At 40.0% G+C, this 115,343-nt stretch carries 107 protein-coding genes and 2 pseudogenes (2 of these 109 cut by a window edge); 44 read left to right on the top strand and 65 right to left on the bottom strand.

The window, feature by feature from the left end; all coding sequences use genetic code 11:
- On the top strand, positions 1 to 1,563 hold the 3' portion of the coding sequence (locus CWB80_RS08030) for a bifunctional acetate--CoA ligase family protein/GNAT family N-acetyltransferase (RefSeq protein ID WP_138598884.1). Its footprint begins 1,107 nt before the window's first position; only the last 1,563 of its 2,670 coding nucleotides appear in the window; its start codon lies beyond the left edge, outside the window; it ends in the stop codon at positions 1,561 to 1,563.
- Positions 1,564 to 1,572: 9 nt separating this feature from the next.
- The gene (locus CWB80_RS08035; RefSeq protein ID WP_138598883.1) at positions 1,573 to 2,526 is read left to right on the top strand and encodes an ion transporter; all 954 of its coding nucleotides are present in this window, start codon (positions 1,573 to 1,575) and stop codon (positions 2,524 to 2,526) included.
- Positions 2,527 to 2,547: 21 nt separating this feature from the next.
- Here the strand turns inward: CWB80_RS08035 and CWB80_RS08040 are convergent, their stop codons facing one another.
- Genes CWB80_RS08040 through CWB80_RS08050 form a run of 3 tightly spaced genes read right to left on the bottom strand, consistent with a single transcriptional unit; the run spans position 2,548 to position 7,697 of the window.
- Entirely contained in the window at positions 2,548 to 7,053 is a 4,506-nt protein-coding gene (locus CWB80_RS08040; protein WP_138598882.1) for an EAL domain-containing protein, read from the bottom strand.
- A gap of 15 nt (positions 7,054 to 7,068) precedes the next feature.
- Positions 7,069 to 7,494, bottom strand: coding sequence for a GNAT family N-acetyltransferase (locus CWB80_RS08045; RefSeq protein ID WP_054552678.1), 426 nt, complete (start codon positions 7,492 to 7,494; stop codon positions 7,069 to 7,071).
- A 2-nt stretch (positions 7,495 to 7,496) separates the two neighbouring features.
- Positions 7,497 to 7,697: a DUF3283 family protein gene (locus CWB80_RS08050; protein ID WP_036966037.1), complete on the bottom strand. Its 201-nt coding sequence runs from the start codon at positions 7,695 to 7,697 to the stop codon at positions 7,497 to 7,499.
- A 151-nt stretch (positions 7,698 to 7,848) separates the two neighbouring features.
- On the opposite strand from CWB80_RS08050, the gene CWB80_RS08055 reads away from it, so the two are divergent.
- A complete protein-coding gene (locus tag CWB80_RS08055; protein ID WP_138598881.1) occupies positions 7,849 to 8,553 on the top strand; it encodes a transporter substrate-binding domain-containing protein in 705 nt (234 codons plus the stop codon).
- On the opposite strand, the gene CWB80_RS08060 is transcribed toward CWB80_RS08055, so the two are convergent.
- The 4 genes from CWB80_RS08060 to zntR all read right to left on the bottom strand — a co-directional run bounded on the left by CWB80_RS08060 (position 8,550) and on the right by zntR (position 11,807).
- Positions 8,550 to 8,795: a DUF1289 domain-containing protein gene (locus CWB80_RS08060; protein WP_138598880.1), complete on the bottom strand. Its 246-nt coding sequence runs from the start codon at positions 8,793 to 8,795 to the stop codon at positions 8,550 to 8,552. The genes CWB80_RS08055 and CWB80_RS08060 overlap by 4 nt on opposite strands.
- 99 nt (positions 8,796 to 8,894) lie before the next feature.
- Positions 8,895 to 10,025, bottom strand: coding sequence for a 1-acyl-sn-glycerol-3-phosphate acyltransferase (locus tag CWB80_RS08065; RefSeq protein WP_138598879.1), 1,131 nt, complete (start codon positions 10,023 to 10,025; stop codon positions 8,895 to 8,897).
- Positions 10,026 to 10,180: 155 nt separating this feature from the next.
- A complete protein-coding gene (locus CWB80_RS08070; protein WP_138598878.1) occupies positions 10,181 to 11,410 on the bottom strand; it encodes an SO_0444 family Cu/Zn efflux transporter in 1,230 nt (409 codons plus the stop codon).
- A complete protein-coding gene (gene zntR / locus CWB80_RS08075; protein ID WP_138598924.1) occupies positions 11,394 to 11,807 on the bottom strand; it encodes a Zn(2+)-responsive transcriptional regulator in 414 nt (137 codons plus the stop codon). Before zntR ends, CWB80_RS08070 begins: the two co-directional genes overlap by 17 nt.
- A gap of 94 nt (positions 11,808 to 11,901) precedes the next feature.
- Here zntR and CWB80_RS08080 point away from each other — a divergent pair, with 94 nt between their 5' ends.
- Positions 11,902 to 12,846 carry a D-2-hydroxyacid dehydrogenase gene (locus tag CWB80_RS08080; RefSeq protein ID WP_138598877.1) on the top strand — a complete coding sequence of 315 codons (945 nt, stop codon included), beginning with the start codon at positions 11,902 to 11,904 and terminating at the stop codon, positions 12,844 to 12,846.
- A gap of 163 nt (positions 12,847 to 13,009) precedes the next feature.
- Positions 13,010 to 13,390: a DUF3192 domain-containing protein gene (locus tag CWB80_RS08085; RefSeq protein WP_054552683.1), complete on the top strand. Its 381-nt coding sequence runs from the start codon at positions 13,010 to 13,012 to the stop codon at positions 13,388 to 13,390.
- Positions 13,391 to 13,427: 37 nt separating this feature from the next.
- On the opposite strand, the gene CWB80_RS08090 is transcribed toward CWB80_RS08085, so the two are convergent.
- The 3 genes and pseudogenes from CWB80_RS08090 to CWB80_RS08100 form a co-directional block, all read right to left on the bottom strand.
- Entirely contained in the window at positions 13,428 to 14,351 is a 924-nt protein-coding gene (locus CWB80_RS08090; protein ID WP_054552684.1) for a GGDEF domain-containing response regulator, read from the bottom strand.
- Positions 14,320 to 17,748, bottom strand: coding sequence for an ATP-binding protein (locus tag CWB80_RS08095; protein WP_138598876.1), 3,429 nt, complete (start codon positions 17,746 to 17,748; stop codon positions 14,320 to 14,322). The genes CWB80_RS08090 and CWB80_RS08095 overlap by 32 nt, the downstream gene beginning before the upstream one ends.
- A gap of 61 nt (positions 17,749 to 17,809) precedes the next feature.
- Positions 17,810 to 18,067 (bottom strand): annotated as a pseudogene (locus CWB80_RS08100) (PhoH family protein); the annotation flags it as partial.
- Between the two features lie 85 nt (positions 18,068 to 18,152).
- On the opposite strand from CWB80_RS08100, the gene CWB80_RS08105 reads away from it, so the two are divergent.
- The 7 genes from CWB80_RS08105 (at position 18,153) to CWB80_RS22900 (ending at position 26,196) form a co-directional block, all read left to right on the top strand.
- Entirely contained in the window at positions 18,153 to 19,643 is a 1,491-nt protein-coding gene (locus CWB80_RS08105) for a tyrosine-type recombinase/integrase (protein ID WP_016708217.1), read from the top strand.
- A complete protein-coding gene (locus CWB80_RS08110; protein WP_074988938.1) occupies positions 19,627 to 22,398 on the top strand; it encodes a hypothetical protein in 2,772 nt (923 codons plus the stop codon). The genes CWB80_RS08105 and CWB80_RS08110 overlap by 17 nt, the downstream gene beginning before the upstream one ends.
- Positions 22,395 to 24,479 carry a site-specific integrase gene (locus CWB80_RS08115; RefSeq protein WP_016708219.1) on the top strand — a complete coding sequence of 695 codons (2,085 nt, stop codon included), beginning with the start codon at positions 22,395 to 22,397 and terminating at the stop codon, positions 24,477 to 24,479. Before CWB80_RS08110 ends, CWB80_RS08115 begins: the two co-directional genes overlap by 4 nt.
- The gene (locus CWB80_RS08120) at positions 24,476 to 24,940 is read left to right on the top strand and encodes a hypothetical protein (RefSeq protein ID WP_016708220.1); all 465 of its coding nucleotides are present in this window, start codon (positions 24,476 to 24,478) and stop codon (positions 24,938 to 24,940) included. The genes CWB80_RS08115 and CWB80_RS08120 overlap by 4 nt, the downstream gene beginning before the upstream one ends.
- Positions 24,941 to 25,162: 222 nt before the next feature.
- Positions 25,163 to 25,540: a MerR family transcriptional regulator gene (locus CWB80_RS08125; RefSeq protein WP_016708221.1), complete on the top strand. Its 378-nt coding sequence runs from the start codon at positions 25,163 to 25,165 to the stop codon at positions 25,538 to 25,540.
- A gap of 60 nt (positions 25,541 to 25,600) precedes the next feature.
- Positions 25,601 to 25,990, top strand: coding sequence for an organomercurial transporter MerC (merC, locus tag CWB80_RS08130; protein ID WP_016708222.1), 390 nt, complete (start codon positions 25,601 to 25,603; stop codon positions 25,988 to 25,990).
- A complete protein-coding gene (locus tag CWB80_RS22900; RefSeq protein WP_062566147.1) occupies positions 25,978 to 26,196 on the top strand; it encodes a GDCCVxC domain-containing (seleno)protein in 219 nt (72 codons plus the stop codon). The genes merC and CWB80_RS22900 overlap by 13 nt, the downstream gene beginning before the upstream one ends.
- A gap of 1 nt (position 26,197) precedes the next feature.
- Here the strand turns inward: CWB80_RS22900 and CWB80_RS08140 are convergent.
- The 7 genes and pseudogenes from CWB80_RS08140 to cadR all read right to left on the bottom strand — a co-directional run bounded on the left by CWB80_RS08140 (position 26,198) and on the right by cadR (position 32,623).
- A pseudogene (locus tag CWB80_RS08140) lies at positions 26,198 to 26,759 on the bottom strand (manganese efflux pump MntP).
- A 51-nt stretch (positions 26,760 to 26,810) separates the two neighbouring features.
- Positions 26,811 to 27,542, bottom strand: a complete 732-nt coding sequence (gene qatD, locus CWB80_RS08145; RefSeq protein WP_016708224.1) for a Qat anti-phage system TatD family nuclease QatD — start codon at positions 27,540 to 27,542, stop codon at positions 26,811 to 26,813.
- Entirely contained in the window at positions 27,539 to 28,873 is a 1,335-nt protein-coding gene (gene qatC, locus CWB80_RS08150; RefSeq protein WP_016708225.1) for a Qat anti-phage system QueC-like protein QatC, read from the bottom strand. Before qatC ends, qatD begins: the two co-directional genes overlap by 4 nt.
- Positions 28,866 to 29,753, bottom strand: a complete 888-nt coding sequence (locus CWB80_RS08155; RefSeq protein ID WP_138598875.1) for a Qat anti-phage system associated protein QatB — start codon at positions 29,751 to 29,753, stop codon at positions 28,866 to 28,868. Before CWB80_RS08155 ends, qatC begins: the two co-directional genes overlap by 8 nt.
- A gap of 1 nt (position 29,754) precedes the next feature.
- Positions 29,755 to 31,515, bottom strand: coding sequence for a KAP family P-loop NTPase fold protein (locus CWB80_RS08160; protein WP_016708227.1), 1,761 nt, complete (start codon positions 31,513 to 31,515; stop codon positions 29,755 to 29,757).
- Entirely contained in the window at positions 31,479 to 32,102 is a 624-nt protein-coding gene (locus tag CWB80_RS08165) for a recombinase family protein (protein ID WP_016708228.1), read from the bottom strand. Before CWB80_RS08165 ends, CWB80_RS08160 begins: the two co-directional genes overlap by 37 nt.
- A 131-nt stretch (positions 32,103 to 32,233) precedes the next feature.
- Positions 32,234 to 32,623 (bottom strand): Cd(II)/Pb(II)-responsive transcriptional regulator, encoded by a 390-nt coding sequence (gene cadR, locus CWB80_RS08170; protein WP_016708229.1) that lies wholly within the window; start codon positions 32,621 to 32,623, stop codon positions 32,234 to 32,236.
- Between the two features lie 82 nt (positions 32,624 to 32,705).
- Here cadR and CWB80_RS08175 point away from each other — a divergent pair, with 82 nt between their 5' ends.
- The 7 genes from CWB80_RS08175 to CWB80_RS08205 all read left to right on the top strand — a co-directional run bounded on the left by CWB80_RS08175 (position 32,706) and on the right by CWB80_RS08205 (position 40,880).
- Positions 32,706 to 33,359: a cation efflux transmembrane domain-containing protein gene (locus tag CWB80_RS08175; protein WP_016708230.1), complete on the top strand. Its 654-nt coding sequence runs from the start codon at positions 32,706 to 32,708 to the stop codon at positions 33,357 to 33,359.
- Positions 33,360 to 33,371: 12 nt separating this feature from the next.
- Complete coding sequence (locus tag CWB80_RS08180) at positions 33,372 to 34,100, top strand: transglutaminase-like domain-containing protein (protein ID WP_016708231.1); 729 nt, start codon at positions 33,372 to 33,374, stop codon at positions 34,098 to 34,100.
- Entirely contained in the window at positions 34,093 to 34,992 is a 900-nt protein-coding gene (locus tag CWB80_RS08185) for a cation diffusion facilitator family transporter (protein WP_016708232.1), read from the top strand. The genes CWB80_RS08180 and CWB80_RS08185 overlap by 8 nt, the downstream gene beginning before the upstream one ends.
- 45 nt (positions 34,993 to 35,037) lie before the next feature.
- Positions 35,038 to 35,400, top strand: coding sequence for a hypothetical protein (locus CWB80_RS08190; protein WP_016708233.1), 363 nt, complete (start codon positions 35,038 to 35,040; stop codon positions 35,398 to 35,400).
- Positions 35,401 to 35,475: 75 nt separating this feature from the next.
- The gene (locus CWB80_RS08195; RefSeq protein WP_231387283.1) at positions 35,476 to 36,798 is read left to right on the top strand and encodes a TolC family protein; all 1,323 of its coding nucleotides are present in this window, start codon (positions 35,476 to 35,478) and stop codon (positions 36,796 to 36,798) included.
- A 2-nt stretch (positions 36,799 to 36,800) separates the two neighbouring features.
- Entirely contained in the window at positions 36,801 to 37,715 is a 915-nt protein-coding gene (locus CWB80_RS08200) for an efflux RND transporter periplasmic adaptor subunit (protein ID WP_016708235.1), read from the top strand.
- Between the two features lie 54 nt (positions 37,716 to 37,769).
- Positions 37,770 to 40,880, top strand: a complete 3,111-nt coding sequence (locus tag CWB80_RS08205; RefSeq protein WP_016708236.1) for an efflux RND transporter permease subunit — start codon at positions 37,770 to 37,772, stop codon at positions 40,878 to 40,880.
- 91 nt (positions 40,881 to 40,971) lie between these two features.
- Here the strand turns inward: CWB80_RS08205 and CWB80_RS08210 are convergent, their stop codons facing one another.
- Entirely contained in the window at positions 40,972 to 41,163 is a 192-nt protein-coding gene (locus CWB80_RS08210) for a cupredoxin domain-containing protein (RefSeq protein ID WP_349304438.1), read from the bottom strand.
- 5 nt (positions 41,164 to 41,168) lie between these two features.
- The gene (locus tag CWB80_RS23220; protein ID WP_353956868.1) at positions 41,169 to 41,330 is read right to left on the bottom strand and encodes a recombinase family protein; all 162 of its coding nucleotides are present in this window, start codon (positions 41,328 to 41,330) and stop codon (positions 41,169 to 41,171) included.
- Between the two features lie 656 nt (positions 41,331 to 41,986).
- Between CWB80_RS23220 and CWB80_RS08215 the strand changes: the two genes are divergently transcribed.
- A complete protein-coding gene (locus CWB80_RS08215; RefSeq protein WP_016708237.1) occupies positions 41,987 to 42,508 on the top strand; it encodes a DUF305 domain-containing protein in 522 nt (173 codons plus the stop codon).
- A gap of 1 nt (position 42,509) precedes the next feature.
- Positions 42,510 to 43,241, top strand: coding sequence for a MauE/DoxX family redox-associated membrane protein (locus tag CWB80_RS08220; protein ID WP_016708238.1), 732 nt, complete (start codon positions 42,510 to 42,512; stop codon positions 43,239 to 43,241).
- Between the two features lie 217 nt (positions 43,242 to 43,458).
- Here the strand turns inward: CWB80_RS08220 and CWB80_RS08225 are convergent, their stop codons facing one another.
- The 27 genes from CWB80_RS08225 to CWB80_RS08360 all read right to left on the bottom strand — a co-directional run bounded on the left by CWB80_RS08225 (position 43,459) and on the right by CWB80_RS08360 (position 69,831).
- The gene (locus CWB80_RS08225; RefSeq protein ID WP_004589646.1) at positions 43,459 to 43,809 is read right to left on the bottom strand and encodes a hypothetical protein; all 351 of its coding nucleotides are present in this window, start codon (positions 43,807 to 43,809) and stop codon (positions 43,459 to 43,461) included.
- 50 nt (positions 43,810 to 43,859) lie between these two features.
- Positions 43,860 to 44,231, bottom strand: coding sequence for a hypothetical protein (locus CWB80_RS08230; RefSeq protein ID WP_016708239.1), 372 nt, complete (start codon positions 44,229 to 44,231; stop codon positions 43,860 to 43,862).
- 10 nt (positions 44,232 to 44,241) lie between these two features.
- Positions 44,242 to 44,664, bottom strand: a complete 423-nt coding sequence (locus tag CWB80_RS08235) for a hypothetical protein (RefSeq protein WP_016708240.1) — start codon at positions 44,662 to 44,664, stop codon at positions 44,242 to 44,244.
- Positions 44,648 to 45,313: a methyltransferase family protein gene (locus CWB80_RS08240; RefSeq protein WP_016708241.1), complete on the bottom strand. Its 666-nt coding sequence runs from the start codon at positions 45,311 to 45,313 to the stop codon at positions 44,648 to 44,650. The genes CWB80_RS08235 and CWB80_RS08240 overlap by 17 nt, the downstream gene beginning before the upstream one ends.
- On the bottom strand, positions 45,306 to 45,641 hold the full coding sequence (locus CWB80_RS08245; RefSeq protein ID WP_016708242.1) for a DUF2933 domain-containing protein: 336 nt from the start codon (positions 45,639 to 45,641) through the stop codon (positions 45,306 to 45,308). The genes CWB80_RS08240 and CWB80_RS08245 overlap by 8 nt, the downstream gene beginning before the upstream one ends.
- A gap of 9 nt (positions 45,642 to 45,650) precedes the next feature.
- Entirely contained in the window at positions 45,651 to 46,004 is a 354-nt protein-coding gene (locus CWB80_RS08250) for a cupredoxin domain-containing protein (protein WP_045979597.1), read from the bottom strand.
- A gap of 11 nt (positions 46,005 to 46,015) precedes the next feature.
- Positions 46,016 to 48,259 carry a heavy metal translocating P-type ATPase gene (locus CWB80_RS08255; protein ID WP_016708243.1) on the bottom strand — a complete coding sequence of 748 codons (2,244 nt, stop codon included), beginning with the start codon at positions 48,257 to 48,259 and terminating at the stop codon, positions 46,016 to 46,018.
- A gap of 101 nt (positions 48,260 to 48,360) precedes the next feature.
- The gene (locus tag CWB80_RS08260) at positions 48,361 to 48,774 is read right to left on the bottom strand and encodes a MerR family transcriptional regulator (RefSeq protein WP_016708244.1); all 414 of its coding nucleotides are present in this window, start codon (positions 48,772 to 48,774) and stop codon (positions 48,361 to 48,363) included.
- Between the two features lie 296 nt (positions 48,775 to 49,070).
- The gene (locus CWB80_RS08265; RefSeq protein WP_016708245.1) at positions 49,071 to 49,493 is read right to left on the bottom strand and encodes a hypothetical protein; all 423 of its coding nucleotides are present in this window, start codon (positions 49,491 to 49,493) and stop codon (positions 49,071 to 49,073) included.
- A gap of 609 nt (positions 49,494 to 50,102) precedes the next feature.
- Positions 50,103 to 50,963 (bottom strand): copper resistance protein B, encoded by an 861-nt coding sequence (locus CWB80_RS08275; RefSeq protein ID WP_016708246.1) that lies wholly within the window; start codon positions 50,961 to 50,963, stop codon positions 50,103 to 50,105.
- Positions 50,960 to 52,783 (bottom strand): copper resistance system multicopper oxidase, encoded by a 1,824-nt coding sequence (locus tag CWB80_RS08280; RefSeq protein WP_016708247.1) that lies wholly within the window; start codon positions 52,781 to 52,783, stop codon positions 50,960 to 50,962. The genes CWB80_RS08275 and CWB80_RS08280 overlap by 4 nt, the downstream gene beginning before the upstream one ends.
- Before the next feature lie 27 nt (positions 52,784 to 52,810).
- Positions 52,811 to 53,281, bottom strand: coding sequence for a YybH family protein (locus CWB80_RS08285; protein WP_016708248.1), 471 nt, complete (start codon positions 53,279 to 53,281; stop codon positions 52,811 to 52,813).
- Positions 53,282 to 53,296: 15 nt separating this feature from the next.
- A complete protein-coding gene (locus CWB80_RS08290; protein ID WP_016708249.1) occupies positions 53,297 to 54,184 on the bottom strand; it encodes a CopD family protein in 888 nt (295 codons plus the stop codon).
- A gap of 18 nt (positions 54,185 to 54,202) precedes the next feature.
- Complete coding sequence (locus tag CWB80_RS08295; RefSeq protein ID WP_016708251.1) at positions 54,203 to 54,550, bottom strand: copper resistance CopC family protein; 348 nt, start codon at positions 54,548 to 54,550, stop codon at positions 54,203 to 54,205.
- 24 nt (positions 54,551 to 54,574) lie between these two features.
- Complete coding sequence (locus CWB80_RS08300) at positions 54,575 to 56,407, bottom strand: 2Fe-2S iron-sulfur cluster-binding protein (protein WP_016708252.1); 1,833 nt, start codon at positions 56,405 to 56,407, stop codon at positions 54,575 to 54,577.
- Positions 56,407 to 57,027 (bottom strand): PepSY domain-containing protein, encoded by a 621-nt coding sequence (locus CWB80_RS08305; RefSeq protein ID WP_235419340.1) that lies wholly within the window; start codon positions 57,025 to 57,027, stop codon positions 56,407 to 56,409. The genes CWB80_RS08300 and CWB80_RS08305 overlap by 1 nt, the downstream gene beginning before the upstream one ends.
- 79 nt (positions 57,028 to 57,106) lie before the next feature.
- Positions 57,107 to 60,271, bottom strand: coding sequence for an efflux RND transporter permease subunit (locus CWB80_RS08310; RefSeq protein ID WP_055022009.1), 3,165 nt, complete (start codon positions 60,269 to 60,271; stop codon positions 57,107 to 57,109).
- Between the two features lie 14 nt (positions 60,272 to 60,285).
- A complete protein-coding gene (locus tag CWB80_RS08315) occupies positions 60,286 to 62,043 on the bottom strand; it encodes an efflux RND transporter periplasmic adaptor subunit (protein ID WP_055022008.1) in 1,758 nt (585 codons plus the stop codon).
- The gene (locus CWB80_RS08320) at positions 62,043 to 63,470 is read right to left on the bottom strand and encodes a TolC family protein (protein ID WP_138598874.1); all 1,428 of its coding nucleotides are present in this window, start codon (positions 63,468 to 63,470) and stop codon (positions 62,043 to 62,045) included. Before CWB80_RS08320 ends, CWB80_RS08315 begins: the two co-directional genes overlap by 1 nt.
- On the bottom strand, positions 63,470 to 63,967 hold the full coding sequence (locus CWB80_RS08325; protein WP_016708256.1) for a DUF411 domain-containing protein: 498 nt from the start codon (positions 63,965 to 63,967) through the stop codon (positions 63,470 to 63,472). The genes CWB80_RS08320 and CWB80_RS08325 overlap by 1 nt, the downstream gene beginning before the upstream one ends.
- Before the next feature lie 107 nt (positions 63,968 to 64,074).
- On the bottom strand, positions 64,075 to 64,428 hold the full coding sequence (locus CWB80_RS08330) for a hypothetical protein (RefSeq protein ID WP_138598873.1): 354 nt from the start codon (positions 64,426 to 64,428) through the stop codon (positions 64,075 to 64,077).
- A 178-nt stretch (positions 64,429 to 64,606) separates the two neighbouring features.
- The gene (locus CWB80_RS08335; RefSeq protein WP_138598872.1) at positions 64,607 to 64,954 is read right to left on the bottom strand and encodes a hypothetical protein; all 348 of its coding nucleotides are present in this window, start codon (positions 64,952 to 64,954) and stop codon (positions 64,607 to 64,609) included.
- A gap of 13 nt (positions 64,955 to 64,967) precedes the next feature.
- Complete coding sequence (locus tag CWB80_RS08340; RefSeq protein ID WP_045979610.1) at positions 64,968 to 65,285, bottom strand: hypothetical protein; 318 nt, start codon at positions 65,283 to 65,285, stop codon at positions 64,968 to 64,970.
- Positions 65,282 to 66,319, bottom strand: a complete 1,038-nt coding sequence (locus CWB80_RS08345) for a hypothetical protein (RefSeq protein WP_045979611.1) — start codon at positions 66,317 to 66,319, stop codon at positions 65,282 to 65,284. The genes CWB80_RS08340 and CWB80_RS08345 overlap by 4 nt, the downstream gene beginning before the upstream one ends.
- A gap of 208 nt (positions 66,320 to 66,527) precedes the next feature.
- The gene (locus tag CWB80_RS08350; RefSeq protein WP_016708261.1) at positions 66,528 to 66,890 is read right to left on the bottom strand and encodes a hypothetical protein; all 363 of its coding nucleotides are present in this window, start codon (positions 66,888 to 66,890) and stop codon (positions 66,528 to 66,530) included.
- Between the two features lie 194 nt (positions 66,891 to 67,084).
- On the bottom strand, positions 67,085 to 68,467 hold the full coding sequence (locus tag CWB80_RS08355; protein ID WP_016708262.1) for a PhoH family protein: 1,383 nt from the start codon (positions 68,465 to 68,467) through the stop codon (positions 67,085 to 67,087).
- Complete coding sequence (locus CWB80_RS08360; protein ID WP_138598871.1) at positions 68,467 to 69,831, bottom strand: PhoH family protein; 1,365 nt, start codon at positions 69,829 to 69,831, stop codon at positions 68,467 to 68,469. The genes CWB80_RS08355 and CWB80_RS08360 overlap by 1 nt, the downstream gene beginning before the upstream one ends.
- 299 nt (positions 69,832 to 70,130) lie before the next feature.
- Here CWB80_RS08360 and rapA point away from each other — a divergent pair, with 299 nt between their 5' ends.
- Positions 70,131 to 73,025 (top strand): RNA polymerase-associated protein RapA, encoded by a 2,895-nt coding sequence (rapA, locus tag CWB80_RS08365; RefSeq protein WP_138598870.1) that lies wholly within the window; start codon positions 70,131 to 70,133, stop codon positions 73,023 to 73,025.
- A gap of 66 nt (positions 73,026 to 73,091) precedes the next feature.
- Here rapA and CWB80_RS08370 read toward each other — a convergent pair whose 3' ends face one another.
- The gene (locus CWB80_RS08370) at positions 73,092 to 73,412 is read right to left on the bottom strand and encodes a hypothetical protein (protein WP_054552688.1); all 321 of its coding nucleotides are present in this window, start codon (positions 73,410 to 73,412) and stop codon (positions 73,092 to 73,094) included.
- Between the two features lie 43 nt (positions 73,413 to 73,455).
- Here CWB80_RS08370 and CWB80_RS08375 point away from each other — a divergent pair, with 43 nt between their 5' ends.
- From CWB80_RS08375 to CWB80_RS08385, 3 genes are all read left to right on the top strand, one after another.
- On the top strand, positions 73,456 to 73,812 hold the full coding sequence (locus CWB80_RS08375; protein WP_138598869.1) for a DUF5522 domain-containing protein: 357 nt from the start codon (positions 73,456 to 73,458) through the stop codon (positions 73,810 to 73,812).
- Between the two features lie 180 nt (positions 73,813 to 73,992).
- Complete coding sequence (locus tag CWB80_RS08380; protein WP_138598868.1) at positions 73,993 to 76,428, top strand: TonB-dependent receptor; 2,436 nt, start codon at positions 73,993 to 73,995, stop codon at positions 76,426 to 76,428.
- An 83-nt stretch (positions 76,429 to 76,511) separates the two neighbouring features.
- A complete protein-coding gene (locus tag CWB80_RS08385; RefSeq protein ID WP_138598867.1) occupies positions 76,512 to 78,050 on the top strand; it encodes a tetratricopeptide repeat-containing sulfotransferase family protein in 1,539 nt (512 codons plus the stop codon).
- Here CWB80_RS08385 and CWB80_RS08390 read toward each other — a convergent pair.
- From CWB80_RS08390 to CWB80_RS08430, 9 genes are all read right to left on the bottom strand, one after another.
- Complete coding sequence (locus CWB80_RS08390; RefSeq protein ID WP_138598866.1) at positions 78,025 to 78,864, bottom strand: sulfurtransferase; 840 nt, start codon at positions 78,862 to 78,864, stop codon at positions 78,025 to 78,027. The genes CWB80_RS08385 and CWB80_RS08390 overlap by 26 nt on opposite strands.
- Entirely contained in the window at positions 78,864 to 79,934 is a 1,071-nt protein-coding gene (locus tag CWB80_RS08395) for a capsular polysaccharide export protein, LipB/KpsS family (protein WP_235377184.1), read from the bottom strand. The genes CWB80_RS08390 and CWB80_RS08395 overlap by 1 nt, the downstream gene beginning before the upstream one ends.
- A 144-nt stretch (positions 79,935 to 80,078) precedes the next feature.
- The gene (locus CWB80_RS08400) at positions 80,079 to 80,486 is read right to left on the bottom strand and encodes an FAD synthase family protein (RefSeq protein ID WP_054552692.1); all 408 of its coding nucleotides are present in this window, start codon (positions 80,484 to 80,486) and stop codon (positions 80,079 to 80,081) included.
- Positions 80,483 to 81,553 (bottom strand): CDP-glycerol glycerophosphotransferase family protein, encoded by a 1,071-nt coding sequence (locus tag CWB80_RS08405; RefSeq protein WP_249362543.1) that lies wholly within the window; start codon positions 81,551 to 81,553, stop codon positions 80,483 to 80,485. Before CWB80_RS08405 ends, CWB80_RS08400 begins: the two co-directional genes overlap by 4 nt.
- An 80-nt stretch (positions 81,554 to 81,633) precedes the next feature.
- Entirely contained in the window at positions 81,634 to 82,053 is a 420-nt protein-coding gene (locus tag CWB80_RS08410; RefSeq protein WP_138598864.1) for a group I truncated hemoglobin, read from the bottom strand.
- The gene (locus CWB80_RS08415) at positions 82,053 to 82,886 is read right to left on the bottom strand and encodes a DUF3034 family protein (RefSeq protein ID WP_138598863.1); all 834 of its coding nucleotides are present in this window, start codon (positions 82,884 to 82,886) and stop codon (positions 82,053 to 82,055) included. Before CWB80_RS08415 ends, CWB80_RS08410 begins: the two co-directional genes overlap by 1 nt.
- On the bottom strand, positions 82,873 to 85,188 hold the full coding sequence (locus CWB80_RS08420; protein ID WP_138598862.1) for an EAL domain-containing protein: 2,316 nt from the start codon (positions 85,186 to 85,188) through the stop codon (positions 82,873 to 82,875). Before CWB80_RS08420 ends, CWB80_RS08415 begins: the two co-directional genes overlap by 14 nt.
- On the bottom strand, positions 85,181 to 85,774 hold the full coding sequence (locus CWB80_RS08425) for a methylamine utilization protein (RefSeq protein ID WP_249362545.1): 594 nt from the start codon (positions 85,772 to 85,774) through the stop codon (positions 85,181 to 85,183). The genes CWB80_RS08420 and CWB80_RS08425 overlap by 8 nt, the downstream gene beginning before the upstream one ends.
- Positions 85,775 to 86,186: 412 nt before the next feature.
- Positions 86,187 to 87,293, bottom strand: a complete 1,107-nt coding sequence (locus CWB80_RS08430; RefSeq protein WP_138598860.1) for a phosphoribosylaminoimidazolesuccinocarboxamide synthase — start codon at positions 87,291 to 87,293, stop codon at positions 86,187 to 86,189.
- A 217-nt stretch (positions 87,294 to 87,510) separates the two neighbouring features.
- Here CWB80_RS08430 and CWB80_RS08435 point away from each other — a divergent pair, with 217 nt between their 5' ends.
- From CWB80_RS08435 to CWB80_RS08450, 4 genes are read left to right on the top strand one after another with little or no spacing between them, the layout of a single operon-like run.
- Positions 87,511 to 88,584: a CDP-glycerol glycerophosphotransferase family protein gene (locus CWB80_RS08435; RefSeq protein ID WP_249362547.1), complete on the top strand. Its 1,074-nt coding sequence runs from the start codon at positions 87,511 to 87,513 to the stop codon at positions 88,582 to 88,584.
- A 16-nt stretch (positions 88,585 to 88,600) separates the two neighbouring features.
- The gene (locus tag CWB80_RS08440; RefSeq protein WP_138598859.1) at positions 88,601 to 89,299 is read left to right on the top strand and encodes an ABC transporter ATP-binding protein; all 699 of its coding nucleotides are present in this window, start codon (positions 88,601 to 88,603) and stop codon (positions 89,297 to 89,299) included.
- Positions 89,286 to 90,566, top strand: a complete 1,281-nt coding sequence (locus tag CWB80_RS08445) for an ABC transporter permease (protein ID WP_138598858.1) — start codon at positions 89,286 to 89,288, stop codon at positions 90,564 to 90,566. The genes CWB80_RS08440 and CWB80_RS08445 overlap by 14 nt, the downstream gene beginning before the upstream one ends.
- A gap of 8 nt (positions 90,567 to 90,574) precedes the next feature.
- Positions 90,575 to 91,063, top strand: a complete 489-nt coding sequence (locus tag CWB80_RS08450) for a DUF3299 domain-containing protein (protein ID WP_138598857.1) — start codon at positions 90,575 to 90,577, stop codon at positions 91,061 to 91,063.
- A 33-nt stretch (positions 91,064 to 91,096) separates the two neighbouring features.
- Here the strand turns inward: CWB80_RS08450 and mutM are convergent, their stop codons facing one another.
- On the bottom strand, positions 91,097 to 91,906 hold the full coding sequence (gene mutM / locus CWB80_RS08455; RefSeq protein WP_138598856.1) for a bifunctional DNA-formamidopyrimidine glycosylase/DNA-(apurinic or apyrimidinic site) lyase: 810 nt from the start codon (positions 91,904 to 91,906) through the stop codon (positions 91,097 to 91,099).
- Between the two features lie 11 nt (positions 91,907 to 91,917).
- Positions 91,918 to 92,409, bottom strand: a complete 492-nt coding sequence (locus tag CWB80_RS08460) for a hypothetical protein (RefSeq protein WP_171041500.1) — start codon at positions 92,407 to 92,409, stop codon at positions 91,918 to 91,920.
- Positions 92,410 to 92,560: 151 nt separating this feature from the next.
- Here CWB80_RS08460 and CWB80_RS08465 point away from each other — a divergent pair, with 151 nt between their 5' ends.
- Complete coding sequence (locus CWB80_RS08465; protein ID WP_054552703.1) at positions 92,561 to 93,487, top strand: manganese-dependent inorganic pyrophosphatase; 927 nt, start codon at positions 92,561 to 92,563, stop codon at positions 93,485 to 93,487.
- 65 nt (positions 93,488 to 93,552) lie between these two features.
- On the opposite strand, the gene rlmB is transcribed toward CWB80_RS08465, so the two are convergent.
- On the bottom strand, positions 93,553 to 94,299 hold the full coding sequence (gene rlmB / locus CWB80_RS08470) for a 23S rRNA (guanosine(2251)-2'-O)-methyltransferase RlmB (RefSeq protein ID WP_054552704.1): 747 nt from the start codon (positions 94,297 to 94,299) through the stop codon (positions 93,553 to 93,555).
- Positions 94,296 to 96,779, bottom strand: coding sequence for a ribonuclease R (rnr, locus tag CWB80_RS08475; protein WP_138598854.1), 2,484 nt, complete (start codon positions 96,777 to 96,779; stop codon positions 94,296 to 94,298). Before rnr ends, rlmB begins: the two co-directional genes overlap by 4 nt.
- 181 nt (positions 96,780 to 96,960) lie before the next feature.
- On the opposite strand from rnr, the gene CWB80_RS08480 reads away from it, so the two are divergent.
- The 7 genes from CWB80_RS08480 (at position 96,961) to queG (ending at position 104,320) form a co-directional block, all read left to right on the top strand.
- Positions 96,961 to 97,809: a DUF350 domain-containing protein gene (locus tag CWB80_RS08480; protein ID WP_228290552.1), complete on the top strand. Its 849-nt coding sequence runs from the start codon at positions 96,961 to 96,963 to the stop codon at positions 97,807 to 97,809.
- A 20-nt stretch (positions 97,810 to 97,829) separates the two neighbouring features.
- Complete coding sequence (locus CWB80_RS08485; RefSeq protein WP_054561029.1) at positions 97,830 to 98,648, top strand: hypothetical protein; 819 nt, start codon at positions 97,830 to 97,832, stop codon at positions 98,646 to 98,648.
- On the top strand, positions 98,638 to 100,164 hold the full coding sequence (locus CWB80_RS08490) for a polyamine aminopropyltransferase (RefSeq protein ID WP_171041501.1): 1,527 nt from the start codon (positions 98,638 to 98,640) through the stop codon (positions 100,162 to 100,164). Before CWB80_RS08485 ends, CWB80_RS08490 begins: the two co-directional genes overlap by 11 nt.
- An 87-nt stretch (positions 100,165 to 100,251) precedes the next feature.
- Complete coding sequence (locus tag CWB80_RS08495) at positions 100,252 to 101,118, top strand: DMT family transporter (RefSeq protein ID WP_054552710.1); 867 nt, start codon at positions 100,252 to 100,254, stop codon at positions 101,116 to 101,118.
- Positions 101,118 to 101,813, top strand: coding sequence for a glycerophosphodiester phosphodiesterase (locus tag CWB80_RS08500; RefSeq protein WP_171041502.1), 696 nt, complete (start codon positions 101,118 to 101,120; stop codon positions 101,811 to 101,813). Before CWB80_RS08495 ends, CWB80_RS08500 begins: the two co-directional genes overlap by 1 nt.
- An 84-nt stretch (positions 101,814 to 101,897) precedes the next feature.
- Positions 101,898 to 103,115, top strand: a complete 1,218-nt coding sequence (locus CWB80_RS08505) for a methyl-accepting chemotaxis protein (protein ID WP_138598920.1) — start codon at positions 101,898 to 101,900, stop codon at positions 103,113 to 103,115.
- A 71-nt stretch (positions 103,116 to 103,186) separates the two neighbouring features.
- A complete protein-coding gene (gene queG, locus CWB80_RS08510; protein WP_138598919.1) occupies positions 103,187 to 104,320 on the top strand; it encodes a tRNA epoxyqueuosine(34) reductase QueG in 1,134 nt (377 codons plus the stop codon).
- Positions 104,321 to 104,336: 16 nt separating this feature from the next.
- Here queG and CWB80_RS08515 read toward each other — a convergent pair whose 3' ends face one another.
- From CWB80_RS08515 to CWB80_RS08525, 3 genes are all read right to left on the bottom strand, one after another.
- Positions 104,337 to 105,464, bottom strand: a complete 1,128-nt coding sequence (locus tag CWB80_RS08515; protein ID WP_138598852.1) for a response regulator — start codon at positions 105,462 to 105,464, stop codon at positions 104,337 to 104,339.
- Positions 105,465 to 105,483: 19 nt separating this feature from the next.
- Positions 105,484 to 107,433, bottom strand: coding sequence for a sensor histidine kinase (locus CWB80_RS08520; RefSeq protein WP_138598918.1), 1,950 nt, complete (start codon positions 107,431 to 107,433; stop codon positions 105,484 to 105,486).
- A 143-nt stretch (positions 107,434 to 107,576) separates the two neighbouring features.
- Positions 107,577 to 108,068, bottom strand: a complete 492-nt coding sequence (locus tag CWB80_RS08525; protein WP_054552714.1) for a GNAT family N-acetyltransferase — start codon at positions 108,066 to 108,068, stop codon at positions 107,577 to 107,579.
- 75 nt (positions 108,069 to 108,143) lie between these two features.
- Between CWB80_RS08525 and CWB80_RS08530 the strand changes: the two genes are divergently transcribed.
- The 6 genes from CWB80_RS08530 to CWB80_RS08555 all read left to right on the top strand — a co-directional run bounded on the left by CWB80_RS08530 (position 108,144) and on the right by CWB80_RS08555 (position 113,557).
- Entirely contained in the window at positions 108,144 to 108,719 is a 576-nt protein-coding gene (locus CWB80_RS08530; protein ID WP_138598851.1) for a glutathione peroxidase, read from the top strand.
- Between the two features lie 73 nt (positions 108,720 to 108,792).
- Complete coding sequence (locus CWB80_RS08535) at positions 108,793 to 109,074, top strand: peptidylprolyl isomerase (protein WP_054552716.1); 282 nt, start codon at positions 108,793 to 108,795, stop codon at positions 109,072 to 109,074.
- A 60-nt stretch (positions 109,075 to 109,134) separates the two neighbouring features.
- Positions 109,135 to 109,713: a glutathione S-transferase family protein gene (locus CWB80_RS08540; RefSeq protein ID WP_138598850.1), complete on the top strand. Its 579-nt coding sequence runs from the start codon at positions 109,135 to 109,137 to the stop codon at positions 109,711 to 109,713.
- Between the two features lie 17 nt (positions 109,714 to 109,730).
- A complete protein-coding gene (locus tag CWB80_RS08545; protein WP_138598849.1) occupies positions 109,731 to 110,081 on the top strand; it encodes a DUF2750 domain-containing protein in 351 nt (116 codons plus the stop codon).
- Positions 110,082 to 110,196: 115 nt separating this feature from the next.
- On the top strand, positions 110,197 to 110,874 hold the full coding sequence (locus CWB80_RS08550; protein ID WP_138598848.1) for a site-specific integrase: 678 nt from the start codon (positions 110,197 to 110,199) through the stop codon (positions 110,872 to 110,874).
- A gap of 112 nt (positions 110,875 to 110,986) precedes the next feature.
- Positions 110,987 to 113,557 (top strand): M1 family metallopeptidase, encoded by a 2,571-nt coding sequence (locus tag CWB80_RS08555; protein WP_138598847.1) that lies wholly within the window; start codon positions 110,987 to 110,989, stop codon positions 113,555 to 113,557.
- Positions 113,558 to 113,596: 39 nt separating this feature from the next.
- Here CWB80_RS08555 and CWB80_RS23095 read toward each other — a convergent pair whose 3' ends face one another.
- A complete protein-coding gene (locus CWB80_RS23095; protein WP_268841463.1) occupies positions 113,597 to 113,725 on the bottom strand; it encodes a hypothetical protein in 129 nt (42 codons plus the stop codon).
- A gap of 1 nt (position 113,726) precedes the next feature.
- Positions 113,727 to 114,596 (bottom strand): hypothetical protein, encoded by an 870-nt coding sequence (locus tag CWB80_RS08560; RefSeq protein WP_138598846.1) that lies wholly within the window; start codon positions 114,594 to 114,596, stop codon positions 113,727 to 113,729.
- A 230-nt stretch (positions 114,597 to 114,826) separates the two neighbouring features.
- On the opposite strand from CWB80_RS08560, the gene CWB80_RS08565 reads away from it, so the two are divergent.
- Positions 114,827 to 115,343 carry the 5' portion of a phosphoribulokinase gene (locus tag CWB80_RS08565; protein WP_054552722.1) on the top strand. 383 nt of this gene lie beyond the right edge of the window, so the window shows 517 of its 900 coding nt (coding positions 1-517); its start codon is at positions 114,827 to 114,829; its stop codon lies off the right edge, out of view.

Below are 115,343 nucleotides of genomic sequence, written 5' to 3' on the forward strand. Positions count from 1 at the left end.
GAAGTCAAAAACTTGCTGATCATCCATACTCCTTCAGCACTTGCACCGAGTGAAGATTATGCAGAGATCATTGTTGAAACCTTGGAAAAAATCCCAAAAATGGCTCGCCCTTATGTTATGACTAACTTTATGGGTGAAGATGCCGCCTATGCTGCACGTAAAGTCTGTACCAATAACGCTATTCCAACCTACCGTACACCTGAAGGTGCGGTGGGTGCCTTTATGCACTTAGTAAGTTATCGTCGTAACCAAAAGCATTTAACACAAACACCAGAATCAAACACCGATGATGCAAAAATAAATAAAGACGCTGCACGTTCTGTGGTGAGCGAGTTTTTAGCCGAAGAGCAAAGCTATTTATCAACCCATGAAGCTAGTCAAATTCTCACTCATTATGGTATTGATTGTATTCAAACTGAGGTTGCTTACACGCCAACAGAAGCCAAAGAACAAGCTATTGAGCTGGGTTTTCCGGTAGCGTTAAAACTAATTAGCCCAAGTATTCCTTCTAAATCAGAAGTCGGTGGTGTTGTCCTTAATTTAAATGATGCGCAAGAAGTTGAGCAAACAGCCTTTGCCATGCTGCTACGAATCAAAAACACCTACCCTGATGCCCATATTGAAGGTTTCTCACTGCAAAAAATGGCACCGCGAGCGGGTGCTAATGAGCTACGTATCGCCATCAAAACAGAGCCTAACTTTGGTCCGGTGATTTTACTAGGTGAAGCTGGCACCGGACTTGAGTTCGCACAAGCTGCAGTGGCATTACCGCCACTTAATATGAACTTGGCAAAATACCTGATTGCTGCAGCGCACGATAAAGGCGTACTTAAAGACCGCGTGCTACCAGAAAAAGTCGATAAATACCGTTTATGCGCCCTACTCACCCGTATTTCGCAGCTGGTTATCGATCAACCTGATATCACCAGTGTTGAACTTAATCCAATTTTAGCCAGTAACGGGCAGTTTTTGGTCCTTGATGCGACCATTGGTCTTAGCCGTTATAAAGCAAAAGCGAACCGTAAACGCTTGTGTATTCGTCCCTACCCAATTGAATTAGTGAAAGAAGTAACCCTTAAAAATAATACCCAAGCACAGTTAAGACCTATCAAACCGGAAGATGAGCAAGCACACTTAGAGTTTGATCAATCATTAAGCAAAGAAGACAGATATAAGCGCTTCTTCGGTGAATTACCGCAATTTAATCATGATCAGCTCGCGAAAATGACGCAAATTGATTATGACCGAGAAATGGCGTTTATTGTCAGCCAAGAGCAAAATGGTTCAGCCTGTACATTAGGGGTATCTCGAGTATTGATGGATCCAGACAAGCTCGATGCTGAGTTTGCAATTGTGGTGCGCTCTGATTGCCAAGGTTTAGGGCTTGGTACAATATTAATGAATGCGGCGATTGAGCATTGTAAAAACCAAGGCGTTAAACAAATTTCAGGGATCACTTTACCTGAAAATACTGGCATGATTGAGCTGGCAAGAAAACTCGGGTTTAAGATCACCCGCGACTTTGAAGAAGGCAGCATTAATATGGTGCTAAAACTTAACTAAAACTGGATCATTATTTTGCATCGTTTAAGAAATTACACTGCACGAGTTTTTGAAGGTAATGGTAAATATCGACGTGTAGGACGCGCACTTGACGTGTTTTTGATGTCGCTGATCATGATCAATGTAGTGGCAATTGTTTTGGAGTCGGTTGGCCCTTTAGCAAAGCAGTATCATTATGAATTTTTAATGATTGAGCTGATTTCTGTTGCTATTTTCAGCCTAGAATATGTGCTCAGGCTTTGGTCATGTGTAGATAAAAGCGTGCACAAAGAAAGCACGCTGAGAAACTCAAAGATTCGTATTAGGTATTTCTTCTCGCCCATGGCGCTGATTGATCTCATTGCGATTTTACCCACCATTCTAATGATGTTTGTGAGTGTTGATTTACGTTTCTTACGAGTACTTAGGTTAATGCGTATTTTTAAGCTCACTCGTTATTCAAGAGCGATGCAGCTATTACTAAACTCGTTTAAAGAAGAAAGCAGTTCACTGCTTGCTGCATTTTTTATAATGGCCGTGGTCTTGATCATCGCCTCATGCGGTATTTATTTAATTGAACATGATGTGCAGCCCGATAAATTTGGCTCTATACCTGCTGCAATGTGGTGGGCCATGGTGACACTTACAACCGTTGGTTATGGCGATGTGGTGCCTGTGACTCCTCTAGGCCGCTTATTTGGTGGTGCTATCACACTAGTGAGTATGGGCATGGTGGCAATTCCAACTGGTTTGCTAGCTTCAAGCTTTTCTGAACAGCTACGTAAACGCAGACAAGTGTTTACCGATGCAGTACATGAAGCCATTGAAGACGGCCACTTATCGCCAGTTGAAGAAGAACATTTAGAGAACTTACGCTATAAACTAGGCTTAAGTCAGCAAGAGGCGAACAAAGCGATTCATAACGAACTTAAAAACCGCAATCGTAATTTATATTGCCGCCACTGCGGTAAACGCCAAGATTAAATAAAGGGTAAAGCTTTGGCTTTACCCTAAAAACTCATCATCCCACAGGGTGTCTAAAAGCGCTTTTACTTCATCACCTGCTACAGGTTTACTAAATAGATAACCTTGAAAGTACTCACAGCCTAAAGAGCGTAAGAACTGCAATTGAGTGCGGTTTTCAACGCCTTCGGCAACACATTCTTTACCCAAGCTTTTTGCCAGCGTAAGCGTTGAGTTGATAATCGCTTCATCACCTTTATCAATACCAATATCATTAACAAAGCTTTTATCAATTTTTAGCACATCAACCGGAAAGCGTTTTAAGTAGGTCAGTGACGCATAGCCAGTTCCAAAGTCATCCATATAAATCCGACAACCAAGGGCCTTGAGTTTATCCATGCTCTGCTGTGCTTTATCTGAATCATGCATCATGACTGATTCAGTAATTTCAAAAACCACCGCACTGGCAGGCACTTTACTAGCTTCAAGCGCCTTATGAATATTTTCAACTAAGTTTACACTTTCAAAATCAAGAGCAGATAAATTAATCGAAATATATAAATCAGGATGCGTCGTGCGCCATTGACGAAGCTCAATCAAAGCTCGTGATAAAGTCTGCAGCATTATTTTGGTAATTAACCCTGAGCTTTCTGCCGCGTTCGCAAAATCTTCAGGCTTATATTCATCTTTATTTGGCCAACGTAAAAGTACTTCTAGCCCCGCGACTTGGCGTGACTCAGCACTGACTATTGGCTGATAAAAATTACAAAACTCATGCTCTTGGTAAGCTTTACTTAACTGCGATTCTAAATGCAAAGTACGTTGCACTTGTAAGTTCATTTCTTGCTTATAAAACTGATAACCACCTTCGACCAGTTGTTTGGCGTGATACAGAGCCACATTAGATGCTTTTAATAATTCTTTGGTGGTTTGCGCATCATCAGGATAAACAGCAACTCCCACACTGAAGTTTACTTTTACTGCTTGTTGGCTGAGCTCGATATGCGTTTCAACACTATCCATCACTCGTCCACACAATGATAAAAGCTCATCTACTTGTTTAAAGTCTTCAGCTAAAATAACAAACTCATCACCATCAAAACGTGCAAGACTATCTTGCGGTCTGAGAACTTGCTTTAGACGTTTAGCAACACGTTTCAGTAACTCGTCTGACTCTTCCCGACCGAGTGAATCATTAAAATATTTAAAGCGTTTAATATTAATATTTAGCAAAGCGACTTTATTTTGATGATAAGCAGCTTGCTCAATTGCGTGATTAACTCGGTCATTAAATAAGGTTTTATTTGGCAAACCTGTTAAGGCGTCATAGTTAGCCAATAAGTGTAATTCACTCTCTGCCAATTTTTGCGCGCTAATATCAGTCACGATTATGACGTAACTATCTAGCTGACGATTACTTCCTGCAACGGCACTAATTTTAATTAATACTTGGCGCTTTTCACCAGTTGCTACCTCTACAACGTCTTCAGCTGAGAAATGCTCGCCAGACTGCAGCTTTTGCATCACTCTTAAATAATGTATGCGGGCAGCAATAGACAAACCGAGTGTTAGCGAGCGACTAGAACGAGGTTCAGCCGGAAAACCAAATGCATCTTGAAATGATTTGTTAGTAGCTCGAATTCGCAGATTTTTATCTAAGATAAACACCCAATCGCGAGTTTGCTCAAACGCTGCACCAAACAAGCGCGCGTTTTCTTCAAATACGAGCTCTCGTGTCATATTGGTATAGGTACCGGCTACTTTTTCTGGCGCATTATCTTGCCACTCAACTACTTTGCCAAAATCTTTATACCAGCGCCAATTGCCATCAGCATGGCGTAATCGGTAGGTGCAATTAAAATAACCTTTTTGTGTTGATAAAAACTCTAACCACTCTAAGCGGAAAGTTTGCTTATCGTGAGGGTGAATTCTTGCTAAGTAATCATCTAAATTAACACTGTCTGTTTCATAGCCTAGCTCATTCTTAAGGCGCGGTTGATATATAATTGGACTTTGTGAAGACCAATCCCACACACCTGAATGACTCCCTTCAAGCGCTAACTTTAAGCGTGCTTCACTTTCTTTACTTTCTTTATGGGCGGCAAGCAAAATTTGTTGCATACGATTTCGTCTAAAAACCCAAGCAGCGACAAAAAGTGCAACTAATAAAACATACAAAACAATGAATTGCGGAGCACGCCAAAGTGGGTACTTTACTTCAATATTTAATATAGCGGGTGGCGTTAACTCCCCTGTTAATGGATCTTTTGCCCATACTTTGAGTTGATACTTACCCGCACTAAGTTTTGGGAATAACACCCGGTTGTTATTACGGGTATAGGTTTTTTGACCATCACCGAGTTGATACTCATAAATGATACGTTCTTGATAATTAAATGCCATTGCCGAAAAGGCAACTTCTAGACCTATGTCATCATGCTCAAGAACGACACTATCAATAGGCTGCTTTAGCTCGGCAGGTAGATCACGAGACATTAAATCAAGATTAGTAATATTAACGTGATCAATTAAAGCTTGCTGGTAGTGGTTATCCATAGGAGAAAAGTAAGTAAACCCTTTGAGCGTTCCATATACAATTTGCCCTGACTCAAGCTTTGTGAAAGCACCACTATTAAACTCTGTAGAGAATAGCCCCTCTGAGCCTGTAAATTGTTGAAAGTGAAGATTATTAGGATTAAGCCGCCAAAGCCCTTTATGGCTGCTCATCCAAATCATACCCGCTTCATCAAGTACCATGTCGTATAACAAGGTTCCTAATTTATTTTTTTCAAGGTCAATGGTATAGATATGCTCATAGGTGCTAGCATCTAGGCCGATTAAGCCAAAGTTAGAAAGCGATAACCACAGTACATTGTTATTATCTATGATGTATGACATCACATTAACGGCTACATTTTCGTGTTGCTCGGGAACAGTATAAATCGTTGTCAACTCGAAAGACTGCGGATCAACCTGATATAAAATACCTGCATTATAAAATAAAGGCGCATCGGGCTTAGAAGATAAGGCGGGTAAGAACCCATAAGCTAAAAATGGCTCAAATTCATCAAATTTCCCACCAAGTCGGGTCACTTTTTGGCTATCAATATTGTATACAAACATGCCGTAATCAGGGTGGACATAGTAAAGATCACCCGAGGGCATTAATAATATGCCATGCACCCAGTCGTTTATTAAAACCTGATTTTCAGGATTTGCAGCCTTAACAGGTGACGCTTGTTTTGTGTCTGGATCAAAACTCAAAATTCCCCTGTTAGTGTGTAACCACAACTTATCTTTATAGGGCATTATTTGGTAAACGCTGAACTCTGTCGTTATTAAGTCAACTTGGTAGTCTTTTAAGAACACTTCACTTTCGTTAGTCTGTAAGTCAACCGCTGTTAAACCGTTGTGTGTGGCCAGCCAAAGCCTATTTTTAAACTCCGCAATACTCCAAATCGAGTGATGTGATAAACCATCACCTTTCAGTGAGTTAGCAGTCACATTAATAAAGTTGTAATTATCATAAGATAAATAAAAGGCCCCATCATTTTTTGTCGCCAGCCACATGCCACCCGATTTATCTTTTACAATATCAATAATACTGTTATCAGCTAACGTATAGCCGCCTTCCCGTAAACGCTTATTTTTATTAAGCTCTGCTGTTACTAGGTCATATTCAAACAACCCTTTATCCGTACCTAAAGTAATCGCATCTTTTTCTTGAATGATGGTCCAAATATTCAAATCTTTTATTAAGGTTTTATTAGAGAAAGGCTTATTTGGATTCTCAAACATCGCTTCTAAATTACTGATATCAACTTGATACAAACCTCTGACAGCACCGACTAGTAGAGTTGTTTGATCGATTACTGCAAATGATTTCACATAATTTTGATAAATATGACTTGGTTTTTGCTGTAAGTGCTCAAGCTTACGAACCTCACCGCTAGCAATTTGATATACATAAGCGCCATTACTTGTGCCCATAAAAATGAATCCGTTATAAGCATACAGCTCTCTTATAACACTGCTTTTTACACGCTCAGGGATTTCAAAAATTGAAGTGACTTGTTTTGTTTCTAAATCCAACTTGGCAAAGTCCCAACCCCGACCAAGCCATAGTGTTTTGTCATCAACAGCCACCATACTAAACACCGACTCAATAAAAATTTGCTCTTCTGTGGTGGGTTTAGCAATAAACTGCTGATAAGTATCGGAAGTGGGATCATAACGGAATAAACCCGCTTGTAGCGAAGCTATCCAAATATAGCCTTGAGGATCTTGGTAAATACGGTCAATGATGGCATCTTCAAGCTCACCATTAGGTCCTTTGATATGAACAACCTGATAACCGTCGTAGCGATTAAGCCCACCCTCAGTCGATAGCCAAAGATAGCCACTGTTATCAATGAGCATGGTGTTTACATAACTTTGCGATAAGCCTTCGCTGGTTGATAACCGTTTAACCTGTGAATAAGCGCAGTGGCTAAACAAGACAAAGCTCAAAAATAAAAAAATGGTTATACTGGAAAAGAACTTAGTCATTGACGTTCCAAATTGCTAACTTGGCACTGTGTCACGCGTAAAGTGCATCGCAACAATTTTTCGGTGTGCATAAAGTTCAAATAGTGATTGCAAGGAGTTAGGTAATGTTAATATATAGTTAAACCCATTTTGTAGATAAAAATCAATCAGATTTTGGTACACGAAGGTAAAAACAACCTTCTTTTGCCGAGCGGTTACGGCCGCAAGTAGCTGCGAAGCAACCCTTTGACCACGCCATAATTCATCTACATAAAGAGTAGACAAAAATAATAACCCTGATTGGTCTTGTACTCTACACGCCGCGATTATCTCAGAATCTTTATAGGCAACCCATACTTGGTCAGCCTTGGTTGCTCGGCCACGTGCATTGTGTTTATCATAAAATTTATTTACTAACGGCGTTTTAATTGGCTCAAGTAAACAAAATCTAAACGCTGCCATGACTAGCTCATTAACGAAAGGTAATGCTCAAATTGTTGCTTAAGAAAAGCCTGCTCAGACATAGGACGATTATTTATTGCAGTATAAACACCTTCACGCGTATTTTTACCGCGCTTTATTTGATAAGCCCAAAATGATGCTTCGTAGTCCAATTGAATTTGATATTTTTGCTCTCTTGGCAATTTACATAAATTGAAACTCATACTTTCTCAGCTTTAATAATTTGATTTTTCTAGTATAACAAAATTCAAATCGTTTAATCCGATAAATTAGCCCAAAAAAGCCTCTGACGAAACTTGATTTTAGCAACACTTGCCAGTAAATTAACGAGCAATTTATGTACGCAAGGAACGCATGTTGTCAAAATATCTGAGCCACAGATTCGCCTTTTTTTTATTATTCTTTTGCTTTTCAAGTTTAGCCAATACCCACACTCTCTTTTTTAATCGCCCTGCTGATACTCCACAAGCTCGCTTTGTTATTGATTTACTTAAAATGGCCTATAAAGAAATTGGCTACGAAATGAGTATCATTGATTTTAGCCATCAAAATGCGCTGGAGGCCGCAAATCAAGGTGTATTAGATGGTCAGCTTGGTCGCATTGCTGATGTCAAAGAAGGCTATCCAAACTTAATAAAAGTGAACTACCCTTTATTTGATTTTAATTTAATCCTGCTAAAAAACTGCAAAACATGCTATTACCCAAAACTAAAATCGCTCGCAATCCAATCAAGTTACCCTGCAGCACAGAGTTACATTGAACGACACCCTTTTAAAGGTGATGTAATAAAAGTTAGAAATGTCACGGCTCAATTGAATCTACTTACGCAAAATCGTGTTGAAGGCGCAATTTTACTCGATTTTATGTTATCAACTAAACACCCTGACTTTGATCAAGATGCATTTCACAAACAAGTGCTGATGCCAATGCAAAGCTATCACTTTGTTCATAAACGTCATGAGAAACTAATACCCAAACTAACTAGAGTACTAGAGAAATTTGATGAAAATGGCACGGTGCAATTTTTAAAATCAAAGTACAATCTCACCGAATTTTAGAAATCAAACCCTCCTTGCTCAGGCGTTGATTGTTGATTTTCAGTTTGTTGCTTTTTCTGAAGGTAACGTTTGTAACGCTGTTGGCATAGACTGATCACTTTACGTTTTTCTGCATTGGTAAACTTATTCCAATAAAATCGCTCATCACGACTACGATAGCAGCCTTTACAATAACCCCGGTTATTAACTTGGCATATCCCTTTGCAAGGGCTTGGAATTTCAAATATTTCAATCTGTTGCATCACAAATGCCGGTTAATAAGTAATAGTAAAAGTATAGCCTGAAAATTAACCATAAAAAAAGCCACTTTAAAAAGTGGCTTCTTAAACTATTTGTTTCGCTTACTTAGACTCGCTTGTTGCAAGTTCTGCTTTACGATGAAAAGGCTTAGCGTACATAGCTAATACCAAAGGCTTTAACTCCTCTGGCACTTTTGCGATACGCTCATTAAATGCAGCGGCATCTTTTTCATTAATCACAGCTTGCGTACAACCACCTGCAATATAATTGCCTGGGTGTAAGAAAAATGAATCAACAATTTGCTGATCGATAGTTTTTGCCAGCTCTTCAGGCGATTCACAGCCCGACTCAATTGGCTCGCCAAACGCTAAATGTACATGCCCTTTAGCGGTGCTAAAACCTTCAACAATACTTGCTATGTCTTCACCCTGCTGTTTCACATACTGGCCATGTTGCTGTTTATGATAAAGCTCTTTCGCTTTAGCAATCGCACATGGCTCGTATTGATAAGAGATAGACACAGGTACAATTTTTAATTCGCGTACGTATTCAGCAAACTCTTTCTTCTGCTTGCGGCCTTGTAACTGCAACATTTTAAGCAGGGCAGGATCTGTTTGGTCAAAACCGTCTTTTGCTCGGCCTTCTTTTTGCGCTATCCAAATTGAGTGGCCTTCAGCAAGTGAGTCATAAATATAAGCAGACAGCTGCGACAGCGCTTTTAGCATCTCTTTCGGTGCTTTCGCTGAGCGCTTCACAATAAAGCTCTTGTTTAAACGCATTAACTCAGTGATATAAGGAATTTGCAGTAAGTTATCACCAATGGCGATACGAACTGTCGGCATGTTGTGCTTAAACAAGCCCCAATTAACGAGCGCAGGATCAAGCACTATATCGCGGTGATTAGAGATAAATAAGTAAGCTTGTTTTGGGTCTAGTTTATCAATGCCCGAAAACGTTACCTCTGAAGTAGTGCGGGTGATTAGTTTGTTCAAATAATCAGCCACTTCGTGCTGAACTTGCTCAACCGATGCGGTGTTACCCCACTTTTTACGCAGCTGGCTGCGCACTAATGGGCGAGTAATAAATGGGAAGTTCGATAAAAAGCGCGGTAAGTTATACTTAGCGATTACATCTACAAAGGCATTATCAGCAATCAAACGCGCTACTGAGTCAGCTACTTCATCATCATTGTAAGGTCTTATGTCGGCGTATTTATCCACACTTTCACTCATTAAAAACTACTTAAGTTAAAAAACGGCACGCAAAGCGTACCGTTAAAAATAATTGACGGATTATAACTCAGGCAATTTTAAATGCGAACCGAGACGCGATAGTTAACCAAATTAAATGCCAATTAATGTATAAAATATTTATCTATAACAAATAATTAAGCAATGCTCTTACCAGTTTGCGAGGATTTTTTTAATACCATTTTTAACAGCAATCTGAGTATTAAAATTGCCAACACAATACCTGCAGCAAGGCTTAACCAATGAGGTAGAACCTCGTGCTCTTCACCCATCATCGGCGCTACCACAAAACCATATTGCGCCACTAAATAATCGGTTAAAAAGCCAAAAGCCAGTGCCGTGCCAATCACACCTATTAGGTAGGCAAATACCGCTCGCTTGCCAAGCTCTTTACCAACGACACCAAGCGTTGCGATATTGGTTGCCGGCCCTGCCAACATAAACACAAGCACCGCCCCCGGAGATACACCACTGAGTAATAAACCTGCCGCTATAGGTGTCGATGCAGTTGCACAAATATACATAGGAATACTGATTAAAATAACCACCAGCATAGCAAGGATGCCATTCCCCCACTGGCTTAAAAAAGATTCTGGTACATAAGTTTGCACAAGCGCTGCAAAGAATAAACCGATCATTAGCCAAATCATGGTGTCTTCAAGCAGCTTATTGCAACTAAAGCTCACCGCGCGTTTCAGTTTGCTAAAACGACTTTCAACGGCTTTGGTTGGCTGCTCACTGCTACAACAGCTTTTCTGTATAGGCGCTGCTTTTTCTGTTGAGCAACTTTGTTGCTGCCCCTGTATTGGTTGCGATTCCTTGCTACTACAACAACTTTGTGCGGGCTTTGCTGGCGCCTCTTTACTGCAACAGCTCGTTGTGGTCACAGGCTTTGGCTGTTTACTACTACAACAAGAGTCTGCTTTAGTACTTTCTTTATCTGATTCTGTACTTTGTACTTGTTGGAGTTCACTGTCTTTCCCCACTAAGACGCCGGCCACAATGGCGCTGCACACGGCGGCAATAGGACGTATTATCGCCATAAATGGGCCTAGCAACACATAAGATACCGAAACCGAATCGACCCCAGTTTCAGGGGTTGAAACTAAAAATGCGGTGGTGGCACTTTTCGATGCCCCCGCTCTTCTTAAACCAATGGCTGCTGGGATCACACCACATGAGCACAAGGGCATTGGAGCACCTATAAAGGCTGCTTTAACTGTGGTCCACAACCCTTCTTTGCCTAAATGCCGGTTAAGAAAGTTAGCAGGCAAATATACATTGAGAAGACCTGCTATGAATAAGCCCAGCATTAACCAAGGTGCTGAGAGTAAAAACAGATGCCAAAAATTATTGAGTAAGTCCATCGATATCCTCCAGCGTCGTTAGTATTGAGCAGTTTTCAGCAGGCTCTTCACCGCCACAACATTTATCTGCCAACAATGAAAGTGAGTCATAAAAGCGAGTAAGCTCTGCAATTCTTTGTGCAACGAGGTCACGTTTTTGTAACGTCATTTCTTTAACTTCATGACAAGAATGCTGATCTTTATGAAACTTAATTTGCAGCAACTCTTTGATCTCAGCCAAACTAAAGCCAACATTCTTTGCTCTGAGAATAAACGTCATTTGTTTCTGGTCATTCTCAGAATAAAAACGATATCCCACATCTGAACGCGAACTTGGCGTTAACAAACCATGCTTTTCGTAGTACCTTAGCGTATCTGTTGAGACACCCAACTGACGGGCAAACTCACCTATTTTCATCACCGTCTCCATTGTGAAGCGTTTATTTATTATGCTCACTATAAACCTTGGAGTACACCCCAAGGTCAAGCAATAAATTAAAAAAGGAAAGCACATGAATATTACTGTCCTTGATGCAGCAACATTAGCCAACACATCGTTAGATGCTTTAGCGCAATTAGGAAAACTTACTTGTTACGATTTAACTGCTAAAGAACAGGTTGTTGAGCGCTGCCAAGATGCCGATATCGTTATCAGTAATAAAGTGGTGATTGATCAGCACGCCATGAGCAAATTACCTAATTTAAAATTAATATGTGTTGCAGCGACTGGGACTAACAACATTGATTTAATAGCAGCCAAAGAGCATAGCATTGCGGTGACCAATGTCGCGGGCTATTCAACACCGAGCGTGGTGCAGCACACCTTTACTCTCATCACTAACTTACTGGGCAATACTCACAGATATATTAATGATTGCCAGCAAGGCTTATGGCAGCAAAGTCCTATGTTTTGCCGTTTAGATTACAGCTTTAAAGAAATTGCCGGCAAAACATTGGCAATTATTGGTTACGGTTCACTAGGTAAAGCCGTTGCCGATGTAGCGCGTGCTTTTGGTGCTAATGTCATCATCAGTGAACGAAAAGGCCATGCACCTCGTGAAGGTCGTGTTAGTTTTAATGATGCCCTAACCATAGCGGATATTATTAGTGTTCACTGCCCGCTTACTGATGAAACACGCAACCAAATCGCCGCGACAGAATTAAGCATGATGAAACCGTCAGCTATCATTATTAATACTGCTCGTGGTGGGATTATCAATGAAGCCGATTTAGCTGACGCATTAGCTAATAATGTTATTGCCGGAGCTGGTGTTGATGTACTCAGTAAAGAACCTGCAGAGCAATCAAATCCGCTGGCACAGTATAAAGGCGCAAACTTATTACTTACTCCGCATATTGCTTGGGCCAGCCAAGAATCTATCGTGCGTTTAGTTAACGAAATTGCTTTGAATATCCAAGCATTTAATCAAGGCGAGATGCGTAACAGGTTGGTCTAAATCGCAATTTATTAGTCAATAGAGCTAAGTAGTTAGTAATTTATAACTTAGCCTTTTAACTAAAAACAGCATAAATAATTGATTTAGTTATGATTTAAAAGTTTGGCAAGTAGTTTGCAATTAAGTGAACAACTATAAAACAATTTCTACGGGATAAAAGAACATGAAAAAAGCACTTCTAATTGCCGCGCTAACTGCACCATTTTTAACTGGTTGTGTCATTGCTGTTTCTGACGGTGAAGCAGACACACATTGGGCTGGTAGCTCATCTAGCTGGCAAAAGCAGCATAAAAATAACCGTGAAGTGATCTCTAATCTTGCATTAGATACCAGCTATCAAACTGTATTAAACAAACTAAATACTCCTAACTTTACCGAGTTATTAAAGCAGGGTGATGATGTGTACCAAGTATTATTCTATGCAACCCATAGTATTCATTCTGATGGCAAGATGACTAAAGACGAATGTACACCACTGGTTTTTAAAAATGATAAGTTAATCGGTGTGGGTGATACGATTTATAAATCACTTAGCAATGGCTAGCTTGCATATTTAAATTCTGTAAGTAGGCAGCTATTGCCTACTTATGTTCACTCATAGCTATCATTCTCGATACTATCTGATCACGCCCAGCATCTTTTGCCTGATAAAGACCTAAATCAGCTTCTTCAAGTAATGTTTGCTCTGCATACACCTGGCCATTTTCCGTGGTCGCAATACCAATACTAATTGTGACATGGTCGGCATTTAGTGACGCTTTATGCGGAATATTTAACTCATTAACGGCATTACGTAATTTGTTTGCAAACGACATAGCTTCTTTTGCAGAGGTATTTGGAAGTACTGCTGCAAACTCTTCACCGCCATAACGAGCAACAAAGTCACTACCTCGCTCACATGCTCCAACTAAGGCATGAGCAATTTGTTTTAAACAATCATCGCCTGCTCGGTGACCATAACAATCGTTGTAACGTTTAAAGTGATCAACATCCATTAATAATACTGATAATGGTGTTTGATCACGACGACAACGACGCCACTCTCGCGCTAAGTTTTCATCTAAATAACGTCGGTTTGGGATCTCTGTTAGGCCATCAATTGAGGCGAGCATTTCAAGCAAGTCATTTTTTTGTTTGATCATTAATTGATTGCGCACACGTGCACGAACGATCGCTGCACTAAAAGGTTTGGTGATGTAATCCATCGCCCCTAATTCTAACCCTTTAGCTTCATCATCATGGCTAGTATTTGCCGAGATAAAGATTACCGGTAGCATGCTTGTCGTTGCGTTTTCTTTTAATTTGTTGAGTACTTCATAGCCGTCGATTCCTGGCATTACAATATCCAAGATCAACAGATCCACACTTTGTGTTTTTAGAAACGTCAGTGCTTTTTCGCCACTCTCAACACAAAAAACATCATAGTCTTGCTGTAATGTTTTTTCTAATACCAAGCGGTTTAACGGATCGTCATCAACAATCAGTACCTTGGCTCTTTTCAACATCAGTAGATCCTTGTTCGATGATAAAGGCAATAACCTGTTTTATTAGGCATTGCAACTCATCAATTAATTGTTCGGAAAGTTCACCTTTAGCTTTTAGTGTAGCCTCGCAATGCTGAGCGCACGCTGACAATCGTTTAAACCCAAGGTTACCAGCCGATCCTTTCACATTATGCACCACGCGGATCAACTCGTCGGTAGTCTTTAATGTAGAAATTTGTATTAACTGCTCTGCTGCCATAGTCGCAAACTTCGACAACATAGTTAATACTAACTTATTATCATTTCCAAACTGAGATAAGATAAAAACCTTATCAAAAAAAGCTTCTTTTGAGTTTTTAAGCTCACTCATTGCTAAAAACAATTTACTCGCAACAATAGGTTTAGTTAGGTGTTTATTCATTCCTGCCGCAATTGAATGCTCAATATCTGCAGCCTCACTATGAGCGGTAAGCGCGTATATCGGCATTTGCTCTTTGGTGTATAATTGACGAATAATTCGCGTCGCTTGGCAACCATCCATCACAGGCATTTGAATATCCATAAAAATTACGTCAGGTTTGATCTCTTTAGCAATTTCTATACCTTTTTTACCATTTAGAGCACAAATGACAGTAATATCTATTTGCTCCAAAATACTCTTAATGATGCTCAAATTAAGCGGATTATCATCAACTGCAAGTACTAAAAGTCCAGATAAGTCTGTACTCGAAGGCAAACAAACTAATTCTCTTTTTGTAGGTCCTGATGCTTTATCTAGCTGTAAGCAAAAACTAAATTTGCTGCCTTTGCCTTTTTCACTATCAAGTTTTATCTCTCCGCCCATTAAAGCGACTTCATATTTAACAATCGCTAAACCTAAACCGACCCCCTGATGAGAGCGTGTTAAAGACTCATCTCCTTGCGTAAAAGCATCAAATAACCGCCCTTGATCAGCCTTATTTATACCTATACCTGTATCTTTAACTGTAAAACAAATTAGTTGCTGCTCTAAAGACTCTTCAATCAGCTCTAAACACAGAGTTATTGTGCCTTGTTCAGTAAACTTGGCTGCATTTGTCAATAAATTGGCTAATACTTGCTGCAAACAAATTTGGTCGCCAATTAAGAATTCGTTGATGTTCTCGTCACGGTAAATGATAAAATCAATGCCTTTATTTGTGCATAAGGGAGTGATCACGCCTCGACTAAAATCAATTAGATCAGATAAACTCATAGGCGCTTTATTCATTTCCAGTTGAGCACTTTCGGCACGTGCAAAATCAAGCATTCGATTTAAAAGCGTCAGTAAACTATTAGCTGCTGTTTTTGCCTGCTCTGCATGAGTGCGCTGATGCTCAGTTAGCCCTTGCAATGCAATAACATCAATTAAGCCTAGTACTGCATTGAGTGGTGTGCGTATTTCATGACTTAGATTAGCAATAAAGCGGCTTTTAGCGAGCGTTGCCCGCTCTGCATCATCTTTTGCTTGCACTAAATCCGTCACATCCTGTACATGAACAACATAATAATCTGGTGTTTGCTCGGCATTCCAAACTAGGGACACACTAATTTGCAGCCAGCGCTGCTGTTCTTGCTGCTCAAGACTAAAGTGATAAACTTTTTTCTTCTCATGCAGCAGCTCTGTCAGAGTATTTTTCAACGTCTGATAAGACTGCTCAGCAAATAAGTTTGTCAACTCGAGGCCATTAACGTTTTCAATTGCAAAGATTTTTCGTGCCGCTTTATTTGCTTGCAGCACTTGATCTTCAAGTGATACCAGAAGCACCCCATTCGCTGCGTACTCCATTGCACTGCGCAATTTCGCTTCGGAGCTTTGTAGTGCATTCAGTGCATTATACTGCTCGGTAATATCACGACCAATCGCCATGGTACCAAGAAATTGCTGGTGCTCGTTGTAAAATGGCACAATGCTAAAAAGGTAAGTTTTCTCATAATTTGAAAGACGAGTTTGATACGTTTTTTTGTCTCTTAAAACCTGCTTCTCAAGTTCATTTAACTCGCCGTTATCATCACTAATATCACATAATTGCTGGCCTACTAACTTCTCTTGTGGCAAACCAATATAGCCTTCATACGCTTTATTACAGCCTAAAAACGAGCCATCAATATTCTTAAAATAAATAAGATCCGGCACGTTATTGAGCATGGTATTTAATAACGCTAAGTGACGTTCTTTCGCATCAATACTACGACGCAATTGTTTTGACTTTACCTGTACCTGAGAATCAAGCGCTTTATTCGCCTCTTGTAATGATTGGACGAGCTCTTCATTGCGGCTAAACACTCGTTTTACACGGCTGAACCAAGGCTGCCAATCGACAGGAATACGATAATGAACTAACGCTTGTTTACCTTCATCATGCTGCTCAAGGTAATTCATTAAGTGCGTCATTGGTTTTACAAAAATACGTTGACTCAGCCAAAAAACAGCGCTGAACATCATCACTAAAAACACACTCAAAAACGCGAATTCTAAAAAGATGTCGTAACCAATAGGTTCACTCAGGGCCTGCTTTGATTCATAGAAACGAGTGTAAATGGGTAAATTTGTTGCTTCTTGCACTAAATGGCTGTGGTTATTCTTTCGCATATCGACAGCAACATTCGGCCAATGTTCGCTGGCACTGATGGCAGTGTTAAGCGCTGTTTTTGAGCTGGCAATAACTTGGTTATCTTGGTTGATAAAAATATACTCACCATAGTTAGGCGCTATTTTCTTTAACCAGCTAGAAATTGCTTTAAGATCATAAATCAGCACGATGTAATCACGACTATTGGCTGCTCGCTGCTTACCAATTGCAAAATAAGCATGGCCATTAATTGTCAACACAGAGCTTGAGGAAAGCTTATTACTATTAACTAATTGAGGCCTAAATTTGTTATCTAACACACTGGTCAATAATTCACTTTTTGCTGTGTTGCGGCGCTTAATATAAACAAAACCTTGCTCATTAACATAAGCAACCGCCTCTAAAGATTGAACAAGTGACAGGGTAGTATTAAAAGAGGGGCCAAGGGCGATAACTCGCCGCCATTGATTAATTGCATAAGCGGTTGAGGCAAACTTTCCTTGCCCGACTATCTCCCCCACTCCATCGCCAACACTTTGGTAGTAATAGTGATCATATTGATTCACATTGCGTGCCCAACTTGGATCAAAATCATAAGAAAGTGGCTGCTCGTAAAGCTTGAACATGGTGTCTATAAGACCATCTGCGGCACTCATCGCATGGCTAAGCTGAGCGGATATATTATTAAACCCGCTTTGCCTGCTTTCTATCGCCCGCTCAAGTTTTAAATTATATAGGTGTAAACACAAAAAAAACGCCACTAACAGCGGCACAATAAGTGCCACTGCTAAAGAGCGATAGTAATGCTTTAACGGTAAAAAATTCACTGGCTTATAAGTACCTTACCTCGATAAAGCTAGGTTAACGAGGCATAGGAATACTGGCAAGTTATAAATTTTCTTCAGCAAAGCTGGCTAAGCGACTACGTACCACACCGTTTAAGTTAACGGTGGCACTGCCCTGAAAATCTTTAAAACGTTCAACAATATAAGTTAAGCCTGAGGTGACTGGCGTGAGGTAATTACTATCAATTTGCGCTAGGTTACCTGAGCAAATGAGTTTAGTGCCTTCGCCGCAGCGAGTGATAATGGTTTTCAGTTGTGAAGCAGTTAAGTTTTGACTTTCATCCAAAATCACCCCCGAATTGATATAATACTATCATACCCTTAATAAACTTGAACAAAAAAGCTTTTACACACATACTCTAGCTAAGAATCAAAGGTGAACGAAAATGATACTTCGAAATACAACAAAAACTAAAATAATTAAAACATCAGTCAACTTTGGAAAAGGAATGTCTTTTCATCTCGATAAATCAGGGCAACCTATTAAGACTGAAAAAGGCATCAGAACTCACTCATATAGGCACGATAAAATAGAACCTAATTTTCCAGTGCTATATCACCCGACTCGCTTCACCGAATGCCAAGAAATGAACTTATTTTTAATGCACCGCTTTGAAGGTCATTTCAGTCTCAAAAAGAATCAAATAGACAATGAGGCTTTTAGTGACGCTTATCATGCCAGCCAACCGGGAAAGCCATTAGATGTTAAGTCTGTTTGCAGTATAGCTAAGCACTTAAAAGCTTTCTTAGATTGGTTGGATAAAGATGATGCATCCTATTTTGAAGTAATAGCTGCACCACTTTCAAAACAATCTGTAGATGATGATATTTCTAGGTTACCTGTGTGGAGATATCACAAACATTTATGTGAAAGAGTCGAAACCAAAGATAAGTCTAAACGCATAAGCTTTAACAGCGCTCAAGAACGAATTAGAGCTGTTAAAGCATTCTATATATGGAGCCATAAGCGCGGGGCTATAGATAGCCTCCCCTTCTCACTTGAATACAAACAGGTACGTATTAAATCGAAAGCTAAATCAAGTGTAAGTTCATTGTTTCAATTACCTACTAGCAACACACGTTCTGGAGGCTTATGGAAGTGGGTTAGTAATTTGAGCATTCCAAATACATTGAAACAAAAGGAAGACTCACCCGAAAAAGATCTACAACCATATTCTCCAAAAGAACTTAAACAGTTGCTGGAGACGGATACGGCTCAAAAAGAGACTTATAAGCTTTATTTGCAATGTGCTTTGCTAGGTGGACTTCGTTCTTTTGAGATTTCAGCCATCGACCAGAAAGACCTTTTTGATCCTGATGAAAAAGAAAACGAGAAACGTATTCCAAAATTGAACATTGTACGAAAAGGACATAAGCCAGTGAGATTAACAATAGCGCGAGTTCTAATGAAGCTTTTGTACAATCACACTTTGACAATTCAAAATATGAAGCGACGTACCAAACATGAGACTAATCATGGTATGGACAATAGTGAACATCCGCTTCCTTTGTTTATGAATAGTTCAGGATCGCGGATAAGCGAAGATACACCGGGGAATACTATTTCCATAGTTAGAAAAGAACAAAGGAAGCAGGGATTAGAAATACTATTACGCACATTCCATGACTTACGCGCTACCTTTGCTACTTATGTCGCTAAATACCTAATTGACAAAGGTGAATCGGAGAGTTCCATCAGACAGACACTAATGACCTTGATGAGTCACGAAAGTTTTAAAACAACCAAACGTTACATCGACTTTGCCAAAAGTGTAGCAGTGGATGCATACGGAGCAATGTCAGAGTGGGTGAAAGATATCTACGGTGATGTTGACGAATTACTGATGCGTGAGGCTGAAGATGCAGCAGCAAGTTAAAACGCGGAAGTCCAATCGTATTCCTGCTAGATTTAAACCTCATTCAATTGTTCTAGCCAAACAGTTAGACGTTTTATTTAACAGGGCATATGACAAAGAAAACAATATTAGCGCAGATGACGACACTGCTATTTCAATGAGTCGCTTGCGGAATGCTTGTGTCAGTTTACAACATACTCTTCCTCTAGCCCTTAATAAGGTTAGTACAGATACTGCGACATCAATTCAAACTTCGGGATTAAATGCTCTATCAGACTTTGAAATTTGGCAAGAACTGGAATACTTTTGCATTAATGAAATAAATGATGTCAAGCTACCTAGTTATGCTACTCGTATAGAAGAAGCCTTAGAAAACTTAGCTAAGTTTCATTTTTATGATAACGCTATCAACGCTCCTTTTAGGCTAGTAAATGGGGCTACTTCAATCGACATAACTAAATTATTCGAACTTGAATTCCATCAAGTAAAAGAGATTCGTAAATTACTAAATAAATATCTGGACTATCTCGTCCTTCCAGAATTAAGCCTCAAAGATTCTTCTATTAGGGACAATATCCTCAAAACTGCGACAGCTATTATAAATCTTTGTCTACATGATACTTTTAAGAATACTGAACGCGTCAAACTGCCATTATTGGCAACATTACAGGATAGGGAATTCGTTTCATCATTTATATGCAATCACAACTTCCGTACTTTTTTAAAATTTATACTACCCGATGTGTGGGGTAAAGCTAGAGTCAATCAATTTAAAACTGAAGCCGAAGTAATAGGGTATGCACAAAGCATATCATCCAAATTTGGCAATGAAGTTGATGCTTTTTTGAAAAATCAGATAGCAAGCGCTTCGGAAGCTAATACAACAAGAGTTAGATCCTCAACTTTATCATTTCCAAGGTGGTTGAATAGTGCTGGTAGCGTAGCATCACCAATAATTAAGCTGCTTAGTGAGCGTGGAATTCAAGGGTTTGCAGAAAATGGCCTTCAGGGATTTAAATACCTTTATAAGCATTACCAAGAAGAAACTCAAAATAACCAGCAGTTTTTACTGCTACTAAACGCTGCATTGGACCTTTACCACTTTGTTACGGGTGAAAAAATCGCAAAGGAAAGTTTATTACCCTACTCATTGGGCTATTACCTTAAAGAAAGTGACACTACCGAATGGCAGAAGCATGAGTGGGTATATGACAATGCCTATAAATTTTATCAAAACCTAGTCGAATACCATAAAGTTTTTACAAAGCGAATTGATGGCGAGAGCATAGGTATCGTCACTCTCAAAGGTTACATAGGTAGTATGGCTAGAGCATTGAAAGAAAATGCATCATCATTAACAGATGAACAAATGAAGCTTATTGCCAGTCATGGGGTTCATGCTTTTGTTGAAAATAACTGTGAGATACTAAAGGCTATAAGAGAGGCAATTCAACTAAAATCAAAACAAGGCGATTTGTCGGTTTTTGTTGGTAATCAATATCAGAGCGCTATCGACAAATTACTATCGTTTTATGGTCTAGATACTATTAAAAGCTTTCCGGTCAACACCGAATTAACTGCACAACATCAAGAGCAACTATCTCAGAATCAAGATAAACTCTACTCATATAGAGAAGTAGTAGAATTAGCATATTACATAGAAAAAGGGCTTTCTGAGACCTTACTCACAATTAAAGACAAAGTTACACTTTATGCAGCAAAAGTCATATTGAAAACTGGTTGGAATTCAACTCCTACGCTAGAGCTTGATACTGACGACTTATTTTTCTTTAACACGCCATTACATTCAAGTAAAACTCCTGCTCTTCGTTTATTTAAACGCCGAGCTAATTATCAAACTCAATGGCATAAATTTGAAATTAAAGCCGAAGATCTAGAAAAAGAAGGCGTCTTATACGGCGACGTTGTCGAACCAGTAATATTTGATATTAAGGCTGCGACTAGACTTACGTCTATTTACCGCCCTTCTATTGAGAACCTATCAAAAAGAATTTTTGTTTTTCCCAAAGTAAATAGTATTGGAGAAGTAAAGATTCAATTATTAACAGCATCACGTTTCAAGACCTCTATAGATAGGATATTGACTGAGCTTGGGTGTGATATCGTATTTAATTCGCAAAAGATCAGAAAATCAGGGCTTAACTACATTTACCGAAAAGTTGCCAAAGAATTTAAGTGGTATCAAAAAGCTGGCAAGCACTCTTATGAAACGTTCTTGCGTCATTATTTAATGCAAGATAACAAAGATGTTGCAATGACAATCAACAGAGCGACAAAAACAATGGCAGACTATTTTGTTCGCGATGTTACCGACAAAGTAATCATTTTGCAGACTCCACCAGAAGACGGTAAAAAAGTCCCGAATGGCACATGCATTAACTCAAAAGATAAATCCGCAGTAGTGGCATTCGAATCTCAAAACAGGAAATTATTAGACCAGCGAGATACAAACGAGCATGCATGTGCCGACTTTAACGCATGCTTGTGGTGTCCGTTCTATCGCTGTGTTGCTGACGCATTGCATGTTTGGAAACTTTTGTCATACCGGGATTTTGTTGTTGCTGATATGGAAAACTCAGCCGCAACATTTGACTCTGTAACAGAGCAACTGGAAAACATAGAGCAGTTGAAAAATAGAGTTAACGAAATATTAACTGATATTGCCAAGCTTAATGCTCAAGCTGTGATTGATGGAAAAGAATTATTGAGAACAGAGGGTATTCATCCTCATTGGAAAAACACAGGTTTGCTATGACCAAAGAGATAACTAAAACAAAACTACTTGATATCGCTGTTGTAAAAACACATACAGGTCAAATCACTATAAAACCTTTGGTTCAGGTGTTAGAAGATTTTAAAGTTGATGATACTAGCGCTTTTAATTCGATTGCTTTGTGGGAAAACAGAGCATTGAATATTGCTAAACATGGCACTATTCACTTTGGCGATGACACTTGGATAAGCTATGAAGAAACGCAAAGAAATGTGAATTTTAAAGGTGTTGATGAATTAGCATATCAAATTCGAATTTATTCACTAATTAAACTCACACATGGTGATGTTGTAGGCGGTAAACCTCTAAAAATCTCTACACTTCAAAATGATGTAACGTATCTAAATTTAATTGCAGCCTTCTTAAGACAAAGAGGTTATCACTCATTTCATGAGTTGGAGTTCAAATCTGACTTAGTTATTAGGAATCTCATAAAAGACTATTTATATGAAGTCGGGAAAATAGCTATTTACAGACAATCACACTCATTTACTAAACTATTTGACGTGCAACGAAGCTTTCGTCTTTTTGGCCCTAAGGTGTGTAGTGTTTTTATTGATGTGCTTAACCAACTAAACGAGTTACACCATCCGAGACCAGTCACTTATTCGCACCCTGTCATTCCTACTAAAGTAATGAAAAAAATTCTGAAGTTTGCAGAAAAAATAGTTGAAAACTCTAAGGATAAGATAGAACGATGGCTAGAATTAAATGCACGCTTAATAGATAGTTTACATGAAGGCTCCATTGAACCACCGCCCAAAATGAATACAGGTGAGCTAATAGCAAAACATGTAAGAAACTTACCCAATGAAGAGGAATTCATTCAATTATCCGAAGAATTAGAAGATTTAAAATTAGCCACATACATTAATATCTTGGCCTATACAGGTATGAGATATAACGAAGTACTTACATGCAAGGTTGGCTGTGCCAATTACAAAGATGATATTTATTACATTACGGCAATTATGACCAAAACCGACAACAGTAAGGTTGAGATGGAATGGTTTTCAAACGCTGAAGTACATGAGTGTGTTGGTATTTACGAAAAATATGTGATCGGTATGCAAGAAAGGGCAAAAGCTGTACTTTCTTCATGCAGAGCCAATATAACAAGTAGTCAAGCACACAATTTGAAAGAAGGGTTAGAAAGAAACCGTCTTTTCGGGGTTTCACATAGTAGCTGTAGTGTTAGTTTTAGCGATACTGGGCGATTCACAAAATTTGAGGTTAAAAACAGTGAAAACATTGAGCTTTTTGACTTAACTCTAGACGATGATGATATAGCAGAGCTTGAACGCCTTGAATCTAACTACAAAGAAGTTAGAGGAGAGAATAGAGGTGTCCCATACGAAGAAGGCGATACGTTTAGATTAACCGCTCACATGTTTCGACATACGTTGGCCTACTTTGTCATTGCCAATAAATTAGGTGAGCTTGATGATATTAGATATCAATTTAAACATTTAACTAGCCTAATGACGTTTGTTTATACTCGAAGAGCATTTTTGGCCTCAACAACTTTAATTAAAACTACTGAAGAGTTTAATGAGATTTTAATTGACCGTGTTGCAGAAGAGTTAATAGATGAAGCCGAGTCACAATCACTTAAAGGTGGTGCTGGTGAGCAAATTAATAAAACATCTAAAGATCTGATAATAGGTATTACTGATAGTCAAAGTAAAGATTCGACTGTGATTAAGCAGATCCATTTCAGTTCAATTGAAGAACTGAAAAAATTTCTCGTCAAAAATATTAAAAACATACGTGGCTTACCTACGGGGTACTGCACTGCGGGAGAAGCTTGCAAGATAAAAGGAGCAGGAATCCCTAGTGGCTGTGTGTATTGTGGTAGTAAAATCATTACCAAACGCCACAAGGTCAATTGGCAAATAATAAAAAAAGAAGCAACGCAGAAACTAGAGGCATATGCGGCATTAACCAAAGAAGAGCAAGAAGATTACGAGCTATTTGCTATTCACTGGAAAAATAATATAGCAGCAGCTGACTATGTATTAGATGAAGGCAAAGCGCATACAAACCAAGGAGAACAAGCATGAGTAGCGCATACGATGATATAAAACGTGCTTTTGAAGAGATGAAATCTGATGGCAGCAAGATAACCAAAAATGCAGTAGCAACGAGAGCTAAAAGAAATATTGCAAATCTATCTAAAGAAGAAGAAAAATGGGTAAAGTTACGAGAAAATATTGAAAAAGCTCAATTAACTTGGGAAGAAAAAAATAAAGATAATTTAATAAAACAACTCAGAACAAAGGTAGCCGAACTAAAAAGCAAGCTTGCTAAAGAAAAGCAAAAAAACGAGATTGACCCTAAGGAAATCGATAAGGATTTTGAAAAGCTACTGGTGCGATTACAAGAAATGTACGCTGAAATAGATAAGCTCAAACTGATTAATGCTGATTTAAAAAATCAACTTCAGCACTCAGGGCAACATACAGAAATAAGAGTGGATACGTCTACTGGTGAAATTATTGAATTAGTTTCAACGAAACAATAGATTAGATGTAGTAGCTCATATCTCATCTTACAGTTTTGTTGATTAGGTTTAGACTTCACCTGACAGGCAGCAAGAGCGAACAAGAGACGGTCAGAGTGATCTGGATATGTGAACTTAATTCTACAAAGCGGACGCTTAGCGACCCCGTTCATGCAATAAAATTGAGTTTAGGCAATCCGCATTAATTGTATAATGATGTCTCTGCTTCTAAAGAGTATGTTTATGAGAACCATTGGAAAACTGGCAAAAGATTTAGATATCAATGTTGAAACGATCCGCTTTTATGAGCGCCAAGGTTTAATAGAGCAGCCTCCAAAACCCGAATCAGGTTATCGAAAGTATGACGAGACACACGCTAATCAACTCAAATTTATTCTGAAAGCTAAAGCATTAGGGTTTACGCTGAAAGAAATTGAATCACTGATGTCACTAAGTAGCAGTTGCGCTGATATAGAATCGATGGGATTGCAAAAACTTAATCTCATCCGTAATAAAATTGCTGATTTACAGCGGTTAGAGAAAGTAATTCAAGATATGACAGATTCTTGCAAGGCCAATCAAGACCCTCAATCCTGCCCGGTAATAAATTCACTTAAATAGCTATTGACCCCGTACTTATGTACGGAGTTTATACTACCTTAAAAATTGAGGTAGATAGTTATGATCAATAAAATTCTAGATAAAGTAGGTTCTGGTGGCGTTTGGCTAGCCGCCCTTAGTTGCACAGCATGTTTTCCTGCGCTCGGCTCATTGGCATCTGCGCTTGGGTTAGGTTTTCTTTCACATTTTGAAGGGATAGCGGTGAACACCTTATTGCCATTATTTGCTTCACTAGCGTTGTTAGTTAATTTCTATAATTGGTATCAACATCGAGAGTCATTAAGAGGCATTTTAAGTGTCATTGGCCCAATTGCAGTATTGCTGACCCTTTATCCTTTATGGCAATACGACTGGAGCACTTACTTATTTTACTTTGGGATCATTTGGATGGTCGTAATGTCTATTTTAGATATTGTTAAGCCCATTAAGGAACCAGTATGCAAGGTATAGAATTAAAATCTAAGATAACTTGCCCTGAATGTGGATTTAGCAAAGTTGAAACCATGCCTACAAACGCTTGCCAATGGTATTACGAATGCGAAAGCTGTAAAGCACTACTTAAACCGTTCAAAGGTGATTGTTGCGTTTACTGCTCTTATGGAACAGTTAAGTGTCCTCCTATTCAAGAAGGCAATGCATGTTGCTCAGGTAAGTAGCCTAGTATTCGGTGGTTCTGTGCCAACCAAGTAATATCTTAAATGCGATTGCGATTAACACTAAACCACCAAATAGTTCAGCTTTAGACTCCAGCCATACGCCACTTCTTTCGCCGATATTCACACCAATCTAGCTAAAGGCAAACGTCGTGACGCCTATTATCAAGCAAGCTACGGCTATGTCTACCTCAAGCAATGTGATTGCATAACCTGCCGCCATTGCATCAATACTGGCGGCAATAGCAAGAACAAATAGCACACGATGAGTAACATTAGCAATATCTTCTTCAATTCCTTCAGATTGGGACTCATAAATCATTTTTGCCACCGATAAATAATAGCAAAATAAAAGCTATCCAAGGTGCATAATCTTCAATCCAAGATGATCATCCTTTACCGCTGTAATAGCCTAAAAGAGGTATAAAGCCTTGGAAAAATCCAAAATAAGCAACGGCTTTAATAAAGAGTTTTTCAGCATTTGCTACTTTTTTAGAACCTAAGCCTATGGATACTGCAAACACGTCCATACTGAGTGCTATAGCTAATACAAATACTTCAAACAAATCGATTAAACCTGAATAAAATTGTTATAAGATTACGTGACGTATAATTAGTTACTTGACTGATGTTAAACACCTAAGGTTTGCTGACAGTTGCTCAATTATCGAAGCCTTATTTTTACACCAAATTTCAGCCAGATATTCAGTAACAGTGCCAACACTTGAAGGAAACAGAATATTCCCCGCCACTTTGGCGAAAGGGCCATCAGTTTCGAGTAAAATCCTATCTTGAGGTATCCACGATATTACTTTTTTAGCTCTGGCTGAAGTAAGCATGGCTGGCCCAATAGAAAAGAAACAGCCTAGCTCGACGGCTTCTAGAACTTGCTTCTTAGTACCTAAAAACCAATGAAGAATAGAAGTACCAGCATTGGGGTATAACTTAAGTTGTTCAAGTACTTCACCTGTCGCATTAAGACTATGGATAGTTAGTATTTTGTTATCAAAGTCTTCACATTTTTTCAAAATATGCGTGAAAACCTCTAATTGATCATCAAAGTAATCAGCATAACCTTTTGAGCCATCCAGCCCAATTTCTCCAATATATCTAGTTCTATCAACTAGCTTATCGAATAGAGGTAGTTCATTTTTCCTTAAATGAGCAAGTTGAGGGTGAAGCCCCAAAGCCGTTTTACAGTGTTTTATGCCACTTGTTAACTGAACAGTACCTTCAAAAGCTGAAGGCACCGTAGTTACTGATAGCACGTAATAATTACTGCTTTTTATGTCGTTCAATACCTCTTTATGATCTGGATATAAATCAACATGGCAATGAAGATCCATCATGATGATTTATCCGCTTGGAGAAATAATTCAACCTCTGCTAATCCTCGCTTAATAGTTGATTCTAGTTTTTCTCGTATATCTTTATCTTGTGGTATTGGTCCTGACTTTCGAAGCCAAGAACGATAATTGTCAGTCTGTTTCAACCGGATAATGGCAGTTTGAACCGCTTGGAGATCATCGCGAGTATCTTTTTCTTTAATAAGACCTCTCAACCGCTTTGTCTTGTATGGCGCATCTTGTGTAAAACCAGCATGAAAAACTGACGCTCTTCGAATAAGGCAAGGTACACAATGCCCACACTGTTTATGCTCTCTGTGCCAATGACTACAAGAAACACTCAGAGGAACTGCTTTTCTAATTGCGTCTTGATCAACACATTCCGCTAACATTTCACCTTTAGTTTTGAATTGATAGGGGTTTACAAATTTGACATGAAACCCAGTGTCTCTAAGCAAAGATTCAAGCCTGCTTAGAAAATTAGGATGAGTAGTTCTAGTACTATGGCTACCAATCCGTCTTCTGGTAAGCGGTGGATTTATAGAAATATAGCCATTCTCAGGGACGACAATAGTTTCAATACTGCTATCGCAATTAGCATTTCTTAAGGCTGATATACCAAGTACCGCCATAGCTAGGAAGTTGAAGCTTCTTCCCCTCATGCTAATGTCAGTTTTACCTTCTAAATGCTTGATAATATGAGGAGACATTGAATAGGACAATTCGCCGAATGGCGGGGATAATAAATGCTTAATATCTTCCTGTTTTGCGCCATCACCACGATAAGCGTGACTAACCAAAAGCGGTTTTAAGGCTGACTCTCCGTTTAAAATGTCAATTGCACCAACTGCGCTGTCAAGACCTCCTGAAAAAAGGCAGACTGAGTTGAGTCCAATTAATGATTTTGCTTTTGCTTTCGCTTGCTCACTTGTTTTAGGAGTCGGCATCGGCATAGTTGTTTTTTCAAAAGTAAACTGCCATTGATCGCCCGTTAGAAAGTTGAGCAAAGAACTTAGTTCAGGCTCAACAGTATTCCACATATCCTCATCGGTAACAGGAACATGTAAATGCATTTTTCTAGCCCATGCATTTTCTGCATTATCCCTCAATTCAAATGTATCAGCGGCGGTAACGGCGGTTGCAATTGTTATCAGATCTATTGCATCAGCATCTACATGCAATCCTAAATCACGAACTGTTTGTAGTAGTTGTTTTGACACCAAGCTGTGCTTAGTGATGTCATTTTGATGCGTGTGAAACATTTGGACAGGATGACAGTCTTCAGAAAAATCAGGCAAGTTAGCTGGGTCATGGTTAAAATAAAAATTAGTCATCAAAACTCTCCCATTCATCCACTGTCATTGCAATTGCATCAGCTTGAATTTTAGTAATATTTTCCTTGCTAATAGTACTAGGGTTGCCATTAGTTACTTTGTCTAACTGCTCTTGTGTGATCACTTTTATTAATTCCCTTAATTCTACTTCCATTTGATGATGCTTACTTGCAGGCTCAACATGAAACCAAGCTCTGCCCATGCCTTCAAGCACATCCTGAAAAATAAGATCTGTTAAATAACAGCCTATGGCTTCTTGAATAACTTCGTCAGTAAAACTGTTTGGGTCAAATTCTTCTGTATCGGGGAGTGCTTCTTCTAGTGCGTAATCCAACGCAACTCTTACAGCATCCGAATCGGCATTATCAGGTGCCAAATGACTAGCAATTTTGTCAATTGCTTGGTCAGTCGATAACCCAGTTAGATCACCTAATGATAAGCTTTGATTATTAACCGTTACGGTGTCGCCACGCATGACACCAAGCAATCCAGAACCAGCCGTTATACCGCTTGCTAGTCTCCGGCTTGTGCTTTTACCTCCGCCAGAGCCTTTTCTAGAGTAACTTTTTAATGAACGCCTTAGATCTGAGGTTGAGCCACCTGTTTGTGCATATTTACCAAATGCTCTTCTGGCGCTGGCAAACCTATTTGGAGGTGGCGTTGCTGTTGGCGAACCACCGATTTCTTGTTGAACCTTGTCATTGTCAATATCGTTGGTATGGTCATTCTGATCATCAGATTGATTGTTATCAGAACCAGTTTGATCATCCCCATCAGTACCTGATGCAGGCTCTATTGTGACGGGATCTCCTTGCTCTGCCCAAGATGGAATTAGCGGACTCTTGTTATTCGGTCCTGTAGACGATGCGGACGTACCCATATTACTTAATTCCCTCTAGTTCTTTTAAGATTGGATTGAGCCACCTTTGACGAGGCAAGCTTTTTAAGAATGTAAGAAGACTTAAGCAACATTTATCATCCTGCTTGGCAAGTAACACGGCTCCATAGATGCCTGTTGGTTTTTCGGTCCAATCACCAATCAACTTAAAGTTTTCAATCAAACCATCCATGACTGACATGTACTCTTCCTTCGGAGTTGTGGTAATCGCAGTAGAGTTAACGCCACTGACCCTTACCTTTTGCTTCATTAATTCTTCTACAAGTTTTTGAGCAGCTCCCGACATTACCGCATTAACAGCACCCATTGGAATGCTTTCTCGGCTAAGGTATGCCGCTGGGGTCAAATCCATCTCAGTAAACATTGGAGGTAATTTTGACCATTTATCAATAAAAGCTAGGTCGAGTTTCCACTCTTCAGGTAACTTTATTTCATCAAATTCAACTTCTGAATTTTCGAGATCCGCTAAAACTTTTGGATATCCGTTTTCCTTATCAATTAATTCATAAAGCTTGTTAGTAGCCTGAGTGCCTAAGCACCTCTCAAAAATTACCAGCTTAGTGATAGTTTTCTCGTCAAGCTGCATTCCTCGACGGTGAGCCGTTTTCTTTCTCATCTTAACTTGATTGAGTAATCGCTTAACTATGCGAGGGTTACCGTTAATGTTTGTGGATTCAGCTAATAGTGGAGCTAACTGTTCAGCAACTACAAATTTGCTTCTGAGTCCTGAATGCTTTTCGATATCGTGATCCTGAAGAAGCTCATCAACGGTAATTTGTGGTTGTTTCCAAGAAAGCCTTAATGATTCTTCAAGGGCACATCTTATCGCTTCTAACTGAGCATCTGTCACTCCGTGGTCTTGAGCGGTGAGCATCATTAAATATGCCCTTATCTCAAGAACACCGGGCCTTGGTACATGCACAGGAATTTGAATAAGCTTGTCTAAATAATCAGTTTGATGTCGTTGAGATGCACCTTTGTGATATTCAGGTACTGCCAAACGGATCATGTCTTCATCGGCGGCAATGACAAATGCGGTATTTGGTAAAAATAGAAATAATCTGATCGCCTCAAGTGTTGAAATGGCATTAAATGGAGAGCAGCGATCTAAATTATCGACATAGACAATAAGTGGCTTATCAAACTCCTTTAACAGATCAGAATATGCTTTTCGGAATTCTTTAATTTCTTTAGGAGGTGAGAATGATTTCTTATCTTTGATCAAACCTTTGTTTTTCTTCGCAACATCCTTAGCGCCATCGACAGCACCTTTTACATCATCAACATCAAGTTCACCATCGTCACCACCACTGAATAGTCCCATGATCTTCTGTATACCACCCATAGTCGGTATACCAGCTAATGCTGCACCACCATTCATTAGCAGTCCCATCAGTCTGATCTTATCTATTCGTCCAGCAAACTCTATTGCTTTTGCACTTAGATTTTTATCGTCTGCTGCTTTTTTTACTAAAGTAGATGCAATTGTTTCTAATAGCGCTGCTTTAGCGTCATCGTATCCTTGGAAAGTCCATGCATCGAAATGCACTTGGATATATTCTTGTTCATCAGTTTCCAAAGATGCTTTGGTAAGTTCAAGAATCGTGGATTTTCCAGCGCCCCAATCACCAAAGACACCTATACTAATAGGCATTAATTCCTTTTCAGTGATAAGATCTTTAATCGACTCAGCCGTTTCATTAAAGTTTAAGAAGTCAATTTTTGACTCTTTATCAGACCACATAACATCTCCTTTTGTTTATTATTTTTTTGTTCCATTCTTTCAATAGTTCGATGAACCGTCGGGCGGCTAACAGAATATTTCTTCGCTAATGCAGAGATCGATTCACCATTTAATTTATCTTTATATAATTCTTTCGCTTGTTTGTCTGATAAAGCAGGCAACCTACCCATATGTTTGCCTTTAGCCTTCGCTTCTTCGCGACCTTCTGCGGTTCTGGCTTTTATAAGATCCCGCTCAAGTTGAGCGAATACTCCACATAGGTTGATCATGGCGGTGGCAAACGGATTATCATTTTTAGTATTGAGAGAGCCGTCGATAATATTTAAACAAGCCCCCTTTTTGTGGATACTTTCAATAGCCTCAAGAATAGACTTTAATGATCGGCCTAGCCGATCAAGGCGAGTAACAATTACCTCATCACCCTCCCTGATAAAATCGATGAGTTCCTTTAGCTTTTCTTCATTTCTAATGGAAGCACCTGACTGTTTTCCTTGAAATATTTTTTCACAGCCATGAGCGTCCAACTTGGACAGTTGAATATTTAAATCTTGCTCTTTAGTTGAGACTCTTGCAAAACCAACTTTCATATGTACGAAACCTGTAACTTTCGTACATCTTAACAATCAAGTGAACGAAAGTACATTAAATAAATTTCGTACATGAACGTAATAAAATATAGTTATTCGTACACAACACGGATAGAAAATGAATGACAATTCTAACTATCAAGTGACTTAATTATTCCACACGCTTCAATGGTGTTTTCAGTTGTACACAAACTTGCCATTTGTTGAAGCTCAGCTTTTAGTGCTTTGAGTTCTCTCATTCGATTGTTAACTAAGGCCAATTGTTGAGCAATGAGCTTATTAACACTTGCACAGCTTTCTTCTGGCTTATTTTTCAGTTCCATAAGGCGTTTAACATCTGTTAGAGGGATATCCAAACTTCGGCAATGCTTTATAAACTCTAATTCTTTTAAAGCCCGTTCACCGTATAACCTGTAATTCCCTTCAGTACGTTCAGGAGTTGAAAGCAACCCTTCTTTCTCGTAATACCGAATTGTTTGTATCGAACACCCTGTCGTTTTTGAAAGTTCACCTATCTTCATAAAACTTTAGTCCTAAATCTTGACTCTATAGTCACTATAGACTTTATAGTTAAGTTATCAAGCAAATAACTAAGGCCGTGCAATGAGTGGTTGTGGTTGCGAAGTCGAACTAAAAGATGCGAAACAAAAACATGTGCTGTATTGGTTGCTAGGTATTAATGCGGTTATGTTCTGCGTTGAGATTACTGTGGGCCTATATGCAAACTCAACGGCTTTGATAGCAGATTCAATGGATATGCTGGCTGACGCAATTGTCTATGGTATTGCTCTATATGCCGTGAGCCGATCTTTAAAGCATAAAGCCAATGCAGCCCTTATCAGCGGTTACTTTCAGCTGACACTCGGAATACTGGTAATCTTTGACATAGTAAGAAGACTCGGAGAAGGTGAGCCTCACTCTTGGTTCATGATCGGCTTTGGTTTTGTAGCATTAATAGCAAACGTCATTTGTTTAGTTTTAATCAGAATGCAAAGCAATGGTGAAGTCCATATGCGTGCAAGCTGGATATTTTCAGCCAACGATGTGATCGCAAACTTGGGGGTCATTGCTGCTGGTGTTTTAGTGATGCTACTTGATTCTCGCTGGCCTGACATTGTGATTGGTAGTGTGATTGCAACCCTAATTTTAAGAGGGGCTTACCTGATTATTACTGATGCGAAGAAAGAGCTGAGCAACGCAGAGTTAACAAGCGAAAACAATAGCTGTAGTGGAAGTAAATCAAAATCATGTTCTTAAAGGAGATGGATAATGAGTGCTAATTATTTAGAGAAAACACAAATATTAGACTTAGATGATCACAGCATCCAATCTCTAATAGCAGATCGGAATTGGAATACAATGGATGAATACAACACAATAGGAGCTGCTTACACCTTTGTTAAAGATGAGATTCAGTTTGGTTACAACCGCAGCGATGATATATCTGCGAGTGAAGTTTTAGCGGATGGCTATGGACAGTGCAATACCAAGGGAAACTTGTTAATGGCTCTATTCCGAGCGCTTGGTATTCAGTGCCGATTTCATGGTTTCACGATTGACCAACAGCTTCAGAAAGGCGCTATTCCTTCTTATGTATTTTGGCTTGCCCCAAAATCCATTATCCATAGCTGGGTAGAAGTGCTCTATGAAGGTAAGTGGATCAATTTAGAAGGCTTCATTCTCGACGAAGCTTACCTAAGTTCAATTCAATCCAAATTCAGTCAAGCTAAAGATAATTTTTGTGGTTATGGAATAGCTACTACCTGCATAAGTAACCCAGAGACGAACTGGGTTGGTAAAGATACTTATATTCAAAAAGAAGGCATACACGACGACTTTGGCTTTTATGACTCACCCGATGAATTCTATGCTGAGCAGGGAACCAATCTAACGGGTATTAAACGTTGGGCGTACCAAAACTTTATCCGTCATATCATTAATTGGAATGTACAAAGGCTTAGAAGAAAAAATGTAACCGCCGAGGCTCAACATGCATAACCACTCTCACGGTCATGATCACCCTCACAATGATGAGGACGCTTCGAGACGCATTGGCTGGGCTTTTTTTCTAAACCTCACGTTTACCATCATCGAATTTATCGGAGGTTGGTTAACCAATAGTACGGCAATCATGGCAGATGCTATCCATGATTTAGGAGATAGCATCTCCATAGGCACCGCATGGGGATTAAATAAGCTCAGTAACAAGCCTGCCTCTAGCCAGTTTTCATATGGTTACAAGCGCTTTTCATTGCTTGGCGCATTGATTAACGGTTTGGTATTAACTGTTGGTTCTGTTTTTATACTAATTGAGGCCATACCAAGATTAGCTAACCCCGAAATGCCTCAAGTCGAAGGAATGCTTTTATTAGCTATTTTTGGCATGGTGGTAAACGGTTACGCTGCCTATAAGCTAAGTCATGGAAAGACCTTAAATGAACGAGTTTTAAACTGGCACTTGCTTGAAGACGTTTTAGGTTGGATAGCTATATTTATTGTATCAATCGTATTGATGTTTGTTGAATGGCCCATACTCGATCCTATTTTATCAATTGGGTTTACCCTTTTTATTTTATTTAATGTTGTAAGAACACTGAAAACGACACTTATGCTCTTCTTGCAAGCGACACCAGATATTGATCTTATTGAAAATATTAAATCGAAAATAGTTTCTAAAGCCATTGTGGGTGAAGTACATCACTTACACATCTGGTCACTTGATGGTGAACACAACGTTTTAACCGCCCATATTGTTTTAAACACTGAAATATCTAACGAAGAGCTGAAATCGTACAAGCTAGAGTTGCGACAGGAGCTTAAAGAGTTTGATTTTGCTCATACAACAATTGAAATAGAGTTCATAGACGAGCAATGTCGTGACGCAAGCTAAACGATAGTGTTAACATTGGCATAACTAAGAGATAGTTGAAACGAAATGAATATTAAACAATTCCCTGCATACATCATGATAGTGCTGATATTACTTCAGTCATTTTCTGCTGTGGCAAAAGTTGCTGATGTTCATATTGTTGATTCCGAGCATATAAAAACCGAGCATGTTCATGCTTTAGATGACCACATTTCTTCTGAAAAATTAATACAATCATCAGCAGATAATGACCAACACAACCCCGCTGATTGTCATCATTGCGGACACTGCAATGGCTCGCATGTACAGTTTGCTACGCATGTTTACATCAGTAGAGACATTGATTTCAAATCAAGTCAGGTATTTGATTATTTAAAAGTAGTCATTGAAGCTCCCCCTTCCAGATTACTTCGACCTCCCAAAAGTTAGTCCTTTTATTTAATTGGCGCGTTAGGCGGTGAAGCCAACGCTCGTTTCATAAAATAAACAGGACAAAATATGAATATGTCTTATTTTAAGGCCCCCGTACTTGCTTGGAAGAAAGTAAAACGGTTGCTTCTGTTGTCGTTTTTAGTGACAACTAATAATGTATTTGCAAATGACTTAACTGTTGATTCAGTTTCATTGTCAGAGGCAATACAACGAACACTTGCAAACAACCCACAGCTAACAGCTTTTAAATACAAACAAAAGCGTTTAGACGGCGAGTTAGCTACCGCAGGGTTAAAACCTGAATATAACGTCAGCGCTGAATTGGAAAACTTTGCAGGTACAGGTGATGTATCTGGATTCAGCGACGCTGAACTTACCTTATCAATATCTTCCGTGGTGGAATTGGGAGATAAGGTAAATAGCAGAAAGCTTTATGTTAATGCCCAACAGCAAGCAATAGCTGTTGAAAAAAGAATACAAACACTCGATATTTTGGGTGAAGTAGCAGCTCGCTATATCGATGTTTTGACGTTACAGCAAATCATGCTCGTCAATGAAAATGCAGAAAAGCTAGCACGAGAAACCTATCAAACTGTCTCCAAAAAAGTTCGTGTTGGTTCGGCACCGTCATCAGAGCAAAAACGAGCTGATGCAGCTTTAGCAACAGCTCGACTAAAGACGCTAACCATTTCCAAGCAGTTAGAGGCCAGTGTTCGTAAGTTAGCTATTATGTGGGGAGAACAATCACCGCAATTCTCTCGTGTATCAGGCGATTTATTTGCACTTCCCAAAACAATATCACTCGAATACATCATGGCTCAACTTTCTCAAAGTCCTCATATATTAGCTTATGCAGAGCAATCGAGAATTCAGCAAGCTCAATTACAATCAATCAACGCACAAAGCCACGCTAATATAACGTGGAGCGCAGGTGTGAAAAGACTTGAAGGTAGCAATGAGACTGCGTTGGTTGCAGGAATTAGCGTCCCTCTGTTTACGAGTGATAGAAATAGAGGCAGCTATCAATCTCAAAAAGCAAAACTCGATGAAGTTGAGCAGCAACGGAAAGCCAGTGAGCGAGCAATTTACAGCCAATTAGCGACATTTTATGCGGCTCAGGAAGAGGCTCGCCTTACGGTTGAAACCTTACAAACCAGTATTATTCCGCCTCAAGAAAGTGCTTTGTCATTAGTGCAAAAAGCCTATTCGGACGGGCGCTTTAGTTATTTAGAGCTAGTTTCAGTTCAAAAAGAGCTTATTGAGATGCAATATGCGCTTATTTTTGCCGCAAGTGAGGTTCACAAACAAAGCGCCTCCATTGAGTCCTTATCAGGCATTCCATTAATTTCTTCCGGCAATACAGAAAGCCAACTTTCAAGCTTTATTGAGAATTAATCATGAAAAAGAAAAATATATTAAATTCACCAATCAGCCTTTTCAAATTAATGCTTGTTGCTGTAATTGGTTTCACCTCCATCACGACCTCAGCCAGTGAAGAACACAAAGATGAAATAGTCTCTATGTCTGTTGAGATGGCTAAACAAAACAGCATTGAAACAGTAGCAGCAACTAGCGGTGTTATTCATAACGAAGAAGTTGTATATGGAAAAATCGTTGCCGATCCTGCCTCACTTGCGCACGTTAACGCTAGATTCGATGGTGTTATTAAGGAAGTAAAAGTCAATCTCGGCGAAGAGGTCAAAAAAGGTGAAACGTTGGTAGTGATTGAATCCAATGAGAGCTTAAATCAATATTCGATAAAAGCACCAATGTCTGGGCGTATAGTCGCTAGGCAAGCCAATATTGGCGAGCTTACAAATGGTGAAAACTTGCTGACAATAGCCAATTTTGACGTGGTTTGGGCACAACTATCAGTGTTTCCTACTCAGCTAAGTAAGGTTAACGCTAACCAGCAGGTGCTAATTCATAGCACTGAATTTAATCAAAGTGCGCAAATTAGCTATTTAACACCATCACTAAACGACAAGCCATACTCATTGGCATTTGTAAAATTGGATAACAAAACCAACAAGTGGCCGCTTGGCACTGTAATTAAAGGTGCGGTTACGACCAGTCAACACTCTGCTCCAGTTGTTGTGCCAAAAGGAGCCATTCAAGAGTTTGAAGGCAAAGATGTTGTTTTTATTAAAGAAGGCAATGAATACCACCCTAGCGCCGTAAAAACTGGCGCTTCAGACGCTATCAATATTGCTATCATCGACGGTTTGAACGTCGGCGAAAGTGTGGTTGTAAAGAACAGTTATCTGCTAGTTGCTGATCTAAAAAAATCGGAGGCTGGACATGAACACTAATCTCCGACCTTTTTGTCCTCTACATATTGGCTTCAGTATTATCGAGGTGAAAATATGATCGCTTGGATACTAGAATTATCTATCCGTAGACGTGGTACTATGTTGCTTATGGCCTTGTTTATCATCGCTTTAGGAATATGGAACTATCAGAAGCTACCTATTGACGCTGTGCCAGATATAACCAATGTACAGGTACAAATAAACACGCAGGCTCAAGGTTATTCACCTTTGGAAACAGAGCAACGGATTACGTTTATCGTCGAAACGGGCTTGGCAGGTTTACCTAAGCTGGATTATACCCGTTCACTTTCTCGATATGGCCTGTCGCAAGTGACTGTTGTGTTTGAAGAAGGCACAGATTTGTATTTTGCCAGAAACCTAATCAATGAGCGACTTAGCGCAATTAAGGAGCAACTACCGTTTGGCATTGAACCAGAAATGGGACCAATTGCTACGGGCCTCGGTGAAATATACATGTACAGTATAACTGCCGACGAAAGTGCAAAGCAGAATAATGGCTTACCCTATGATGCGATGGCGTTAAGGGAGATCCATGACTGGGTAGTGAAACCACAACTTGCATTGGTTAAAGGGATTACGGAAATCAATGCAATTGGTGGCTATAAAAAGCAATACCATATCAATCCCGATCCGTTAAGGATGTTGCACTTCGGTATTACCAGTGAAGCACTATCAAATGCAATAATGCGAAATAATGCAAATCAAGGGGCTGGATTCATCGAAAGAAGCGGACAGCAAATTCTTGTTCGTTCACAAGCTCAGTTGCAATCTATTCAAGACATCCAAAACGTCATTATAAAAAGCGACGACGGCACACTTGTAAAAGTTAAAGATGTCGCCGAAGTTGCGATAGGAAAAGAGCTAAGGACAGGAGCTGCATCACTGGAAGGCAAGGAAAGTGTGATTGGCACCGCAATGATGCTGGTAGGAGAAAATTCACGCTCGGTGGCATTGGCTGTTGGTGACAAGCTTAGTGAAATCCAAAACAGTTTACCTCAAGGCGTGTCCATAGTTCCCTTATATGACAGGACAACTCTGGTTGATAAAGCAATTAGCACCGTACAGAAAAATCTTATTGAAGGTGCATTACTGGTTATCTTCGTATTGTTCCTATTACTGGGTAACATACGCGCCGCTTTGATTACCGCCGCAGTAATTCCTTTGGCAATGTTGGCAACAATCACGGGCATGGTTCAAAGCAAAGTCTCTGCGAATTTAATGAGTCTGGGAGCCTTAGATTTTGGATTGATTGTCGATGGCGCGGTAATAATCGTTGAGAACTGCATTAGGCGGTTAGCAGAAAGCCAAAAACGAAATAGTTCTGTCATTTCCCTGAAAGAACGCCTAGACATTGTTTATTCTGCTACCAATGAGGTTATACGACCTAGTGTTTTTGGCGTATTGATCATAACGATTGTCTATTTACCTTTGTTTACCTTATCGGGTGTCGAGGGCAAAATGTTTCATCCGATGGCCGCAACGGTGATAATCGCTCTATTGTCTGCAATGGTATTTACCTTCACGCTAGTCCCCGCTGCGGTTGCTTTATTCTTGAAAGGCAAAATCAGCGAAAAAGAAAGTCCAGTAATTGTCGGCGCTAAGTCAGTTTATAGTCCTGTTTTGAAGTGGGCTTTAAAACTACGTTGGCTAGTTGTTTGCGGCGCTGCTTTACTTGTGACATTTAGCATATTACTTGGTAGTAAATTAGGATCTGAATTTGTTCCTCAACTTAATGAAGGTGACATTGCACTGCACGCGATGCGTATTCCGGGCACGGGTATTGACCAAGCTGTAGAAATGCAGAAGGTACTTGAACAACAAATTATGAAATATGATGAAGTTGTTACGGTGTTTTCAAAAACGGGCACAGCAGAAGTTGCGACAGACGCGATGCCGCCAAATGTGACTGATACTTTTCTGATATTAAAGCCGAGAGAGCAATGGCCCGACCCTAATTTAACGAAAGAGGATTTTGTTGAAAGGCTGGAAAAAGATCTCAGCTCTATTCCCGGCAATAATTATGAGTTTACTCAACCAATTCAGATGCGATTTAACGAATTAATTAGCGGAGTAAGAGCTGATTTAGGGATTAAGCTCTACGGTGATGATCTATCCCAACTTGTCATTTCTGCACAAGAAGTTTTGGCTACACTCAATACAATTTCAGGTGTTGCTGATGCGCGGCTCGAACAAGTTGATGACGTGCCTATCTTTACCGTTAACCCCAAGCCTGAAGCATTAGCGCTATACGGGTTGGATGCAAGCGACTTACAGTCTTGGTTAAAAACAGTCGTGTCAGGTGAAGGCGCAGGGTTAATATTCGAAGGTGATCGTCGATTTGAAATTGTAGTTAGATATCCTGAGCTGTTGAGAGCCAACCTTGATCAGCTAGGTAATTTGCCAATCGCGACAGAAAGTGGTGAGTTTGTACCTGTAAGCGAAGTTGCAGAGTTAAATTATACGACAGTTCCAAGTCAAATAAGCCGAGAAAATGGTAAGCGACGAATTGTAATTACAGCAAATGTTAGAAACCGAGATCTAGGCTCATTCGTACAAGAGGCACAGCAAAAAATTCAACAAAATGTTGAATTGCCTGCTGGTTATTGGCTTGAGTACGGCGGAACATTTGAGCAACTTGAGAGTGCAACGCAAAGATTATCCATCGTAGTACCTGCCACATTGTTTGTAATTTTGACACTGCTTGTCATAGCATTTAGTTCAATAAAAGATGCCCTGATCATATTTAGTGGTGTGCCTTTAGCACTTACAGGCGGCGTATTGGCTTTGTGGTTAAGAGACATGCCTCTTTCAATTTCTGCTGCTGTTGGATTTATCGCTCTTTCAGGGATAGCTGTATTAAATGGACTGGTGATGCTGTCATTCATTAAACAGCGATTACTTGAAACAGGAGAGCTAATAAACTCAATTATCGAAGGTGCAACTATCAGGCTTCGCCCTGTATTAATGACCGCTTTGGTTGCTAGCTTAGGTTTCATTCCTATGGCATTAAACGTCGGAACTGGGGCTGAAGTTCAGAGGCCATTAGCAACGGTGGTAATTGGAGGGATTATTTCCTCTACTTTACTTACTTTAGTTGTTTTGCCTGTTCTATATAGAATTGTTTACAGTAAATACAAATCTTAACTTTAATTTAGAGGCTTCTCGTAATGTTTTCGAGAAGCCTTTTGTTAAGTTACTTTTGCTCGTTCAGGTGTGTAAAAAGACCTATTTAAAACTAAATTACTTTTAAGACGCCGCGATACATTTGTATCTGACAATGAAACTCATGATCTCCCTGTGACAAGTTTAATAAGGTAATTTGAGTAATTTCATTTAACTTAAGCTGTTCGCTTATATCCAATGAAGGAATAAGCATTATTTCAGCGCAGGGGGATTGCTCTTTATGACCGTTATGAACGCACGTCATTATTGCTAATTGCGCAGATTATGAATGAAACTGGTAAACGGATTATCATTTTTTGTACTGACAGAACCATTAATAATCTTTGAACAATCGCCCCGTTTGTGAGTACTTTCAATGTCCTCAAGAATAGACTTTAATGATCGGCCTAGCCGATCAAGGCGAGTAACTATTACCTCATCACCCTACCTGATGAAATCGATTAGCTTCTTTAACTTTTTTCATTTCTAACCGAAGTACCAGACACATTGCCTTATAATATTTTTTTACAACCATAATAGCCCAACTGAACAGTTGAGCATTCAAATCTTGTTCTCTAGTAGATACTCTTGCAAAACCACTTTCATGTGTAGGAAACTTTTAGCTTTCGAACATGAACGAGATAAAAGATCAATATTCGTTCATTTAAAAAGTGAAATAAATGACAACTCTAACTATCAAGATTAATTCTTCCACATGCTTTAACTGTGTCTTCACTTGTACACGAGCTTACATTTGTTGAAGCTCAGCTTGTAGTACTTTGAGTTCCCACATTAGATTGTTAACTAAAGCCAATTCCGCCTGTGTCTATCACAAGTTCAAAACTCAAACTCTAAATATAAGCTGATTTGATCTCCTTCAAAGAAGATTTTTTGCCCATAAACTCTTACACCGAAATGTGTAGATTAGTACTGATTCACAATAATTGCGCTGAAATTGAGTCAATCGTATTACAAATACTCTTATTGATACTGGCTCATTACTTGCAATTTTTCGAGAACATGACCACATGTAGAGAATAATAGGCTAACAGTGGGAAATATTTACACTATCAATGTAAGGATTACTTATGAAATACTCAAGATTTGCTGCAATGATCATCACCTCAACCATTGCTATGTTTGTCATGATGTATCTCAACACTTACGCAGTATCACATATATGGTTTAGTGAAACGCGTATCTATATGTCGTTGTATATGGGAGCAGGTATGGCAATGATCATGCTGGCCTTTATGCTTGGCATGTACAGTAACAAGAAGCTCAACATGGCTATTTTTCTATTGGCGACAATACTGTTCGCCATATGTCTTTATCTTGTTCGCTCTCAAAGCACAATTTCTGACACTGCCTACATGAAAGCGATGATTCCTCATCACTCCATTGCTATTCTTACTAGTGAGCATTCAACTTTGGAGGATGTACGCGTGCGTGAATTGGCAAATGGTATTATTAAAGCCCAACGAAAAGAAATAAAAGAAATGGAATGGCTGATTAAGGATATTTCTGAAAATGGAAAGGTCAGCTCACAAGCTCAGGCTGAGCAACGACCGCTCCCAAAGTTTGAAGGCACACTGAACAAAGGAGGCTAAGATGACTAAGACAGCTACCCTGTACAGAATGGTCACTGACGAACATATCTGCCCCTATGGTTTAAGGTCGAAAGATTTGCTGGAGAGGCAAGGGTATGATGTAGAAGATCATAAGCTCACGTCAAGACAACAAGCTGATGACTTCAAAGATAAGCATGATGTCAAAACTACGCCACAAACCTTTATTGAAGGAAAGCGTGTCGGAGGATACGATGACTTAAGAGAGTATTTTGGTAAAGATGAAGCAGGTCAAACTGGCACAACCTACACGCCAGTTGTAGCCATTTTCTCGATAGCTGCACTTCTTGCTGTCGCATCTCAACATTTTGCTTCCGGCTCATTTATCTCCATCAGAACACTGATGCTATTTATAGCTTTTTCAATGACGCTCTTAGCGGTGCAAAAACTGAAAGACCTATACAGTTTCACAAATTCGTTTATTACTTATGATTTACTAGCGATGAGATGGATAAGATATGGTTATATTTATCCCTTCATTGAAGCATATGCAGGTATTGGTATGGTTGCCCAACTACAGCCTCTCGCAGTGGCACCATTTTCATTGTTTATCGGCACAGTTGGAGCAATTTCAGTTTTCAAAGCCGTTTACATTGACAAACGCCAGTTAAAGTGTGCCTGTGTAGGCGGCGATAGCAGTGTGCCACTTGGATTTGTATCGCTATCTGAAAACTTATTTATGATCGCGGGAGCATTGATTATGCTGCTGATGTAAAGGTATAGCTCTATTCGGCGGCCCCTTAACTGTTAAGATTAGACCTAGGATGCCAGCCCACACCTTTCTAATCCATATGTAACATTTTTTTCTGTCGTACTGGCATCAAGATAACCAGAACTGAGCAAACAATCTCAAAGGTTGTACAAAATAACACTAAAGCTTTTTCATTAAGTTTTATTGTTATGCTCTTGTGGTGGCTTTCGCCACCACTTTATTAGTTTTCAAGTTCCACCATATCTTTCGCTGCAATGTCACCAGACACTAGCTTTACAGTTGCGAAATGATCATTCACAATTTTAGTAATTTGTACCGTTCCTACCTTTTCGATAGTGTAGGGATCTTCACCTTCACTCAATACTATTCTTTCATGGAATCTAATAACACTGTATTTTTGCCCAACCTCTGCGCCATGCTTAGCACCAATACAGATTAGAGTTCGATTATCAGAACTTTCTACTACCTGACCTCTCATCATGTATTTATGATAAAAAGTGGTATTGGAACAACCCACTAAATATAAACCGAATGTAAGCAATAAAAGAGCTTTTATATAGGGTGTTTTCATCACTGTTACCTCATTTGACTAACTAATTATCTATACACTTTTTTATGAATTCATTTGTTTTTCCGGCCAGCCCCCGAAGGTGCTTGATGACAACTCCAAGGCTTATGAACAGAGTTATCTTTGATGTTCTGATCAACAAATTTATAGTAACTTTCTTTAGTATGTGTCCACCAATCATCATGAACATCTGCGCCATACTTACGGATTACCTCCTCAATCCCATCAAGGCTTACGTTTGCGGCATCATAGGCAAGGTGTATTTCACCTTCTTTGATGTTGTAACTAACTTCATCTATACCAAAAAGCTGATCTATTTCTTTTACTAACTCGTCACAGCTTTCTTCTGTGACATGGCTAAGCTTTAGATTTCGAACAACTAAATTTTGCTCTCTAACGCCAACTCTATGATCTAAATCGCTCATAATTTTTCTCCTAATGTTTGTGTGAATGCTGTTGATTGCTATCTTTCATTTCTTCCATTTTCCGGTTCATCTGCGGCATCATGTTCTCCATCATTTCTAAATGATGTTCAGTCATCTTGATTTGTTGATGCATTGGCATTTCTTCCATGTTTTTGTGCATGGATTGCATCATCTTCATCATTGAACGGTGATGTTCAACCATCATCTGCTGTTGCTTGTCAGGATCTTTTTCAGTTTTAATGGCATGGACTTCCTTTTTCATTTCCATCATCTTTTTATGCATTTCTCCCATGTTCTCATGTGGTATTGTCATGCCTTGATGCATACCAGCTTTGTTCGCACCTTCATGTTTATGCTCATTGTTTTGGGCAAATAAGCTAGTGGTTATCAGTAGTGAACCAATAAATAAAATTGATTTAATTAACGTTTTCATGATTTTTACCTTCTACACTTTTATTAAAACTTGGGATCCAACTTGGTGTCGATTCCATATACCTGTGGTACTCCGAACCAAATTCAGCAATCGCCTGTGCTTCTTCGCGTTTCGCTAGCTTGACGTAAACAACGACTAAGATCGGAAACATCGCAAGTGTTGGGATTGTCGGCCACTGCAATAAAAAGCCGAACATGATTAGAATGAAAGCTACATACTGTGGGTGGCGACATCTTGCATACCATCCAGTTGTAGCCAATTGATGATGTTTTTGCGCGTGATGCAATACATTCCATGCTGAAGACAACATAAAGAAACCTGCAACAATAAACACCATACTCACTATATGAAATGGGTCCCAATGGGCATCACCTTGAAATCCAAAGAAAGTATGTAATAAATGCCCATTTTCATGCGCAAAGAAATTTACTTCTGGATAGGTCTCCGTCAGCCACCCCGACAGAAAATAGATAGTTAAAGGAAAGCCATACATTTCAGTAAATAGGGCAACAATAAAGGCAGAGAACGCGCTTAGACTTCTCCAATCAGTTGATGTTTTTGGTTTGACAAAACTAAAGGCAAAAAAGATAAAAATTGCTGAGTTCAGTATCACCATTGACCATAAGCCATAATCATATGTTTCATTCATCACTGCTCTCCTTTTTATGTGATTCCTTACGTGCCTTTTCTAAGCCTTGTATGTAGCCATCGCGATAGGCTGCATTTTTATCCGTGAGTTCTTGAAAGCTCTCTTCCTTTTTTTCATCAGGCGCATGTGAATGATCGTGACCATGTTTACCATGACTGCCATGCATAAATACGTGCATCAAGGGGCATAGCAATAAAATCAAGTAGGGAAGAAATTGCAGCGTATGTTGACCATGCTCAAGCACTAAGAAGTAGGTCACTGCGGCAATAAGTGCCAGTGCAGCCCAGCCTGTAGGTGTTGACCAAAAATTAGGGTGTTGATTTTTCATATTGCCCTCCTAAACGACTTTTAAGACACCGCGATACATTTGCATCTGACAGTGAAACTCATGCTCTCCCGGTGACAAGTTTAATAAGGTAATTTGAGTAATTTCATTTAACTTAAGCTGTTCGCTTATATCCAATGAAGGAATAAGCATTGTTTCAGCGCAGGGGGATTGATCTTTGCGTATAAACTTCAAGGTAACAGGTTGGCTAGCAGACACCTGAATTGAGGATGGGGAATACACGCCATCCCTCACTTCAATGAGTACTTCATTACCTTGAACGATTGTTTTATTGGGTTTATATAGCCAAAACCACCAAACAATCAGCGCGATTAACATTAAGCCTAATAAGTTAATTAACATCATCGCTCTTCTCCTTAATGCTCTTTTGCTTTAAAAAAGCGAAGTCGATTTGCATTTGACACCACAGTCAATGACGAAAACGCCATTGCAGCACCTGCAATTACAGGGCTAAGCAGAATGCCAAAGAAGGGATATAGAACCCCCGCAGCAAAAGGAATCCCGGCTACGTTATAGACAAACGCGCCAAACAAGTTTTGTTTGATATTTCGTAAAGTAGCTTTGCTTACCGCTATGGCATCGGCAAGGCCATGAAGTGAACCACGCATTAGGGTAATGTCAGCACTTTCGATAGCTACATCAGTCCCTGTGCCTATGGCGAATCCAACATCGGCTAACGCTAGCGCAGGAGCATCGTTGATGCCATCTCCTGTCATACCAACAATTTCGCCACTGCCTTGTAGCTCTTTCACCTTGTTGGCTTTATCTTCTGGCAGCACCTCAGCAAGAAATTCGCTAATACCTGCTTTTTTGGCAACAGCGGCAGCGGTTTCCTTGTTATCACCTGTTAACATGATGACGCGTATACCATTAGCCTGAAGCCGTTTGATAGCAGAGATTGAGTCTGACTTAATGGGATCTGCGACAGCAATGATTGCGGCAAGTTCACCATCTACAGCAAAGTACATAGGTGTTTTGGCTTCTTTGGCTAAAGACTGGGCTTTTCCAACAAAGCCTGTGAGGTCTATGCCTTTTAACTTCATTAGTTTATCGTTACCAAAAAGCAGGACTTTATTGTTACAGTTTGCTTCTACACCAAAACCCGTAATAGCATTAAACGATTCAATTTTTAGTAACTCAATATCCTTATCTAAAGCACTTTCAACAATCGCTTGCGCTAAAGGGTGCTCTGAGCCGCTTTCTAAACTTGCTGCAAGCTGTAGTACGTCTTTTTCGTCAGTAGCTTTTGCTAAAACAATATCGGTTACCTTAGGTGCCCCTTCAGTAATAGTGCCCGTTTTATCTAAAATCATGGCAGTGATTTTAGAGGCGGTTTGCAGTGCCTCACCGTTGCGAATAAGTACTCCGGCTTCTGCTGCTTTTCCTACTCCGACCATGACAGACATGGGTGTTGCCAAGCCTAAAGCACACGGGCAGGCAATAATAAGCACAGTAGTTGCTGATACGATAGCAAAAGCAATTGCTGGCTCAGGGCCAAAGTTAAGCCATGCTAACGCACTTAACACCGAGATGATCATGACTACAGGAACGAAATAGGCGGAAATAACATCGGCCAAGCGGCCAATCGGCGGTTTTGAATTTTGCGCTCGTTTCACCATATTGATGATCTGTGCAAGCGCCGTGTCTTTACCAACGCGTGTCGCTCTAAATAAAATCATGCCTGATTTGTTCAAAGTACCAGCGACAACCTCATCTTCTTCGGCTTTTTCAACAGGCATAGGTTCGCCTGTCAGCATGGACTCATCAATAGAGGTGTGTCCTTCCAATACAACGCCATCCACGGGAATTTTTTCACCCGGCTTTACTTTCACAACATCATGAAGCAAAACCTGTTCGATACCTATCTGAACCTCTTTATTATCACGAACTACAGTTGCCGTTTTGGCCTGCAAGCCGATAAGACGTTTAATGGCCTCAGAGGTTTTACCTCTGGCTTTTATTTCTAATGCTAGACCTAAATCAATTAAGCCAATGATCATGGCGGTAGCTTCAAAATAGACATGTCGTGCCATCAATGGAACGGCGTCAGGTGCAAACACGACAACCATCGAATACACCCAAGCTGTACCTGTTCCTAAAGCTATTAGAGTGTCCATATTAGCGGAGTGGTTTTTAAAGCTTTTCCATGCTCCTACATAGAAATGCTTACCTGAAAAATACATAACGCCAAAAGTTAAAATGCCTACAACTAGCCAAGACATGCGTTCAAGGTTTGTTTCAACCGTCATTTCTCCAACCACAATGCTGTAGATCATCAAAGGAACGCCGAGTGAAAGGGCAATAAACGTATCGCGCATTAGCTTTTTGTAATATGCCCAATCCGCCGCCTCTTTCTCATCAAGCGCATCTGTTGCTGAGCTATCATCAATTGGCTTCGCGTTATACCCCACTGACTCAACAGCTTTGATCAATTCTTCTGTTTTAGCTGTCCCATAAACTGTTACTGTCCTATCAGCAAAATTCATTTCCGCACTGACGACTCCAAGAGTTGCCTTCAACGCCCCTTCAATTTTGCCTACACAGCTAGCACACCCAGCGCCTTCAATGATAAGCTGTTGGTTATGTGATACTTTCTCCAACGTATTCTCCTTAGTTTTACACGAAGAGGATTGAGCTTTTGCCTGACAGCAACAGCCTGATTCAGTTTTTATATTTGTGTTAGTAGCCACCCTTTTTCCTCCTATGCTTTTTTAATTTGCTCAAAGTTTTCGATGAGATGACAAACCATGTTTGCAGTCGGTGCCTTGTCTTCCATTTCTTCCCACTGAGAAAGCGCAGAAGACATTTTTCCTCGAAGTGCCAACATTGCTTGAAACTGCTTTTCTGTTTCTTCAAGCCGCTCTTTGATCAGGCTTCTGACTAATGGGCACGCACTTTTACCATCTTCAGATTCATTAATAATTTCCTTGATATCTGCAACGGAAAAACCAAGGTTTCTGGCACTTAAAATGAATTTAAGTCTCGATACTTCTTTATTCGAGTATGACTTGTAGCCGTTCACTGACTTAGCAGGTTTTAACAATCCTAATCTGGTGTAATAGCGCACCGTATCAGCAGTCGTTCCAAGGCTTTTTGCCAGCTCCGCAACTTTCATATTCACTCCTCAGTTTTTAGCTAAGTTTGTACTCTCATCTTCAGCTTAGACCTGTGTCTAAGACACAGGTCAAGTACTAATTCTAGTGAATAAGCTAAAAACTAATTTTTTGGTAAAAGAGAAATCTCGGCCAAAATCGACAGCATTAAGTACTGTAAATGGCAATAGTTTGAGAATTTTCATAGTGCCTTCAAAATATCGTACTAATCGTTCAAAACAATTGATTATTTAAATCAATGAATAAGTCATTCTATTTTTGATGGGAGTGGCGAAAAAAAGACGCACTGATCCCGTGATTAGCCAATAATTGGTGGACGATAAAGTAAGAGATGGATACCAGATTTTGGTAGAGGTGTACGCTGTAGAAATAGCTCAGAGTAAATATTGCAAATACCTTCCTCTTGCGCTTGCACAAGATAGGCATTTAAATGAAAGCTTGAACAAAATCCCCCCTCACAACAAACACAATCACTAGCTTTGCATTTTTCACAGACTTCATCACCATGACGGTGTTTAGAGTCTTGCGAGTTTACAGTGTGATAGTGACTATTGTCATTCATTGATTGATGGTGAATATTTTTGCTTCGTTGCATAATATGCGTGTCGGAAGATCCATTTTGATGTTCTTCACAATTCATTGGCTTAGCTGTAGCAAAACTATGCTGCGTAAGCAACACAGTTATTATCACTATTTTAAACCACCTGAAAAGTCCAAACATTATCATTCCTTCTTTAGCTCCTACAATATTAGCCACTTTATAAAAATAATTTTATGATCTTGATCAACCTTTGAACTAAAACCTAAACTTTTTACTTTTTTAAACAGCTTAAACTTAACAAGTATAAAAGGGGTGTCTAATTTAGACTCATGAGATTGAAGCCAAGCATGAGCACCATTAAAAAAATAAAAACCCTACGCTCATAACTAGGTATTGAGTAAGGGATCATTTTTCCAATTGTTCAGCTTTAAGCACAGTACTTTGCAACAATCGGTTCTATCCCGAGCACACCCAATTCCCGTTCATCAAAAGTGATAAAATGGCCTATTGTACGTCTTTCAATGGCGATGTTTTTTGGCTTGACTCTTTAACCTTAAACATTCGCCAACTTTACTTCTTAGCTGATATTCCACCTTGATAGGTATACACCAGACTGGCACCGACTGAAAACAAGAAGTAGCTTACTATTACTGCTCTTAGTTCTTTCCAAAAAAACTATTAGCTAGGCCTTTTCTAACATAACTAAAATGGTTTAAATCCCAAAAAACGAAAGCTACCATCAATATAGTTGCGGTAGCTCTCATCAAGTCAATATAGTATTTCTTCACATCAGAGCCAGAACTTGATACCTGCAACAAAAGCAGTATCACGCGTACTTTGCCCATTTAACTTCGCAAAGTCGGCTGTATTACCAAATTTATTTGTCCACTCAACGCCAACATAGGGAGCAAACTGGCGGGTAAACTCATAACGAACCCGAAAACCAATAGCACTGCTAGATAAGCCACTACCAAGGTTATTTTGGACGTCATCCTTACCGTAAAGCGTCAACTCTGCTCGTGGTTGAACAATTAACTTTTGAGTAAGTAATAGCTCATACTCAGCTTCGATCGAAAATGCACTATTACCTTGCTCTCCTAAATACGCAGTCATATCAATTTCAAACCAGTAGGGGGCTAGACCTTGTAAACCAAAAGCTAGCCATTTGCGGTTTTCACCTTCGTTATTGTAATCAAGTCGAATACCGACTTGTGTATCCCAATAAGCAGATATTGCGTGGCCCCATAGAAAATCTGTTTGGTTCTCCTCTAAATTACCTTCGCTAAAATCTCCCTCAGTTTTGATGACTAATCTATCAAAAGTAGTGCCATACCATGCCTGAAAGTCAAAAACACCTGCGTTTGTTTGCTCATTATATTCAAGACGATCCCCTAGTAGCGCGTAAAATGAATGCTCATCTGCCAAAGTCAGTCGTTTGTCGCTATTGAGTGCATAAGGACCTTCAGTCAATGTTGTACCTGCGGCATAAGCATGAGGGTCTCTAGCATCTTTAGGTGCATCTCCACCTTGTGCTTGCATTTTAGAATCACCCATCTCAGTCATCTCATCTTTTGCAGATACAGATACACTTATAAGGGGCAAACCTATTAATAATAGTTTTAACGTATTGGTTAGTATTAATTTTCTCATGATACAACTACCTCTCTAAACATACCTGCATCCATGTGGAATAATAAATGGCAATGCCATGCCCAGCGACCTACGTCATGAGGTGTTGTTAAAAAACTAATTCTTTGCGCTGGTTGTACAGGGATAGTATGGCGACGAACCTGTACATCACCTTTTTCATTCTCCAAATCGCTCCACATACCATGCAGGTGCATTGGATGTGTCATCATTGTATCGTTTTGTAAAATAACTCTTAAACGTTGATTATGCTTCATGTGAACTGGCGTGCTTTTTCCAAATTCCAAACCATCAAATGACCAGCTATAACGCTCCATGTTTCCAGTTAAATGTAATTCAATTTCAGCCTCTGGCTCTTGCTGGTTTGTAATTCCCTCAAGAGAATGTAAATCTGCAAGTGTTAAAACACGGCGTCCATTTTTACGTAAACCTATACCGGGATCATCAAGGTTTGTTCTAGGCATATCAACACGCATATCAACAGAAGCTCCATACTCTGTTTTTGCATGACGCACTTTAGTGCTAGCAACAGCTAATGGGTTTTTAGTCATTCCATGTTTACTATGATCCATTGCCATCGCTCCATGACCCATTGCACTATGATCCATTTTATTAGAATTCATGCCCGACATACCTGCCGTATCAGCCATTGTAGAATGCACACTATCATGGGTCATATTGCCCATCATATCTGTCATCGTTAACCACTCAACGGGGTCTAAAGAAGGTACTGGTGCATCAACGTTAGGTGCCATTGATAAAGTACCTTTAGCATAACCTGAGCGATCCATGCTTTGTGCAAAAATCGTATATGCATCATTTTTTGGCTCGACAAGTACATCATAAGTTTCACCGGGACCAAATCTAAATTCATCTACTGTCACAGGTTCAACATTTTGTCCATCAGCTTGTACAACTGTTAACTTCAGCTCAGGTATTCTTACATCAAAAAACGTATTGCTAGAACCGTTAATAAATCTAAGCCTAACCTTTTCGCCAGCTTTAAACATTCCACGCCAATTTGTCAAAGGCGCACAACCATTCATTAAAAAAGTCATTGCAGATGCTGATAAGTCTGCAAGATCTGTAGGGTTCATTCTCATTTTATTCCACATTTCCCGGCGTTGTAGCGCATTTGAAACGCTGCTATTTGAAATGTCATCAAAAAACTCTGGAACAGTAGGTTGATTAAAGTTAAATACATCGCTCTGTACTTTTAACTTGCGAAACAAATCCATTGGGTCATCATCAGTCCAATCAGACAATTGAATGACATGCTCATTGTCAGCACTAATAATATCCTTTTCTCTTGGCTCAATAATTAATGCGCCGTACATACCTGTCATTTCTTGAAAGCCACTGTGTGAGTGATACCAATATGTGCCGCTTTGTTGCAGCTTAAATTTATAAACAAAGGTTTCACCCGGCATTATACCTTTAAAGCTAATACCCGGTACGCCATCCATTTGATACGGAAGAATGATCCCATGCCAATGAATTGAACTCGGCACTGATAATTTATTAGTTACCCTGATAGTAACGTCATCACCTTCTCTGAGGCGCAAGGTAGGAGCTGGTATTGAGCCATTGATTGTTGTAGCCATTCTTACAACACCTGTGAAGTTTACGGGTGACTCATCTATCACTAAATCTATTACTTCTCCACTTAGTTCGGGCGCAGTACCTGTTGAAGTTCCAGCAATCAAAGATGAAGCTGCATGAAGAACACTTGGAAAAGCAGCTAATACACCGCCAGCAGCTAATCCTTGTACAAAGCGTCTACGTGGCGTAGAAACTTGATGTAATGGATTGTTGTTTCTCATTTTACTCTCCGTTGTTTGACCAATAAATTAATGTGACCAATGAATGTGCTTAATCTTCCATTCACCATTTTGTTTTTCCAGCACCATCGTTTCCATGCCTTGATAATCGCGTTCAACACCTTTATGAGTACCTGTAGTTTGACTGCGCGACGCAGAGATAGCGGTATTTCCAAGTATCGTCACTTGATGTTCAAGTGTGTCGCTCTTCATCGCTGCTAAATACTTCATATCCGACAACATATGATGATGAGCATATTCATCAGCGCTCCTTTCAACGCGGCCTCCCTCGAAAATGGTGACATCATCCGCTAACTGCGCTCTAGCCTGTTTTTGATTGCCAGTTTCAAGTGCTTGATGAAATGCCAAAACAACTTTTGCGGCAGGGGTATCTATACCTTTAAACAAACCTTTGTCTTTGTTCTTATCACCATGAGCGTTTGTTGCGAAACTAAACGTCATTAATAAAACGAGTAATATATTTATTGTTTTCATTTTCATTCTCTCTTTTAGGTTTTAATTTGCAGGGCCAACAACACTAGTAAGCCCAGCCGTTACAGATAAAATGGCAAAAGCTACTACCATTTCTATCGAGATAGATTTAGATAAAGCCTCTCTGCCTTGACTATTTTTAAGTTGTGGAACGAGTATTAGTTTATGTTTAGCAGCAAGTGCCAAAATAGACACTACAAGAGCCAATTTAAACAACAGTGTTTGTCCGTAACTTGAGCTTATTAGTGCATCAAGACTTCCGACCAATTGAATCACGAGCCAGAGGCCTGCTACCAACAATAGGCTCAATGTAAAACTTGCTTGTTTGCCAAAGCTTTCCATCAGCAAATGAAGTTCTGCATAACTTAGCTGATGGCAAGCCTGTTTTAGTGGCAATAACGCCCCAAACCACCATGCCATAACGAGCACATGCAAAATAAGCAAGCCTTTTTCAATTGTGCCTAACTCAGAAATATGACCCAGTAACGTGAATGAGTATGCAAGGATTAATAAACTCAACATTAAAGCGCTTTGTTTTAAGTACGAGTTCACAGCGAATTTGAACCTTAAAGCTAAAGCGATTATTGCGGTAACTAGCCCAAGCGCTCGAAGCAAAGCTCCAGTGCCGACAGAGGAGTCCCACATAATAGCCAATATATCAGCGTCTATCGCCCCCTGAATTCCCTCTTCTGCCATTGCACCAGTACTGGCAAAGAACCAAGTAATATTAGCGATCAAAGCCATAACTATATAAGTTCTTGTCCACGTTAAATTCGCTATTACAGCATTACTATGAGATTCATTATGCTCAAAAATTTGTCTGAAAAATGTATAGCCGGCAATACAGGCAAAGCCGACGTAAAATACAATTTTTGACAGTACAATGACTGTATTCCAGATATACATTTCCATATCAATCACACAGCCTTACTAATGAACCATAAAGCCGAAGCTATCTTTCATTTTATGTCCATCTTTACCTAAATAGGTCACATCAACGATATAGTTTGTTGGAGCTAATTTAGGTAGTTCCCATGAAAACTCTCTGGAAGCTTCTTTTGATGGTTTAAAGTCAAATTTAATATTTTCACCTTTTTTATTTTTCAACGTAACTTTAACTACACGTACCTCTTTGCTAAATCCCAATGTCAATTTTTCTGGAGTATTCATTAGCATTGCATTATCAGCAGGCACGCTTTTTTCAAGATGCACATGTGCAAATACTGCACTACTAAAAACAACACTGATTATGGTTAAAAGTTTAATTAATGTTTTCATATATACCTCTATTTATTTAATGGATTAACGACTAAATTTATCTTTGAAAATTTGATTACTTGGAATCCCAGCATCTATAATTATTTTTTCCACTTCACTCATCATTGCTTCTGGACCGCATAAGTAAAACTCAGCCAAATGTAGTTCTGATTTTTGGTTCATATACGGCAGAAGTACTTTTTGAACATAGCCTGAGTGCCCTTGCCATTCTTCTGAAGGATTAGAAAGAGTAGGAATATAAGAGAAGTTTTTATGCTTCTCACTCAGTGACTTCAATTCATTATGGTATAGCAAGTCATCTTCAGTTCGCGCACCATAGATAAGAGTCAAACCACTTTTATCTTTATGCTTTTTCAACTGTTCAAAAATAATAGACCTCAGTGGTGCAAGTCCTGAACCCGCACCTATAAACACGCGACTAACTTTTTTATTTGAAGTGGCATAAAAATCAGAAAAAGGGCCTCTTGCAGTTATCGTTTCACCTACTTGGAGTGAACCTAAATAACTTGAACCTATTCCTGCTTTAAAACCATTCTTTGCGGTCTGCCAACGGATATTAAACATTAACTCATCAGACTCCTCGTCAAAGTTAACTAATGAGTAGTGGCGAGTTACACCGTTATGAGAAAATTTTCCATGATAGTAGCTATCCCAGTATTTTTCATAGCACTCTGGCATATCATCTGGACGTAAGCTATTCATCCCTGCTGGCACATCAAATTGCATATATGCACCAGCTTTAAATGCCAACTGTTTGCCTGATTTCAGCTTAAATTTCACTTCCTTGATAAAAGGAGTAATGAAATTAGTCGCAACCACAACTAGCTCATGATTTTCAATATTGCGATCAGTATTAACTTCAATCGAACTAATTTCAGAAAACCTATGCTGACATCCAAGCCGATAACCTTCCTTAAGTTGCTCCTGAGATAAATGTTCCTGTTCAGATAGTGTGATAGGTAATTTAGTTGAACTTAAGAACACGCATTTGCCACAAGTACCGCCACCACCGCAACCTGAAGGAAGGTATACATGTGAACTAGCTAGCCCTTCTAATACAGTTGAGCGACCAACTGCTGAGATGTCAGTAATAGTATTTTCATTGGAAAACGTCACTGCCACTTTTTGCCTGTTAGTGCCCCAACCTAGCTTCAGTAAACCACTTCGATACTGTTGTATCAGCCAAGTAACACCAGTAATTGAAAGGAATAGCGTTGCAAAAGCAAATGCAATGATCAACCAATGGTTAAATCCTCCAGAATTGCCATAGTCCATAAAGTGAAGCTTCATCATCAGATCTTTCAATCTGAAATCATCATTGGCATGGCGAAGTACTTGACCTGTAATACTATCTAAATAAATAGTTGTATTGTTCTCATCCTCAACGGCAACTTGCCACATAGGATTTTGCTGCCTTACGTGATCAGAAAACGGAGGTTGAGATAACACTGGAGTAGTTAACTTACCCTGTCCTGAGTAGGAGTTTTTTGCCAAAGTTAGTACTTGTTCTTCAGACAAATTAAATGGCTTTCCTGTTACAGCATCAAATAGCTTTGAGTGGCGCTCTTGATAGCTATGCTGCCCCTTATCGAACACAAAATGATAGTAAGGCTGATGTAAAACCCATATAAGGTTTACTTCCTGCGGAGCATTACTAGTAATGTCTTTAATAGGGAATAGGTCAAAGCCTGTAATGCTACCTTCATGATGAGAATGAACTCTAAGTTCATTACCACTGGCTTTACTGTGATCCATCAAATTGAAGTAAAGGCCCGTTCCCAACCAAATAAGCAGTTGTAAACCAACAAATAAAGAAAGCCACTTGTGTATCGTTGTATTTAACTTAAATAGTCGCATCAAATGACTCTCTTTTTATTTGGGGAAAGCACTCGGTAATAAGTCAATACTGCGCCAGTAATTGCTCCCATTAGACCTAGAGTTGCGACCAAGAACAAAAACCAGTTTGATACGTTTTCTCCATCATAGTAATCCATAATGTGGAACCGCCACATCCAATCAAACAATCGCCAGTAATCATGACGCTTGGCAACAAGTGATCCTGTTTGTTGACTTATATAAAATGTCGGTGTGGAGAATTGCTCAAACGTCACTCTCCAAACAGGTAAATGCCTTGGGGACAACTCAGCAGGCAAGTTTGTCGCTGACTTAATCAACCTTATGCTGTCGATTTGATGATTCAGCGCATAATGGTATTGTGCGATTTCTTTAGCCTTGGTTTCATCTACAAGGGCCTGAACAGCTCCAGTTTTAGCATCTATTGCTACTTTTCCATTTTCTCCATTAATAAAAGAATACAAAGGACGGCCCATACTTTGAGTAAGTGTAACTTGGCTAGCTTTAGGATAATCCGCAGCTAGCTTTACAATGGAGTAATCCATACTTGCTAAATCTATTTTGGCTTCCTCACTCTTAGCCAAGGTTTCGCCGTGTATATAGTGAATATCCATAGTCACCATATACACGCCTGTAATAGACCAGAAGAGGAATTGTATTCCGACAAATGCCATTAGCCATTTGTGATATTTTCTAGCCGTGCTAAGCATTATTCTCAGGCTCCACGTTAGAAAGCTCTTTGTTAAAGGCATTTACTTCAGGCTTTTTAATGATTGAGTAAATTGCAGGGAGTACAATAAGCGTGAGCAGCACAGCACTTGTCATTCCGCCTACCATAGGAGCAGCAATGCGGCTCATGACCTCAGAACCTGTACCAGTACCATATAAAATAGGCATTAAACCTATAATGATTGTAGCTACCGTCATCATTACTGGACGAACTCGTAAGCCAGCACCGTGCAATAATGCATCTTGATATGCATCATCTGAGATGAGTTCTGCTCGCTCCACCGCTTTTTCCTTAAGCTCAGCAAGTGCTTGATTAAGATAAACCAGCATTATCACGCCAATCTCAACCGCAACACCAGCTAGAGCGATAAAGCCCACACCAACAGCTACTGAGAAATTAAACCCTTCTAGATACATCAACCATAACCCACCGATCATTGCCATCGGCAAGGTAACGATAATGATAGCCACTTCACTAAACGCTCTGAAATTCAGGTAAAGCAGAATAACAATAATGGCGAGTGTTAAAGGCAATACATAGGTGAGCTTTTCTTTCGCTCTTTCCATATATTCGTATTGTCCAGCCCAAGTAATTGAATAGCCTGCTGGTAATGTCAGGTTATTTGCTAAGTGTTCTTTAGCATTTTCAACATAAGTACCTACATCAACGCTATCAATATCAATGAAAGTCCAACCATTGATTCTGGCATTCTCACTTTTAATACCCGGTGGGCCATTCTCTACTCGAATATCAGCAACATCACCTAGTGCAATGCGTTGACCACTTGGTGTTACAACAGGTAATCGTGCTAGCTGCTCAGGAGAATCTCGATAATCTTGCGGATAGCGCAGATTAACAGGGTAACGCTCTTGACCTTCTATCGTTTGTGTCACATTCATACCGCCAATCGCAGTAGAAACTACTTGTTGGACATCTTCGATATTTAACCCAAAGCGACTTGATTTATCTCGTGAAATATCAACCTTGATATATCGTCCACCTGCAACTCGTTCAGAGTAAACTGACGCTGTGCCTGTCACTTCTGGCAAGAGTTGTTCTATTTGTTGGCCGATATCCTGAATTACATCAAGTTCTGGTCCGGCGACTTTAATACCGACAGGCGTTTTTATACCTGTAGCTAACATGTCAATGCGGGTCTTGATTGGCATGACCCAAGCATTGGTTAAGCCCGGAAATTTAACCAACTTATCAAACTCAGCTTTTAACGACTCAGTTGTCACGCCTTCTCGCCACTCCTCCCGTGGCTTCAATTGAATAAAGGTTTCAATCATGGTTAGAGGCGCAGGGTCAGTTGCGGTTTCAGCTCGTCCTACTTTACCGAATACATTTTCAACTTCTGGCACAGTGCGAATAAGCTTGTCCGTTTGCTGCAATAACTCTCTTGCTTTACCGATTGAAATGCCGGGATATGTAGTAGGCATATACATAAGGTCGCCTTCATCCAATGGCGGAATGAATTCACTACCAATTTTATCGACAGGCCAAAAACCAACGATAGTCACTAATACTGCTGCGACTATTGTCAATTTTGGAAACTTCATGACTTGCTTTAAAACAGGCATGTAGATAGCAATCAATAATCGATTTAATGGGTTTTTCTTTTCAGAGACGACTTTGCCTCGAATAAAGTAGCCCATCAAAACAGGCACCAATGTTATTGCCAAGCCTGCTGATGCAGCCATTGCATAGGTTTTTGTATAGGCGAGCGGTGAAAACATTCTTCCTTCTTGCGCTTCTAAGATAAACACAGGTAAGAATGAGACAGTTATGATCAGCAAGCTAAAAAATAATGCAGGGCCTACCTCACTCGCAGCCTTAGCTACAATTTGCCAACGGTTTTCATCTGTTAGTGGTGTTTTCTCCATATGTTTATGCATATTTTCAATCATCACTATTGCACCATCAGTCATCGCACCAATAGCAATAGCGATACCGCCTAAAGACATAATATTGGCATTGATGCCTTGCATATACATGATGATGAATGACACCAATATACCTAATGGTAGAGTAACAACTGCCACAATTGATGAGCGAAGATGAAATAGGAAAGCAACACAGACAATAGCCACGACCGCAAGCTCCTCTAGCAACTTGCTCCAAAGGTTATCAACAGCACGATCTATTAACTTCGATCTGTCATAGACAGGGACAACCTCCACCCCCTCTGGTAAAGAAGATTTGAGCGACTCAAGCTTTTCTTTTACCCCATTTATGGTTTGTTGAGCGTTTTCACCAAAGCGCATAACGACAACACCACCAACAACTTCGCCTTCGCCATTAAGTTCTGCGATACCACGGCGCATTTGAGGACCAAGGTTAACGTTGGCAACATCACCAATACGCAACGGCGTGCCTTGTTCGTTAATACCAAGTGGAATTTTCTCTATATCACTAACTGATTGAATATACCCCGTTGCGGTAACCATATATTCAGCTTCAGCCATTTCCACAACGGATGCGCCAGTTTCTTTGTTCCCTTTTTGTAAGGCTATTTGTATTAAACTTAGAGGAATATCGTAAGCTCTCAATTTGTCAGGATCTACTTGCACTTGATACTGCTTAACCATACCACCAACGGCGGCAACTTCGGACACGCCCGGAACAGTTTGTAGTTCATACTTTAAGAACCAGTCTTGAATGCTTCTTAATTGGCTTAGATCATGGTTTCCAGACTTATCTGTTAAAGCGTAAATGTATACCCAACCCACACCTGTTGCATCAGGTCCTAATTGAGGTTTTGCCGAATCAGGCAGGCTTGATGCTACTTGGCTTAAGTATTCAAGTACTCGGCTTCTAGCCCAATACAAATCAGTATCATCATCAAAAATAATGTAGACGTAGGAATCACCAAAGAATGAGTAACCACGAACAGTTTGCGCCCCCGGCACTGATAGCATCGCTGTAGTAAGTGGAAATGTCACTTGATCCTGCACAACTTGTGGTGCCTGTCCCGGATAACTCGTCTTAATTATCACCTGCACATCAGAAAGATCTGGGAGTGCATCTACTGGCGTTTTTTGTAATGAATACAAACCACCAAACGCGATAATTAAGGTAATCAACAAAACAAAGAAACGATTGCCGATAGACCATCTAATAATTGATTCAATCATTATTTTTCTCCCACTTAATGATTAGAATGATCAACAGCAGCTTTATTTTCCTTGCCGTGTTGTTCATCTGATTCAAGAGAGATTTCAGTGATAACTAAGTCATCCCTAACCTCAAAAGTGAAAGTGACATTATCACCAACATTGAAATCAACTATTTCTATATTGTCCGCGACGATAAAATCCATCGTCGCAGCAGGTCTATCCCACTTCTCTATTGGGCCTCGGCTAATATTTAGAATCCGTGTATCAATATCAATCGCATTAATTAAACCTGATACTGTTGCTGATGATACTTCTTCACTCATATCAGCAGGCTCACTCATGATATGAATTCCAGTAACTTCATATCCACCCTCTTCGGTTTTGCTCACTTCAAAGTGCAAAGATTGACCAGACTTCAGTGAATCAATATCTACCTTTTCACCTACATCGAAGTCCATTGTCATTTCAGGCCAATCCCAAGCCTCAGCAGGACCATGAGTAATATTAACCATACGATGTCCCGCCATGACGCTGTTGATTTCGCCTTCCATCCAAACAGAGCTAGGCACTTCGTCATGAGTCATTCGTTTAAAATCAGAGTTTTTACTTGATTCAGAATCAATCAAGAATTGAGCAGATGTCACCACAACATCATCTTCATTAAGACCCTCTAAGATTTCGATACTATCGATATCAACCCGGCCAATTGTCACTTCGATAGACTTAAATTGCCCATCCCCCAAGGCAAGTACAACTCTGTCTTGTTTACCTGTGCGAATGACGGCTTCTTTAGGTACGAGTATCGTGCTATCAGCTTGATTAGCGTGAATAGAGACTTGTGCAAACATGTTTGGTTTTAATTGATAGTCTGGGTTGTCAAACTTCAGTCTCACTCTGAGTGTGCGTGTTTTACTATTCAATGTTGGATAAACATAATCAACGACACCAGCCCAGTCCTCTCCGGGTAAATAATCCAGTGTCATTGATACAGGCAGTCCTTCTTTAATTAAGGCTGCGTCACGTTCAAACACTTCTGCTTCAACCCAAACTTGATCTAGTTGACCAATGCTTAATAAGGTGTTTCCCGGCTTGACATAAAAGCCTTCTCTAATCTTCAAACCGTCAACAACACCTGCTTGTGGTGAATAAAAGGTGATGGTTTGCTGAACTTTTCTAGTCTTTTCTAGCTTTTGAATGAAATCTGCTGAAAGCTGTAACGCTTTAAGGCGATCTTTCGCCGCCGAAATTAAGGAACTATTGTCGCGCTTTAAAGCTATTAAAAGTTCTTCTTGCGCGTTAACTAACTGAGGAGAATACAGTGTATAAAGAGGCTGCCCTTTCTCTACAGGGTTACCTGCCGCTTTGACATAGAGTTTTTCAATCCAACCATCAACACGTGGGTGGATATGAATTAGCTTATCTTCATCATATTGAACGTAACCAACCGTTGATATTTCAGTATGCATATTTTTCAGCTCAACAGGTGCAGTGCGAACCCCTAGGTTATTCACTACATGAGGCGCAATTTTTACTGCTCCGGGACCAAAATCATCACCAGATGATTCTTCCTCATACACAGGAATTAAATCCATCCCCATAGGCGACTTACCGGGCTTGTCCCGGCGGTAATTAGAATCCATCGGTGCAACCCAATACAGAGGCTTTTTCTCTGCTGATGTTGTTTCATCTGTATTACTGTTTGACCCTGCACCTTGATATAAGCTCAATACTCCTGCGCCTAGCGCAGCACCAATGATGATGGCAATAATTGTTTTAGTATTCGTTGACATTATTTTTCTCCAAATTGCTGATTGGATAAGTGCTGATTAGTTTTGTGTGAAGTTTGCATCGACTTATGTTCAGCATTTGAGTTAGATTGAGAACGTGCAAAGAAATAGTTGATACGAGCAACTGTTTTAAGTGCGTCAACATCAATTCTTAAGGCTGATATTCTGGCATTTAATTCTGCGATTCTTGCTCGAACAACTTCGGCAAAATCGCCATCATCATTTGTGTAAGCTGTCAATGACGCTTCTGCTTGGTCATGAGTTTGTTTAAGGAGTTGTTCTTGATAGATAGATTGCCTATCAGATAAACGCTTAAGCTGTCTAAGCTCCTTTTCCACCATACTGATCATTTGCTTTGTCAGTAATAGTTTCTCGGTTTTAATAGTCTCTGAATCTGCAATAGAAGCTGCAACTTGCTTATCTTGTCTGTTCTCGGTGAACAAGGGTAAATCAAACGTTACTCCAACAGAAAATAAATCAGCTCGGCTATCACCAGAGGGCATATTGTCCCGATAGGCATAACTAGCATTAACACCCCATTGCGGTTCATATTGCTGTTTAGCTAACTCAACTGCTTTTTCTGAAGCTTTGCGTTTTATATCAATTGCAAGTATGGCTGGGTGATTCGAAAGCGCCTGAGCCAATAGATTTCTTGAGTAATTAGATGCTTTTAGGACTGTTGAATTGTTCAAATGAATTGTAGGCAACTTTTTAGAAACCCTAAACTCTAATGGTTGCGTATCAAAGTTGAATGATTCATTCAAGCCAGCAGCATCGTAGATATGAAGCCACTCATTAAGGCGAGCGATTGTTGTTTCTAGTTTCTGCTTTTGCGAAGTTAATCGGTCATCTAACTGCACGATTTCCAATTGAGCACGAATAACATCTTGTTGTCTGGTTTTACCAACAACATTTGAGTAGCTAGCTTTAGTAACTTCCGCCATCTGCTCAAAGAGCGCCCAATCCGCTTCAATCAATTTAATGGTTTGTTGGGCTAAGTAAGCATCTAACCATAACTGTGATACTTGGCTTATCAGTTTAGCCTTACGATCCTCTCGTAGCAGTGGAAATTTCGTTGACTCAATTTTTAATTGCTCTTGTTTAATCTTTAAACTATCACCTCTAGGAAACATTTGAGAAACACCAACCTTTAGTTGAGTCATTCCTTCCTGATCTAAGTCCCAAGTATCTGTTGGTAAATTCATTATCCCTAGTGATACTTTGGGGTCAGGCAAAGTACCTGAAGCGATACTTCTATTTTCAACCGCGCTTTGTTTTAACCGACTCCCATGAAGCCAAGGATCATTTTGCTGAGCCAAGGTGATAGCTTGTTCAAGTGACACTACTTTCTCAGCTTGAGCTGAGAATACAGACAAGCCGAGAATTAGCGAAGTTGAAAGTAGAGTAAGGCTTGAAACATTTAATCTCATTAGAATTGCTCCTCATAAGCCTTAACTTCTGCATATACTTTACTCGTTCCATCTTTAAATAAAATTAATACGTTATATGACATAAAGCGGTCGCCGACTTCCATACCCGGAGAGCCAACAGGCATTGCTGGGACAGATAATCCAATCGCATTGGGGTGCTCTTCTGACAAGAACTGCTGAATAAACTTAGCCGGTACATGACCTTCAAAGGCAAACCCATTTCTACTCACTGCCGTGTGGCATGAACGGTAATTAGGTTTGATACCATACTTAGTTTTGATGTTGCCGATGTTTCGGAAATCTTTGGAATGCGCAACGATCCCTTTGTCTTCAATATGAGTTATCCATTTTTTACAACACCCACAAGTTGGGGTTTTATAAACGATTAACTCCAAAGGTGTTACGTCGTTATTGTGTGCATGCTTATGTTCATTAGCGTTTGCAAACGCAGGTGAAAGCAGCATTACAACTGCTATTTTTAAATACTTATTGATCATTTTTGCCCCCAGACGTCGCTGGAAAATAGCTATAGCGCTACGACGCTATATTGACTAACAGAAAAATTAATTACATGTGTGCGAAATTTGGACGCACTAATCCTGTATTAGGCAAAAATTGGTGGACGATAAAGGGAAGTGGAAATTGAATGAGGTTGTTTAGATTGCATAGCAGCTACAGATTCACTCAATATTTGAATATCTGTCGAGTCAACACTGGAATTTAGGACTGTCGTAGATGAGCAAGCATTTGCAGGACAAATACATTCAACGTCACAACAATCTTCTGATTGACCATTACTGCTTTTATTCATATCACCATGATCCATGTTCATGTTCATGTGTGATTCGTGAGAACCTGATGACATTTCGCAAGGCATAGCAGAATACGCAAATGCTTGCCCTACAAAGGCAACCAGCATAAGCGTTATTACTAAGACTTTTGAAAATGCTTTAGACATAAAATTCTCATAAAAATATACATGGTCTATGCTAATACAAATTTTCGAATAAGTAAATTGATGTCATGTAAACATTTATGAATATTTGACTAACGTCAATTTTTTCAAAGAGGTAAGTGACAAATAATATGAATTAGTGTACAAATAATAATCTCATCAGACTTCTTATCTTCGCTATTCAATGGCTTTTATTTTGAGACTTAAGTTGCTCTCTCATTTCTAAAACTCGATCTGCCGAATAAGCTCCTGCTCTCATAACAACCAGCTCAACAAACGAAATATCAATTAACTTATGGTCAGCATCAATCACATAACAACTCTCACTATGTGTGTATATTTCTAACTTATCCTCATCAGCAGATTTGCTAACAATCTTTGAAGTCACGATTTGCTGAAATGGCCGAAATCTGAATGTTTCATCGTCAATAACAACCCCTGACAAAAACTCCCCAAGAAATGATTTTTCAAAGTCTTTATAGTCATAGACCGAGAGTATGTAAGCATCCTTTAAATATGTTTTGTCCATTTGTTACTCCCTACTAATAGCCAGCAGGGAGCATTTCTCGCAACTCTAATAGCTCATTTGGAGAGTACATACACTCATGCATTAAATTGAACTCAAATACATCTACATCAAACTTTTGGGGTTCTGCATCTAAGATATAAAAGTCAGCACCAAAAGTTCTATATTCAAGACCGTTTACTTCCATGACTTTCGTGGAAAACAAAGCCTCACCTTTTTTACCGTTCTTACTATCCTCAGCAAAAGTAGCGTAAAGCACCTGTTCAACCTTATCTTCTAAGTCAGATTTAATTGAGATAAGTGTTGCGTTAGTTAGTTTTACTCTTGGTCTCATGCTTGTGCTTCCTTCTTATCTTCTAGGCAAAACGGGCGGAAAAAACTAAGGTACTTAACTCCATTAACTTTTAGTAAATTGTTGTCAGCATCAAAATGTGACAGAACGCTAGACTGATACAACGAAATATATTTTTCATAATCGATGGTGTTAAAAAAATTGGTATCGACACGTCGTGCATGGAAAACAAGAGCTTGCTGATCGATACGAACAATGAACTTTTGATCACCATCTAGATTTTTAACCTGTAGACATAAATCAGGTTTGTGCCAATCAGATACAAAGGAAGGAATCAGTGGGAAGCCATATACCAAATAGCGCATACCTTCGATTTTGAAGGTTGTTGGATTGAACTGAGCCTTATTTACTTTGCCGCTACGGAATAATTCAAGTGTCAACACCAGCCAGTGCTCATGCTTAGAAAATGTATTTCCTTCAGAAATACAGCCTTCGAACTCACTATCATGGTTTACATGATTGATGTACATGTATTTTTTAATGTCATTCAAGGAAAGCTTTTCAACCGGAAACTTTGAAGCTATGAGCCTGAAATAACAACCATGAACTTTTAAATCTGCATATTGAACTATCAACGGATCATCAAAAGCATCGAAATATGGTCGCCACTCCAGCCTAAAGTCAGCACCAGTGTTTACAATAAACTTGGCATCTTCTGGCAACCCTAATACTTGGTATATCACTGAAACTAACTCTAATGTTTCGATATCTACCAGCATCAGGCTTTCAATACGGTTTGCCATTGACTCAATTTCTTTATGAAGCGATTCAATAATTTCTTGATCATCGTATTCATTGATCATTAAGTATTTCAGGGAATCGTGCTTTAGAATTGAATCCAGTTTTTTCTGTTCAAATGCTTCAGTGAGGCTATTATGGGTATCAGAAAAATGAGGGCAGTTATAAACACCTCTAGCCCACAGGCCTTGGGCGTAAAGATCAGGAAACTCTAATAACTCAGCAAACTCTTTTGCTTGTTTATTGAGTTTATTCTTTAATTGATAAAGTGAGATCATTTAGTTCTCCAAACAACTTTCTAATAAACAATGGCCTACCAACACATTGCTTTATTTATTGTTCAAATAACCAAATTTTTACGGATGCTCCGCTTCACTGTTCACGTTTTTCAAGGCGAAAAACATGTGTAGGCGTAGGCTGTCCGTTCAGCCTTCTTATTATAATATCGCCAAAAAACAAAATGACAACTTACGTATTTGTACAACTTTAGGTAGATATTTTGAGTTTGAACTCTGAAAAGCTAAGCCCAAACAAGGATACGACCATCTCTTCATTTATATTGGAGCCGGGAAATTTTTTTTCAAAATTTCCAATAATGCTATCTAGGTGGCTAGCTAATATTTTTACTAAAAATATTTCCGAGTTTGGTGAGAGTGCAGACAGTGCTATCAATGGGTTGTCAAAGGATTCAGCTTTTATTTTTACTAGTAAATCGCTGTAACTGTCACAGCCATATAGACAAATAGCTGCCCCTTCTTGGGCTTGTCCAAGGGGAATAGTTAATAATTTAGATAATCGTTTTGCCTGCCTTTTTATATTTACTAGCAGGTCTTCTTTTTTAAAAGACATCAATACACCAAAAAACGGCAACGCTAGGCCACGCACCTATGTCACTCAGTTTTTATGTGAATATTTAATCTTTTAGTTCAGAGTAAATCCATTTCGTCCTGTTTTCGTGGGAACGGGCTTCTCTGAAAAGCCACTGCAAAAAGCAGTGGCCATTGTCGCAATATTATAAGGAAATGTGAATGGTAGTTTGATGCCTACATATTCTTTTCAGTGAATTCAGCCAAGCTACTACGCTCTACTTCATCAAAAATCAGCACTGATCCTTTTTCATAATGACGAAACACATTAACAGCCGCACTTGCACCAGAAGAAGCAGGTGTTACAAACTTATCGTCAATCTGGGCTAGGTTGCCCAATACGATTGTCCGACAATTTTTGCCACCGCGACTAAGCATTCCTTTAATTTGAGCACGGGTCATATTTTGTGCTTCATCAATTATTAAAACAGCATCGTCTATTGAACGGCCACGAAAATAAGCCATACTGGTAAATTCTATATTAGCTCTTTCGATCACATGTTCAACTGTAGCGTGAATATTTCCTTCATGATTATCATCCGAGTGCATCGAAATTAATGCGTCAGTAATACCTGCCAGAAGAGGCATTGATTTTTCAGTTAAATCCCCCGGTAAGAATCCCGGATCGTCGTCCATAAAGTCTCTGGAGCGCACCACAACGATTTTTTTGTACTTTTTCAACTCCAATACTTGATGCAGCGCCGAAGCAACTGCCAAAAAAGTTTTTCCGGAGCCAGCAGGACCAAGGATGATATTTAAATCATAGTAAGTGTCTGTTAATTGGCTTAAAGCTACCGCCTGACGCTGGTTTTTAGGCAATATGCCCCATATCTTTTCTTGCTTACGCGGCAATAATTTTGTGTATACCTCAGTATCTGTTACTTCTGAAATCCGGCCAATGTGTCCGGCTTCATCGTACCAATACATGTTTGGCTGAACTTCATCGTTGAACAAGCTTATTGGGAATGTATAAACCTCTCCTGAGACTTTGAAATCTTTATCTGATTCAATTCGATCAAAAAGATCGCCTTCAAAAGCCTGTACTCCTGTGTATAAAAGATCAATATCTGATATTTGATTATCTACGGCAACGTCCTCAGCCCTAACCCCAACTGTTCGAGCTTTCAATCGCATATTAATATCACGGCTAACAATTGTTACGTCTTTATTGAGTTCTTTTTGAAGATATAAAGCATAATTAATTATTCTGTTATCAGCATCACTTCCTATCCCGTGCTTTAACTCCTTAGCCAGATCCAATTGAGTGTCAATTCCAATGAAAAGCTTTCCTCTCTGGGCTGTTTCGGTAGATGGTAAAGGAATACCTATTTCCATTTCCTCGGCTGTATGTCCATTTATAATGTCTTCAAGCATTCTAATGCACATACGGGCATCGGCACTTACCGATTTATTAGTTCTTTCTTTCAGGTTATCAAGCTCTTCAAGGACAGTTAGACAGATGTAAATATCATCTTTGTAGCTAAAAATAGATTTTGGATCATGTACTAATGCAGATGTGTCTAGTACACGAGGATTTCGATTATCAATAGAGCTTTTCATTACGCAGCCTCCCAAAAGATTGAATCGTTGCTAGGCTTTGTGTTGTACTTTTCTTGTAAATTACAAATTTTGAGTAAAGGTTTATTGTTGAGAGACTGCTCAGAGTAGCTAAGGTAATCAATTTTTTTGGAAATTCTTTTTACTTTTTCTACAGGCCAATAAAAACAAGGGGGTAAAAACTTTAAAATACCCCCAATTCGGGGTTGTAAAATGACAACCGCATTTTGAATACTACGACCACGCATAAAGTTTACCGATTTAAACTGTACATTGGCTTTTTCCATAATGTAATTACGGCTCGAAATTGGATTTTCGTCCCCTTTATGCAGCACTTCTAACGTATCGGTAATGGCAGCTAACCACGGCGCCATTTTCTCTTCTTCAGTGCCAGGTAAAAAGCCAATTGATTCAGCAATCTCTGGGGTATTACGCGTAACAATCACTTTATCGTAAATGCCTTTTTCAATAATCATTTCGAGGGCACTAGCAAGAGCAAGTAAGGTTTTACCACAGCCAGCGGGGCCAGTTAAAATTACCAATTCAATACTTGGGTCAAGTAGCGCATCAAGTGCCATACCTTGATAGACATTTTTTGGCTTAACGCCCCACGCGGTATGACTCATCAAGCGCTCAACACTGATATCTTTTAAAGTAATTTGTTTATCATCGTAGCTTGTTACTCGAGCCGCAAAGTGGTCACTTTCATCTAAAATATATTCATTGCAGAACACATCGCTAATCGTGCTTTTTGCAACATGATGATAGGTATCTCGGCCTTGCTGCTCTGTTTCACATTCTCCAACCTGTTGCCAAAAATCACCTTCAATTTTTTTATAGCCGCTTGTAAGCAACGCTATGTCGTCAATTAATTGGTCTGTTCTGTAGTCTTCAACAAATTTAAGCCCTGCCCCTTTCGCTTTAAGGCGCATATTGATGTCTTTAGTGACAAGCACCACCTTGCTGTCACTGTGCTGTTTTTGCAGATGTACAGCGCAATTGATAATACGATGGTCGTTTTCGTTGCCAGGTAAACCCGAAATACTGTCTGCAAATAAATGGTCATTAACAATAATTAAGCGGCCACGAGATTCTGATTTTGCCTCTTTGTTACTAGGGAGCGCGACACCCTGCAACATTTGCTCTGGCGAAGCGTCCTTTAGCACTTCATCTAAACCACGAATAGCAACACGGGCGTCACGGCTAACGTCATGTTTCCTATCTTTAATGTGGTCGAGCTCTTCTAATACTGTCATGGGGATAACAACATCATGTTCTTGGAAAGATAAATAAGCGAGAGGTTCGTGGAGTAATACATTGGTATCGAGCACATACATTTTACTATCAAGGTTCGAAGCTTTTTCCATAGCACTTTCCTTACGTTTTATGATTTTTATGCTATACCCAATAAACTAAACAAGCGGCGGATGAAGCTATAGTTTATTCGTCAGGTATATACTCAGTTTAGTCTATTTACGACAAAAGTCCTTTTTATGACAAACAAATATACAATTATTTAACTGGTTAAAATAAATACAATTTTTACCATTGATAATGGCTTAAAATGGTTGACTAAATTTAATTGTGTGCGGCGAGTTTACTGCCTTGAAGTAGCATGGCGTTACAGGTAACATAGCCGCCTTTTTTCTTCATAGACGAGACATACATGAATTTTTCCTTAGGTCAGCGTTGGATCAGTGATACTGAGTCAGATTTAGGATTAGGCACCGTTGTTGCCCTTGAAGGCCGTCAGGTCAGCATTTTATTTCCAGCCAGTGGAGAAAACAGAGTTTATTCTTTAACAGAAGCGCCTGTTACTCGTGTCGCATTTAATCCAGGTGATATTATTCGCAGCGTTGAAGAGTGGGAATTAGAAGTTGAGTCTGTTGAAGAGCAAGGCGAGTTACTATGCTATCACGGCATTCGCGTTGATAATGGTGAAAAAGCGCAGTTAAAAGAAACCTTTTTAGATCACTTTATCAAATTCAATAAACCACAAGACCGTTTATTTGCAGGTCAAGTGGACCGCTTTGACCGCTATACCCTGCGCTACCAAACTTGGCAGCACCAGTTTGAGCGCCAACAATCTCCTTTAAAAGGTTTAATTGGCCAGCGTGCAAACCTTATTCCGCATCAGCTTTATATTGCACAAGAAGTGGGTAAACGTTTTGCACCACGCGTATTACTTTCTGATGAAGTGGGTTTAGGTAAAACCATTGAAGCGGGTATGATTTTACATCAACAAATCATCAGTGGCCGTGCTAGCCGCGTATTGATTGTTGTGCCTGAAAACTTACAGCATCAGTGGTTAGTAGAAATGCTACGCCGCTTTAACTTACGTTTTTCAATCTTTGATGAAGAACGTTGTGATGAAGCATTTGCAGACTCTCCAAACGTATTCGAAACAGAACAGTTAGTACTTACTAGCCTTGAATTCTTAAGCAAGAAAAAACGTTGGTTTGAGCAAGCAACTCTGGCTGATTGGGATTTATTAGTGGTTGATGAAGCGCACCATTTAAGTATCAATAATGGTAAGCCAAGCACTGAATACCAACGCATGGCAGAGTTAAGCCAAGATATTCCAGGTCTTATCTTATTAACAGCGACGCCAGATCAACTTGGTCACCGCAGTCACTTTGCCCGCTTGCAATTACTCGACCCTGATCGTTTCTACGACTACGATGCGTTTGTTGAAGAAGAAAGCAACTACAAAGAAGTTGCTGAAGCTGCTAATCAATTACTGGGTGAAAAAGGTCTTGATGATGCATCTCGTGCAACATTAAAAGAGCTATTAAAAGAAACCGACATCACTGACCTTTTAACGAAAGCTGAGCAAGGTGATGAAACGGCGCGCAACGAAATTTTATCAATGCTGCTGGACCGCCATGGTACGGGTCGTATTTTATTTAGAAATAGCCGCAGCGGTATTGATGGTTACCCAAGCCGTAAGCTTCATGCATACCCTATGGCAATGCCTAAACAATATAAAACGGCGATGTCGGTACTGGGTAACATGGGCGGCATTCAAAATGCTGAACTAACGGCACTTCGCGCTCTATTCCCTGAAAAGATCTTCCAAGAGTTTGAAGGTGAAAATGCTAGCTGGGGCGCATTTGACCCACGTGTTGATTGGTTAATCGAAACCTTAAAAACCCTTAAACACGAAAAAGTATTGCTTATCTGTGCTAAAGCCGAAACCGCACTTAGCCTAGAACAGATTTTACGCGAGCGTGAAGCAATTAAAGCCTCAGTTTTCCATGAAGGTATGTCGATTGTTGAACGTGACCGTGCTGCGGCTTACTTTGCCGACGAGTACGACAGCGCACAAATTCTACTTTGCTCTGAAATTGGTTCTGAAGGTCGTAACTTCCAATTCTCGCATCACTTAGTACTGTTTGATTTACCACTTAATCCAGACTTACTCGAGCAACGCATTGGTCGTCTTGACCGTATTGGTCAAACTCAAGACGTAAACATTCATGTGCCGTATTTTGAAAACACCGCACAAGAAGTGTTACTTCGTTGGTACAACGAGGGCCTAGATGCGTTTGAAACAACATCGACAACAGGGCAAATGCTGTATAAAGAGTATGGCGAAGAATTGCTTGAGTTTATTGGTGCACACAATTGCGACGAAGAAGAGCTAGACCCACTGCTAGAACAAGTGGCGGGTCAAAATGCTAAGCTTCGTAAGCAAATGGAAAGTGGTCGTGACCGCTTACTAGAGCTGCATTCAAGTGGCCAAGGCCGAGCAGAAAGCCTTGTTGCTGATATCGAAGAATTAGACGACCAATTCACGCTACCAAGCTATATGATCAATGTGTTCGACACCTTTGGTGTAAGCCAAGAAGATAAAGGTGAAAATACCATTATCTTAAAACCAACTGAGCACATGCTAAACCCATCCTTCCCATGTTTGAAAGATGATGGCATCACAGTAACGTTTGATCGCAGCACCTCGCTTTCGCAAGAAGACGCCCATTTCATCAGCTGGGACCACCCAATGGTGCAAGGCAGCTTAGACATGATTTGTGATGATGACTTTGGTACTGCCTCTGTGGCGTTACTGAAAAACAAAAAGCTACCTGCTGGTACCTTCTTTGTTGAGCTCATTTTCATTGCTGAAGCCATGGCGCCTAAAGCACTTCAAGTTGGCCGCTTCTTGCCACCAACGCCTATTCGTATCTTATTAGATAAGGGCAGTAACAATCTGGCTGATAATGTTGCTTTTGATGCTTTCAATCAGCAGTTGTCTGCGGTTGGTCGCCAAACTGCAAGTAAATTAGCCAGCGCGCTACAAAGTGCCATTCACCCAATGATCACCAGCGCACAAGGCATGGCACAAACCAAGCTAGAAGCACTGCGTGCTGAATCACTAGAGAAAATGCAAACTGCCCTTGGTGAAGAACAAGCTCGTTTAACGGCACTTAAGCAGATCAACCCGAATATTCGTGATGAAGAGCTTAGCTTTTTTGATAAGCAACGTAGTGAACTCACTACTTACATCGAAAAAGCCCAAGTTAAACTGGATGCAATTCGTTTAATTGTCGTTTCTCACTAACCCATTGGCTAATGAGCGAAAGCTTTAAGGTTTGCTTAAAGCTTTCGACTCTCAATCTCGTTCATACTAGTGAATTATTCTTAACAACTTCTCTAGCGTACTTTTATTTAACTCACCCATTTGCTCGTTATTACTTAGTGCATAAATAGCCCCTTCAACGGCGCTTTCGTCGATGTCTTGCCTAGACTCTAATACGTTTGCCCAAAGTTCTAATTCATCGATATCGATTTCGCCGTCGATAACACGCTGTAAAACCTGACAGAAAACGTCTTGCGTTAGAATATACACATCACCTTGCGTGTCTGGAGTACTGGTAATTACTGAAATTGCCTCAAATCGGTTATCACCAAAACGAGCAAACTCATCTAATGCGTCTAATTTATCCATTTGCTATGCTTACCTTTTCAATTTCAAAGCATCTTTTTACTTAATGACAACCCTTACTTGCTCACAATGCAAAGCAACCCTTCACTGCCAAGCCGACAATATTAATGCCTGTTGGTGTAGTGAGCTGCCCAATATTTTACCACTCGATGAGGCAGCAACAGAATGTTTATGCCGAGACTGTACTATAAAAAAGATCAATTCATTTTTATCTAAACTTTACCAACAGCCTCTTGAACAGCAGCTTGCCTTTGCTAAGCCTTATTTTACTCAAGGTAACTTAATAGAAAATCTCGATTACACCATGCAAAACAACTACATGGTATTTAGCCGCTGGTTCTTTTTAAAACGTGGCCACTGCTGTAGTAATGGCTGTACTCATTGCCCTTATTCCGACAGCTAACCTCTTAAAGAGTATTTATTCAATTATTTTGCATTTAATTGCAAATAACACATGGACGACAAGAATAAAAATACATTATAATTGGATATAAATTCACTAAATCATCAATTTTTAAGCTTAAATCACTAGTAAAGTCTATTTTTTAAGCATAAATATACTGTAACTAAGTCGGAATCAATCATGAACACCTTTAAGCCTGCTCTACTTGCAAGTGCAATTTCTGCAGTTTTAATCAATAACAATATGGCGTTTGCTGCAGAAGATGCTATCGAAGTTGATAAATCAATTGAAACTATTCAAATTACTGCAACACGACGTGCAGGCTCTGTGCAAGATGCACCGCTTAATATCACAGCGCTCAATGGCGATGTAATTAGCGACCAAAACATTGGCGATCTAGAAGATGTCGCACGCTGGGTACCTGGCTTAACAATTTCTGATCAAGGTGGCCGTGAAGGTTCTCCGATTATCGTTCGTGGTTTGAATACAAATACCTCTGACCGTATTTCTGATAGCGGCACAGTGGCAACCTATGTTGGTGAAATTCCACTGAGCATCGACTTACGTTTAACTGATGTTGACCGTGTTGAAGTGTTAATTGGCCCACAAGGTACACTGTATGGTGCAGGTACTTTAGGTGGTGCAATTCGTTACTTACTAAAGCAACCTGAGCTTGATATCACCGAAGGTAAGGTTACAGGCGATATATTTAGCATTAACGAAAGTGACGGCACAGGTGGTGAGTTTGGTGTGGTATTCAACACCCCGCTAATTGAAGAAAAATTAGCGCTTCGTGCTAGCTTAAATTATTACGATAACCCTGGTTACATTGACTACACGCACGTGGTTCAAGAACCGGGTGTATCAAACCCAAATCCTGACTTTTCAGACAGCAGCGATGTAAATGCCAACTTAAAAAGCGTAAGCGATGTTAACGATGAGCAAATCACCACTGCACGTTTATCACTTCGTTGGCTTGCAACCGAAGATGTTGATGCAACGCTAAACTACTTCTATCAAAAGCAAGAAAATGGCGGTAACTCGACATCGCAATACGACTCTCTTGCTGATAGTAGTGCGCTACAAGGGATTCCTGGAAAATACGAAAACGTAGCTCGTGTTCTTGAGCCTGGTGAAGAAGAAAACGATCTATTAAGTTTAGAAGTGAAAGCAGATCTTGGTTTTGCTGAGCTGGTATCTGCATCTGGTTGGTCTAGCTATGAGCAGTCTGGTCAACGCGATCAAACCGATCTACTTTACGATATTTGGTCAGGTTATGCCGACTTCCCTGCATTTGTTGGCTACACGCACGACACCTCAGATCGCGATACCTTCACGCAAGAACTTCGTTTAGTGTCAAATAGCAATAGCGCTTTTAACTGGATTATAGGAGGCTTCTACAACAAAGTAGAAAGTCACTCAGATGACCGTGAGTACACGCCGGGTCTGACTGAGTACTGGGGTGGTGGTATTCCTAATGTTGAACAAGATCTTGAGTACATTCTAATTTCAGATAGTGAAACCACTGAAAAAGCACTTTTTGGTGAAATCGGCTACAGCATTACAGATCAGTTTGATGTAACTTTAGGTGCTCGTTTTTACGAATACGATGTATCAACAACGTCAGGCTCTGCAACACCGCTTTATTCTGGTGATTTTGATTCACTAGATAACCTTGTTATGGAAAATGTGAGCGCTAGTGATAACGGTAACTTATTTAAGTTTAATGCTAACTATACATTCGATAATGGTGTACTTGCTTACTTTACCGTGAGTGAAGGTTTCCGTATTGGTGGTGGTAACGGTATTGCTCCTTGTCCTGATGTATTACCTGAGCAACAAATTGTTTGTGCCCTGCCAAACGAAGAAGATTACAAACCAGATACAACAGTCAACTACGAGCTAGGCTTTAAGTCATCATGGTTACGTAACCGCCTACATTTCAATGCGGCTCTATTTAATGTTGATTGGAAAGATGCGCAAGTGGGTAGTAGCACTGTAAATGGTCAAGAATTAATTACCTCGAACGCGGGCACTGCAAATTCAAAAGGTGTTGAGCTTTCTACTCGCGCAATGATTGGTGATAACTGGGCTGCATATGCGACATACGCGTATGCAAAGGCTGAATTGACAGAAGATGCACCTGAGTTATTAGGGATTCTAGTTGATGAAGAGATAATAGAGTACCAAAGCTACTATGATGGCGCTAAGGGCGAGCGTTTACCGGGCGCTCCTGAGCATCAATTCTCGTTTGGTCTTCGTTACGAGCAAGATATCCTAGGCGATAAACTATTAAGCGTAAACTACGGTATCACAGCGCAAAGCGATGTGATCACCAAAGTAGGCCTAAAAGCAGACGGGGAAGTATTACCTGGTTATGCACTAAGTAACTTATCTGCCAAAATTACTGGCGATATGTGGTCTGCAACGCTTTACGTAGACAACTTATTCGATAAGTACGCATTCACTTCTGTACGTCGTGATAAGTCTTGGGCTGGTATGTCGCAATATGCTGAGCTTAACAAAGAACTACCTGAGCTACAGCGTGTTTATGGTCACTACACCACCGCGCCTCGTACTATCGGTATGAAATTTAGCTACAACTTTGAGCTGTAATTAAACATACTCATAAAAGCCTTGCCGCCTTTAGGCAGGGCTTTTTAATACCTGAAAATAATTAATTGGTATACTATGCGCTTATGCTAAATGATATCCAACAAGCGCTTCGCGCTCATATCCAACAGTTGTTAAACAACAAGCAACTAAACGATGCACATCACCTACTTGTGCAGAGGCTAAAACAAAACCCTGAAGACCACGTTTGTTACTTTTTACTCAGCGAAGTCAACACCGCAGCTGGCGATATCAACAAAGCAATTAAGCTGCTTGAGAAAGCACTAAGCCTAGCCCCTTTTGCGATTTATCATTTAGCACTTGCCAAGTTATACGTACTGTTAGGTAAAGTAAGTAATGCAGCTGTGCATTATCAAAGTGCTAAACAAACAGCTGACTTTAGTGCCACTGATTTTGATACATTAACCAATATTGCGACCCGTTTAGGGTATTATAACGACGCCCTTAGCTTTCAAAAAGCAGCCTACCAACGCAATAAAGATAACCCACAAATTAGCTATAATTTGGCAGTGTGTTATAAAATTCACGGACTGTTCGATGAGGCTAAAAGCTTGCTGCTGCAACTAACCCAAAAGCAACCTCGCTTTTATCAAGCCCACTACTCGCAGGCTGAACTCAATACTGTTATAGATGCAGAGCAACATATCCAAAAACTACAAGCCTTGGCGGATAAAGAAAAAAGCATTGTTGAACAACAAGTGTATTTTCATAGTCTTGCTCTTAATTATGAGCACCTTAATGACTACAAAAATGCATTTAAATACTTTGCACTAAGTAAGCAAGCGATAGCCGGTAAACTTAATTATCAAGCCACACAGCATCGCCACTTTTGTCAAAAACTTATTACTCAGAGCAAACAGCAAGCAATTAAAAGTAGTGACTCTGAGTTCTCACCCGTTTTTGTTGTTGGCATGCCCCGCTCTGGTACAACCTTAGTTGAGAAAATCCTTAATCAAAGTTCAAAACTGCAAGGGGTTGGGGAATTAAACGATATTGCGCAACTCATACAGCACGCCACGCAATCAACTCGTGTAATTGACAGCGAAATGCTCGATAAGGCATATCAATCTGAGGCGATAAAGACAGCACTGGCTAGCTATCAACAGAGAGCCGAGCTACTAAGTGGCGGCCTAAGAAGTTGTGATAAACAGCCATTTAACTTTTACTATATTGATTTTATTTTAGCGGCTTTTCCTAATGCTAAAATCGTTTGTATGCAGCGGGGCTGGCAAGATTGCAGCATCGCCAATTTTAGGCAGATGTATAACCCGCAAAGTGTGTTTCATCACTACAGTTTTACACTTGAAAATATTGCCTCGTTCCATCAAGATTACTCGGCATTAGTCAGTCATTTTGCCAACAAGTATCCTGAGAACGTTTTTTTGCAAAGCTATGAGCAATTGGTGGCAGAGCCTACCCCACAAACTCAAAAGCTCTATGCGTTTTGTGATTTAAGCTGGCAGGAAAACTGCCTGACTTTTTATAAAAACAATGCAGCATCAGCCACAGCGAGTAAAAAGCAAATTCGCCAGCCACTGAATAAAAACAGTATCGGCAGCTGGCAAAATTACGCTGAGTTTATTGATGCGGGCCTATTTCAATAGGTAGCTCGTGACGAGCGCCCCACTCACTCCATGAGCCATCGTAAACACGTAAGTTAGCGTAACCACATTCATCGGCACACAATGCAATTGCGCAAGCGGTTACACCTGAACCACAGCTAAACTGCAACTGGGTGTGATGCGGCGCTATGTGTTGTTCAAATAATGCTTGCAACTCGCTAAGCGGTTTAAGCTCACCGTTATTTAGCACTGTTGCTAGAGATAAACTGCGACTATTTGGAATATGACCACTGCGCATACCTTCGCGCGGCTCAGCGTGTTCACCGGTGAATCGCTCATAAGGACGAGCATCGAGTGTTAGTGTGCTTTGTTCATCAAGTGAGTTAAGTACTTGCTCAGCACTGATAAAGTAATCAACACGTGGGCTAGCAACAAAGTTGCCTTGACCAGAAGCAGCTGAATAACGTGCTTGTGTTGCAAAGCCTAGTGCCTGCCACTTAGCCAAACCACCGCTTAACACTTTTACGTTATCAAAGCCCATGGCTTTAAACATCCACCACGCACGGGCAGAACTGAACAAGCCTTGGTCTTCATAAATCACAACCAGAGAGTCTTGGTTAACACCAGCTAGTTGCATATGCTCTGTGAACTGCTCACTACTGCACATCATACTTGGTACAGGATTACTGTTATCTGCCAGCGTCTTTTTGAAATCAAAACGCTGTGCATTTGGGAGCATCGCCTTAGGCGCATACTCACCCGGTAAACCAGGGCGTACCATTCCTGCATCAAAAATAACCAAATTATCGTGACTTAAGTACTCGTTAAGCCATTCTGGCGAGACGATGTTCTTCATTAGCTTTCCTTTTGCGATAGCTGTGCAAATGTATCTTGCTGAGTTAAACGCTTTTCGACCGCTTCAACATGCTCCGTTGTACATTCTTTCCAAACACCGGGCAAGCAATATACATGCTTTAAGTAGGTAAAAAACTTATCTCTCAGAATACTATTAGGCTGCCAGCCATTCTGCAGTTTTTCTAAGCACTCAACCAAAGTAGCTTGTTCACTTGCGTGTAGTACAAGCTCATCAATGTTGTAACAAGCAAGCCCTAAGGTAATTACTTTTTTATCAAGTAATAAAGATTCTAAGCCAACGGTCGAGTTAATGGTGATCACAGCCTCAGCATTATCAATAAGTTCTCGAGTACAATTTCCGTTGGCAAAAACGGCAATATCATCTTTGTCGTACAAATGTTCATAGTGCTTATGCCATGAAGGGTGCTCTTTAAAAACAACTTTAAGTTCTGGATCATTTAACTTTTTTACGGCTGAAACAACAGCATCGTAATACTCTTCCATGGACTTAAGCCAAGGAGAATAACAAGCTATTTGGGTGTCATGTGGAACTTGAAATGGCACAAATAAGTATTTTTTGGGTAACTCAATTGCGTCAAACTTACAGCGCTTCTTATGAGCCGCTCTTGGAATTAAATCAGGCGCAGAAAATGGCAACTTCCTTTGCGGATCAAAGTTTAAATAAAATTGACTATCTCGCGGTACAGAAGCCGCAAAGTTAATACCTTTAGGATCTAAGCTTGTTGTTCCGGGCAATAACCCATTTTCATAGAAATAGGTGGTCACTCCTAATGCCTTAGCAGCCATACAAACAGTAACATTAGGTAATTTATTACCATTCCAAATAACTAGCGCTTGTGGGGATTCTGACTGCAATAAATCATAATACTTGGCAAACCGGCATCGCTCTACTAAATACATCAAAGCAGAGTAACTTTTGATTATCAGTGGGTTCTTCCATAGCTTGTTTCGAGCTTGTTTACGTAGGAGTTGCTCCGCAATTATTTTACTAAAATCAACTTTTTTCGCCTTACTCAAGTATCTTAAAGCAGTAAATCTAGGCAAGCCCATGCAATGCACTTTACTCTTTAAAGGCAGCTTCCTAGTGAGTTTTTTGTAATAGCGGGCGTGCACATTATTGCGAGAGATAAATAAAAAAGCCATTTACACATCTTATTTTTGATTGAACGTTAGCGCATATAGCAATTTTATTAATTATAAATGACAGTTGGAAGGTTGCCTTACAACTTCTATTATTTCTGTTGTAGAGATAGAGGGAGTTCGCTCTAGATAAGTTACATCACAAATTTGGTTAAATTGATCAAATTGACCAGCCCAATCATCCCCCATAACTAGCAAGTGAGCTTGATGATCTTTGATATACTCACCTTTTAATTCTAGAGAATGCTCTACAAATACCTCATCGACACACTTCAATGAACTAATAATTTTCAGCCTATCAGCTTCACTATATACGGGCTTTCGACCTTTCTTAGAGAAGTTTAGTTCATCAGAAGATACACCAACAATCAAATAATCTCCTAACGCTTTAGCTCGTTCTAATATATTGATGTGTCCCACATGAAAAATATCGAACGTGCCAAATGTAATTACCCGCTTCATTGATGCTCCTCTAAATAAGATACAATTCTCTTAGCAGAGTGACCATCGGTAATACCTGCCAGCTTATAAACAATTTCTTTTCTTTTTTCTTTAAATTCAGCTGATTCATTAAAACTTGAACTTAATAAATACTTTAAATCTTTATAACTTCCTGCACGAGCACATAACTCATTAAAGTACTTGATATCTTCATCAAGCCGAGCTTTTAGCCTATAAGAAAAAATACCTCTGTAAGACCAGCGCAGCTTATAGAAATCACACCATATTACAGGCTTTTCTAATGCTGCAAACTCAAATATGGCTGACGATGCATCAGAAATCATTATATCAGCAAGTTCTAAAAAAGGAGTAAGGTCAAAATCGTACTCATTCGCAAGGTAAACATTCTTAGCGTTGGCCCACTTATCGAGTTTTAGACGTTGTTTTTTATATTTTTTCTTAAACAAACTAAAGAAATGAGGCTTAACGATAATATTAAATTCATCAAAATGCTCAGGGAAATCATCGCTAAAACATTCTAAAGAACTTGGATAAAAAGTAGGCGCATACAGCAAGGTTTTCTTTGTTGGATCTAGGCCTAGGTTTTTGAGGTTAATAGTACCAAGAGTCTGATTAATAATAGGGTCTAATTTTGCGTAGCCACTATCAATAAAGTTACCTTCGGGATAGAGCATTTTTAAACGTTGTAGTCGGTGTTCACCTTCAACAAACCGCACTGTCATCTTGTTGTTTGATACGTCGTAATAGCATTGCTTTGGGCCGATTCCATGCTGCATCAGTACAGTCTTTTTATTTAAATTCTCAGCACCTACGAACGTATTTCCAAATACAACCCAATCTGCATCTGAGTTCTGATAAAAGTCAAAGGTTTCACTCGCACTCGTTAACCATTTTGCAACTATTGCGTTTTTATCTACAAAGTCACAACATACAGCACGACTACACTCATCTTGTTCTTTATAGAAAACCATCGAAACTTTGTGGCCTTTTTCTTTTAACTCCTTTAAAACAGGCAGGTATTGTGGAATATAATATAGATGTTGAACATCAAAATATAACTGCATCATTTACAACTTAATAACTTAATCAATAGCCATTGTACATAAATTACATTTTTGTTTCAGCCCACAATTGAAGTTTGTACAAGCTAAATATCAATTATCTCAGGGCGAAGGGGTGCTAAGCGACTAAGAATTTTATTTTGTACTGTTTGTGGAATCTGTTGTTCGTCCATAGCATTAATCAAAAGCTCTACCACACGGTTAAAGTCTTTTTTTGAGATATTCATTCCAGTGTGTATATCAACCATGTTATCGCCTTTGTATTCACAAGGACCGTCGGTGACACTACACAAATGAGTGATAAAGCCTTGGCGAAAATGCGCAACATTGCTTTGTTTAAAATAAGCTAAAATCTGTTCGTCATGGCCTATTTGATTGATAAAACTTTCAACCAATTTTTCAATCCCTTGTTTACCATTAAGTTGCTGGTACAAGGTGCCATTATTGCTACTTACGCAACCCACAAGCATAACGGTAAATACAAATGTAAAAAGTGTTTTTATCATCACCAATACCCTGTTACTGATAAGTACCAACCAGTTTGGTCTTCAGCACCAGCAATACTTCCTAAGTCTAACCAAGCAGCGGTGATGCTAACATACTTATTAGGAAACCAAGCCACAAATACATCCTGCCAATCTTGCTCTCCTAAACCAAGGTTATTGGACTTTACCCGATACTCAACACCCAAAGCTATTTCATGGGTTAAAAACACCGCTGTAGATGCTTCAAACAACAATTTTTTATCACTATCAGGACCGCCAAAACCTAACAAACCTAGCTGATTGGCATCGCTATAACGAAAGGTGGTGTTCCAAAACCAATTATACCCTGCAAGCGCCCCTAAATGTAATTTACTAGCAGCAAGGTAAATATCGGTACCGCAGGTATCTTTTGCACCTAATAAACTAGCAATACTGCCATCATCTAAAGACTTATGCTGCACACCTAAACTTAATTGCGGCCATTTACTGTAAACAATGTCACCATATAAGCGTACTTTTGCCCCGGTAATTGATTGCTCAATATCGGTATTTAATGCGGGAACTTCGAAACGTTGCTCCGCATAACTAAATTCCACGCGATCATAAACATTTAGCTGCGCACCACAAACATCTAAGCGGTAATCACTCACATTTGCACGACTGCAAAAGCCATTCAAAGCGATTTCATCATCACTTGCATAGCCTGCGAGCTGAGCCCATGGAACAATCCCACCACCCGCACTGCCTTCAACCTGAGAGACTCCGGGCGTTGCTAATAATTTACCTGAAGCTGCAAACCCTGAACTTGTAAAAACAATGAAAGTTAGTCCAAATAGCCAATTAAGATGCTTCATTATAGACCTCTAGCCATTGTAAAAACTGCTCTGATTTTAGTGGCCTGCTCAAGTAATACCCTTGCGCATAATCGCACTTCATTAGTTTCAAAAAGTCTAAAGAAGCTTTATTTTCAACACCTTCTGCAACGACAGAGAAACCTAGCTGATGACCTAAGTTTATTGTTGATTCAACAATATACTGATCTTGTTTAGATTGCTCCAATTGAAGAATAAAGCATTTATCTAACTTAAGTTCATCGATAGGTAGTAATTTCAAGCGACCCAATGAAGTTTGCCCAACACCATAATCATCTAGCGATATTTTTACCCCAAGTGATTTTAGGTTTTCTAATGCTTTAATACCTTGTTCTTCATTTTCTATCATGTCGCGTTCTGTCAGCTCTATTGTAATAAGCTGTCCATTAACATCATTCTCTTTTAATTGTTTTGCCAAATGAGAGAAAAAGCTTGGGAAGGCAATATCTTGAGCCGAAACATTGATAGCGGCTTGCATAATAATGCCTTGTTCTTGCCACCTTGCGACTTGAGTGACAACTGTTTTAACTACCCAAGCAGTCAAATCAACAATAACACCTGACTGCTCAGCTAAATCAATGAATAGCTCCGGTGATACCCACTGCCCATCCTTTCTTTGCCAACGGATCAGCGCTTCCACTTTATCGATCTTAGAGGTGTTTAAATTTAGCTTTGGTTGATAAGTCATAAACAATTGGCCATCGTCTGCTTGTAATGCATGTTTTAATTCATCAATAATTGCCAACCGTTCCAGATACTCTTCATCTTCGCCGTTTTGATAATAATGAACATTCTTCTTTTTTGACGAAGCTGTATCAATTGCGATTAAAACTCGGCGCATTAGATCATCGGGCTTAACTCCCTCAAAGGTACAATGAACTACACCAGCGCTAAATCGCAAGGTAATATTCAAGCCTTGAATAGTGTAACCGACTTGTAGCTGAGCCATTAAATCCATGACTCCACTTTTTAATTGCTCTGCTTTTCCACTTGGAAATAAGGTTAAAAACTCATCTCCACCTATGCGTGCATTAACTCCACCAAGCGGCTCAGAATACTCACTAATACGTTCAGCAACTTCTCTTAAACAATCATCTCCAATACGAGGGCCAAGTTTGTCATTGATATGCCGCAAACCTCTTATATCAATAGCAACTAAAGTATATTCAGTGCCTTGCCCTAATAGCGATTCCATAATTTCCAACATGGCACTGCGTGTTAAAAACCCTGTTAACGTATCATGACTTGCTTGAAAGTTGATTTGTCGTTCACGTTCTTTAATGTCATTACCCATATTATTGAATGCATCAACTAACGTCGTAATTTCAGTACTTTGCTTTTTTCCTATAAATTCAGCTTTGTAGTTACCCCGCGCGAATTGCTGAGCAAGTAAAGTAAGTTTAGAAAGCGGTGTGGTAAGGTTTTTAGCCAAAATCCCACTAGCTAAAACACCAATCACAACTGTGATAGCTGCTAATGAAATAATAGTAAAAAAGAGCTGCTCAAATTCAAGATAACTTCGAGTTAAATCGGCACTTAGTAGCACTGATACTTTATGCCCAGAAACCGAAGGTAGCTCAACAAGGCGATTACGATAAACTGGCTTTTCCCCAAAAATTCGCTGTGTAGATTTATTTTCAAAATGCCTAAGTACTGCATTATCTTCTGGCTTATCAACAAGAGAGGTTTCAACGACATCATCATCCTCTCCGATAAAACTTACATCCATAGTTGTAAGTTTTTTTAACTCTTCGGCAACTAGATCTGTGATTTCAAAACCAACCAAACTATATGCAACTGTTCTCGGTGCTCGAACTGGCAATATAATAACTTGATAAAGAGTCTGCTCGATAACAATGAAATTTGACTGCTCAGGGTTATCTAATAACTGCTTCATTAATGCCGTAAACTCATTTGGCATGTGAGCGAAATCCGTATTAGCAGAAACGAGCTCCCCAGATAAGTTTATGAGCATCATTAAATCAGCATTAATCCGCCTACTATGATTATTTAAGACACTGCTGATAGTATCGGCGTCTTGAGTTGCGACAGCTTGTTTAAAACCGAAATCTGCTGTTAACACTTTTGCAGCAGTTAGAAGAAGGCTCTCTTTCGCACTTAAATACTGGTTAAAAACATTCTCAGCAACATTAATATCTTCTAGAAGCTTTTGGTCATTAAAACGATTCGCAGACCACCAAGAACTAACTAGGCTGACTAAGCTTGTTAACAGAACAAGACCAACACATAAGGCAATAACTCGCCCTCTTAAACTATTAATCATTAGTACCCTTAAACATTTCTCCAAATGTATTTCGTGGTTTCGGCTCTATTGTAGTAATGACAATATCTGCAACCTGCGAAGAATCAGCAAATGTAATTGTTTTTTTCTGATCGATATCACTCTGTTGGTTTGGTTGCCATACCGTAAAGCTAACAGGAAATGTACTCACATTTAATTGAACCTTCCCATCTACGCTCGTTTTTAGCACTTCTGAACTATCTGCAACATAAATGTATCCGACCATTGAATCATGGATATTACAACCGAGAACAACAATCCCGGGTGATTCAAATTTTTCGGGTTTTTCAGGCCGACCAGAGTAAAGTTTGATGTCAAATTGCTTTACAGTCGAGAATGAGTACACATGATGGCGAATATTATCACTATTTGGGAAGTCAACTAATTGCCCGTTTTGAATAACAAGTACTTTAGGAGTAAAGTGCTTATCAACCTGGTCCATGACGGCAACTGATAAGTTATCTTGGTGATTTAACTGCTGATCCTTAAACTCAATAACAGCATCTTTTAATGGCTCTCCAAATTGATCGCGTACAACAAAGGAAAAGTCCGCTGAAAGTACATTCATTGAGCCTAATAACAAAGCAACGTAACATACCCGGCTAAAAAAATTCGCAAACATCAACATAATTAATTAGTTCCGCTCTTAGTTCACAATTCAGTATAGATTAATCTATTGTTAAGTTATACCTAATCATTTCATTGATAGAGACCGGTTTTAGGCAAGAAAGTATTGACGAAAAACTTAAAACTTAGTGAATTAGTTACAGTAATAACTTTGCTTAGTGTTACTTTCGTTATCAATTAATCTGTAATGTCAGAAAGGTGGAGACTATTGGGATCATGTTTATCCCGTTTAATTACCTTATACATCATTCAGAAATGAGTACAGAAGGTAATAAAAAGCCAAGCAATGTTATTTGTGACAGCTTGGCTTTAAAAATAGCATTTTAGCTATGAATAAAATTAGTAAATGCCTATTAATCGTGCTTAATTAAGCCATAATCACTATCTAAAATTGCGATTACTTCATTTCTTGGGTCACTAGGAATAGTGATTTCTTGACCAATAATTTTACTCGCAATGCCAACGTAGGTATCAGACACTTCAAGCATCACTGATTCTGGCAAGGTGTAGTCTTTAGCAAGCTGCTCACGCTCGCCCATACGGTCTTTATTTAATAACACGTCGCTGTCTGGCACGTTATTAATTAATAACTGGCGGAAACCCTCTTTTGAGTTTTCAATGATTTTACCGTCACGGTAAGCTGGACCATCCCAGATACGTGATGAGTCTGGTGTGCCTACTTCATCGATATAGATAAGCTTATCTGAACCATCAATGTCTTCAACATAACCAAATTCAAATTTAGTATCGACAAAGATTTGATCAAGCTGTGCAAGTTCATCACTGATCAGCTTAAAGCCTTCAACAAGTAATTGCTCATATTTAGCGACATCATCTTCAGATTTGAAGTTAAAAACAGCTAAGTTATTCGTAATATTTTCACGGGTAATATTTACATCATCTACTTCAGGGATCTCAGCAACACCGGTAATAATGCCTTTCGTTGATGGCGTAATTAACACTTCATCTAACTTTTGGTTCGCAGCTAAGCCTTCTGGTAAATCAATACCACAGAAACTACGTGTACCTTTGGCGTAGTCACGCCACATACTGCCAGTAATATATTGGCGCGCAATGGCTTCAACTTTTACTGTACTTGCTTTACGCACAATCCATACATATGGATGTGGAATATCAACAATATGGTTACCAGCAAGACCTGCTTTATCAAATAACTTAAACCAATGAGATGCCACAGAGTTTAGCGCGATGCCTTTACCAGGCACACCATTTAAACCGTTTTCACCTTGCCAAATACAATCAAACGCAGAAATACGGTCAGAAATAACCATAATAGCTAGCTCAGTTCCTTTTGGAACTTGATAACCTTTTTCATTAATTAAACGAGCGCTGTCTTCATCAGTTAACCAATAAACTGAACGCACTTTACCACTGTGTACCGCACCTTTGGTACGGATCGGTAAATCATCGTTTACGTCTAAAACTTTATAGCTAGTCATGCTATCTCCGATAGTATTTGGCATGCTCATGTGAGCACATGTATGGGATTGGGGTTATGGCCGCCTATAATAATCTAGACGCCTTGAAAGCTCAATCATTGCACTATCATCAGCAGCCTGCGGACGTGATAAAAAACATAAAAATTTAAACTTCCAGTAATTTTGCTGTCATAAACATTATTTCGCTATAATAGCGACCTCGCAATAGGAGGTTTTCTTGGATTACTTAGCAGCTACCGCAAACAAAAAATACTTAATGTTTATTTCGCAGAACTATTCGTACGCGATCTTACGCCCATTACAACGGGAGATTTTAGCCCGAGGTGGCGAAGTTCGCTGGTTTTTGTACGGCGATGAAGTAAATCCAAACTTCCTTCACCAAGATGAGATTCGATTATTCTCAGTAGATGAGCTAAAAGACTGGCGTCCAGATATCGTGTATGTACCAGGGAATGTGGTGCCGGATTTCATCCCTGGTAAAAAAGTGGCTGTTTTCCATGGTTTCAATTCAGGAAAGCGCATGAATAAAGGTGTTGATAATCACTTTAATATTCGAGGGTGCTTTGACTTATATTGCACTCAAGGTCCAACAACCACGACTACTTTTTTAGAGCTTGCCCAGCAACATGGGTTCTTTAAAGTAAAAGAAACGGGCTGGCCGACGCTCGATCCTTACTTTAGTGAGATTGAAAACAATCCATACAAAAATCATGATGACAACAGAAAAACCTTATTGATTTGCTCGACTTTCTCAAAGCGCCTTTCTCTTGCACCTAAATTATACGAACAAATAAAAGCATACAGTGAACAAGGCAAGTGGCGAATTTTGGTGCAATTTCACCCAAAAATGCCAAGCGAGATTGTTGAACAATACAAGGCTCTACAAAACGACAATCTAACCTTTGTCGAGACTGATAACGTATTACCACTATTACAAGCAGCGGATGTTATGCTGTGTGATACCTCGTCTATTTTGCTTATGTTTATCTTACAAAGAAAACCTGTGGTGACTTTTTGTAATCATGGTGCTGGTGAGCATTTAGTTGATATTACAGATGCAGATAAAGTTGCCGAGGCAATTGACTATGCATTGAGTAAGCCTGCGGAATTAATGGCAAAAATCGAACACTTCTGCCAGCAACTGCATCCTTACCAAGACGGCTTATCGAGTCAACGTGTACTTGCTGCTAGCAATGAATTACTATTGAGCAATCCTGCACTTAAGCCGAAACCACGTAATTTTATTCGTAATTTTAAAATGCGCAAAGAGTTAAATTACTGGCGATGGTAACAATTCATAGGTCGTTATGATCACGCTTGAAAATGTGCTTTTTAAATGGCACGCAAAACAACCTGAGCCGACGATCAATATTACTAAGCTAGATATTGATCAAGGCGAACATGTTTTTCTTCACGGTCCGAGTGGTTGTGGTAAATCAACGTTATTATCCCTGCTTGCTGGCGTCACAGTGCCAACACAGGGCAATATCCAGCTTCTTGGTAAAGCGATAAACCAACTGAGTAATAGTAAACGTGACCGTTTTCGTGCCGACCATATTGGCTATATTTTTCAAAACTTTAATTTACTGCCCTATTTATCGCCCATTGAAAACGTGACTTTGGGTTGCCAATTTTCAAAGCAAAGGCAAAAAAACGCATTAAAAAATAGTGCAACAATAGCCGCGGAGGCAAGCCGCCTACTCACTGCTTTAGGATTAAACGACGCCTTGCAACATCAAGCCGTTGCACAGCTGAGTATAGGTCAGCAACAAAGAGTTGCCGCAGCGCGAGCTTTTATCGGCAGCCCTGAAATTATCATTGCAGACGAACCTACCTCAGCACTCGACACGCAAAATCGCCAAGCCTTTGTAAAATTATTATTTGAACAGGCAAACGCAGCAAATAGCACGCTAATTTTTGTTAGCCATGATGAAACATTACAAACGCTATTTACCCGCAGTATCAGCCTTGTTGAGTTACAAGGAGGCACAGATGCTACTCATTAAACTCGCCACAAAAAGTTTATTAAACCGAAAGGCCAGCGCCCTTCTCACCCTGTTTACCATTGCTATCAGCGTAATGCTACTCATGTCGATTGAGCGGGTTCGTGTCGATGCTAAAAGTAGCTTTAGCAATACAATTTCTGGTACTGATTTAATTGTCGGTGCGCGTACCGGTGATATCCAACTACTGCTGTCTTCGGTATTTCGGATTGGCCATGCTAATAATGGTGTGAGTTGGAAAAGCTACCAATACATCTCTGAGCAGCGCGGTGTAAAATGGGCTATCCCTATGTCGCTTGGCGACAGCCATAAAGGTTTAGCTGTACTTGGTACAAATAAAGACTATTTTGAGCACTATCGCTTTGCTAAAAAACAGCCGTTAAGCTTTTCACAAGGTCATGAGTTTAATCATTTATTTGAGGTTGTACTAGGGGCTGAGGTTGCCAATACCCTTGGCTATCAACTTGGTGATGAAGTGGTGATTGCACACGGCATGGGCAATACCAGCTTTCATAATCATGACGATAACCCATTTAAAGTAGTTGGTATTTTAAAACCAACGGGGACACCTGTTGATAAAACCCTGCATATCCCACTTGCAGCAATTGACGCGATTCATGGCGGTCATGCTCATCAGCATGAAGCCGCTCAGGCTGATGCAAATGACCATGACCATGACCATGACCAGCATGATGATGTTGATTTAGTTGGCACACCAAAACAAATAACCGCTTTTTTACTTGGTTTTGATTCACCACTTTATACCTTACAAGTGCGTCGTAATATTAACCAATACAAAGATGAGGCACTGCTTGCCATCATGCCGGGTGTTACTTTGCGTGAACTCTGGGAAATGCTCTCTATCGTTGAAAAAATCCTGCTATTATTTTCTATCGTCGTGGTGCTGATCAGTTTGCTTGGCATGTTAACTAGCCTGCTTTCAAGTTTAAATCAACGCCGCAGAGAACTTGCAATTTTGCGCTCTGTTGGCGCAAGACCTTGGCATATTTTCACCTTGATCAGTGTCGAATCATTACTCATTACAGGGCTAGGCAGCATAGTTGGCATCGCATTATTCTATGCTTTAATGCTACTCGGCGCAGATTACTTGCAAAGCCATGCAGGAATAAGCCTAAATATTGCTTTATTGTCATCCTATGAACTCATGCTCTTAGCTGCGATAATGGTCGCAGGCTTTATTGTTGGGTTAATTCCTGCAACCCGTGCGTATTTCTACTCTCTTGCTGATGGCATGAGTATTAAAATTTAAGGAATGTTATGCCGTTTTTTCGAAAATTCGTCGCTTTAGTCGCATTAGTTTTGTGTGCTAGCGCTAATGCTGGCGCACCAAAAGAAATCTTCTGGGAAGATTTAATTCCAAAAGGTCATGTGCAGATCGACACCCAAGCACAAGCAAACCATGAAGGATCTGAGCAAAACTGGGTGCAACCAGACCTTGATGCACCTGTGGTAAAAGAGCTTAATGGCCAATCTGTGAGTATTCCTGGCTTTGTTGTACCACTAGAAGGCGATAGCGAAGTGATCACCGAGTTTTTATTGGTTCCTTATTTTGGTGCATGTATTCACGTGCCACCACCGCCACCAAATCAAATTGTGCATGTCACGATTAAAGATGGCGTGCCAATCGAAAGCCTCTACGATGCGATTGTCGTGACAGGCGTTATCAGCACCGAAACCTGGTCTGGTGAAATTGCTCAAGTAGGCTACAAGATGAAAGCCGTTGGTGTAGCACCATTTGAACTGTAATGAAAAAGCACGCCTTGGCGTGCTTCTTCATTGTTATTTTTGACAATTAGAGCAGTACACAGTGCTTCTTTGCCCTAATCTAATTTCTTTTAATGGCTCTTTACACGTTACACATGGCTCACCTTTGCGACCATAAACTAGTAATTGCTGGGCAAAATAACCGGGCTTACCATCACTTTGAGCAAAATCTTTTAATGTTGTGCCGCCTTGCGTGATAGCCGCAGCAAGTGTTTCTTTAATAATAGGAACTAATTGCTGATAACGCTTTAAAGACACCTTGCCGGCTTCTCGTTTCGGGTGAATTCCGGCCTTAAATAACGACTCATTGGCATAGATATTACCTACACCAACGACCACAGCGTTATCCATAATAAACTGTTTAATTGGTACTTTTTTATTTCTAGACTGTTCGTAAACACGCTTTGCAGCAAACTCATCGGTAAGAGGCTCCGGTCCAAGCTTGGTTAGCAAGGTATGACATTCGCCTGGTGCTTGCCATAAGCAGGCACCAAAGCGACGGGCGTCGTTGAGTCTTAACGCTTTACCTGAGGCTAAAATAAACTCGATATGGTCGTGCTTTTTTAATAGCTCATCTGCGCTCACAACACGTAAGTTGCCCGACATTCCTAAGTGCAAAATAACACTACCCAGCTCACAACCGAGTAATAAATATTTTGCTCTACGCTCCACTGAAGTAACTTTAAGTCCTTGTAATTGATATACATCATCAGGCACTGGCCAACGCATACTGGCGTTATGAATATTTACTTTGGTCACTGTTTGGTTAAGCACATGCGGCGTTATTCCCAAACGGCTAACTTCAACTTCTGGTAATTCAGGCATCTGTGACTCTCTTAAAACGGGTATAACGGAAATAACTTAGCAGCATCAGCTTGTTCAAGCTCAAATACTCGTTGTAACCGCTTATCTAATAAATAGTATTGCTGATCTATGTTGTACAACTGATACACCGCTGGCAACTGCTCCCCGGCTAGCCACACGGAGGCAACATAATCAGCCGATGTCTGTGAAATTTTACTAACAGGGAGACTGGCAAAAGTCAGTTTTTGATGTTGCCAAAGTTCAACGAGTTGTTCGAGCTGCTGCTCATCGCCTTGCCATGTGGTTTCTTGCAATGATTGGCTACGCCAAGAGGTGCCGATACGCTCGATTTTTAATTCTGGAAATGCCATCGCCAAAATAAAGCTTTGCTCTGGGAGTAATGCTTGTACTCCTTCTTCAACAGGCTGTGTATTGAGCTTTTTATGTAGGCCATTGAAGAAAAAAATCATCAATAGCATCGAAATAATCACCACATTATTCCATGCTTTTCGGCTCAAGCGCATCAGTATCTTCCTCAGTTTTCAATATCTTAAAGTGTAACCAAAAAGGACATTAATTGGCAGTTGTAATTGATCAACAAAATTTCATGTCTGTTATGTATCAATCTGTCGATACTTTGCTAAAATATCCGCCAAATTTAAAGGAGTTCCGTCAATGTCAATGTATGTAGTGGGTCATAAGATCCCTGATTCAGATTCAATTTGCGGTGCAATTGCGCTTGCTTACTTAAAAAACCAGATCAATGAACCTGCGATCCCGACGCGTTTAGGTGAAGTATCACCTGAAACACAATTTATCCTAGATAAATTCGGTTTCGAAGCACCTGAGCTAAAACTTAGCTACGCGGGCGAAGACGTTTATATCGTTGACCACACAGAAAAAACACAAGCACCTGATGACATCGATGAAGCACGCGTTGTAGGTGTTGTTGATCACCACAAACTAGGCGACTTAACATCATCAACACCACTTGAGTGTTGGATCCGCCCAGTGGGTTGTTCAAACACTATCATCAAAATGATGTATGACTTCTATAATGTAGAAATTCCAAAAGATATCGCAGGCATCATGTTATGCGCAATCTTAAGCGACACTGTAATCTTTAAATCACCAACGTGTACAACAGCTGATATCAAGTGTGTTGAAGCACTTGCTGAAATCGCTGGCATCGAAGATTTCAAAGAACTGGGCATGGAAATGTTCAAGGTTAAATCAGCAGTGGAAGGCACACCTGCACGCGATTTAGTAATGCGTGATTTCAAAGACTTCAACATGAACGGTAAGCTAGTAGGTATTGGCCAGCTAGAAGTTATCGACCTTGCTGTATTTGATGAGATCAAAGCAGATCTTGAAGCTGACATCGCAAAGCTTAAAGAAGAAGGCGGTCGCCACTCAGTATTACTCCTGTTAACTGATATCATGAAAGAAGGCTCTGAAATGCTAATTGCGTCTGATGACGTATCAGTAATCGAAGCTGCCTATGATGTTAAATCAGAAGACGGTCGCGTATGGTTAGATGGCGTATTAAGCCGTAAGAAGCAAGTAGTACCACCACTACAAGACGCTTTCGCAAAGATCTAATCTTACGAAATAGATACAAAAAAGCCGATGTTACATCGGCTTTTTTGTGTCTGAAATTTACCAAGTTAGATTTGCGTTGCATTACGCTGACGTAACACTTCAAATAAACAAATACCGGTCGCAACTGACACATTTAAGCTAGATACCGTACCAGCCATTGGGATTTTAACTAATAAATCACAATGCTCACGTGTAAGACGGCGCATACCATCCCCTTCAGCACCCATAACAACAGCCATTGGCCCTGTTAGATTTGCATCAAATAACTCTGTATCTGTTTCACCGGCAGTGCCGACAACCCAAACGCCAGCATCTTTAATTTCACGTAGCGTACGCGCAAGATTGGTGACTTGTACCAATGGCACTGTTTCTGCTGCACCGCATGCTACTTTACGCGCTGTGCCGTTGAGTTTTGCAGACTTATCTTTAGGAACGATAATCGCGTGCACGCCCGCAGCATCTGCACTGCGTAAACAGGCACCTAAGTTATGCGGATCTGTTATGCCATCAAGTACCAGCAAGAAAGGCGTTTCTTCACGGGCTATGATCTCATCAAGATCTTTTTCGTTATACATGCGCGCCGCTTTCACATTAGCGATAATGCCTTGGTGCTGCTCACCATTTGCTTTATTATCAAGCGCTTTACGCTGCATAAACTGTACAGAAATACCGAATTTACGTGCTTGGTCAATAACCGGGTTTAAGCGTTTATCTTCACGTCCTTTTAAAGCGTATATTTCTAAAAAGCGCTCAGGCTCTTTTGCTAATATTGCTTCAACTGAGTGAAAACCAAAAATTAATTCATTACTCACGTATTATTTGCTCCTCGGCCATTACGTTTACGGGCATTCTTACCCGGTCTTTTTGCCTTTTTGGTGGCTTTTTTCTTACTCTTCTTTTTGCCAGCTTTTACAGCATCAGCTTGTTTACTATTAGGCTTTTTACGCCCTTTAGAAGGTGAAGACTTGCCACGTTTTTCATTCTCTTTGTCGCCTGATTTTGCCTCAAAGCTGCCTGACAGCGCTTTTTTACCAGGAATTTTACCTGCTTTGAGCTGGGCACGAACACTTGGTTTTGCAGGGGCACTACGGCCACGACGACGCGCATAACGGTCTTGTTGCGCTTCACCTGCTAACACTAAGTTTATGCGTCGCTCATCAAGACTGACAGATGACACCTGAACCGTTAATTTATCGCCTAAACGATAAACTGTGTGAGTTTGTTCACCAATCAAGCAATGCTTAGCACCATCGTAATGGAAGTACTCATTGCCCAGGTTAGTTACATGGATCATGCCGTCGATTTGTAAATCGTCTAAGCGTACAAATAAACCAAAGTTAGTTACCGATGAGATCACCCCACCAAATTCGTCACCAACATGGTCTTGCATAAATTCACATTTAAGCCAATCAGCGACTTCGCGAGTCGCATCATCAGCACGGCGTTCAGTGGTTGAACACTGCTCACCTAAAATATCAACTTCATCATCAGTGTAGGCATACTCACCCGATGTTTGCTGACCTTGCGCTTTAAGTACCGCTTTAATTGCACGGTGCACCACTAAATCAGGGTAACGACGAATTGGCGATGTAAAGTGGGCATAGGCTGGTAAAGCTAAACCAAAGTGGCCAATGTTATCTGGCTGATAAACCGCTTGCTTCATTGAACGGAGCAGCATGGTTTGAATAAGCTCAGCTTCTGGACGGTCGCCTAGTTTAGCTAACACTTGGGTTATTTCTTTTGGTGTTGGCTCATCAGAAATCGCGGTTTCGATACCAAGCTCTGATAAAAAGTTTCTGAAGAAACCAAGCTTTTCAGCGTCAGGCTCATCATGCACACGATAAAGCGCACTCGCCTCGTGCTTTTCTAATAATCGGGCTGCCGATACGTTCGCTAAAATCATGCACTCTTCGATAAGTTTGTGTGCATCATTGCGAACCACTGGCACGATTGATTCGATCTTACGATGTGCATTAAACACAAAGCGCGTTTCTAAGGTTTCAAACTCAATCGCACCACGCTCTTGGCGAGCAGCTTTAAGTGCCATGTACATTTGCTGTAAGTCAGTTAAATGTGGCACCATCTTGGCGTACTCTTCACGTAGCTTTTCATCGCCTTGTAAAATCGCATTCACTTTAGTGTAAGTAAAACGAGCGTGTGAATTCATCACCGCTTCGTAAAATTTATACCCAGACAACTTACCCGCTTCTGACACCGTCATCTCAGCAACCATACATAAACGGTCAACTTTTGGGTTCAATGAGCACAAGCCATTCGATAGCACTTTTGGCAGCATCGGAATAACTTGCTCAGGGAAGTAAACTGAGTTACCACGTTCAATCGCTTCTTTATTCAGAGGCGTGTTCATTCCTACGTAGTGCGACACATCGGCAATGGCCACCCATAAACGCCAACCACCTGATGGTTTGCGCTCACAGTAAACGGCATCATCAAAGTCACGGGCATCTTCACCGTCGATTGTAGCTAGCGGTAAGTCACGTAAATCAACGCGACCTTGCTTTGCTTGTTCATCAACAAACTCACCTAAATGAGCAACTTGCTTTTCAACCGCTTCTGGCCAAACATGGGGAATATCGTGATTGCGTAGTGCAACTTCAATTTCCATACCCGGTGCTAAGTGCTCACCCAGTACCTCAGTGACTTTGCCCACCGCATTCATATGTCGGCTTGGGTTTTGGGTAATTTGCACCTGCACCATTTGGTTGTGGCGCGCGCCATTTTCACTACCCGGTAGTATCATAATATCTTGCGTTATGCGTGGGTCTTCAGCCACAACAACTGCAATACCATGCTCAACAAAATAGCGGCCAACAATCGGTGCACGTTCATTGGTTAATACCTTAATGATCCGTGCATCGCATTTGCCACTTGAGCCTTTGCGATTGCCCTTAGCAAGCACAATGTCACCGTGCAACACCATATTCATTTGGTGCTTTGCGATAAACCAATCTTTACTCTCACCTTCAACTTCTAAAAAGCCGAATCCGTCACGATGACCAATGACCTTGCCTTTAACCAGGCCAGATTCATCAATCAATGCGTAGCATTTAAACTTATTGAAATACAATTGACCATCGCGCTCCATAGCACGTAAACGACGTTTGAACGCAATTTGACGCTCTGTATCATTCACATGTAATTCGTCACAAAGTTGTGTGAAGTTTGCTGGTTTGGCGCGAGATTCTAAGTGAGTAAGTATAAACTCACGGCTAGGGACGGGGTTTTCGTACTTTTCTTGTTCTCGACTGAGATTGGGATCCTGTTTTGACATTCACTATCTTGTTAGTTGGTTATGTTGTTATTTTAACCCATAACCTAACAATGAGACAGGCAAAAGCTATGAAACTTTTAAGAAATTAATTAATTCTGCCAAAAATGAAGCGTTGATATTCTTTGCAACAAACACTCTGTGTTAATATTTTCGGAAAATAACAACAAGCTAACATAATTATATGGATATTAACTTAACCCATTACCTCGCAACGATGGCCTATAACAGCGCCTATATTGGTCTATTCATTGCGATCATAGCCGTTGCAAAACTGTCGTATAACTTAGCAACCCCTTATAACACCACCAGCCAGTTAACCGATAATGCCAACAGTGCCTTAGGTTTATCTATTGGTGGCTATTTAGGGGCAATTACCATTATTTATGGCTTTGTTTTAGCTGGGCCTAGTCAAGGTTTGCTAAGCGATTTGATGAATGTATCTCTGTACAGTGTATTAGGTATGGTACTGCTAACCTGCTCACGTATTTTGAATGACAAGTTACTGCTGCGTTTGTTCTGTAACCAAGAGCAATTAATTAACCAACAAAACGAGGCCGTAGGCTTAGTACAAGCGGCAAACTATATGGCTGCTGCGCTGATCATTGGTGGTGCATTAACCGGCGAAGGCAGCTGGTTATCGGCCATAGTGTTTTATTTTTTAGGGCAACTAATGCTGATCATTTTTGCCAAAGGCTATGATCACCTCACTGCTTTTAATCTTCACGAACAGCTCGAAAAAGGTAACAAAGCCGTAGCGCTTAGCTTTTCTGGCACCATGTTGGCGCTAGCTATTATCTTGTGTCATGCGCTCATTGGTGGCTTTCATAGCTGGCAACAAAGCTTAAGCTTATTCTTTATTGACGCATTATTTGGCTTTTTAATTTTACCAATTGTACGTTACCTCGTTGATAAAATTATCTTTAGTAAAATTTCACTCGACCAAGCAATGCACGACAAAAACACCGCCGTTGCGGTTATTGAAAGCAGCATTGCAATCTGTGTTGCTGTTATCATCACTATCGCTATTTAAGCTTATTTATGGAGTAATGGATGAACATCTATAAGCTTTTTATTATTGCCGCTATCACATTTGTTGTTTGCTTAGTGATACGTGCAGATCTACAAGCGCCACTTATTAGTGGCCAATATGGCAACTTTAAAGACTACGACGGACAAGACAAACCTTACCTATTTACAGTGCCAGAAGATGGCCAAATGATGCGCTTGGAAATTAAAGGCAGACTGCCTTTAAACTCATGGAAAGCCATTGATATCGAAATTTTTGACCCTGATGGTAACTACTTATTTAGTTACTCTGATGAACTTTGGGCAGAAACCGGACACGATTCAGATGGTAAATGGACTGAGTACCGTGATTATACTCATCACGATGTCCACTTCCCTAAGAAGGGGCAATATAGCGCCTACGTCAGTAGTACGTTTGGCCCAAATAAGCGTGCCGAACATTTTAGTTATACGTTTCGTATTATTCCAATCAAAGGTAACAGTAATTTCATGCTACCGCTGTTATGGATTTCTGGTTTCATCGGCGGTGTAGCGCTATTTGTAATGCTGCATCGTTTAGAAGCTGAGCGTGAAGGCTCTGATATTACTTATAAACCAATTAATAAGTTAAACCCAGAAGCTATAAAAGCAATGGAATCGCGCATCTCAGTTTGGCCTATTGTGTTACTGTTTTTAGCACCCGTGCTCTTCTTTTCCTTCTTGGCATATAGCAAAGGTGACAAAGAGCAAGATTGGCAAGTTTACTCCTATCACCACCTCACGATAAGCGTTGATAAACAATTGCGTGAGCAAAGTATTGGTAGTGCAGGTTTCCGTTCACGAGGCGGCCCAGGTGGTAAATAAATCAATTCGCGAAAGCCACATTTTACTGTTTAGCATTTTTGTTGCAGGCCTTTGCTCTATTATTTATGAGCTGCTGATCGCAACTACCGGTGCCTACTTTTTGGGTGATAGCATCACCCAATTTTCCCTGACGATTGGCGTCTATATGGCGGCAATGGGGGTTGGCTCTTATTTTTCGCGTTTTGTGCCTGATAAGCCATTGCTGGTGTATTTTATTGGCTTTGAGTTAGCGCTTGCGCTACTTGGTGGTTTGAGTGTGCCCTTGCTGTATTTCTGTTATGCGTTTGGTTTACCGCTGCAAGCAATTAGTATTTTACTCACCACGCTAATAGGGATTTTGATTGGTTTAGAAATTCCGCTGTTAAGTCGCCTAATGGAAAAACATTATGCGCTAAAAGCAAACCTCGCCAATGTGTTATCTATTGACTACTTTGGCGCCCTGCTTGCGACTTTACTGTTTCCTTTTCTATTTTTACCTTGGCTTGGGGTTTTTAAAACAGCGTTAAGCTTTGGCTTAATGAATCTAAGTATTGCGCTGTTATTGCTGTGGTACTTTATCGACCATATCAGCGCAAATCGTCGAAAAGTGCTTAGGCTCACTTTAGTTTTAGTCTGCTCAGTATTAGTGCTTTGCTTATTTGCGAGTAAACAGCTTACCCATCTTTGGCAAAGCCAAATCTACGATGACCGTGTTGTACACTCAGAGCAAACGCCCTATCAGCAAATTGTACTCACTCGCCATAAAGATGATATTAGACTTTATTTAAACGGTGGCTTACAGTTTTCATCGATTGATGAGTATCGCTATCACGAAGCGCTTATTCATCCCGCTATGGTGCGCCATGGCAATGCAAAACGTATTTTAATTTTAGGTGGTGGCGATGGCTTAGCAGCCAGAGAGCTTTTGAAGTACCCGCAAATAGAGTCTATTACCCTAGTTGATTTAGACCCAGCAGTAGCTAGGCTTGCGCAAACTAATCACAACCTGACAACTCTTAACAAGCACTCACTCAGTGACCCTAAAGTGACGGTTATTCATCAAGATGCTTATGTGTTTATTGAGCAAAGCGAACAGCTGTTCGATATTATTTTTATTGATTTACCTGATCCAAAAGCAATCAATTTAGCACGGCTTTACAGTCAGCAGTTTTATCAACTAGTAAAAACACGATTACCAAATAACGGTATTGTAGTGACCCAGGCCACCAGTCCATTTTTTGCGAAACACGCATTTTGGTCTATCAATAATACGCTCAGTGCAGCGGGCTTTGCACACACCTTGCCTTACCATTTGAATGTGCCCTCTTTTGGCGAATGGGGCTTTGTTATGGCTTGCAATTTGATGTGTAGTAACCAACAAGTATTACCGGTTAAAACCCGCTTTTACCGCCCAGAAAATGATGCACAATTGTTTATTTTTACCCCGGATATTAGTGCTAACAATGAAAAAGTATCGACGCTTGATGAGCCTAATGTGCTGCACTATTACTTGCAGGGATGGAAATATTGGAACTAAACGAATGGATTAGCCCATTTGGGGAGTTTACAAAGTAAAGGATTACCGTTACAAAGAGAGTTAATAACAACAATAACAAGGTTTGTAATGCAGGCGCACAAACAGAGCCTAATATACTTACATATTGCAGTACTCCTATTTGGGGGGACTGCATTATTCGCTAAACTAGTCAGCCTAAGTGCATTAGATATTACCGTTTACCGAACAGCAATTGCTGGCTGTGCCTTACTGATCTTACTTACAATTCAACACAAAGCGATTAAGCTTCACTCGCGTCGCGACTACCTTATAGCCTTGTTACTTGGCGTCACTGTTGGAATACATTGGCTCACCTATTTCGCAGGTATGCAGTTAGCAGGTATTGCTGTCGGTATGATTGCCTTTTTTACTTACCCTGTTATCACGGTGTTTTTAGAGCCTTTTTTTCATGGCAGCAAACCACAGCTCAAAGATATTTTTAGCGCCTTAGTAGTAATGCTTGGTATTTATTTACTTATTCCTGATGCCAGCTTAGGCAATGATGTCACCCTAGGTATTGCTATTGGTATTTTGTCTGCGTTCTTTTTTGCTTTTCGAAATATCGTTCATAAGCGTTACTTTAGCCAATATAGCGGCCCACAAACCATGCTTTACCAAACTTGGATCGCCTGCATTATGCTGTGTGCCTTTGTCGAGGTACCGCCATTACAAGTTGATACAATAAATTGGCTGCTATTAATTACTGTAGGGGTTATTTTTACAGCAGCACCGCATTCACTGTTTGCAGCAAGCCTAAAAAACTTATCAGCTTCAACCGCTGGTTTAATATCGTGTTTGCAGCCTTTATACGGTACGTTTTTCGCTTTTTTAATTTTGCATGAGCAACCTTCAATTAGCACTCTTATTGGTGGCGCACTGGTGATTAGTGCCGCTTTTTATGAAACATGGTCAGTGACTCGTAGGTATAAGCAATAATGAAAGTATTCGCTCACAGAGGTGCCAGTGGTACCTACCCAGAAAATACTCAAAGCGCCATTATCGCCGCTGTTGATTTAGCAGTAGATGGCATCGAAATTGATGTGCAAAGCTGCCTTGATGATTACATGATTATTCACGACACTTGGCTTGATCGCACAACTTCAGGTCGCGGTAAAGTAAACGCCTGCTCCAAAGAGCAAATTCAACAATACGATGCAGGCAATGGCGAATGCGTGCCCACTTTACAGCAGGCAATCGATTGGGTTGGTGATAAAACCTTGCTTAATCTAGAGCTTAAACATACTTTTTCGTTAGACAAGTTTGTAGAGCTTATTGAGTCAAATGTCAGTGCAGGAAAAATATCTAGAGATAACCTGCTAGTCTCTTCATTTGATCACCACCAACTGATGTGGCTTAAGCAAAAACTGCCGTGGGTAAAGATTGGTGCACTTACCGCTTCTATCCCAATTAATTACAGCGAGTTTGCGCAAAAACTGCATGCCTATAGCATTCATGTAGATAAAAACTTTATAAACCATGAGTTTGTTGCTGACGCAAAACAACGCGGCCTTCAAGTTTATGCTTACACGGTCGATAAAGTGGAAGATATCGAATTAATGCTAGAGTATGGCGTAGATGGTATTTTTACTAATTTTCCGTGCCATACACAAATGACACTGCAGTCACTGTAACTCAACAAAACTAAGCTATACTGTTGAATTATGTGACATTGAATAATAAAAAATTACGCCAAAATGAATCAACACAACACCTTAATGAGTAGCTATATGCGCATTTATAATTTTATCGAACAAACATTCTTTTACACTCTTACACGTAAGATTGTCGGTAATTTAGGTTTTGTGTTTGCGTTTCAGGCCATTACTTTGATCTGGCTTTATAGCAGCCTGTCAGAGCAACAAGTTGGCATGGGACTATTTTGGTTAATGACCTTTGTTATCATCGCGAGCTTTATTTTTACTATTTTCTACATGCGCTTTTTAATTGTGCGCCCAGTGCAAGCAATGCGCGATACACTTGAGCAAATCAACCGTCATGATGCAGATTTATCTGCCAAGTTACCGCATTTTACCTACGATGAATTTCGTGATTTAAGTGAGCAGTACAATACCTTTACAGTTCATTTAGCAAATCTATTAGCCACCACATACCAAAGTGCACAAGCCAGTGCAGATAGTAGTTCAAAGATGACTCATTCAATGCAGCAAACCGCAGAAATGAGCCACCAGCAAATCAAGTTTAGCCAAACCATTACTGATTCGAGTAATCAAATAACTTCAAGCCTTGAGAATATCTCAGCGAACACTGATAGCGTGCACCATGTTAACAGTGAGCACTTAAACTTTGTAAAACACTCAGCCACTGAGTTATCAGCATTAGTTAAAAAGGTTGCGATGATCAGCCAAATTTTAGGTAACTTTTCTGCAACTGTGTCTGGCCTAAAAGAAAACAGCGAGAATATTCGCGCCATTTTAAAAATGGTTGAAGAGTTTTCTGACCAAACCAATTTACTTGCACTGAATGCTGCAATTGAAGCGGCACGTGCCGGTGAAGCTGGCCGAGGCTTTGCCGTGGTTGCCGATGAAGTTAGATCACTATCGGTTAAAGTAAACGACGCAACCCGCCAAATAACTGATTTTATTAATCAAATGAATAGTCTTGTTAGCGAAACCAATAAAGAATCTGAGCAACTAATTAGCCACTCGAGTGAAGCTGAAACAGCGATTAGCAATACCTCTACAGGCTTTAGCAATATGCTTAGCGAATTTGAGCAAAACCAACAACAACTACAGCAGATTGTTAGTGCGGTGCATTTACTTGAGCAAACCCAAACCCACACTCATCAAACTGTTGAGCAAATAGTTGCTCTGGGTGAGCAAGCTAAACAGCAGATTGATGAATCACTCGCTGACTGCCAGCAATCACACAAACTGAGCCAACAAACCCAAGAGCAGCTAAAACGCTTTGTGTAATCGGCTTTTAACTGCTGCTCTGAGTCAAACTATGTTAAAGTAGCCGCTTCTTGGCTACTTTTTTATTGACCGTGACAACACCCGCTATTGATTATGAACAACTCGCACTGCAAATAAAGCAATGGGGTAAAGACCTTGGCTTTGCAGAAGTCGGGATCACTGATATTGACCTAACGAAACATGAAGCTCAACTGCAGCGCTGGTTAGATTTAGGCTATCACGGTGAGATGGAATACATGGCAGCCCATGGTATGAAGCGAGCGCGCCCCGCAGAGCTGGTACCTGGCACGCAACGAGTCATCTCAGTAAAAATGAACTACCTGCCGCCTGATGCAAGCTTTGCTAGGAACCTCAAGCAAACAGATAAAGCGTACATCAGTCGCTATGCATTAGGTCGTGACTATCATAAATTAATTCGCAACCGCCTAAAAAAATTAGGCCAACAAATAGAGCAGCATATAGGCCAGCTAGGTTTTCGTCCTTTTGTTGATTCAGCCCCCGTGCTTGAAAGACAACTAGCCGAAAAAGCAGGCTTAGGCTGGCGTGGTAAAAACAGTTTGCTAATCAATAAAGAAGCGGGCTCTTGGTTTTTCTTAGGGGAGCTGTTTGTTGATATCCCCCTGCCTATTGATGAAGAAAATAGCTTTGAGGGCTGTGGTAAATGCGTTGCCTGTATGACACTGTGCCCAACCGGCGCGATTGTCGAACCTTATGTAGTTGATGCCCGCAAATGTATCTCTTACCTTACCATTGAATTGCAAGGCGCTATTCCTGAAGAGTATCGCCCACTGTTAGGTAATCGCGTTTATGGCTGTGATGACTGCCAATTAGTTTGCCCGTGGAATCGCTATGGCCAGCTGACCGATGAAGCCGACTTTCACCCAAGAAAACAACTTAAAGATCAAGACTTACTGACCTTATTTGCTTGGGATGAGGCAACCTTTCTAAAAAATACTGAAGGCAGCCCTATACGCCGCATTGGTCACGAGCGCTGGTTAAGGAACCTCGCTGTCGGATTAGGTAACGCTGATTACAATGAGCAGATAATTGAGGCTTTAGCGCAAAGGTTAACAACCGCTACAGCTTTGGTCGCTGAGCATATCGAGTGGGCGCTTGAGCAGCAAAAAAATAAGCGCCAGTTAAGGCTTCGTAAAACTGCGCGCTTAATTCGCATTGTTGAAAAAGGGCTGCCCAGAGATGCTTGATAGCTTAAGTTGTAACTTACTGCTTTAATAATTGCGATAAATCATTTTCAATCTCTTTGAATGCCGCTTTTACTCCCTGAACTGACTCTTCACGTGCAACAGAGTTTTGAATGGTTTCGTCGACCTTTTGATAGATAAAAACCTCTTGGTCCTCATCTAAGCCCATGGTTGGTATACGTCGTTCTAAGTCTTCTTGAAGCTGCTTAAATACAGCCTCGTTATTTACACGATTTTCATTTAGAAGTTCGATGAGTCCCGAAAACTTGCTGTGAACTTTACCTACAGCATCATTAAGTTGTTGCTGTTGTCTGAGCAATTCTTTTTTTGTGATGATCGCTTTAAGCTGCTGTTCTGTAACACTGACTAAAAAGCAAGTATGATCCCGAATTCGGCCATGCTTATCAGGGTCTTGGTCTGGCATATTTAAGATTAGTAAGCTGATCATTTCGTAATTGACTAAAATTCGATTCGAAAATTCATGGAGTCGGCCTTTATTTTTGAGCATTTCAAATAACTCAATAACGATTGGCGAACACATGCCCGAAATTGAAAAGTGCTCAATGCCAGACTCTAAGCGAAACTCAACATTGCTTTGTAAATCAAATGAGCTTAGACAGTTAAGCAGAGCCTTGCCCAGCTCTTGCTCATCTTCAATAGCACCTATATGCTCGATATAGTTGACTATTTGCCCCATTTCACTGCTGTTTGCCATGGCATTAAATGCTGTTGAAGTCGCATCTTCAACTTGTTGCTCTAGCGATTCTTTTTCTATCAATACTTGATGTAAGTGCTGCAGTTTAAGCTTTAATTCTTCATGCCCGAATGGTTTAACTATATAGTCCTCAGCTCCAACTGAATAGCCTTCCATACGCTCTTCAACCGTTCCTCTTGCTGAAACAAACATAACGATTATTTTCTCGGTATTTGGATTCTCTTTTAGTTTTCGACAAACATCATAACCACTCATTTGTGGCATACTCACATCAAGCAGAATAACCTGAGGATCAAACTCTTCAACTACTGCCAAACACTCTGGACCGCTACTGACCATTTTCAGTTCAAAGTCGAGCTCTTCAAGAATCTCTTCAATTATTTCTAAGTTAAATGGTTCATCATCGACGGCTAAAATTCTCTTTAAGGCCATGTCTAACACTTCCGTTTTATTAATTTAACTTTACAGATCTATCTTCATTCGCTAAGTGTTGAGGTAGATCTATCCTCAATGGAAGCTTTACTAAAATAGTTGCACCTCCATATTCATTATTTCTTGCCGTAATCGTTCCTTGATGTAAGGCTACAAATTCACGACAAATAGCTAAACCAAGTCCTGTACCTCCAGCACCACTATTGGTTTTACTACTTTGCTCAAACTTCGCAAAAATTTTTTCAAGTTCAGACTCGGGAATTCCTATACCACGATCTATTACTGATATTTCAGCCATTTCATTATTCATAGTTAGCTGAATATCTATCTCACTGGCAGGCTCACTAAATTTAAGTGCATTACCAAGCAAGTTGCGCATTATTTGGTTTATCTGCTCTTCGTCACAATCGAGCAAAATACTTTTCTCAAAGCCAATTAAACGAATAGCAATATTTCTCTCAAGAGCAGTCCCTGAGACATCATCAATACTGGTTTTTATAATACTGCTAAGGTTATGTTTTTGCGGATTAAAGGGAAATTTACCAACATCCAGTTTTGAAAGATCAAGCAAATTATTAAGCAGTGACAATAAGCGCTCACCACTTTGTTCTATACGCGATAAATACTTATTTAACTTGTCTTTACTCAGATCATTATTGGCAACTTTATCAAGTCCAAAACGAGCAAAACTTAAGATTGAATGCATTGGCGTTCTGAGTTCATGAGACATATTCGCTAAAAATTCAGACTTACTTAAGTTTGCAGCTTCAGCCACATCTTTTGCGTGCTCTAGCTGAGCTGTTCGCGCTTTTACCTCTTCTTCAAGCAAATCTTTTGCTTCAAGTAGCAAATCTTCCTTTTCTTTTAAGTGTGTAACGTTTTTAAAGATCCCCGCTAACGCAATCTCGCCATGATGATCTATTTCATTAAACGATCCCACTAATGGAATATCATTGCCATCTTTATTAAGCATTCTTAGATCACAGCTAAATTGGCGGTTTTTACTTAGCGTCGTAATTTTTTCTTTAATACGTGTTATTGAAGGCGCATCAAAAAAATCAAATACCGAACAGCTTTCAAATTCATGGTGCTGTTTATCAAATAATTGTTCACAGGCATCGTTAGTTTCGATTACCTTTCCGCATCGTTCAAATAAAATAATAGCGTCGGGAGTATGCTTAAAAATAACTCTTAATAAACTGTCCTTTTCTATAAGCGCATCAACGGTACTCTGAAGTCTTTCAACAAGTTCTGAATTATGACGTTTGAGAAGCTCTGTTTGCCATAGTTTATGAACTGATTGCAATAAACCATTATCATCAATCGGTTTGATCAAAACATCTTCAACACCCTGACGAATGGCAGCAACCATGGAAACTTGATCAGGCTTTGAGGTATATAATAAACAACGACTTTCAGGCTGCAACGACTTCAGCTTTATAAACAATTCAAGCCCTGTTCCATCTTCAAAAGTAAAATCACTAATCAATAAATCAATTGCATGCTCATGAATTAACTCCATTGCAAAGCTCATGTTATCAGCGGTGATGGTTTTGATATGCGCGCCCTTTAAGTTTTGCGCTATTTTTTGTAACCGGTCGGGACAATGATCAACGAGCAATACAGTAGGAAGTTTGAGAATATTGTCGCTGTCTAATTCTAATATTCCCTCTAGAAGCGTGCTTATCTCTTTATTTGCGAAAAAAGGGTATATAACAACGGCATTAGGTAAGAGACGGTTAATTTCACTAAAATGTTCAAGTAAGTCACTGCGTTGTGCTTTCGGTGCGAGTAATAAGAAATGCTCTTGAGAAAAGTCATTCATTAGTTCTTCAATGATACTTGTTGGCACCCCATGTGAAGCAGCAACGAGATCATATTGCTGTTTTAGAACGGTATCATCTATCATTGAAAAGTGTAATAGCTCAACTTCGCAACCGATAAGCTCGAGTAGAACTTTTACACGCATCGCAAGTACACTATTACTATCAACTATTAATATTTTTCGCACCGTAAATAAGACTCACTATAAAAACTGACCTTTTTAGCGTAGTCTAAAAATCTTTTACCGCACAATTTACACCGTATTTTTTTACTAGTTTTTTGAGAAGGTTAAGGTTGCAAGTGCTTACCCAAAATTGTCAAGCCATAAGCTTTATCATCCATAATTGCAATTTCTGGAAGCTCTCCCCAAACCTTGTAGTCAAAGCGATTAAACAGTTTTATACTGGGTAGGTTGTGGCTGAATATAAAAGCTAATAACACCTTGATATCAAGTGTTTTTGCATGCTGTTCTGAAAATATAAGCAGTTGCTTTCCTAGCCCTTGCCCTTGAGCCTGCTGGGTGATGTAAATACTAATCTCAACCGTGCCATCGTAAGCTGGGCGGCCATAAAAAGACTTATAACTTAACCAAGCAATTACTTTACCTTGTTGCTCAAAAACAAAGATAGGTCTTTTTTCTGTATGGCTATCAAACCAAGCTTGTTTGTCTGCCACCGACACCTCTTCGGTATCTGCGGTAACCATACGCCCAGGGATGGTCTCGTTATAAATCGCGACTATATCAGTTAAATCGTTTTGTGTTGCTTTGCGAATCGTCATAAATAGCTGAAATTAAATGATCACTTTGCTGCATATTAGCGTATATTCATCACAAATAACTAGCGGGAAATAACTATGTATAAATATGCTTTGTTACTTGCAGCAGGTCTAATAACAACCAACCTTGCAGCACAAACCACAGAGACGGTACCAACAGCTAAAGCAAGCAGCCAATGTGATGATTTTACCAATGTCACAATGAGAAAGTTGCGTTCAAAAGAGTCTATTAATTTTTGTGAATTCAAAGATAAACCACTCTTAATAGTAAATACCGCTAGTAATTGTGGTTTTACCGGCCAGTTTGAAGGTTTAGAAGCCATTCATAAAGAATATAAAGACCAAGGCTTAGTTGTGCTAGGTTTTCCATCAGATGACTTTTTTCAAGAAGAAGACGATGAAAAAGACACGGCAAAAGTATGTTTCATCAATTATGGCGTAACCTTCAATATGTTGGCTACCAGTGCCGTTCGTGGTAGCGATGCGAACCCAATATTCAAACACCTAAACGAAGCAACCAGCTCACCTAACTGGAACTTTTACAAATATTTAGTGTCTGCAGATCGTAAGACAGTGCAACGCTTCAATAGTAAAACTAAGCCACAATCGCAAACTTTACGCGATGCAATTGAAGCTGAGCTGACTGCAAAATAAATTTAATTTTTCGTTCGGTAAATATTGAACTAAACTAGTGATTTAATACTAAAACACACATTAGGGAGATGTTATGGCAGTAGCCAGTGCAAGACACATTCTCGTAGACAGTGAAGCTCACTGTTTAGATTTAAAACAGCAAATTGAGCAAGGAGCTGACTTTGCAGAGCTTGCTCGTGCTCATTCTAATTGCCCATCAGGTCAAGATGGCGGCGCATTAGGTGAGTTTGGCCCTGGCATGATGGTTCCAGAGTTCGACAAAGTCGTATTCTCTGCACCAATTAACCAAGTACAAGGCCCAGTGCAAACCCAGTTTGGTTATCATCTTCTAGAAGTAACAAGCCGTACTGACTAATTAACAAATTGATTTCAAAAAGCCGCTTCACAGCGGCTTTTTTTTGCAAAGGACACCATCATGCAATTACTAGGCTCTACTACCTCACCTTTTGTACGCCGTATTCGGATTTGGGCGACACTTAATAACCTACCTATTGATTTTGTTAATTTGGATATTTTCTCTGAGCAAGACAGACAAACCATGATAGCTCATAACCCTGCCAGAAAAATTCCTGTGTTAATCGACCATGATTTTACCTTATGTGATTCCAACTCAATTATTCGCTACCTGCTCGAAAAAGCTGATCAGCCGTTACTTAGCTGGCAGCAAGAGAACTACTTAACCATTATCAATGCCTGCAATGATTCACTGGTAGAAATTTTACTTTGTCAGCGTTCAGGGTTTGATACCAACAGCGACAAACTATTTTTTAATTTACAGAATGAACGAATTGTTGAAACATTAGCCTATTTAAATACTCATTTATCGGAGCCAGTATTTAAAAGCTGTGAATACCTCAACATCAGTTTATACTGCTTGCTAGATTGGATCCGCTTCCGCGAATTAACTGATTTTAGCCAACTAGAAAACTTAGTTGGTTTTTATCATAAATTCGCCGATAAAGCGGCGGTACAACAAACAGATCCACGAATATAAAGATAAGGGTTACGCAAATGAGCGATATCGAAATTGAATCAGAATTAGTTAGCTTTGTAGAGAAAGTTCGTTTGAACGAATCTATGTGGGCACTGGGTGCCGAAGATGGTGGTTTTGTTGTCTGTGAATCAAACCAGTTTAGCGACACAGATGTGCTATTACTTTGGGGTACTGAAGACGCTGCAAAAGCACAATGTAAAGATGAGTGGCAAGACTATACCCCTGTTGAAATTGGCCTAGACGAATTTCTTGATGAGTGGGTTGAAGACCTTAACGAAGATGATGCGCTTATTGGTTTAAACTGGAACGATGATCAAGTATGCGTTGAAATCGAACCGGTTGGTTTAGCTAAAGCTCTTTGCGATTAATCGCAATCCTTAAGCTTATAACGACACGGCCGTATTTATGGCAGTGTCGTTAAGCTGGAAACTTGATACTTATCAGGTATACTCTTCGACACATCTTTATTATCAAGGTATTAGGTTGAAGTCCCATCTTGGTCGTAGGCCCTTTTCGGCCATGGAATTACATACCCTGTATAATGGTTACATTTATGGTGATCAGCGTTTAGCACGTGAACAAGCTAAGCATTGGCACTTTTGGCTGCCTTTATTTGCCTATTACACCGGTGCCTACAGCGATGAAATTGGCCATTTAACCCTTGAGAATATTGTCACCCTTGATGGAATTCGCTGCTTTGATTTTCATACACATGGCAAGATAAAACCCCGCTATGTGCCTATCCACAATGCATTACTCGATGCAGGACTTGACCAATACTTAGGCTATTTAAATGAACAAAATCAGCAACGACTGATGTTTGATTTACCCGCTAAATCTGGTCGCTACAGCGAAAAAGTACGTATTTGGTTTTCGGGTGAAGGTGAACGCGCTGGTTATTTACAAAAGTGCGCTATTCCTACTGTTGATCAGCAAGGTATGAAAACCGCGATAAGCAGTTTACGGCTCAACTTTGAACAACAAGTGCGAATTCATGCACTGCAAGCCAGCTGCAAAGACGCCTTTAACTACTTACTTGGTTTTAAAGATTTCAACGAACAACGCTTTGCTGATATGCAATTATTAAATACCGTGCTGCAAAACGTCCGACAAATAAACCCGCAACTGCATTGGCAGCGTTTCATTGACCGCCATAATTAACTGACAAACTTTGTTACTAACTATTTATTACTGTTCAAATTAAAACCTGATAGCATGGTGATTCGCCCCTCATAGCAGGTGCCTTTCTAACAACAAAAAATCAGGGATACTTATGTTCTTAAAAAGCCTATTAACGGTGAGTGTTGCACTTGCTGTTAGCTCTGCCCATGCCAATGAATATGTTATCGAAAAGCTTGCCAAGCCTAGCTCACAACAAGTAGAACTTACGCTTGATCCTGCCAAAGACAATTTTTCTGGTCATACCGAAATTGCTTTAGAGGTTCTAAAAGCAACCAATTATATCGAATTAAACGGTATTGATTATGCAGTTAGCATGGCGAAAATTTTAGGTGCAGAAAACTGTGACCTAAATGCTGAAATGCTAAAAACAGGCAAAGTTAAATTCGCTTGTGAAGAAAAAATTCAGCCAGGCAAATACACTTTAAAAGTTGATTTTACCGCACCTTATAACCGCCAAAGTGTTGGTTTATATAAAACTTTAGATCAAGGCACACCTTATCTTTTCACGCAATTTGAAATGAGCGATGCGCGTCGTGCATTCCCCGTTTTTGACGAGCCAAGTTATAAAATTCCATTTCAGCTAACTATCACAGCGCCAACATCACAAAAAGTGTATGCCAATACACCGGTTTTAAAAACCAAAGTTGATGGCGATATGACAACGCACTTTTTTGACAAAACACCACCGATTCCTTCTTACTTAGTCGCTATGGCTGTTGGCCCGTTTGAAGAGCTTGAAATTAAAGGCATGCCAATCCCTGGCCGCGTATTGACTCCACAAGGTAAAATTCACCTTGCTGATTACGCAAAAGAAAATATGCCGCGAGTGTTAAAAGCGCTAGAAGATTATTTTGGCATTCCTTACGTATACAAAAAGCTAGACTCAGTGGCAGTGCCAGAGTTTCCATTTGGCGCAATGGAAAACGCAGGCCTAGTGACTTACCGTGAAGACATTTTACTAGTAGACCTAGCAACAGCAACGCGCAGCAAAAAAGAGCGTAATGTATCAATCATTGCCCATGAGTTAGCTCACCAGTGGTACGGTAACCTAGTGACTATGAAGTGGTGGAATGATTTATGGTTAAACGAAGCATTCGCAAGCTGGATGGCAGCGAAAATCACTGCACAAATCAACCCAGAATTTGAGTCTCACTTAGACTTACCACAAAATCATGTAATGGCACTGGATGCGCGTTTAAGTACTAAACCTATCCGTAAGCCAATCAAAACTGAAGCTGACATCATGGATGGCCTTGGCCTTGCCTACAGTAAAGGTAGCGCGGTTTTATCTATGGTTGAAAACTGGATTGGCGAAGAGGCATTCCAGCAAGGTATTCGTGCTTACTTGAAGAAATTCTCGTATAAAAATGCAGAAGCTGCTGATCTATGGCAAGCACTAGGCGAAGCGTCTAATAAAGATGTGGCAAGTGTTCTTAAATCGTTTATCGAACAGTCATCTTTCCCACTTATTAAAGTAACGCAAGATGGTAAGAAAATTAATATCAGCCAAAGCCGCTTTGTAAATGCTGGCGTTGATGCACCAGCACAACTTTGGAATGTTCCGGTTGCAATTAAGTATGGTGCGGGCGACAAAGTTAAAACCGCAAATGTACTGCTGAATAAAGAAACACAGCAACTGACTCTCGACTTTGAACCTGAGTGGATCTACCCAGATCAAGGTGCCATGGGTTATTACCGCTGGGTATTAGATGATGCTCAGTTTAATGCCCTGTTAGAGAACGCTGCTGACAAGCTAACGGTACGTGAGCGCTTAGCGCTACTTTCTGCGGTTGATTCATTACTTGATGCAGGTGTTATCTCTGCGGCTCACTTAATGCAAACTTTAGAAGCCTTTGTGAGTGATGCTCACCCATTAGTAGCAAACACAGCATTAGGTTACCTTGCTTCTCAAAAACGCGTATTCGAAGACGACAGTAACCGAGACCTATGGCCTAAGTTTATTCGAAACAGCATTGCACCTGCTGCTAAGCAATATGGATTAACGGCAAAAACAGATGAAGACGCGGCGGTATCGCAATTACGTGCGCAAGTTATTGCCCGTTTAGGTTTTGATGGTCAAGATCAAAAAGTCATTGATACCGCAAAAGCACAAGCGGCACTGTACTTAAACAACCCTGAAAATGTTGACCCATATTTAGCCTCAACTTACTTAAACCTTGCTGCTTACCATGGCGATGCAAAGTTACTTGAAAAGTACAAACAAACCTTTAAAACCACCAAAGATCCACAAGTGCGTACTAAGATGCTGGCAGCGATGGGTTACTTTGGTAAACCTGAGTTACAAAAAGCGGTTCTAGAATACAGCTTAACAGATAACGTAACAGCCTCTGATATGCGTACGTTATTAGGTGGTTTAGGCTATGGTAAAGAGCGTGAAGCACTGTTTATTGAGTGGATTTACAACAATTACGATGCTATCACTAAGAACTTACCACCGTTCTTTGTACCAAATTTACCGTTCTTCACGACGGCAAGCTGCGATGCGAAAAGCCTAGAGAAAACCAAAGCCTTCTTCAACGATAAAATCACTGAAGTACCAGGTTATGCACGTTCTCTTAGTAAGCTTGAAGAAAGCATTAATGATTGTATTGCACTGAAAAACCGTGAGTTAAATTCGGTGAATAGCTTCCTTAAGCGCTAATTAAAGCAAATGCGAAAAGGGCCACAATGTGGCCCTTTTTTATTGCGCTAAAATAGCAGTTAACTTAGTTATAAATTGCTCTGCAGCTTCAGGTGAGGTGACTTTAAATGCAATACCATAATGAATGGGCTGTGCACTTTTATGAATGCGAGTTGGAAAACGGGTCATTTCACTTATTACATACAAATGCCAGTTTGCTCTGTTTGTAATTTAAACGCGAGATTGAGCCTTCACAAAAGCGTCTTAAATCAAGCCACTGTGATACCACTTCAGGCTCAGTCAAACTGCGCTTATGAACTCGGTTATTAACCGCATAAGCCACAGTGTCTTTATCAATTAAAGCAAAGTCTTGCACCGACTCAGGTAATCTAAATAAATCACTCACTTCCTCAGTTTGCGGCGCAAAGCGTGCAACCCAATGTTGATTGTTTTTGTTATAACTAAATAAATAACTGTTTGTATGTTTATCAAAAATTAAAGTTCGGCCAATATCATCAGCAATGACACGCGGTTTAGCCGCAGCAACACGAGTGTATTGCAATGTATGCGGCTCACCTAAGATAAACATGATCAGGTCTTCATCAGCGCCCCACGCATGGTAGCCAACAGGCTCAATCCATTCAAAAATTCGGCTCGCGGCAGGCTCTTCTGCTAATGGATACTGCCATAACTTTTGCTTACCATCTGCTTCGACCACGATTGCCGACAAGGCTTGCTGATTTGGCATTAGCGTTGGCGAGTATTCACTGACAGCAGTATTGGTGATATTCACGCTGCTCTTAGATGCAAAGTCATAAAACGCAATATCGGTTTGTGACTGGCCATTTTCGCCAACAACTTCATGGGTGTAGTAAAGCCCAGTATCAACTAAAAATGGTTGATTATTATAAGTTTTATCATCGGTTACTCGCGACACCTGCATACCATATGGGGTGTCTAAATCGGCAAGTAATATTTCGCTTTTAGGCATCGCTGCATGTGCGTGACTGGTAAACAATGTCCCTGCTGCGACGAAAAGTAAAGACGAAATCAATTTCATGTTGTTCTCTCGTTTTAATTTTTATCAGCCCATGATAGCGTTAATTAATCCGCCAGTCACTTGACCTTACCATGCTCGACCTTTATAACTAGGACGTGTTCGTTTTTTATCGGTTTCTACTGATTGATTTTATGCACGGTAATACCAATCGAGTTATGCCACTGACCATTTAACACACTAGAATGGTTAAATTTTTAAGCCGACTGGTATCAACAATAACGAGAATAATTATGTCAGCTAAACACCCTATCATCGCTATTACCGGTTCATCTGGGGCGGGAACTACCACAACCACCAATGCAATTAAGCACATTTTTAGAAGCTTAAGCATTGATGCCGCCTTCATCGAAGGCGATAGCTTTCATCGTTATACTCGCCCTGAAATGGATAAAAAAATCCGTGAAGCACAACAAGAAGGTAAGCACATTAGCTACTTTGGCCGAGAAGCTAATGATTTTGGTGCCCTTGAAGAGCTTTTTTACCAATATGGCGAAACCGGCCAAGGTAAAATCAGACGTTACTTACATACTTTCGACGAAGCGGTGCCTTATAACCAACTTCCAGGAACTTTTACCCCTTGGCAAGATTTAGAATCAAATACAGATATCTTATTCTATGAAGGTCTTCATGGTGGTGCTGTCGATGAGAATCATGATGTTGCTAAGCATGTCGATTTATTGATTGGCATGGTGCCAATTATCAACCTTGAGTGGATCCAAAAACTCATTCGCGACACCTCTGAACGAG

The organism is Pseudoalteromonas sp. S1650, from assembly GCF_005887195.1.
Classification (GTDB): Bacteria; Pseudomonadota; Gammaproteobacteria; order Enterobacterales; family Alteromonadaceae; genus Pseudoalteromonas; species Pseudoalteromonas simplex.

Excerpts from the sequence above, each read along its gene's own strand:
- CWB80_RS08205 (WP_016708236.1), top strand. The coding sequence starts at position 37,770 with ATGATCGCTTGGATACTAGAATTATCTATCCGTAGACGTGGTACTATG.
- CWB80_RS08505 (WP_138598920.1), top strand. The coding sequence starts at position 101,898 with ATGAGTAGCTATATGCGCATTTATAATTTTATCGAACAAACATTCTTT.
- CWB80_RS08540 (WP_138598850.1), top strand. The coding sequence starts at position 109,135 with ATGCAATTACTAGGCTCTACTACCTCACCTTTTGTACGCCGTATTCGG.
- zntR (WP_138598924.1), bottom strand. The coding sequence starts at position 11,807 with ATGAAAATAGGTGAGTTTGCCCGTCAGTTGGGTGTCTCAACAGATACG.
- CWB80_RS08410 (WP_138598864.1), bottom strand. The coding sequence starts at position 82,053 with ATGATAAAAACACTTTTTACATTTGTATTTACCGTTATGCTTGTGGGT.
- CWB80_RS08090 (WP_054552684.1), bottom strand. The coding sequence starts at position 14,351 with ATGTTGAAAAGAGCCAAGGTACTGATTGTTGATGACGATCCGTTAAAC.
- CWB80_RS08275 (WP_016708246.1), bottom strand. The coding sequence starts at position 50,963 with ATGAGAAAATTAATACTAACCAATACGTTAAAACTATTATTAATAGGT.
- CWB80_RS08195 (WP_231387283.1), top strand. The coding sequence starts at position 35,476 with ATGTCTTATTTTAAGGCCCCCGTACTTGCTTGGAAGAAAGTAAAACGG.
- CWB80_RS08430 (WP_138598860.1), bottom strand. The coding sequence starts at position 87,293 with ATGACTAGCTATAAAGTTTTAGACGTAAACGATGATTTACCGATCCGT.
- qatD (WP_016708224.1), bottom strand. The coding sequence starts at position 27,542 with ATGATGGATCTTCATTGCCATGTTGATTTATATCCAGATCATAAAGAG.
- CWB80_RS08405 (WP_249362543.1), bottom strand. The coding sequence starts at position 81,553 with ATGATGCAGTTATATTTTGATGTTCAACATCTATATTATATTCCACAA.
- CWB80_RS08045 (WP_054552678.1), bottom strand. The coding sequence starts at position 7,494 with ATGGCAGCGTTTAGATTTTGTTTACTTGAGCCAATTAAAACGCCGTTA.
- CWB80_RS08345 (WP_045979611.1), bottom strand. The coding sequence starts at position 66,319 with ATGATCTCACTTTATCAATTAAAGAATAAACTCAATAAACAAGCAAAA.
- CWB80_RS08360 (WP_138598871.1), bottom strand. The coding sequence starts at position 69,831 with ATGGAAAAAGCTTCGAACCTTGATAGTAAAATGTATGTGCTCGATACC.
- CWB80_RS08555 (WP_138598847.1), top strand. The coding sequence starts at position 110,987 with ATGTTCTTAAAAAGCCTATTAACGGTGAGTGTTGCACTTGCTGTTAGC.
- CWB80_RS08260 (WP_016708244.1), bottom strand. The coding sequence starts at position 48,774 with ATGAAAGTTGCGGAGCTGGCAAAAAGCCTTGGAACGACTGCTGATACG.
- CWB80_RS08350 (WP_016708261.1), bottom strand. The coding sequence starts at position 66,890 with ATGTCTTTTAAAAAAGAAGACCTGCTAGTAAATATAAAAAGGCAGGCA.
- CWB80_RS08280 (WP_016708247.1), bottom strand. The coding sequence starts at position 52,783 with ATGAGAAACAACAATCCATTACATCAAGTTTCTACGCCACGTAGACGC.
- merC (WP_016708222.1), top strand. The coding sequence starts at position 25,601 with ATGATCAATAAAATTCTAGATAAAGTAGGTTCTGGTGGCGTTTGGCTA.
- CWB80_RS23095 (WP_268841463.1), bottom strand. The coding sequence starts at position 113,725 with ATGACCCGTTTTCCAACTCGCATTCATAAAAGTGCACAGCCCATTCAT.
- CWB80_RS08185 (WP_016708232.1), top strand. The coding sequence starts at position 34,093 with ATGCATAACCACTCTCACGGTCATGATCACCCTCACAATGATGAGGAC.
- CWB80_RS08165 (WP_016708228.1), bottom strand. The coding sequence starts at position 32,102 with ATGAAAGTTGGTTTTGCAAGAGTCTCAACTAAAGAGCAAGATTTAAAT.
- CWB80_RS08290 (WP_016708249.1), bottom strand. The coding sequence starts at position 54,184 with ATGGAAATGTATATCTGGAATACAGTCATTGTACTGTCAAAAATTGTA.
- CWB80_RS08190 (WP_016708233.1), top strand. The coding sequence starts at position 35,038 with ATGAATATTAAACAATTCCCTGCATACATCATGATAGTGCTGATATTA.
- CWB80_RS08070 (WP_138598878.1), bottom strand. The coding sequence starts at position 11,410 with ATGGACTTACTCAATAATTTTTGGCATCTGTTTTTACTCTCAGCACCT.
- CWB80_RS08065 (WP_138598879.1), bottom strand. The coding sequence starts at position 10,025 with ATGAGTGAAAGTGTGGATAAATACGCCGACATAAGACCTTACAATGAT.
- mutM (WP_138598856.1), bottom strand. The coding sequence starts at position 91,906 with ATGCCTGAATTACCAGAAGTTGAAGTTAGCCGTTTGGGAATAACGCCG.
- CWB80_RS08340 (WP_045979610.1), bottom strand. The coding sequence starts at position 65,285 with ATGAGACCAAGAGTAAAACTAACTAACGCAACACTTATCTCAATTAAA.
- CWB80_RS08530 (WP_138598851.1), top strand. The coding sequence starts at position 108,144 with ATGTATAAATATGCTTTGTTACTTGCAGCAGGTCTAATAACAACCAAC.
- CWB80_RS08440 (WP_138598859.1), top strand. The coding sequence starts at position 88,601 with ATGATCACGCTTGAAAATGTGCTTTTTAAATGGCACGCAAAACAACCT.
- CWB80_RS08520 (WP_138598918.1), bottom strand. The coding sequence starts at position 107,433 with ATGCGTGTAAAAGTTCTACTCGAGCTTATCGGTTGCGAAGTTGAGCTA.
- CWB80_RS08395 (WP_235377184.1), bottom strand. The coding sequence starts at position 79,934 with ATGGGCTTGCCTAGATTTACTGCTTTAAGATACTTGAGTAAGGCGAAA.
- CWB80_RS08525 (WP_054552714.1), bottom strand. The coding sequence starts at position 108,068 with ATGACGATTCGCAAAGCAACACAAAACGATTTAACTGATATAGTCGCG.
- CWB80_RS08445 (WP_138598858.1), top strand. The coding sequence starts at position 89,286 with ATGCTACTCATTAAACTCGCCACAAAAAGTTTATTAAACCGAAAGGCC.
- CWB80_RS08310 (WP_055022009.1), bottom strand. The coding sequence starts at position 60,271 with ATGATTGAATCAATTATTAGATGGTCTATCGGCAATCGTTTCTTTGTT.
- CWB80_RS08265 (WP_016708245.1), bottom strand. The coding sequence starts at position 49,493 with ATGTTTGGACTTTTCAGGTGGTTTAAAATAGTGATAATAACTGTGTTG.
- CWB80_RS08160 (WP_016708227.1), bottom strand. The coding sequence starts at position 31,515 with ATGTGGTCTGATAAAGAGTCAAAAATTGACTTCTTAAACTTTAATGAA.
- CWB80_RS08230 (WP_016708239.1), bottom strand. The coding sequence starts at position 44,231 with ATGAGCGATTTAGATCATAGAGTTGGCGTTAGAGAGCAAAATTTAGTT.
- qatC (WP_016708225.1), bottom strand. The coding sequence starts at position 28,873 with ATGACTAATTTTTATTTTAACCATGACCCAGCTAACTTGCCTGATTTT.
- CWB80_RS08560 (WP_138598846.1), bottom strand. The coding sequence starts at position 114,596 with ATGAAATTGATTTCGTCTTTACTTTTCGTCGCAGCAGGGACATTGTTT.
- CWB80_RS08305 (WP_235419340.1), bottom strand. The coding sequence starts at position 57,027 with ATGGTGACTATGGATATTCACTATATACACGGCGAAACCTTGGCTAAG.
- CWB80_RS08115 (WP_016708219.1), top strand. The coding sequence starts at position 22,395 with ATGACCAAAGAGATAACTAAAACAAAACTACTTGATATCGCTGTTGTA.
- CWB80_RS08485 (WP_054561029.1), top strand. The coding sequence starts at position 97,830 with ATGAACATCTATAAGCTTTTTATTATTGCCGCTATCACATTTGTTGTT.
- CWB80_RS08425 (WP_249362545.1), bottom strand. The coding sequence starts at position 85,774 with ATGAATGTACTTTCAGCGGACTTTTCCTTTGTTGTACGCGATCAATTT.
- CWB80_RS08250 (WP_045979597.1), bottom strand. The coding sequence starts at position 46,004 with ATGATGTTAATTAACTTATTAGGCTTAATGTTAATCGCGCTGATTGTT.
- CWB80_RS22900 (WP_062566147.1), top strand. The coding sequence starts at position 25,978 with ATGCAAGGTATAGAATTAAAATCTAAGATAACTTGCCCTGAATGTGGA.
- CWB80_RS08080 (WP_138598877.1), top strand. The coding sequence starts at position 11,902 with ATGAATATTACTGTCCTTGATGCAGCAACATTAGCCAACACATCGTTA.
- CWB80_RS08110 (WP_074988938.1), top strand. The coding sequence starts at position 19,627 with ATGCAGCAGCAAGTTAAAACGCGGAAGTCCAATCGTATTCCTGCTAGA.
- CWB80_RS08215 (WP_016708237.1), top strand. The coding sequence starts at position 41,987 with ATGAAATACTCAAGATTTGCTGCAATGATCATCACCTCAACCATTGCT.
- CWB80_RS08320 (WP_138598874.1), bottom strand. The coding sequence starts at position 63,470 with ATGAGATTAAATGTTTCAAGCCTTACTCTACTTTCAACTTCGCTAATT.
- rapA (WP_138598870.1), top strand. The coding sequence starts at position 70,131 with ATGAATTTTTCCTTAGGTCAGCGTTGGATCAGTGATACTGAGTCAGAT.
- CWB80_RS08155 (WP_138598875.1), bottom strand. The coding sequence starts at position 29,753 with ATGGGTACGTCCGCATCGTCTACAGGACCGAATAACAAGAGTCCGCTA.
- CWB80_RS08355 (WP_016708262.1), bottom strand. The coding sequence starts at position 68,467 with ATGAAAAGCTCTATTGATAATCGAAATCCTCGTGTACTAGACACATCT.
- CWB80_RS08535 (WP_054552716.1), top strand. The coding sequence starts at position 108,793 with ATGGCAGTAGCCAGTGCAAGACACATTCTCGTAGACAGTGAAGCTCAC.
- cadR (WP_016708229.1), bottom strand. The coding sequence starts at position 32,623 with ATGAAGATAGGTGAACTTTCAAAAACGACAGGGTGTTCGATACAAACA.
- CWB80_RS08105 (WP_016708217.1), top strand. The coding sequence starts at position 18,153 with ATGATACTTCGAAATACAACAAAAACTAAAATAATTAAAACATCAGTC.
- CWB80_RS08175 (WP_016708230.1), top strand. The coding sequence starts at position 32,706 with ATGAGTGGTTGTGGTTGCGAAGTCGAACTAAAAGATGCGAAACAAAAA.
- CWB80_RS08245 (WP_016708242.1), bottom strand. The coding sequence starts at position 45,641 with ATGAAAAATCAACACCCTAATTTTTGGTCAACACCTACAGGCTGGGCT.
- CWB80_RS08325 (WP_016708256.1), bottom strand. The coding sequence starts at position 63,967 with ATGATCAATAAGTATTTAAAAATAGCAGTTGTAATGCTGCTTTCACCT.
- CWB80_RS08500 (WP_171041502.1), top strand. The coding sequence starts at position 101,118 with ATGAAAGTATTCGCTCACAGAGGTGCCAGTGGTACCTACCCAGAAAAT.
- CWB80_RS08050 (WP_036966037.1), bottom strand. The coding sequence starts at position 7,697 with ATGAGTTTCAATTTATGTAAATTGCCAAGAGAGCAAAAATATCAAATT.
- CWB80_RS08480 (WP_228290552.1), top strand. The coding sequence starts at position 96,961 with ATGGATATTAACTTAACCCATTACCTCGCAACGATGGCCTATAACAGC.
- CWB80_RS08240 (WP_016708241.1), bottom strand. The coding sequence starts at position 45,313 with ATGAATGAAACATATGATTATGGCTTATGGTCAATGGTGATACTGAAC.
- CWB80_RS08335 (WP_138598872.1), bottom strand. The coding sequence starts at position 64,954 with ATGGACAAAACATATTTAAAGGATGCTTACATACTCTCGGTCTATGAC.
- CWB80_RS08545 (WP_138598849.1), top strand. The coding sequence starts at position 109,731 with ATGAGCGATATCGAAATTGAATCAGAATTAGTTAGCTTTGTAGAGAAA.
- CWB80_RS08495 (WP_054552710.1), top strand. The coding sequence starts at position 100,252 with ATGCAGGCGCACAAACAGAGCCTAATATACTTACATATTGCAGTACTC.
- CWB80_RS08315 (WP_055022008.1), bottom strand. The coding sequence starts at position 62,043 with ATGTCAACGAATACTAAAACAATTATTGCCATCATCATTGGTGCTGCG.
- CWB80_RS08420 (WP_138598862.1), bottom strand. The coding sequence starts at position 85,188 with ATGATTAATAGTTTAAGAGGGCGAGTTATTGCCTTATGTGTTGGTCTT.
- CWB80_RS08415 (WP_138598863.1), bottom strand. The coding sequence starts at position 82,886 with ATGAAGCATCTTAATTGGCTATTTGGACTAACTTTCATTGTTTTTACA.
- CWB80_RS08220 (WP_016708238.1), top strand. The coding sequence starts at position 42,510 with ATGACTAAGACAGCTACCCTGTACAGAATGGTCACTGACGAACATATC.
- CWB80_RS08370 (WP_054552688.1), bottom strand. The coding sequence starts at position 73,412 with ATGGATAAATTAGACGCATTAGATGAGTTTGCTCGTTTTGGTGATAAC.
- CWB80_RS08400 (WP_054552692.1), bottom strand. The coding sequence starts at position 80,486 with ATGAAGCGGGTAATTACATTTGGCACGTTCGATATTTTTCATGTGGGA.
- CWB80_RS08200 (WP_016708235.1), top strand. The coding sequence starts at position 36,801 with ATGAAAAAGAAAAATATATTAAATTCACCAATCAGCCTTTTCAAATTA.
- rnr (WP_138598854.1), bottom strand. The coding sequence starts at position 96,779 with ATGTCAAAACAGGATCCCAATCTCAGTCGAGAACAAGAAAAGTACGAA.
- CWB80_RS08120 (WP_016708220.1), top strand. The coding sequence starts at position 24,476 with ATGAGTAGCGCATACGATGATATAAAACGTGCTTTTGAAGAGATGAAA.
- CWB80_RS08055 (WP_138598881.1), top strand. The coding sequence starts at position 7,849 with ATGTTGTCAAAATATCTGAGCCACAGATTCGCCTTTTTTTTATTATTC.
- CWB80_RS08235 (WP_016708240.1), bottom strand. The coding sequence starts at position 44,664 with ATGAAAACGTTAATTAAATCAATTTTATTTATTGGTTCACTACTGATA.
- CWB80_RS08380 (WP_138598868.1), top strand. The coding sequence starts at position 73,993 with ATGAACACCTTTAAGCCTGCTCTACTTGCAAGTGCAATTTCTGCAGTT.
- CWB80_RS08040 (WP_138598882.1), bottom strand. The coding sequence starts at position 7,053 with ATGACTAAGTTCTTTTCCAGTATAACCATTTTTTTATTTTTGAGCTTT.
- CWB80_RS08180 (WP_016708231.1), top strand. The coding sequence starts at position 33,372 with ATGAGTGCTAATTATTTAGAGAAAACACAAATATTAGACTTAGATGAT.
- CWB80_RS08210 (WP_349304438.1), bottom strand. The coding sequence starts at position 41,163 with ATGACGTGCGTTCATAACGGTCATAAAGAGCAATCCCCCTGCGCTGAA.
- CWB80_RS08390 (WP_138598866.1), bottom strand. The coding sequence starts at position 78,864 with ATGAAGAACATCGTCTCGCCAGAATGGCTTAACGAGTACTTAAGTCAC.
- CWB80_RS08375 (WP_138598869.1), top strand. The coding sequence starts at position 73,456 with ATGACAACCCTTACTTGCTCACAATGCAAAGCAACCCTTCACTGCCAA.
- CWB80_RS08300 (WP_016708252.1), bottom strand. The coding sequence starts at position 56,407 with ATGCGACTATTTAAGTTAAATACAACGATACACAAGTGGCTTTCTTTA.
- CWB80_RS08465 (WP_054552703.1), top strand. The coding sequence starts at position 92,561 with ATGTCAATGTATGTAGTGGGTCATAAGATCCCTGATTCAGATTCAATT.
- CWB80_RS08330 (WP_138598873.1), bottom strand. The coding sequence starts at position 64,428 with ATGTCTAAAGCATTTTCAAAAGTCTTAGTAATAACGCTTATGCTGGTT.
- CWB80_RS08125 (WP_016708221.1), top strand. The coding sequence starts at position 25,163 with ATGAGAACCATTGGAAAACTGGCAAAAGATTTAGATATCAATGTTGAA.
- CWB80_RS08385 (WP_138598867.1), top strand. The coding sequence starts at position 76,512 with ATGCTAAATGATATCCAACAAGCGCTTCGCGCTCATATCCAACAGTTG.
- CWB80_RS08295 (WP_016708251.1), bottom strand. The coding sequence starts at position 54,550 with ATGAAAACATTAATTAAACTTTTAACCATAATCAGTGTTGTTTTTAGT.
- CWB80_RS08085 (WP_054552683.1), top strand. The coding sequence starts at position 13,010 with ATGAAAAAAGCACTTCTAATTGCCGCGCTAACTGCACCATTTTTAACT.
- CWB80_RS08225 (WP_004589646.1), bottom strand. The coding sequence starts at position 43,809 with ATGAAAACACCCTATATAAAAGCTCTTTTATTGCTTACATTCGGTTTA.
- CWB80_RS08285 (WP_016708248.1), bottom strand. The coding sequence starts at position 53,281 with ATGAAAATGAAAACAATAAATATATTACTCGTTTTATTAATGACGTTT.
- CWB80_RS08515 (WP_138598852.1), bottom strand. The coding sequence starts at position 105,464 with ATGGCCTTAAAGAGAATTTTAGCCGTCGATGATGAACCATTTAACTTA.
- CWB80_RS08060 (WP_138598880.1), bottom strand. The coding sequence starts at position 8,795 with ATGCAACAGATTGAAATATTTGAAATTCCAAGCCCTTGCAAAGGGATA.
- CWB80_RS08460 (WP_171041500.1), bottom strand. The coding sequence starts at position 92,409 with ATGCGCTTGAGCCGAAAAGCATGGAATAATGTGGTGATTATTTCGATG.
- CWB80_RS08450 (WP_138598857.1), top strand. The coding sequence starts at position 90,575 with ATGCCGTTTTTTCGAAAATTCGTCGCTTTAGTCGCATTAGTTTTGTGT.